Consider the following 115,343-nt stretch of genomic DNA (forward strand, 5'->3'; position numbering starts at 1 on the left):
TTTTAAAGCCTTGGCTGCAAGCTTTATAATGGCTGTCTTTATTTTGATTTTTGGACCAGAAGTTGAGCTTTATTTTAAAGCTGATGTCAGTTCAAGAATAACATTACTTGGCACAACCATTGTGCTTGCAATTATTATATATTTTGCCAGCTTAAAACTGCTAAACATAGGAATGAAAAAACAATGAATACTGTAAAATGCATTAAATTAGACCAACAACTTGAAGCCTTAGATAGGGCGCCCTATCCTGGTGAATTGGGTCAAAGAATACTAAGCAATGTATCCAAACAAGGTTGGCAACTCTGGCTTGAGCACCAAACCATGTTAATCAATGAAAACAACTTAAATCTGATGGATTCAAACGCACAAAGTTATCTTAAAGAACAAATGGATAAGTTCTTCTTTTCAAAAGAAGGTGCAGATGATATTCAAGGTTACACACCCAGTGAGTAATGGCGTGTTGTTTGTGATTTCCGCCCCTTCAGGATGCGGAAAAACCTCATTAGTTAAAGCGCTTATTAAAAAAATTGACCATTTGTGTGTTTCAGTTTCACACACCACAAGAGCGACACGCTTAGGCGAAGTACAGGGCGAGAACTACTTTTTTGTCTCTAAAGATGAATTTAATAAAATAAAAAATAGAAACGGCTTTATCGAATCAGCACAAGTGTTTGATAATGACTATGGCAGTGCAAAACAATCAGTTCAAAATTTGTTAAATAATGGCTCTGACGTTATTTTAGAGATTGACTGGCAAGGTTTTAGACAGGTTAAACAAACCTTCAATCACTCAGTTGGTATTTTTATTCTCCCGCCTTCTCAAGCAGCATTAAAAGAACGTCTAACCAACAGAGGACAAGACAAACAAAGCATTATTGACAGAAGAATGCATGATGCAGCCAATGAAATGCAACATTTTAATGAATTTGACTATCTGGTTATTAATGATAATTTTGACGTGGCTCTGAATGATTTATCAACCATTGTGCAGGCCGAGCGCCTAACGTTAGCACAACAATCAAATAAGCATCGAGATTTGCTTAAAACATTGATATAGCCTATAATCTCAACCCTTACTAATATTTATCGTTAGTTATTTAACAAAATGAATCAAGAACTCGCATTATTACCTGCTAAAAAAGCCTCAAGTTTAGAGGTTCAAAAATACCCGCCCATCTTAAGCAGTGCACAAGAGCATGAGTTAGCCGTTCAATTATATGAAAATCACGATTTAAGCGCGGCCAGAAAATTAGTTTTGTCGCACATGCGTTTTGTCGCCTTTATTGCCCATGGTTACAAAGGCTATGGTCTTGAACAGGCCGATCTTGTGCAAGAAGGCACCATTGGGTTAATGAAGGCGGTTAAGCGTTTTAATCCAAATAGAAATGTACGCCTTGCCTCATTCGCGGTGTATTGGATTCGTGCGGAAATTCACGAATTTATTTTCAAGAATTGGAAAATCGTTAAAGTTGCCACAACCAAAGCGCAACGCAAATTATTTTTCAAACTTAAACAAGCCAAAGCGCATATTTATAGCTCATTGAACGAAGAGCAGGCGGATAAAATTGCCAACGATTTGGGCGTGCGTCGTAAGGATGTATTGGAGATGGAATCTCGCTTGCAATTCAACGACGTAACGTTTGAAGTATCTGATAATGAAGATTCTCACGCACCAGAACAATACTTAACCAATGAAAACGTCCAAACACCTGAGCAATTATTACTAATAGACGATTCAAAACAGAACCAGCAGCAGCAACTTTACAAAGCCTTATCATCCTTAGATGAAAGAAGTTTAGATATTTTACAATCTAGATACTTGAAAGAAGAAAAAACAACCCTACATACTTTAGCAGACAAGTATCGCATTTCAAAAGAAAGAGTGCGCCAACTTGAAACTAAAGCCATGCAAAAGCTTAAATCAAACTTACAAGAGCAAACTCTTTAAAGACTGACTTAAGCTTAAGGTATTAGCTTAAAAATTAATTATTTATTAACTAGGAGAAAAAAATGAATATTCGACCCCTTCACGATCGTGTGATCGTTCGTAGAACACAAGAGGAAAAAACCACTGAAAGTGGATTAATTATCCCAGATTCAGCTACAGAAAAACCTTCAAAGGGTGAAATTTTGGCAGTTGGTCATGGCAGAATTAACGACAATGATGATGTTATTGCATTGGACGTTAAAATTGGAGACCAAGTATTATTTGGACAATATGCGGGTAATAAAATTAAAGTAGATGGCGAAACATTGCTAGTGATGCGTGAAGACGACATTGTTGCAGTTATTGAATAAAGGAGATTAAAAATGTCAGCAAAAGATATAAAATTTGGCTCAGAAGCTAGAAATTTAATGTTAGATGGTGTTAATATGCTAGCTAACGCAGTTAAAGTAACACTAGGACCTAAAGGTAGAAACGTTGTATTGGATAAGTCGTTTGGCGGCCCTACAATTACTAAAGATGGTGTTTCTGTTGCTCAAGAAATTACCTTAGAAGGTAAATTTGAAAATATGGGTGCACAAATGGTCAAAGAAGTGGCATCAAAAACCAATGATATTGCTGGTGATGGTACCACAACAGCAACTGTACTTGCACAAGCCCTCGTTATTGAAGGTGTTAAATCAGTAGCAGCAGGCATGAACCCTATGGATCTTAAACGAGGTATTGATAAAGCAACAGAGGCTGCTGTTAATGCGTTGCGTGAGTTCTCACAACCTTGCAATGATACAAAAGCTATTGCCCAAGTTGGCACTATTTCTGCAAACTCTGATGTTTCTGTGGGTGATATTATTGCCGATGCCATGGAAAAAGTAGGTCAAGCTGGTGTTATTACAGTTGAAGAAGGCTCTGGTTTTGAAAATGAGCTTGATGTGGTCGAGGGTATGCAATTTGATCGTGGCTATTTATCACCTTACTTTGTCAACAATCAAGAAGCAATGACTGCTGATCTTGAGACACCTTTTGTATTATTACATGACGGTAAAATTTCAAATATTCGTGATTTATTGCCTGCACTAGAAGCAGTTCAAAAATCAGGCAAAGCTTTGTTAATCATCGCTGAAGATATTGATGGCGAAGCGCTGGCCACATTAGTGGTTAATAACATGCGTGGTATTGTTAAAGTTGCAGCAGTTAAAGCGCCTGGCTTTGGCGATCGTCGTAAAGCAGTTTTAGAAGACATTGCTGTACTAACAGGTGGCATGGTTATTTCAGAAGAAGTTGGTTTGTCTTTAGAAAAAGTAACTGAAGAACATCTTGGCACTGCTAAGCGCATTGAAATCGGCAAGGAAAACACAGTCATTGTTGATGGTGCTGGCAAAAAAGCTGATATTGATGGCCGTATTGCACAAATTAAAGCACAAATTGAAACCACAACGAGTGATTACGATAAAGAAAAATTACTTGAACGCTTGGCTAAATTATCAGGTGGTGTTGCTGTGATTAAAGTAGGTGCTGCTACTGAAGTTGAAATGAAAGAAAAGAAAAGCCGTGTTGATGATGCATTACACGCCACTCGCGCTGCTGTTGAAGAGGGCGTCGTTCCTGGTGGTGGTGTTGCCTTGGTTCGTGCCATTAAAGCTCTAGATGGATTAACGGGTGATAATCATGATCAAAATATTGGTATTGACATTGCTAAGCGCGCTATGGAAGCGCCATTACGCCAAATTGTAACAAATGGTGGTGGTGAGGCCTCTGTTATTCTTAACGAAGTTGCTAAAGGCAAAGGCAATTATGGCTACAATGCAGCAACAGAAGAATATGGTGATATGCTTAAAATGGGTATTTTAGACCCAACAAAAGTTGTTCGTGCAGCATTACAACATGCTGCCAGTATCTCGGGTCTTATGATTACAACCGAGGCAATGATTACTGACGCGCCTCAAGACGCGTCTGCTGCTGCACCTGATATGGGTGGCATGGGCGGTATGGGTGGTATGATGTAACCGTCATATTATTCAAGTAAATAAAAAGCTCCATTTTATGGAGCTTTTTTTGGTATGATACTTGCCAAATTATCACACTCAAACATTAAGACCACTGCATTAGCCCAGCATAACCCATGAAACATCACCCTTCTCACCCAAAAACTCGTCAAATAGCAATCTATTCTCCTTATTTTTGCATAGGTAATGCATAGCCTCATCATGAGTAACTACGATTCATCCTCTATTGAGGTTTTAACAGGCCTTGAACCAGTGCGCAAACGCCCAGGAATGTACACTGAAACTGAGCGCCCAAACCACCTTGCCCAAGAAGTTATTGATAATAGTGTTGATGAAGCAATTGCAGGATATGCTTCTAAAATTAGCGTTGTTTTATACAAAGATGGTTCTTTATCCGTTGAAGATAATGGTCGAGGTATGCCTGTAGATATTCACCCTAAGGAGGGCAAGTCAGGTGTTGAGGTTATTTTAACTAAACTCCATGCAGGCGGAAAATTTTCAAATGATGCATACCAATTTTCAGGCGGTTTACATGGTGTTGGTATTTCAGTGGTTAATGCCCTATCTACCTTGGTAGAAATTTGGATTAAAAGGGATGCTAAAGAATATTACATCACTTTTTCAAATGGTTTTAAACAAACAGAACTTGAAATAACTCGCAGTATTGGCAAGCGAAACACAGGTACTATTGTTAAATTCAAACCCGATGCACAGTTTTTTGACACCATTAAATTTTCTGCAAGCAGACTACGCCATAACTTACGCTCTAAAGCGATTTTATGCCCAAGTTTGGAAGTTAATTTTTATAATGAAGTAGATGAAACAACAGATAAATGGGTTTACAAAGAAGGCTTAAAAGATTATCTATCTATATCTTTAGATGGCTTAGATTGCCTACCACCCACCCCCTTTATTACTGATTACAAAACTGACGAACAACAACTTAATTGTTCGCTCGCATGGACGCAATACAACACCAATATTGTGGCTGAAAGCTATGTTAATCTCATTCCAACCATTGGTGGTGGCACACATGTTAATGGGTTAAGGTCAGGACTTACTGAAGCCTTAAAAGAATTTTGCGAATTTAGAAATTTAATTCCCAAAAACATCAAACTCACGCCTGATGATATCTGGCAAAAAATTGCTTATGTATTATCCATCAAAATATTAGATCCGCAATTTTCTGGACAAACCAAAGAAAGACTTTCCTCTAGAGAGTGTGCTAGTTTTGTTGCCAATGTTGTTAAAGATGCCTTTAGTCTTTGGCTAAATCAGCATACCAGCATTGCAGAGCAAATTGCTCAATTGGCTATTGTCAATGCACAGGCAAGACTTAAAACCAACAAAAAAGTCATTCGCAAGAAAATAGTTAGCGGTCCTGCCCTGCCTGGAAAATTATCAGATTGTACTAGCACTGATCTTAATCAAACAGAAGTATTTTTAGTTGAAGGTGACTCTGCAGGTGGTTCTGCCAAACAGGCAAGAGACAAAGAGTATCAGGCCATTTTGCCACTACGCGGTAAAATTTTAAACACTTGGGAGGTTGATTCTGATCAAGTATTGGCCAGTAACGAAATTCATGATATCAGCATTGCCATTGGTCTTGAACCTAATAGTGAAGACTTATCTGGCTTAAGATATGGCAAAATTTGTATTCTTGCCGATGCCGATTCAGATGGCGCACATATTGCCACGCTCATTTGCACTTTATTCGTAAAACACTTCCCAAAACTTATTAAAGAAGGTCATATATTTGTTGCAATGCCACCTTTATATCGTGTGGACGCAGGAAAACAAGTTCACTACGCTCTTGATGACAATGAACGAGACGCCATTATTAGAAAAATAGAAAGTGAAAACAAGCGTGTTAAAATTCAAGTTCAGCGCTTTAAAGGTTTGGGTGAAATGAACCCTTCTCAACTAAGAGAAACCACCATGTTGCCTGATACTAGGCGCTTAATTCAACTCACATTAGATGATCCACTGCAAGTTTTTCAAACCATGGATATGTTGTTAAGCAAAAAACGCGCAGCTGATCGAAAAAAATGGTTAGAAGAAAAGGGCAATTTAGCCAATGTCTAGCACTAACAATGATACCAAAGCAGTAATTCTTTCATCTGGCGGGTTAGATTCCACCACGACTTTAGCCATTGCTAAATTAAAAGGTTTCGAGTGTTACAGTCTTAGTTTTGATTACGGGCAAAAGCAAAAATCAGAGCTAAAATCTGCAAAAAATATTGCTAAAATTTTTGCCACCAGCGAACATAGAGTTATGAAAATATCCTTATCTGATATTGGCGGATCCGCCTTAACAGATGATAATATTGACGTACCAAGATTTTCTCAAAGCGATGACATTCCGATCACTTACGTACCTGCTCGCAATACCATTTTTTTATCCTATGCACTGGCATGGTCAGAGGTATTAGACTGTCAGCATGTATTTATTGGTGTTAATGCACTGGATTACTCAGGTTACCCCGATTGTAGAGAGGCTTATATCAAAGCATTTGAAGTAATGGCCAATCTTGCCACTAAACAAGGTGTTGAAGGAAAAAAGCTAACCATTCATACGCCACTAATTCATTTAAATAAAGCACAAATTATCAAAAAAGGACTTTCTCTTGGCATTGACTATTCACTAACAACAACGTGTTATCAGGCAGATAAAAACGGAAAAGCTTGCGGCATTTGTGATGCGTGTGAATATAGAAAATTAGGCTTTAAAGAGGCAAAAGTAGCAGACCCAACTCGATATCAAATCTAGAGCTATTTATATAGAACACTTTAATAAAAAAAATTAAATTTAGTCTTGTATAACCTCTTTTTGACGATAAAATAATGGTTTTAAAATAGTTAAGGAAATGGCAAATGAGTTTTGAGCAAAGAGTAAAAAAAGTTGTAGCTGAACAATTAGACGTAAGCGGTGATGTTGATAACAACGCTTCTTTTATTGATGATTTAGGTGCAGATTCTTTGGATACTGTTGAATTGGTCATGTCTCTTGAAGAAGAATTTGACTGTGAAATCCCTGACGATCAAGCCGAAAACATTACCACAGTGCAACAAGCAATTGACTACGTTAACAATAATTTGTAATTTCCGTTTATCAACTTAATACAAAAAAGGCGCTTAATTCAAAGAATTAAGCGCCTTTTTTGTATTAAATTTTAAAACATTATGAGTGAAAGAAGGGTTGTTATTACAGGTATGGGTATGGTTTGCCCAGTAGGTTTAAGTGTAGGTGAATCTTGGGATAATATTCTTAAAGGTCATTCCGGCATTGCCTCACTCACTAATATTGATACTAAAGGTCAATCAGTCACATTTGGCGGCTCGGTTAAAGGTTTTGAAATTACTGACTACTTAAGACCTAAAGATGCCAAAAAAATGGACACTTTTATCCATTACGGCATGGCCGCTGGTATTCAAGCTATTGAAGACAGTGGCATTAAAGTCACTGAGCAAAATGCCCACCGCATCGGTGTTGCCATCGGTGCTGGCATTGGTGGTCTTGGCACAATTGAAAAAACTGCAGATTTATTCAGAGAAAAGGGTGCAAAGCGCATTTCACCTTTTTTTGTCCCCTCTTCAATTATCAACATGATTTCAGGCAATCTTTCTATTAAATATGGACTAAAAGGTCCTAATTTTGCTATCACTACTGCTTGCACTACAGGCACCCACAACATTGGTACTGCTTCTCGTTTGATTGAATATGGCGATGCTGATGTAATGATTGCTGGTGGTGCTGAAATGTCAACCACCAACTGTGGTTTAGGTGGTTTTGCCGCGGCTCGTGCATTATCCACTCGTAATGACGACCCAGCAAGCGCTTCTCGCCCTTGGGATAAAGACAGAGATGGTTTTGTGCTTGGCGACGGTGCAGGTGTTGTGGTATTAGAAGAATTTGAACACGCCAAAGCACGTGGTGCAAAAATTTATGCGCAAGTTTCAGGCTATGGCATGAGTGGTGATGCTTATCACATGACACTACCCTCAAAAGGCGGAAAAGGTGCAGCCAGAAGCATGCAAAATGCGCTAAGAAACTCAGGTATTAACCCTGATCAAATTGATTATATTAATGCACATGGTACTTCCACGCCATCGGGTGATCAGGCAGAAACAGATGCTACTAAATTAGCCTTTGGCAAGCACGCTTATAACATTGTCATGAGTTCAACCAAATCTATGACTGGTCACTTATTAGGTGCTGCTGGTGGCATTGAAGCCATCTTTACTGCGCTTGCCATTCAAAACCAAGTTGCACCACCAACCATTAACATCATCAATCAAGACCCAAATTGTGATTTAGATTATTGCGCTAATGAAGCACGAGAAATGACCATCAATCATGCCATTTCTAACTCATTTGGATTTGGTGGTACCAATGGCTCAATTGTACTCAGCAAAATTTAACAGCCTTCACAAAAAACCTCCGTATTAACGAAGGTTTAAAAATTACTTGCAAGTGTTACTTGCTTTGTTGTTGTTAAGTCAACACCTTTGATTTTATCAGCATCAGAAATTAACGCCTCAATAAACTCATAGATTGCAATGACACCGTTTTGAATACTATTAAGTGCAACCTCCTTATTCATAACCAAAGACCAGCTTTCATCAGTTGCAACAAACTGTACAACACCACCAATCAATGCCAAAATAATAATAATACTGAGAATAAATTTAATCATGTTTTTCCTTAATTAAGTATACTAAAAAATACCATTTGCTTGTAATAAAGCATTAATCGAAGGCTCTTTACCTCTAAATTTTATGTATTGTTGCATAAAATCTAAACTGCCACCTATCTGCAAAATATTATACAAGAAATCTTTAGAGGCGTTAGAGCCAATACCGCCCTCCCCTTGTACATAATAATAAGCATCAGCCGCTAAAACCTCTGCCCATTTATAACTAAAATATCCTGCTGCGTAACCCCCTGAAAAAGTATGCCCAAAGGTGTTTAAAAATCGACTTTCGTCAATGCTATCCATCAGTGCTGTCTCTAATCGAACTTGGGTTAATACTTCATAGGTATCTACATTTGACATGTGTGTTTTAAGATCCCACAATGAAAACTCGCACTGTCGTAACATGGCCAGTGCTGAGTGGAAATTTTTAGAAGCAATGAGCTTATCAAACAAATCATCAGGTAAAGATTGCCCAGTTTTATAGTGCTTTGAAATCAAGGCGATGACTTGTTTTTCAAACGCATAAAATTCCATATATTGGCTAGGCAGTTCCACACCATCCCATGGCACACCAGATATGCCTGCAGCACAAGGATATTTAACCTTGGTTAATAGGTGATGTAGCGCATGTCCAAATTCATGAAATAAAGTAACAATTTCGTCAAATTCAAATAAGGCTGGTTTGTCTTTAGTAGGAGAATTAAGGTTACAAACCACAAAAGCAACAGGCTTATGAGGCTCAATTAAAGGTTGATAATCTGCCATCCACGCGCCAGAACGCTTGTTTTCCCTAGCATATAAATCAAGATAAATTCTACCAATGAGTCCATTTTTATCACTAACATTTAAAACTTTAGCATCAACGTGGTAGCTATCTTGCTGTATTTGTTCAATTTTAATCTGATATAAATTTTCAATGGTTGAAAACAGTCCGTTTAATACACTGCCCTCTGGAAAGTATGGCATTAAATCAGATTTTTTAAATCCAAATTTTTGTTCTTTAAGTTGTTCACTACAAAATCCTAAATCCCATGGTTTTAAATCAATACCTGAAAAATCTTTTAATTCTGCTAATTCTAATTGTGCCTGAAGCTTTGAACGCTCCACCAAATTAGATAAAAACTGTATTACCTCATCAACCTTATTGACCATTTTAGATGCAATAGACAACTGCGCATAATGCTCAAAACCTAAAATATGGGCCATCTCAGCACGTAATGATAAAATTTCATCCATAATTGGCTTGTTGTTATAGTCAGTTGAAGTGATGCCTAATTCTGAGGCTCTTGATACATAAGCCCTATACACCTCTTCTCGCAAGTCTCGGTTATCTAAATAAGTCATAACATCCATATAAACAGGCATTTGCAAACTTAACTCATAACCCTTATCAGTTTTAATTTTTGCCAGTTCATTATCACTATAGCCTTTTAACTCATCCTTATCTACAATTTTTTTCCACTCGTTGGTGGACTTTAAAACGTTTTTAGAAAATTCATTACTAAGCAAACTTAGTTTTTCCTTAATGACTTTAAATCTATGCGCAATTTTGCCTTCCAAACCTACACCTGAAAGCTCAAAGCTCTCTATAGCATCTTTAACTATGTGTTGTTGTTGCTTGTTAAGGCTGGTCTTTTTGAGTGCCTTGTAAGCTTGATATAAAGCTTTATTGGTAGATATATCAGAATAAAAATTAGTAATAATTGGCAGTGTTTTTTCATATTGTTGATTAAATTCATCACTAAACATCACTGCATTTAAGTGCGAGTTAACACTGGTGAACTTACCCAATTCAAATGCCATTTGATCAGTGGTTGCAACCACACTATCCCAGCTAGTGCCAAGGCTTGCTTTTTCTACTGCCTTAAGCCCATCTTGGGTTAATTTTTCAATGGTTTTGACAATATTTTTAGGTTGGAAATTTGGTTTCATAACATGCTAATATGGTGGAAGGAGTGGGATTCGAACCCACGGTACCCAAAGGTACACACACTTTCCAAGCGTGCTCATTCGGCCGCTCTGACATCCTTCCGAAAAAAAATTATTTTAATCAACAATAGCTAATATTTCAAGGCTAGTTGATTTTCATACCTGGCTTGGCATTAGAATCAACTGACAAAATATGTAGCGACTCACCATCGCCTGCTGCAAGCACCATACCTTGTGAAATACCAAAGCGCATTTTTCTAGGCGCTAGGTTTGCAACCATAATGGTGAGCCGCCCTTCTAACTCCTCGTTTGTATAATGCGCTTTAATGCCTGCAAATACATTGCGCGTTTCTTGTTCGCCAATATCTAGTGTTAATTGTAATAATTTATCAGCACCTTCTACATTTTGGGCTTTGATAATTTTAGCAACCCGTAAATCAATTTTAGTAAAATCATCAATTTGAATCATACTATCATCCTTGGGATTGTCCTGTGCAACTACTTGCATATTTTGTTTTGAAGCCTCAATAACTTGTTCAATTTTCTCATCTTCAATACGTGACATTAAAGGCTTGAATGCATTAATTTGATGCTTGGTTAAAGGGTGTTTTAAATCCTGCCAATTAAGCGTATCTATACTTAAAAACACCTCGGCTTGTTTTGCCATAACGGGCAATACTGGTTTAAGGTAGGTCATCAGTACCCTAAATAAATTAATAGCAAGTGAAGTCACGTCATGCACTTGTGCTTGCTTATCATCTTCTTTTACCAATTGCCACGGCTTATGCTCGTCGATATATTGATTGGCTTTATCGGCTAGTTTCATAATCTCGCGCATGGCTTGATTATAATTACGTGCCTCATAATGTTTTTTAATAACATCACCACAAGCAACAAACACCTGATAAAGCTCAGGTTCAATAGCATAGGCAGATAAAGTTTTGTTAAATTTCTTAACAATAAACCCTGCACTACGTGAGGCAATATTAACCACTTTACCCACCAAATCTGAGTTTACACGTTGCTTAAAGTCGGTCAAATTAAGGTCGATATCGTCAATTTTAGCAGACAGTTTATAGGCATAATAATAACGCAAACATTCAGGATTAAGATGATTAAGATAAGTTCTAGCTTGAATAAACGTGCCACGAGATTTACTCATTTTTTGACCGTGAACGGTTAAAAACCCATGTGCAAAAATCGCACTTGGCGTGCGATAATTCGCACCCATCAACATAGCCGGCCAAAAAAGCGCATGAAAATAAACAATATCTTTACCGATAAAATGATAAAGTTCGGTATTTGAGTCTTTGTTAAAGTACTCATCAAAATCTAACCCTTGCTCATCACAAAGCTTTTTAAAACTCGCCATATAACCAATCGGTGCATCTAACCAAACATAGAAATACTTGCCTTCCACGCCAGGAATTTGGAAACCAAAATACGGTGCATCACGAGAAATATCCCATTGTTGAAGACCTTGCTCAAACCATTCAGATAATTTATTATTCACTTCATTTTGCAAATGCCCTGCTTTGGTCCACGCTTTAAGTTGCGCTTCAAATTGAGGCAAGTCAAAGAAATAGTGCTCTGAGTCTTTAGTGATTGGGGTTGCGCCTGAAATGGCAGATTTGGCATTTTTCAGCCCTGTTGGCGAATAGGTTGCGCCACAAACTTCACAATTATCACCATATTGGTCATTAGCATCGCATTTAGGACAATCGCCTTTAATGAATCGATCGGGTAAAAACATTTGCTTTTCAGGGTCAAACGCCTGAGAAATGATACGTTTTTTAATAAAACCAGCATCATTTAACTTGTGATAAATATTAGCAGAAATGTCTTTATTTTCCTGACTATGGGTTGAGTGATATTGGCTAAAACCAATTGAAAATTCTTTAAAATCTGCCTGATGGCGCTCACTCACGCCTTTAATTAACGCCTCAGGCGTAATACCAAGCTCATCAGCTTTAAGCATAATGGGCGTGCCGTGTGCATCATCTGCACAAACATAATGACACTCATTACCCATCATTTTTTGAAAACGCACCCAAATATCAGTTTGAATGTATTCTAATAAATGCCCCAGATGAATTTCACCATTGGCATAAGGCAGTGCTGAGGTAACGAGAATTTTTCGCGATGTCATAGTAATAGGCTTGTTAATATTAAGGGTGGCTCATATCGTTATACGATAAAATATCGCTATTTTACTTAATTGGATACAACAAAGATGGCAGATTTAACCAACAAGAAAATTGAAGATATTTTATCCAAGGTTGTTGATGTTTATACTAAACAAGATATTGTTTCTTCAAATGTTATTAATGGTGATAAAGTTCAAGTTAACATTGAACTTAATTACCCTGCTAATAGTTACCACGCTACCTTATCCAAAGCCATTACCGATGCGCTAGCAACAAAGGATATTAACAATGTTAGCATTGATATTAAAACCAAAATTGTTAAGTACACAACCCAAAAAGGCGTTGACGTCCTACCGGAAGTTAAAAATATCATTGCAGTTGCCTCAGGTAAAGGTGGCGTTGGTAAATCAACCACTGCAGTTAATTTAGCATTAGCTTTACAAGCAGAAGGCGCCAAAGTTGCTATTTTAGATGCTGATATTTATGGCCCTTCTCAACCTAGAATGCTAGGCGTTAGCAAAGCAAAACCAGAATCCACTGCTGAGGGCAAATTATTACCTGTTTTGGGTCATGGCATGCAAAGCATGTCAATCGGCTACTTGGTGGATGAAGACAATCCTATGATTTGGCGTGGCCCTATGATAACCCAAGCTTTAGAGCAAATGCTAAGAGATACCTTATGGCGTGGCATTGATTATATGATCATTGACTTACCACCAGGCACAGGCGATACACAACTCACACTATCACAAAAAATCCCAGTCAGTGGCTCTGTGATTGTAACAACCCCACAAGACATTGCACTAATTGATGCCAAAAAAGGCTTAAAAATGTTTGAAAAAGTTAACATTCCTATTTTGGGCATTGTTGAGAATATGTCTTTGCATATTTGCTCTAAGTGCGGACACGAAGAGGCTATTTTCGGTACAGGTGGTGGCGAGACCATGGCCGCTGATGCAGGTGTTGAGTTTTTAGGCGCACTCCCTTTAGAGATAGACATTCGAACAGACGGTGACGAAGGCACACCAACCGTTGCCAAAAACCCAGAAGGCAGAATAGCTGAGATTTATAAAGAAATTGCCAAAAAAGTCAGTGCCAAACTGACCCAACAATCTCGTGCAACCAGTGCTTTCCCAAGTATTACCATTGAATAGCACTAAATAAGCAAATATGGATTATATAGAGCGGCTTAAAGGCAGGTTTATTGGCATCATGCAATGGGATGATTACCACGCACTGTTTGACAAGCTTAACAGCAATCCAAACGATTGGTATCTATACGATACCTTAAAAGTTGCACCAAAAGCGGTTGTCAATGCCAGTGAATTTATCGACACATTAAGTGATATTAAAAAAGTCATCAAAAGTGAACACCAAGAAAGATATTGCGGTATTGTTTATACCAATGATTTAGACAGCCCTGACTTTGTCAAAATATTTCACCCAAACAATCTAGGCAAAGTTTGTGGTAGTGGTGAAAATCCACCAATACCAAGGTGGTTATTATCTAAAGACAAGCCTATGGATATAGAAACAGAATTCGAGTCTAAAAAAGCACAAGGCTTTGTTTCTAAATATTTAAAATTCTAACATTTTAAAAACCAGCCATTACTTACTCTAAAACAGACTAGGTTTATTTCTTTTTAAATAAATATTCTTTTATTAAATAATCTCACTCTAATTAAATTCATACAAAAAAATCACTCAGCTTCGCCGAGCTATCAATACCTAAGTGCCACCCCAAACAAAGTGAGTAAACACCCTGAAAAGTGCGTCTAGGTAAAAATAGTCGAATAGTCGAATTAACACCCTCAAGGGATACCTAGTCCTTTAGGCACCAAACACTAAAGCCGAAACTCTTACTAAACGAATCACGACTCACTCGGGCACTGCCACTAAACAGAAAGCGGCCCCAAGCACTAGCCCCAACCTCAGTAGAGCTCCACAAGTTCGCAGTCGAGTCTCGATCGACAGAGCCACCAGTGGCGCGGACGCCCGCTAAGCGCGCCTCAAATCCACTGTCACCTCCTATTTTGAGTTGCGTGCCTTGGTCTGTGCCTCGGAATCCTGGATTGTCTTGGTCTGCTGTGCTCATGCCTAGTTCGCCTTCTAAAGTCTTCCAATCGCCATCCGAAGGAATGTGCCAACCTGTGGCACAAATGCCTTGTGCACCTTCGGCGGTTGAGCCATTCATAGCACCCTGCCCAATCGTACAGTTTGCCATAGCCGTTTGGCATCGTTACTAATATCGTTGTCATAACTACAAGCATTGCCAGTAGTGACTGTGTGTTTCATGTTTTCAGCAGTCCAGGTTTGAGTGCCAATGGTGACGGTACTACAAGTAATGCCACCTGCAATCATAGTCTCAACAACATTGCCATCACTATCTACCTTTTCAGTGCGAATTTTGTTGCTACACTCTACCCAAGTAAATGCACCTAAGTTCATCTTACTACTGGCTTTAAAAGGGGTGTCAGCAATGGCAAAATGGGTGAGTTGCTCGTTATCATCAAATGGCAACTTAAAGCTTAATTTGCCATAGCTTTTACTGCTTGTGTTATTGTCTTCCTGTCCAAATTCAAAACTGATTGAAGGGGTGAGTTTAACTTCTATACCAAGAACATTGCCTTTGATGTTATCACCGACTTTAGCGTCCCAAAAATAGTGCGTGCCTTTGATGGTTGCCCAAGGTAAGTAAGGGGCTTGTCCAGTCAGTTGGATGTCATAACCTGCTAAGGCTTCTTCAGTAGTAGTGGTGTCAGCGATTGTCTTTTTATCTGAGAGTGGGTGATAGACATTTGCACTAATACCAAAGTTTGTGCGTTGATATTCTAAGCCAAGGCTTAGGCGTTTGTGTGCAGATTTGGTTTCATAGTCGGTGAATAGGTTAATGCCTGTGATTGCCATGTCGTCTTCAACCAAAATACGATGACCAATACCTAAGTTAATAGTCTCACGGCGATTGCCTTGATTGTCACCAGAGGGTGATTTGAGCTTGGAAGAAGCTTAGGTCTTTGCTATTGTCGCTTAGCCCAGAGATGGGTTGAATGGTTTTAATGCTGTAGTCCAACTCTTTTGAGTTAATGCCATGAATGCTTATTTCAGTACGGCCAGAGCCAAACTGATTAAAAAACTGATTGGCTTTGTCATTAATTAAGCCTTCGGCTTTATTAATGGCTAGGGTTTTTAAGCCTGAGGTGACTTTATTACCTAATTCGTCAGCATTGTCTGAGTTTATAGAGCCTAGGGCGTTGCGTAGTGTGCCAATGGAGAATGAAAGACTAAAAAGAGCAAGTGCAAAGGCACTGGGTTTGAGGGGTTTAGGGCTTAGAGAAGACTCGGGGGAGGGTATTTTTGAATGTGCTTGTTGCTAGATTTTGTGGCATTGGATACTCCTTTGATTGGAAGTATTTTTAAAACTAGTGGTAGATTGTACTGATTTTGCAAGGAATGTTTTTTTAAATTATCTCGCAAGCCTCATCAAAATTTAAACGTGGCGATCTTGGGAAGATTTTATTATAGTCGCCATGACCAATGCCACATAAGAAAATAGATTTTGTTTTACCATTTGGGAAAAACTCATTATCCAAGGTTTCGTTGTTAAAGCCACCCATTGGACCACAATCTAGCCCAACAGCACGAGTTGCCATAATAAAATAGGCACCTTGCAAAGTGGCATTCATCTCCCCTGCTGACTTTATTTTTTCAGGTTTACCTTGGTACCAACTTTTGGCATCAGTATGGGGAAATAAAAGCGGCAATTTATTGTAAAATTCTATGTCATAGCTAATAATAGCAACAGCTGGTGCGCTCATACTTTTATCAATATTGCCTTCATCAAGATGTGGTTTTAAGCGTTGCTTAGCATCATCTGATTTAACAAAAGTAATACGCACAGGGCAATTGTTAGCTGCGGTTGGGGCAAATTTCATTAGTTCATAAATCTGATGAATTTGCGTCTCAGATATGTCTTGCTTCAACCAGCCATTGTGACTTCTTGCATGACGAAATAAAGTATCTAGTATGTCCTTATCAAGCATTAAAATACCCTCAACTGTTTATAAAAATAATAATATGTTAGATTATATATTTTTTGATGCCAAACTATCAAACAAATTCAAAGACCATTTAACAAAGGTGGGCATAGAATTTAAATATGAACAAGACAGTGCGTTTGGTTCTGTACAAGGTGAGATTGTTTCAATTACTGATGAAACCAGTGAGAATCTATTGGATGAATTGCAAAATTTATACGATGAGTTGCAACGCGAGTTGGAAAAAATTTTAGAACAAAATGACGAAGGCTTGGTCATGAGTGCAGCAGGTATGGAAGTGAAGCTAAAAGATGGTAAATTATGCACACTTAGGGTTGCGCCAGCTATTGTAGCGCGTATATTAACTGTATTAGAGTTTGATGAGCTACAAACGTTTGTTGACAATATTGCAAAAAGCGTGGAAGAGCCAGACAATGGGCATTTTTGTCATAACAAATAGGAGAATAAAATGAGTGAGCATTTTGTGATTATGTCATTTGAGTTAAATAATCAAGATTTAATGAATGATTGGAAGACTTTATCAAAAGAAATTGATGAGGATATTGCCAAAGCTGATGGGTTTATTTCACGTGATTCTGGGGTTGATGAAGATGGACGTGTGTATTGTTTGGTTAAATGGCAGAGTAAAGTGCATCATGCAAACTTTACCAAATTATTTGAAACCAGAGAGCAGTGGCCACAAATGATGGCGTATTTTTGCAATATTGCCAACATGGAAACAAGCACAACTCAAATATTGGAGATTTTTTAAGAATGAAAAAAATTACCATTATTGGGTCGGGCTTTGCAGGATTAACAGCTGTTAGAACTCTTAGAAAAAGCGACAAAAATGCACAAATCACTCTAATATCACCCAAAGCAGAACTGGTTTATATGCCAAGTTTAATCTGGGTGCCATCAGGTATAGCCAGTAAAAAAGACATTGTTATTCCGCTTGAGCGTTTTTTTAAGCGTATGAATATTCGCCATATTGCTAGCGAAGTTACAGGCTTGAAAAACCATGCTAGAACCGTGATTACCTCAACAGGTGACTATGAAAATAATGCACTTATTATCGCCTCAGGTGGGCAGTTTCTTAAGAAGTTGCCTGGTATTGAGCATGCCATTACGCCGTGTGAGGGGCTGAGTGCTGTTGAGCAGATACGTGATAGAATTCAGGCCATGGATAGTGGCAATATTGCCATTGGTTTTGCGAGCAATCCCAAGGAGCCAAGTGCCATGCGTGGTGGCCCAATGTTTGAGTTTTTGTTTGGCTTGGATACACAATTACGACAAGAAGGTCGGCGCGATAAATTTAATCTGACTTTTTTTACCCCTGCAAAAAAACCAGGTGCTCGCTTAGGTGAAAAGGCAGTTAAGGGTTTATTAAGTGAAATGAAAAAGCGCAATATTAACACGCACCTTGGGCATAAGATGAAAGCTTTTGAAGATGATAAAGTCATTACTGAAGGTGGTGAGTTTGCCACGGATTTGATTTTGTTTATGCCAGGCATGACAGGAAATCAGTGGTTTGATAACACTGAACTTGAGCGTAGTGAAGGCGGTTTACTTAAAGCGGATAAGCTTTGTCAAGTTCAGGGTGCTGAGAGAGTGTTTGTGGCAGGTGACTCTGGCTCTTTCTCAGGGCCAGAATGGATGCCAAAGCAAGCACATATGGCAGATTTACAAGCTGCTGCTGCTGCTAAAAATGTGCTAGATGTTCTGGATAATAAGCCTGCCAGCCATACTTTTAAGATTGAATTGATGTGTATTGTTGATTCAAATAATAAAGGTATGTACATATCACGCACACTCAAAGGCGGATTAATGCTACCAAATTGTCGTTTGATGCATTATGCCAAGCAGGTTTTTGGTTGGTGGTATTTGCGCCAATATAGAAGCTAAACTGTTTGATAGTAAATGTTTTGTGGATGATTTGCTTGTGCAAAAAAGAACCAACGTTCAGCGATGAGACCGATGTATTGGCTGATTGCGCAGATGAAAAGCAATTCATAGTCATCATTAATCATTGCACTGCTTAGTAGGAATAACGGCACAGCAAAAACCATCAATATAAAAATCCATTTGATGCTTTTTAGGAAAATAGCGCTTTTGCCGTGAAAATACTCGCGTGTATTATACGAGCCACCCATAACGCCCATTGACATTTGTTTAATTTTATCATGACACACACCAATGGCACTTTACAGGGTTGATTTTGGTTTGAGTTTTGCGTTTCTAACTAGGGAGATAAGACGCATAATAGCAGCAAGTAGGGTAAATATAATTGCCCAGCCTACGAATAATTTAACCAGATTTTCAGCTTGATAATGGGCAAAGACAGCAGCAATAGAAAATCCAGAAGCCATGCCGAATAAGGTATAGTTAATCACGGTGAGTGGCGACGCCCATTCTTGAATAAATTTAATGCAAGCATAAATCATACCTGTGCAGACAAATAAAACCAGCGATAGTAAGACGCCTATACTGCCCACAACAAGGTTGAGCGTGATTAAAATTTTGTCGTTAATACCAAATAGCACAGTGTCAATATTTAGATAGTGAATGAGTCCATAAACAAAGATGACACCCATCACACTTGGCAGTGCGATAACTTCTCTGGAAAGCCAAGAAGTTCGCCACATGGCAGCACTACGCCAAGCTCGCTCAGGATGACCTAGATGGAAAATTGATGCTATCAGTCCTAATAATAAACCCAGTGCAATCAATGCACCTAGACCATAAAATTGGATTGGATCATTAATGGGGACAATTTCAACGACTGAATAGGTTTGTGCGGTCATGAGTGCCATGAACAGCCCTTGTCCAGCGCCAATAAGTGTTGTTAGAAAAATAACTGAAAATGCTGGGTGCATAAAATCTCCTTACCAACTGGTGACATCATCAAGTGATGGTGCGTTTTTATCAATGTTAAAGTGTTCTTTTTTAAGTGGGTTGTCAGACCTTTCAAGCTTATCTTGGTGGCTGGTGAATTTTGATTTGCGTCGTGGTAAGTAATGATTGACTGGCTTGGTGTCCCATTCTGGCATCAGTTGATAGCCACCCTCTTTACGGATGATTTGTGACACTTCAGAGGTGTCATCATGCACATCACCAAAAAGCCTTGCACCTGTTGGGCAGACTAGTACACAAGAAGGTTTACGCCTATCTTCTGGTAATGATTCATCATAAATTCTATCCACACACAACGTACATTTTTTCATTACTTTTTGTTGCTCGTCTAGTTCGCGTGCACCGTATGGACATACCCAAGAGCAATACTTACAACCAATGCATTTGTCATAATCCACCAAAACAATGCCATCTTCTTTGCGCTTGTAACTTGCTCCTGTTGGGCAAACGGGTACGCATGGCGGATCTTCACAATGAAGGCATGATTTAGGGAAATGTAGGGTTTCGGTGAGTGTGCAATGCTCTAACCTACTTGGACACATTTCAAGCCGCTTTTTTCAATTCAGCCATCTTTTGAGCAGGTGTTAAATACCCAATCGCTGAATGAATCCTTTTGTAATTATACAAGTAGATATAACCCTCTACATTTTGCACGACTTCACTATGATTTGCAAAACTTTGATAATTTAATCTCTCAGTCTTCAGACTTCTAAAGAAACGCTCCATGACCGCATTATCCCAACAATTACCTCGCCTGCTCATGCTTTGAGTAATGTTGTTCTTGTTGCAATAATCAATAAAAACTTTAGAAGAGTATTGAGTCCCTTGATCAGAGTGGAACATGTGTTTATTTGTATTGGGCTGGTGTCTAGACACCAGCATTACTAAGCGCATCCTTTGCCAACTGAGCATTAGGCTGTTTTGACAATGCCCAACCAACAACTTGTCTTGAGCCTAAATCCAACACACTGGCTAAATAACTCCCACCTTGATAGGTTTTGATATAGGTAATATCACCAACCCAATGCGTATTAATTGATTGCTGCTCAAACACACGATTTAATAGGTTTTTTGCCTTTTTAAACATCAATCTAGTATTAGGGTAATAATGACGCTTTCTTGGGCGTATGGCAACTACATTGGCTTTTTTCATTAGCGTTGCAGTTTGGTAAATACCAATGTTATAACCTTGGTTATTCAAAACTACTCGCATTCTGCGTTTGCCATAGGTGTATCCAACTTCAATAGCAGTTTGTTTGATTAATTTAATCATAGCGTTGGTGTTGTTGTTTACTCGCTTATCTTTGACTTGATAGTAATAACTACTGCGAGGAAGTTTGAGTAATGCTCATAATTCTTTAGTATTGTATTGTTGGCAAGCCTTGTTTATCTTGATAATCATATCACTTGGTGATTGTCCACAGCGAACAAGGCTGTTGCCTTTTTTAAGATTTCATTGTCCCTTTGTGCGCGCCAAAGTTGTTTCTCAAGCAGTTGTATTGTTTGTTGTTCAGAAGTCAGCGCTTTGCCTGACTCTGGTGTTTGTCCACCAAGCTCTGCTAGGTATTGTTTTCTCCATCTGCTAACTGCTGAGGAGCAAGCTCCTGATATTATCATGATTTTTTTTATTGGTGTAATTCTCATGCACCATGAGTTTGGCATAATCTAGTGTTCCCCCCTCAAGGGGGTATTGAACAGAATGTTCAACGGTAAAAGTCACTCGTTGTTTTCTTGATTTATATTGTGTCATTACTGACCTCCTTATGGTTTGTATTATAAGGCTATCTTTGTGTCCAATAAAATTAGACTATTGCAGTATGGCAATTTAACAAATAACTCCGATGCACCGTTTTTAGAACAAGCCGTCAAAGTTGATGGCATTCACAAAGACAGCGCTAAATATTTGTCTAAACTTAGTGTTGATATTTGGAAAGAAGTTTATAAAAAAATCATTGATGAGGTGCAGCCCATTTCTGATAAAGAGGGCGGAAAACATAAAATAACCTTTGATGTTTACTGTTATTACGAGTAATATACCTTTAAAATTAAGTATGATAGGAGAGGTAAGTAAAAAAACAACAATAGGAAAAGATAATGAAAACTAACAGCACAAAAACAACGGCACAATTAAAAGCATTGCAAACTCAAGCACAAGCTCTTTCCCAAACGCTAAGTAAAGAAGTTGTTATTGTCACCAAAGGTGAGCAGCACATTAAGGTCATGCCAGGTCGTGCCTATGAGCTAAGCATCGAAGGTGGTAAAGACTTTGACCTAATTGCCAAAAAAGTAGGCGATGATTTGGAAGTGCTGTTACCTAATGATACCACTATTGTGTTTGATGGATATTTTGAAGTGTGCACAAGTGATTCGTCTTATTTGGTATCTTTACCAAGCGAAGGCGGCATTTATCATGTTGTTGAAGGTAATTCTATCACGCTTGCTGATGGCTCACAAATCATTCATTTTTATGGCGATGAGTCCGCATTATCAGCCATCGCTACTCATCAATCTGCGTTGTTTGCTGAAAGTTTTAACGACGTTTACCTTCTTACTGGTATGTTTTCATCTTTAAGTATAGGTAGTGGTGAAGTATTAGGTGGCTTGGCAGCAGTTGGCTTGGCAGGTGCAGGTGGTGGTGGCATTTCTTCTTTGGAGGGCGTCCTTCAGATGGTCGCTAGTGCAGGTAAGTTTATTGAAGATAATGGCGGATTTATTGAATTGTACAAATACATCAATGGAGAGTTGGTCCTTTTCAAGAGTGCGAGTCTTGATAGCTCAGGTGAGTACGATTTTTCTATTGGTGATTATAAGGGTATTATTGTTGCCAAATTAATTGATAAAAATGGTGACGAAGCCGACTTTAGAGACGAGGCAACAGGCGCCAAGACTGACATAACAGCTACATTATTAGCAGTTATTGACACCTCTCAAGGTGGCAATATTGCCGCTAATATTACACCATTAACAACCATAGCTGCACTTGTAATGGGTCTGACCGTTTCTGGTGAGTTACCTACAGGGGCAACACTTGAGACAAGCGCTATTAATGATGCTAATAAAGGCGTAGCCAAGGCCTTTGGTTTAGGCGATGATACTGACGTAGTCACCACTAAAGTACAAACAGTAACAACACAAGATGGCGAAACCTCTACTTCCAATGCTTATGGTAATGCTTTAGCAGCATTATCTGGTGTAGATTCAAGCAAAAACTCAGGCAATATGGCTGCAACTATTGCGCAGTTTAAAGAAGAGTTAACAGGTACAGGTGCTGATTTAAAACTAACCGAAGATGGTCAACAAGATTTGCTTGATGGCGCCTCTAAAGCCGAAACAAGCAACAGCAAGATTGCCTCAGGATTAACCGACATCATTAAGAGTACTGATGCTATTGATAGTACTACTGAGACTACGATTACGTTAGGTTTTGAAGATACAGGCACTAGTGCAACAGATGATATTGTTCAGGCTGTCGATGCTGATGGTAACCCGACTGCTGGCACTGCCGCTACTGGCAATATAAGAATTAATGTTGTTGGTGTAGAGTCAGATTGGGTTTACTCAATTAATGCTGGTGTAAATTGGTCTCTAGGCACTGGCACTGGCTTTAATTTAGCTGAAAAAGCAACTGCTTACAACAAAGCAGACATTATGGTTCGAAATGGTACAGGCTATCTTTTTGTCCCTGGCAATCCTAATGCTATAGCATTAGACACCGCAGGTACAATTTCTGTTGATGGAGAAACGCCTGATGGAGCCACCTCAACAGCACTAAGCTCGTCTAATTCATCTAGTGCCTCAGTGATAGATGTAGCAGGAATGGACGACGACAGTACTTGGCAGTATTCTACTGAAAATGGAGCCAACGGCACTTGGAAAGTAGGTGTGGGTTCTAGTTTTTCTTTGGCTGCTAATACTGTCTATGCAACAAATCAAATACATGTTAAAGAAATAGATGCTGCAGGCAATGAGTCTACAATACTTAAAAATACAGCAGAAATTACAGGATCAAGTTTAGCATTGAGTCTTAACAGCGATACAGGTAGTGATATACTTGATGGCAAAACAAACGATGCCACTATTAATGTAATTATTGGCTCTAACGTTACTTGGGAATATACAATTAATGGCAGCACAAGTTGGAATCCAGGTGGCACAGGCAATGGTAGTTTTGAATTATTAACTCCAGAACAAGAAACAGGTGATATTTTACTAAGCAAAATCAAGGTTAAAGTAGTAGGTCAAGATGTTTTAAGTGCCGTTACTCTTTCCCACCATCTTGTGTCATCAATAGATGTATCAACCGCTACTGCCGATGCTACATTAACACTTGCATCTGCTGGTGATAACATTACCAGCAATAAAGTAATTAATGTAACTGGTGGCGGTACTTGGGAGTACTCTACTGATGGTGGTGAAAATTGGAGAGCAGGCTCAGGCTCATCATTTGAACTATCAAGTCAATCTTACGCGCAAGATCAAGTGCAGGTTAAACAAGTAGATGTGCATGGTAACTATTCCGAGCCCACTCTATTCAATGCAATAACCATTGACTATATAGCCCCGACTGTCACCTCATTCACCTCAAGCACAGTTGGTGGCTCTTATGGTGTAGGTAGCAAGATTAATATTACTGCCACAGTGAGTGAAGAAATTAAAGCTGGCGGTCAAATTACCGTTACATTGGAAACTGGTTCAACAGACAGAATAGTTGTTTTAACAGCAGGCGTAGATGGTATATTAACAGGTATTTACACTGTTAAAAGTGGCGATACTAGTGGTGATTTAACTGTTGTAAGTTTTACAATTGGCGCAGGTGCTCAAGCACCAACAGACGCTGCAGGTAATGCAATAACTGCAGATACAGTACCTTCTAGTAGAAATATCGCAGATTCTAAAGCGATTGTTATTGATACAACAGCACCAACTGCAACATTGAGTAGCAATATTGCACCTACTTCAGATTTAACCATGACATTTTCAGAAACAGTCACTGCAGTTAGTGGCAAGAAGATTACGCTTTATAAGAGTGATGGCACTCAAATTGAGCAGTTTGACGCGGCTGATACATCTAAAGTAACATTTAGTGGTAATACAGTAAGTATCAATCCAGCAAGTAATTTAGACGCAAATGCTAACTACTATGTCCAAATAGACGCAGGTGCTTTCAAAGATACAGTTGGTAATGATTATGCAGGCATTAGTAATACAAGCTCTTGGAGCTTTACTGCTGCAGCACTCACAACAGATGCTGTTTGGGCTAATAGTTCAACTGATGTTGCAAGTAATGGTATTAATGCTAATGAACTAAGCAGTTTATCTATTACAGGTACACTTTCAAATTTAAACGATGTAGCTTCTGGCGTTACAATTTCTAGTATTGTTTTCAAAGCAGCAAGTGGAAGTGCAAATAATGTTTCTTATACTGGCACAATGCCAACATTGTCTGGTGATTCTAATGGAGCAACTTGGACTTTATCTAATGCAAATATGCCAACTTTGGTAAGCGGAGAAAGCTATACGATTGAGATAGGTTTGGCTACTAGTGGTAGCGTTACAGGTACTGGCGGTAGTAGTGTGCTACTAACAGTTGATACAACAGCACCAACTGTTAGTAGCACAACAATTAGTGCAACTGATAGTTCAAATACTGCTAAGACAAGCACACTTGTTGCGGGTGATAAGGTTGTTGTGACTGTTGCGATGAGTGAGGCTACTACGGTTACGGGTACGCCGACTTATACGATTGATGTTGGTGGCGTTAATAAGACTGCTAGTTATGTATCAGGTTCTGGTACCAGTAGTTTGAAGTTTAGCTACACCATTGCCACTGGTGATACGGATACTGCGGGTGGTATTACTTCAGGTACGGGTGCCCTAGTTTTAGCTGGTGGCACATTAAAGGATGGCGCAGGCAATGCTGCGGCTTTAACTACGGCAGTTGCAGCTAGTAATACATTAGCTGTTGATACGGTTGCACCAACTGTTAGTAGCACAACAATTAGTGCAACTGATAGTTCAAATACTGCTAAGACAAGCACACTTGTTGCGGGTGATAAGGTTGTTGTGACTGTTGCGATGAGTGAGGCTACTACGGTTACGGGTACGCCGACTTATACGATTGATGTTGGTGGCGTTAATAAGACTGCTAGTTATGTAACAGGTTCTGGTACCAGTAGTTTGAAGTTTAGCTACACCATTGCCACTGGTGATACGGATACTGCGGGTGGTATTACTTCAGGTACGGGTGCCCTAGTTTTAGCTGGTGGCACATTAAAGGATGGCGCAGGCAGTGCTGCGGCTTTAACTACGGCAGTTGCAGCTAGTAATACATTAGCTGTTGATACGGTTGCACCAACTGTTAGTAGCACAACAATTAGTGCAACTGATAGTTCAAATACTGCTAAGACAAGCACACTTGTTGCGGGTGATAAGGTTGTTGTGACTGTTGTCGATGAGTGAGGTCTACTACGGTTACGGGTACGCCGACTTATACGATTGATGTTGGTGGCGGTAGTAAGACTGCTAGTTATGTATCAGGTTCTGGTACCAGTAGTTTGAAGTTTAGCTACACCATTGCCACTGGTGATACGGATACTGCGGGTGGTATTACTTCAGGTACGGGTGCCCTAGTTTTAGCTGGTGGCACATTAAAGGATGGCGCAGGCAATGCTGCGGCTTTAACTACGGCAGTTGCAGCTAGTAATACATTAGCTGTTGATACGGTTGCGCCAGACGCAGTAGACCTAAATCCTGCTGGCGCAATAAACGCTACCAGTGCGGTAACTGTTAACAAAGCAAATATAGCAGCTGGTGTAGCTTTTGATGCAGATATTGCGACACCTAGTGCAGGAGATATAGCAAAAATTACAGTGACACTTGGCAATATTCAAACTGGTGATAATTTATTACTAGATGCAGATCGAGCGCTTAGTAGTAGTTTTAATGAAACTACCAGTGTAACACTTGGCATAGCTAACGTTAATTACACTTATGCTTCTAATGTGTTAACCGTTACTAAACATGGTGGTGGTAGCTTTAGTGCTGCTGAAGTGGAAAGTATTGTTGAAGCTATCAAGTTGAAAAACACCAATTCTGCTCCGGGTGATGTTGATCGCACAGCAGCCTTTGCTTATGTTGATGCTGCAGGAAATACGGGAACCTCTGCAGTTGCAACCATGACTGTCGTTGCAACTGCACCAACTGTTAGTAGCACAACAATTAGTGCAACTGATAGTTCAAATACTGCTAAGACAAGCACACTTGTTGCGGGTGATAAGGTTGTTGTGACTGTTGCGATGAGTGAGGCTACTACGGTTACGGGTACGCCGACTTATACGATTGATGTTGGTGGCGTTAGTAAGACTGCTAGTTATGTATCAGGTTCTGGTACCAGTAGTTTGAAGTTTAGCTACACCATTGCCACTGGTGATACGGATACTGCGGGTGGTATTACTTCAGGTACGGGTGCCCTAGTTTTAGCTGGTGGCACATTAAAGGATGGCGCAGGCAATGCTGCGGCTTTAACTACGGCAGTTGCAGCTAGTAATACATTAGCTGTTGATACAACAGCACCAACTGTTAGTAGCACAACAATTAGTGCAACTGATAGTTCAAATACTGCTAAGACAAGCACACTTGTTGCGGGTGATAAGGTTGTTGTGACTGTTGCGATGAGTGAGGCTACTACGGTTACGGGTACGCCGACTTATACGATTGATGTTGGTGGCGGCGTTAGTAAGACTGCTAGTTATGTATCAGGTTCTGGTACCAGTAGTTTGAAGTTTAGCTACACCATTGCCACTGGTGATACGGATACTGCGGGTGGTATTACTTCAGGTACGGGTGCCCTAGTTTTAGCTGGTGGCACATTAAAGGATGGCGCAGGCAATGCTGCGGCTTTAACTACGGCAGTTGCAGCTAGTAATACATTAGCTGTTGATACAACAGCACCAACTGTTAGTAGCACAACAATTAGTGCAACTGATAGTTCAAATACTGCTAAGACAAGCACACTTGTTGCGGGTGATAAGGTTGTTGTGACTGTTGCGATGAGTGAGGCTACTACGGTTACGGGTACGCCGACTTATACGATTGATGTTGGTGGCGTTAGTAAGACTGCTAGTTATGTATCAGGTTCTGGTACCAGTAGTTTGAAGTTTAGCTACACCATTGCCACTGGTGATACGGATACTGCGGGTGGTATTACTTCAGGTACGGGTGCCCTAGTTTTAGCTGGTGGCACATTAAAGGATGGCGCAGGCAATGCTGCGGCTTTAACTACGGCAGTTGCAGCTAGTAATACATTAGCTGTTGATACGGTTGCGCCAGACGCAGTAGACCTAAATCCTGCTGGCGCAATAAACGCTACCAGTGCGGTAACTGTTAACAAAGCAAATATAGCAGCTGGTGTAGCTTTTGATGCAGATATTGCGACACCTAGTGCAGGAGATATAGCAAAAATTACAGTGACACTTGGCAATATTCAAACTGGTGATAATTTATTACTAGATGCAGATCGAGCGCTTAGTAGTAGTTTTAATGAAACTACCAGTGTAACACTTGGCATAGCTAACGTTAATTACACTTATGCTTCTAATGTGTTAACCGTTACTAAACATGGTGGTGGTAGCTTTAGTGCTGCTGAAGTGGAAAGTATTGTTGAAGCTATCAAGTTGAAAAACACCAATTCTGCTCCGGGTGATGTTGATCGCACAGCAGCCTTTGCTTATGTTGATGCTGCAGGAAATACGGGAACCTCTGCAGTTGCAACCATGACTGTCGTTGCAACTGCACCGACTATAACCTCTGTTACCGATAATCATTCAGTTATTAATATTTCAGGTATTGATGCCGAAGTAAATGGTGTTTATACACTCGTTGCAGACCCTTCTAGTTTGACATTATCTGCAGATTTTAATCCTACTGCAGGCAATGGTGTAATAGACTCTAATAAACCTGTTTATTCATACCTTAATAGTGCTACAGGTGAAACTTGGTACCTTTGGGCTAGAGAAGATAGTGGTTATCATATTAGTAGACTGGATAGCACTACGAAGTGGTTCTGGGAAAGTGCTAGTCCGGCAAACTTTGAAACCGATCCAACTGCAGTAGCCAGCTGGATGCAAGTTTCTGGAAATGCTGGAGCGTTTACTTCAGAACCAACTCTTGTAACAACGGCTAGTTTGGAGGATTCTGCAAGTTCTGGAACAGTAATATACACCGTGACTTTCAGTCACGGTGTAGTCTCTAGTTTTACCTCAAATGATGTCGTTTTAGTAGATGCCTCAGGAGGAGAGGTAATAGACACCGCAAACTGGACCATAAGCGCCCCTACGGAAGTCTCAGGGAGCTTAGGTAAAAGCTGGACTGTTTCAGTCACCCCACCTTCTGGCATTAATGCAATAGATGTTACCGCAGTTCGCTTACAACTAAATGCAGGCGCAGTTGAAGATGCCAATGGCAATCTTTTGGCTGCACAATTCACTCAGACCCCTAGTTCGCAAAGCTTTGACACCCAGCCACCTTCTGTACCAACCCTTACCCTAAATACAGACACAGGTACAAGTGCTGCTGATGGCATTACTAATAATGGGATGATAGATGTTACTGATCTTGCTATAGATTTAGCTTCATGGCAATACAGTGTTAATGGTGGTGTGAGTTGGACGACCGTTTCAGACAGTGCTGTAACTAGCTTCACTTTAGAGCCTGGTACTTATGGTGCTAATCTCATTCGAGTCAGACAAACAGACAATGCAGGACAAACCAGCAACATTACTAAATACATTACTGATATTACAGTTGATACTATCATTGACACACCAACCCTTTCTCCTGCGGACGGTGGTGCAATGTCTAATGCAGATAACTTTGTTTTAACCTTTGCAGAAAGTATGACAGCTGTTACAGGTAAGAATATTGTAATCAAAAGATTTAGTGATGACTTTATTGTAGAAACCATTGCAGCAGATAATGGCACACAAGTCAGTATTAATGCTACAGGTGTGGTAATGATTGACCCAACAGATATTAACTTAATAGCAAGGACAAGCTACTATATTGAAGTAGAGGTAGGTGCTTTTAAAGACACTGTAGGGAATGAATCAGCTGCCATTACCGGTAATACTGCTTGGAACATCACTGTGAATGAGATGAATGCTACCATTGCAGTTGCTACAGACAACAAGGTTAACGCGATAGAAAATGCCACTGACATTACCATTGCAGTAACCATTGGTAGTACACCTGCTATCTTAGGAGATTTATCAGTAGGTGACTTTAGTGTAACAGTGACTAAGGTTTCTGATAGTAGCAATGTCGCATTTACAAGTGCTATTTACAATAATGGCATATGGACAGCCATCATCACTGGTGGTGGACTCACCAATGGGGACAGTTACACCATACAAGCCAACGTCACAGGTAGTGTAGGTAGTGCAGATACACTCACAACATCAAGCACACAAACAGTCACAGTTAACACTGACGCACCAACGCTGACTTTAGCTGATAATAACGCCATCGTTGGTAGTGACAATGTGGTTAACATTGTTGAGTCTGCCAGTGGCTTTAGTATCACAGGTGCTTCTACAGGCTTAGCCATAGGCAGTGAAGTGAGTGTTGTGTTTAACGCCATCGCTTACACAACAATAGTAACAGATGCTAGCGGCAATTGGAATGTTAGCATTCCTTCAACAGACACAAGCGTGCTAATTGAAGGCACAATTTATGCAGTCACTGTTGATGCTAGTGATGACCATGGCAACCCTGCCACGCCGCAACTATCACAAGATATTACTGTGGATAAGAGCGCACCTGTTAGCACTGTGGTGATTGATGAAGTCATCACTGATTTACCAACCATTACAGGGCAAACCTCAGCCAATATCTCAGTTGAGATTAAACTAGATACAGACAATGACAGTAGCTATGATGATGCAACTTATACGGTTACTAGTGATGCCAGTGGTAACTGGACACTAGACTTAAACAGTACTACCTCACTGACCTCAGGTAGTGCACCTACCTTTGCAAGTATTGATACACAGTTAGGTGTTCAAGTCAACATCACCGATGCTGCAGGCAACATGACAAGCAGAACAGAAACAGCAACCAAGCAAGACTCTTCTTACTCTATCTCTGACTCAAGAGTGATTGAAGGCACTTTAGGAACAAAGACCATGGCCTTTATGGTGACTAGAGGGGGGGATTTGTCTGATGTTGGTACGGTTGATTATGCGGTGGATACGACATTAAGTTTGGCTAAGTCAGGAGGTACTGCCGATGGTATTGATGATGACTATAGTGGTAGTACAAGTGGCACTGCCACCTTTGCAGCAGGCGAAAGCTTTAAAGAGATTACCTTTACAGTGAATGGTGATTACTATAAAGAAGTGAATCAGAACATTATTGTTGATCTAACCAATCCAACAGAGGGTGCAATCTCTAAGGCAACGGGTATTGGTGAGATTAGTGAGGTGGATGTCTCCGTCATGAGTGGTGCTTTTAGTTTAAAAGATATAAATGCAGACCTGGTAAGCAACGCAATTAGAGTCAGGCGTTCAAGTGATGATGCTGAGTTAGATATTGGCTTTGACAAGTATGGTAATCTGGATACACAAGTGCTACTAGATTTTGTTGGCACAGGCATAGGTGATACGGGTTATGTGACGACTTGGTATGATCAGTCGGCTAGAGGGGAAAGCCTAACGCAAACTATCAATGGCAAACAGGGTGTGATTGTTAATAATGGACAACTCGTCACCACATCAGATGGGTTGACAACGATTAGTTTTAACCAAGGGTTGAATGGGAATGATGATACTATGTCTATGACAGGTACCGGTGGTACAGCTACTAATTTAGAAATCTATGTAACCTATCAATATCAATCTGCTGCACAAGGAGTATTATTTTCCCTTGGCTCTGATGGAGGTAATAATCGTATCGGAGCCCACGCACCTTGGAGGGATAAAGAAACTTATTGGGATGTAGAAGATGGTGCAACCCATGTTAGATTGAAAACTAAAAATGCACAAACAGCAAATCAAGTACAACAGCTAGTCTTTATAGCGAATTTTAATCATAGTGGTACTGGAACTACTGCTCAAAATAAAGTAGATGCTGAACAAGCCTTCTTTATTGATGGTGTGGTAAAAGGTGCAGGAACACTTGGCAGTACTGATACAGATGTGGGTTCTACTTGGTATATTATGGCTACTACTGGTGGAAATAGTGGCTATCAAGCAGGGATGATGAGCGAGTTTTTAGTTTATACCGATAATTCCAATACAGTGATATCAGACCCAGGTGCATTTGTTGGTTCTGCTGTTAATAATACTTTCACCTACGCAGGTGAAGGCGGGCTAACAAGCGTTGATGGCAAGGGCGGTTATGACACAGTCTACTTATCAGGTACTTCAACCAACTTAGATACAACAGTTGTGATACTTAAATCTATCGAACTCATCCATATGCAAAATGGTGAGACTAATATACTGACCATTAATGATGCTCAGTTAACGGCCAACAGCTTTATCCTAAGTGTGCTAATGGACACTGGTGATAGCATCATCTATGAAGGTGCCACCCTTGCCTACGATGCTAACGCTCAAGAACTTATTGTCTTCGGAAGTACAGGCAATGATACTATTAACATGTCTTCATTCAATGAAACTGTTTATGGCAGAGGCGGCAACGACACCTTTGTCTATAAATCCTGGAGTGATGCCGCAGCAAGTAGCAGTGCTGACACCATTGCTGACTTTATCATAGCTGCAGGTACCAACAAAGACATTCTTGATTTGAAAGACTTACTCAGCGGTTATAGTGCTGGCTCATTTACTGATTTTATAGAACTCAATGAGGTTGGTGGCAACACAGTTACTAGTGTAGATGCTAACGGCGCTATAGATAACTCAGGGGTATTTACAGCAGACCTGAGCATTACCTTAACAGGCGTAACTGGGGCCAATCTAGCAACTATGATTAGTGATGGTAACTTGGTGCTTGAGTAAGGCTAGGCTAAAGTTAACTCACTCTGTTATTTAACAGATGAGTTAAAGCAAAGCACTTGCTGAACCAATAAACACAAACATCCATCACGGTAATAACTGACCCTGTAAACCAGATTGTGTAAACCCTCATATTTTATAATCCCCGAAAAGGAGAAAAAACATGAGTAACACAATACCAAGAAACAAAAAAAAGCAACTTAACAACACAGGCATCAACCAGAAAAAGCTCCGTGCTTTTGCTGATGAACTTGCCAAAGACATCCACACCCAAGATGATTTAGCAGATCTATCTGCTTCACTGGTTAAAATGACCATTGAAGCAGCATTAGGTGCTGAGATGGAACATCATCTTGGTTATCCAAAATATGGGCAAAATAGCAGCGAGCTTAATACAGACAGCAATGCTCGTAATGGCTATTACCCTAAAACCGTCAAAGGCAATCATGGTGAAGTTGAACTTGCTATCCCAAGAGACCGCAGAGGTAGCTTTGAACCTTTAATTATTGAAAAAGGTCAAACGCCGATTGGGTGCTTTTGATAGTCAGATATTAAGCCTATATGCCAAAGGCATAGGTACCCGTGATTGCAATAGTCTAATTTTATTGGACACAAAGATAGCCTTATAATACAAACCATAAGGAGGTCAGTAATGACACAATATAAATCAAGAAAACAACGAGTGACTTTTACCGTTGAACATTCTGTTCAATACCCCCTTGAGGGGGGAACACTAGATTATGCCAAACTCATGGTGCATGAGAATTACACCAATAAAAAAAATCATGATAATATCAGGAGCTTGCTCCTCAGCAGTTAGCAGATGGAGAAAACAATACCTAGCAGAGCTTGGTGGACAAACACCAGAGTCAGGCAAAGCGCTGACTTCTGAACAACAAACAATACAACTGCTTGAGAAACAACTTTGGCGCGCACAAAGGGACAATGAAATCTTAAAAAAGGCAACAGCCTTGTTCGCTGTGGACAATCACCAAGTGATATGATTATCAAGATAAACAAGGCTTGCCAACAATACAATACTAAAGAATTATGAGCATTACTCAAACTTCCTCGCAGTAGTTATTACTATCAAGTCAAAGATAAGCGAGTAAACAACAACACCAACGCTATGATTAAATTAATCAAACAAACTGCTATTGAAGTTGGATACACCTATGGCAAACGCAGAATGCGAGTAGTTTTGAATAACCAAGGTTATAACATTGGTATTTACCAAACTGCAACGCTAATGAAAAAAGCCAATGTAGTTGCCATACGCCCAAGAAAGCGTCATTATTACCCTAATACTAGATTGATGTTTAAAAAGGCAAAAAACCTATTAAATCGTGTGTTTGAGCAGCAATCAATTAATACGCATTGGGTTGGTGATATTACCTATATCAAAACCTATCAAGGTGGGAGTTATTTAGCCAGTGTGTTGGATTTAGGCTCAAGACAAGTTGTTGGTTGGGCATTGTCAAAACAGCCTAATGCTCAGTTGGCAAAGGATGCGCTTAGTAATGCTGTGTCTAGACACCAGCCCAATACAAATAAACACATGTTCCACTCTGATCAAGGGACTCAATACTCTTCTAAAGTTTTTATTGATTATTGCAACAAGAACAACATTACTCAAAGCATGAGCAGGCGAGGTAATTGTTGGGATAATGCGGTCATGGAGCGTTTCTTTAGAAGTCTGAAGACTGAGAGATTAAATTATCAAAGTTTTGCAAATCATAGTGAAGTCGTGCAAAATGTAGAGGGTTATATCTACTTGTATAATTACAAAAGGATTCATTCAGCGATTGGGTATTTAACACCTGCTCAAAAGATGGCTGAATTGAAAAAAGCGGCTTGAAATGTGTCCAAGTAGGTTAGAGCATTGCACACTCACAATAGGAGAAAAATATGAAAGTTGATAATAATATTAATCAATCGTTAAACCAAGTGCTTAAAGAATCTGACAGCATGATTAAACGTATTTTGTTTTTAGAAGGCTTGCCAAATTTACAAGATTTAGGCGGGCTCAACAATAGAAAACCCTGGTAAACCGCCTGAAATATACACTTCAATGGTTACCAATGGCGCATCAAGCCCTGTTGATGCACGGGTAAATAATTTGCTTAGTTTATTCAATTTGGCTTAATTCCTCTAAATTCCATCTGGGTTTGATGTCAATTTCATAGTGGGTGTCACGCTGTCCATGGCTTAAACGAAAATGCCCAACTAGGGCTATCATAGCACCGTTGTCAGTACAAAATTCTTGCCTTGGGTAAAAGACATTTGCGCCTACTTTTTTACCCATTTGATTAAGCTCTTTACGTAAAGATAAATTTGCACTAACTCCGCCTGCAACCACAAGTGTTGTGTATTTAGTTTGTTCTAACGCCCTTCTGCATTTAATCATGAGCGTTTGTGCAGCAGCCACTTCAAATGCTTTAGCAATGTCTGCTTTTTTGTTAGGATGTTTAGCAAAAGTATTACGTGCAAACGTTTTAAGGCCACTAAAACTAAAATCAAGACCGGGACGGTCAACCATAGGGCGTGGAAACTTAAACGCATCAGGGTTGCCTTGCTCGGCAAGCATCGCTAAAGCAGGACCGCCAGGATAACCTAAGCCCAAAATCTTTGCTGTTTTATCAAATGCCTCGCCCACCGCATCATCTAAAGACTCGCCCAAAATTTTGTATTGACCAATGGCTTTAACATCAATCAGCATGGTGTGACCACCTGAAACCAGCAAAGCCACAAAGGGAAATTCGGGCTGAGGCTCTTCCATCAAAGGGGCCAACAAATGCCCCTCCATATGGTGTACAGCTAAAGACGGAATATCCAAACTCCAAGCCAAAGATTTAGCCACTGCAGCCCCTACCAAAAGTGCACCTGCCAAACCGGGTCCAGCTGTATAAGCAATACCACTTAAATCTTGTAGAGTAAATTTTGCCTCTGCTAAAACTACTTTAATTAAAGGCAACACCCTTTGGATATGATCACGTGATGCTAATTCAGGAACCACACCACCATATTCAGCGTGAATTTTAACAGATGAAAATAATTGATGCCCAATAAGACCAAATTCAGAATGGTACAAGCCAATGCCCGTCTCATCACAAGAACTTTCTATGCCTAACGTAATGAAACCAAATTGGGTAGCCTGTTGCTCCTGATGATTATGCATTGTAGAGACAGAACTAGTCATACTCGCCTAAATAAACCTCGCGAACTTTTTCATTGTAAAGAATTTGCTCTTTATTACCTTGTGCAATAATCGCACCATTATGCAGCACATAAGAGTGGTCACAAGTATCCAGCATTTCACGATAATTATGATCCGTAATTAAGATGCCAATACCTTTGTCTTTTAAGTGGTAAATAATTTTTTGAATATCCCCAACAGAAATTGGATCAACACCTGCAAATGGCTCATCAAGTAGTACAAATTTTGGATTCGTTGCCAGTGCTCTAGCAATTTCTACTCTTCTTCTTTCACCGCCAGACAGACTAATACCCTTAATATGGCGAATATGTCCAATACTAAATTCTGCCAATAACTCTTCTAACCGATGAACTCTTTGCTTTTTATCAAGACTAGAGTTTAACTCCAACACTGCCATAATGTTGTTTTCCGCTGAAAGCTTGCGAAAAATAGAAGGCTCTTGGGGTAAATAACCAAGCCCTAAATCAGCACGTTTGTGCATGGGCAAATGGTCAATTCTTTTTTTGTTTAAAGATACTTTGCCTGAATTTGCTCTAACCAAACCACAAGCAATATAAAAACAAGTGGTTTTCCCCGCGCCATTTGGACCTAACAATCCAACCACCTCGCCACCTTGTACAAAAAATGAAACATCGTTAACCACATCCCTACCTGCGTAAGATTTACTAATATTTTGTATGCTTAGAGCGTTACTAGACATAGTGATTGATATTGATTATAATTAACGATTTTAACAGTTAACCAGCTATTATGTTTAATACTAAAAAACCCGAACCAAATAACAATCAAGAACAAACAAGTGTTAGCACACAAAGAACTGTTGTTAGTGCCGAACAAAAAACCCAATCTAAGACAATCATATCTAAAGGATATCATATTAAAGGCGATGTGTCTGGTGTGGCGATGATATGAGTATCTTTGGAAAGATTGAAGGCACAATAACCCTAAAAACAACTCAGTTACAATTGAAAAATTAGCTAAAATTAACGCAGATGTGTTTGCTAAAATTGTTAATGTTGAAGCAAGTGAAAAAATTGTCATTACTGACAGTGGTAACGTTACTGGCGATATGAGTGCGCCAAAAGTTATTCTAAAAGACGGCTCTTACTTTAAAAAGCATTGTTTCAATGACAGACACCAAAGTAAACACCACGCCAATCAACACTAACAAAGATGTAAAAACTCAGATGAATAAATCGGTTTAACACCGCATTGAGTTTCAACCAACAAAACGCCTTGGTGATTGACCCCAAGGCAAGTACCGCTAAATAACTGTGCTTTGCTTGTATGCTTAACTTGCTTACCTAGTAAATAATCTACTTTTGCCCACTTAGCGTAAAACTTATCAAAACCACTTGATTCAAAAATATCAAAATATTCTAAAATTTTGTTAATTAAATTTTTACTCAAATTGAGCTTATCAATCGGCGTTAAAATTATTTGTTTCAAATCTATCCAAGGTGTTTCGCACTGAAAATTTTGATTAAAATCAACATTCAGCCCCAAACCAATAATGACTGATTGATAATCACCTTGTAGTGAATTCTCAATCAAAATACCTGCCAATTTCTTACCTTTAAAATAAACATCATTTGGCCATTTGAGTTTCAAACCAGAGATACCGTATTTTTCTAACACATCAACCAATACCAAACCAACCACCAAACTTAGCCCGTTCAATGCAATATTACTAGGAAAAACATAGCGAATTGATAAAATAATGCTTGTGTCTTTCTGACTCAGCCATTTTCTATCGTATTGACCCTTGCCGCGCGTTTGTTCAGAAGTAATGCAAACTTGGGTTTTTGTGCAAAAGGCTAACTGCGCTAGATAGTCATTGGTGCTGGGTATTGAATCAAAAGCAAAGCACTCAATATCATCACTCAAATAATTAGCTAGATTAGAATAATTAACCATGATATAATAAGTAACATTAATGACAACCACACCGCTGCAGAGCCCATATCCTTTGCAGCGCCCGATAATACGTGATATTCATCACTGATTCTATCAACCATTGATTCAATGGCTGAGTTTAAAACTTCAACAATTAAAACCAAAAATATAGGCACAATTAATAACACCCTATCAACGGACGCCCCCCCCAACCAAAATGCCAAAGGAATTAACACAGCACTTAACCACAGCTCTTGCCTAAAAGCTGCTTCAGATTGATAGCAAAACTTTAATCCCTTCATAGAAAAGACAAAAGCATTGATAATTCTGCCCAACCCTGTTCGTTCATTTTTCATATAAACTCATTTAAATAGTTAAAATAGTTAAAATAGTTGACTTAATTTTACCCAAAAGTTGAATCATGAAAATAGCATTAGGTGTTGCATACTTAGGCACAAACTTCCACGGCTGGCAGTGTCAAAAACCTAACATTCGCACTGTGCAGCAAGTGGTTGAACAAGCCCTATCAAGCGTTGCCAATCACCCTGTTAAGGTGTTTTGTTCTGGTAGAACCGATGCAGGCGTGCATGCCACTTGCCAAGTTATTCATTTTGAAACCAACATTAAACGTGAAAATAAGGCTTGGCTATTTGGTGGCAATGTTAACCTACCAAGCGATGTTAATTTCACTTGGGCAAAACACGTTGATGATAATTTCCACGCACGATTTAGTGCCACTGCTAGACAATACAACTACAAAATACACAACACAAAAATTCGCTGCGCCATCATAACAGCCCATTCATTATGGGAGTCAAGAAAGCTGGACATAATGGCAATGGACAAAGCCAGCAAATATTTGATTGGTGAACATGACTTTTCAGCCTTCCGAGGAAGTTTGTGTCAAGCAAAATCCTCCATTAAAACCATTGAATTTATAAAACTAACCAAGTGTGATGACAACATTTTACTAGACATAAAGTCCAGCGCCTTTTTACACCACATGGTGCGCAATATTGTTGGTACACTGCTCAAAGTAGGCAAAGGCGAAAAACCTATTGAATGGGTCAAGGAGGTGCTGGATAGTAAGCAACGCCAGCAAGCTGGCCCCACCGCCCCACCCCAAGGGCTTTATTTTATTAAAACTTTTTACCCTAATTTATAAATCAATTTTTTCGGAGTTGTTGGCTGGCCAGTACCATATTAGTCAATGCAAGATTTACCTCATCCCAATGTCTAGTTTTTAAACCACAATCAGGATTGACCCATAGCCTTTTAGAAGGAATGTGCTTGGTCGCTTTTTGCATGAGTTCAACCATAGAATCAACCGAAGGGATGTTAGGAGAGTGAATATCATAAACACCTGGGCCTATTCCATTAGAATAATCAAACTTATCGAATATATCCAATAATTCCATGTCCGAGCGAGAGGTTTCAATAGTGATGACATCAGCATCCATCCGTGCAATTGCCTCAATAATATCATTAAATTTTGAATAGCACATATGGGTGTGGATTTGGGTTTCATCACTCACGCCATTAGCACTAATTCGATAAGCCTTAATTGCCCAATCAAGATAAGTTTGCCACTGAGATTTTCGCAGTGGCAAACCCTCTCTTAATGCCGCCTCATCAATTTGGATAATATCTATATTAGACTTTTCAAGGTCTAATACCTCATCTCTAATAGCCAAAGATAACTGTAGGCATGTTGTTGCTCTTGGCTGGTCATCTCGCACAAATGACCAATTAAGCATCGTAACAGGACCTGTAAGCATACCTTTCATGGGTTTATTAGTGAGTGATTGGGCGTAAGTTATCCAATCTAGTGTCATGGGATTTGGACGAGAAATATCACCAAAAATAATCGGCGGCTTAACACAACGAGAACCATAAGATTGCACCCAGCCAAATTGGCTAAATGCGTAGCCGCTGAGTTGTTGCCCAAAATATTCCACCATATCGTTACGCTCAAGCTCACCATGCACCAAAACATCCAAACCTAAATCTTCTTGCACTTGCACACAGTGCCTAATTTCAGAACGTATCGCTTGCGTATATTTTTCTGCTGATAATTTGCCCAATTTATAATCGCGTCTGGCTTGTCTAATCTCTAGCGTTTGTGGAAATGAACCAATGGTCGTGGTTGGGTATAAAGGCAGATTAAATTTTTCACTTTGTACTTTTGCCCTGCTCTTATAATTAGACTGGCGATTGCCCAGTTTATCATTCACTTTAGCAATACGCTCTTTAACGGCGCTATTATGTACAAGTGATGAATATTTTCTGGCATTAATGGCATTAATATTGCTCGCTATTTCTTTAGTTACACTTGCTTGCCCTTGATTAAGTGCTTGTGCTAATAATCTTAACTCTTCTAATTTTTGCACAGCAAACCCAAGCCATGATTTAATGTCTCCGTCTAGTTCTTGCTCGCTGTCTAAATCCACAGGTACATGCAATAGTGAACAAGACGGGGCTAACCACAGTCTATCTTGTAATTGTTGGTGAATGGGCTTTAACCACAACAAGGTTGCACTTAGATCTGTTTTCCAAATATTACGACCATTCACCACACCTAAGGATAAAATCTTGTCATCTGACAGACTGTCAATCACTAATTGAACCTCATCTTTTGCATTGATCGCATCAATATGCAAGCCATCAATAGGCAAGCTACAAGCAAGGCTTAAATTATCCTGCAAAGTGCCAAAATAGCTAGCAAGTAGTAATTTAATTGATTTGTTCGCTAATGTGTCGTAAGCTTTCCTAAACGCCACTTGCCAATCTGTTTCCAATTCTGTGACTAAAATAGGTTCATCAACTTGTATCCACCCTATACCTAACTTTACCAATTCATCAAACAGTTGCACATATACTTTAACCAGTGAATCCAATAAATCCAGTTTGTTGGTTTTATCTTTGGACTTGCCTAGCCATAAATAAGTAACTGGACCAATAATAACAGGTTTGGTCTTAACGCCTTGTTGTTGTGCTTCGGTAATTTGTGCAATCAAATGCCGAGCCTGGAGTTCAAAATTTGTTTCTTGACTAAATTCTGGCACAATGTAGTGATAATTGGTATCAAACCATTTTGTCATCTCGCCTGCTTGAATACAAGTGCAATCGGATTCATTAGCAAAGGCTCGCCCACGTGCTACTCGAAAATAATTATCTAACTCATTGTCTGATAAATTTTTAGCGCGTTTTGGAACATTGCCTAATAAAAAACTCATGTCCAAAACCTGATCATAAAAAGAAAAATCGCCCACAGGCACTAAATCTAATTTATTTTGATTTTGCCAGTGCTGCTTGCGTAATGTATCAGCAGTTTGCAATAATTCATCTTGAGAAATAGCGTTTGACCAATATTTTTCTAATACAAATTTTAACTCTCGATGTTTACCAATACGTGGAAAACCCAGATTGTGTGTTGTGACCATAATAGTTCCTTAATGTTGGAAATCGACTATTCTATAAGGGCTATAATATGAAGTAAAATGATTATTTTTAACCTAATGATGAACTATATTCATATATGATAACGCTTAAACATTTGAAAATCATACAAGCATTACATGAAAATAGCACTTTAACACGCGCTGCAAATGTGTTGTATTTGAGTCAATCTGCTTTATCCCACCAAATTCGTTACTTGGAGGAAAAACTAGGCATTGCGCTTTGGGAGCGAGAAGGTAGAAATTTACGCCTTACAAAAGCAGGTGAATTGCTATTACAAACTGCACAACAATTATTACCCATTTTAGAACAAACTGAGAAAACCCTTAAAGCCTATGCACAAGGTCACCAAGGTATTTTGCGCATAGGCGTTGAATACTATCCTTGCTATGAATGGCTAACAAAGGTCATTGGTGTGTTTTTGCAAGAAATACCTAATGTTGAAGTAGAAATTATCAACAAATTTCAATTTTCTGGGCACGAAGGACTGCTCAATTACCATATTGATATTTTAATTACACCTGATATAGAGAAAAAAGCAGACATTCATATTGAAACACTCGCCCAATATAATTTGGTACTTTTAGTTGCTGATGAGCACCTATTAGCGCATAAAACAATAATTACACCAAAAGACTTAACTCATGAAACTTTACTAACTTTTCCTGTGCCATTAGAACGACTTGACATTTTGACGCAATTTTTAAACCCAGCGCACACCAAGCCCAAACATATTAAAAAAATCGAATCTATTGAGCTCATGCTACAAATGACAGTACTTGGACGTGGCGTTTGTGTATTGCCAGAATGGCTGGCAGATGAGTTTATTAAAAAAATGCTTGTTAAAAAAATCCGCATAAGTGCCAATGGACTTAGTCAAAAATTATTTGCAATTTTACGCAAACAAGACAGAGAAATTAATTATGTTCAACGCTTTGTTAAAATTAGCAAGAGAATAGTCAATACCACATAAAAGTTACTCAGTCTAAAAACAGATGTTTTAATCAGTAAAGCTTGTTAGCGATGATTAGCAATGTTGTGATTATGGTATAATTTTGCCTACTGTTTTTTATGCTTGATAAAATCAAAACCATGTTCAATAAAAAAAATATTTCAGCAATTATTTTTGCTATTTTTGCCGTGTGGCTTTCAACAACTGCACCAACTATCCCTATTGCTTGGATGTTAGGTATTCTTGTATTAACAATTTACTTGTTTGCTTTTGAAGTGCTAGAGGTTGACGAGGCTGCCATCACTATTATGATTATTCTAGGGCTAAGTTCTTTGCCGTGGATTCATACTTTGATGGGGCTAGAAGAAGGTTTGGTTGATAATCAAAGACTGTTTGATGGATTCTCCTCTAATGCGGTTATGTCAATTATTGCGGTGATGATTATTGGCGCAGGTTTAGATAAAACAGGGTTAATGGGCAAAGTTGCTACTTTTATTCTTAAAGTAGGTGGCACCTCTGAGTCAAGAGTGATTCCAATTATTTCTTCTACCGTTGGATTTATTTCATCCTTTATGCAAAATGTAGGTGCAGCTGCACTGTTTATCCCTGTTGTGAGTCGCATTTCATCACGCTCAGGCATTCCAATGTCGCGACTGCTCATGCCAATGGGCTTTACGGCAATTTTAGGTGGCACAATAACCATGGTAGGTTCTAGCCCTTTAATCTTACTCAATGATTTAATTTTAGCCACTAATCAGGGACTAGAAGTTGGTCAACAAATGGACACATGGGGGTTATTTTCCGTAACACCGATAGGTATTGCACTGGTCATAACAGGCATTATATATTTCGTGATTGCTGGAAGATTTGTCTTACCTACAACCAAAAAGGAACAGCCAGAATCTGTGTCTGCCATTGAGCATTTTCATCAAGTTTACAATATAAATTATGATTTATTTGAGGTCAATGTCCTTAAAGACTCCAACCTGATTGGCATGACGCTTGATGATATTGAAACGGCTGCTAAAATTAGAATCGTCGCCATACAAACCATTGAGGGAGAAACATTTATTGGGCATCACTCAGTTGAGCGTAGCACCACAATTAAACCGCAAATGACCTTAGGCGTGTTGACAACAAAAGAACATTTGGATGCTTTTGTTCAAGGCTTTCATCTTGAACTGTCAGACACTATTGAAAAATTCTCTAACTTACTGTCTACGCAAGAATGTGGTACAGCAGAAATTGTTATTCCACCTAACTCTTCACTAATTAACCAAAGTGCTAGAGATGTATGGTTACGCAAAACTTATGGCATTGCTATGGTCGCCCTACATCGTGGCGGTGAAACCATGCAAGAAGGCGAAGGTATTCGCAACATACCTTTTCAATCAGGCGACACCTTAATTGTCCATACACGCTGGATTGACCTTGATAGACTACAATCCAATACTGACTTTATTGTCATCACCTCTGAATACCCAAGACAAGAAGAATACCGACCTGAAAAAATCAAATGGGCAAGTATTTTCTTTGCAATTGCACTTTTCCTAGTATTGTTTACCGATATTAAACTCTCCATTGCGCTTATGACTGGTGCTTTGGGTATGATTTTGTCTGGCGTTATTAAAATAGAAGAAGCCTATCGTGCGGTTTCTTGGAAAACAGTATTCTTATTAGCAAGTCTTATTCCACTAGGCATGGCAGTCTCAAAAACTGGCACTGCCTTATGGATTGCACAAGAAACGGTTAAAGTGGTTGGCGATATGGCGCCTTGGGTGATACTGACCTCAATTGTGATATTGGCAACTTTCTTTACTTTGGTAATGTCCAATGTAGGCGCGACTATTCTCTTAGTGCCTATTGCTGTTAATATTGCCATCCAAGTAGGAGAAGACCCTGCAGTTTATGCATTGGCAGTCGCCATTGCAACTTCAAACTCATTTTTAATTCCCACCCATCAAGTAAATGCTTTAATTATGAGCCCTGGTGGCTATAAAGTAGCAGATTTTATTAAAGCAGGTGGTTTTATGACAGTGCTGTTCATCATCGTTATGATGTCAATGATGAACATTATCTTTTAAAATAGCTTTAGTGTCTTTGACTATTTTCCACAAGGATAAATCGTTTTTAACCACATGAAACATTTAAATTCAGCGCAAGCAAAAAAAAGATTGGTTGATGGTAATCAACGCTTTGTTGATGGCACTGCATTACATCATGAATTTCATCCACATAGACATACCAAGGACATACAGGATCAAGCGCCTTTTGCGATTGTATTAGGTTGTTCTGATTCGCGAGTGCCCATTGAGACTATCTTTGATCAAAGTTTTGGCGACTTGTTTATTATCCGCATTGCAGGAAATATAGTTGCCCTATCACAAATGGGTAGTGTTGAGTTTGCAATCTCGAAATTTAAGACTTCCTTGATTGTGGTATTAGGACATTCTAACTGTGGAGCTATTAGTGCTACCATTGATGAGTGTATCAATAAAACAAACTTATCAGGCAGCCTTCACTCTATTACTGATAGGATAAAACCATCAATCCTACCCCTGATCAACCTAAATTTACCAAACCATGAGTTAATGGACAAGGCTGTTGAAGTCAATATTATTAATTCTGTCAAACAATTACAAAGCCAATCGCCAATCATTAAAGAAGCCATCGACAATAATAAACTAGCGGTTATAGGCGCTAACTACTCTTTAAAATCAGGCGCAGTTCAGTTTTTGGCTTAACTTTTTTGGGCTTTTAGATTGAGTCAATTTATTTAAAAGTTCTCATCCCAATCAACCAAAATGGTTTGATTAATCATATCCACTTTAATTAAAAACGGTGAAATATAAGGCACCCAATGCTCTTTCTCGCCATTAACCACAAGCACATTGTTCGAGCCAGTATCAACCAGATTAGACACCTTGCCAAGCACAATTTGTGCCTTATTAATTACTTCTAAACCAATTAAATCGTCCCAATAATACTCACCCGGTTTGAGTTGTGGTAATTGTGATTTTTCAATGTACAAATCAGTGCCTATATAAGCTCTAGACTGCTCTTTATCAAAAACATCTTTGATTTGCGCCACAATGGTTTTACCTTGCACGCGACCTTGAATAATCTCCAAGGTTTGCCAATTGCCATCAACATTGACATGCCACGGCTGATAAGATAAGATATTTTTTCTTGGATGAGTGTGGGAGAAAATTTTCACCCAGCCTTGAACGCCAAAAAGGCCATTAATCTGCCCAACTAATAGCCTTTTGTTGTCAGACATAGATGGGGGTACTAAATTACTCAGTAGCCTTCTCCTCTTCTGTTGATGGCGCTTCTTGCTCGGTAGTTTCTGCCACTTCCTTTGCTGCCCCCCCTTTTCTTCTTCTACTTTAGCTTGTGTTGCTAGCTTTGGCTGCCACCAAAGCTGCTTTTGCTTGCTGAGTAGCAACACGCTTTTCACGAATTGAAGGGTCTTTGAACTCCTTAACAAGCTGCTTAACACGATCAGAAATTTGTGCACCTTTTGATGTCCAGTACGCCAATCTATCTTCATCGACGGTCAGCCTAATTTCTTGTCCACGGGCAACTGGATTAAAATATCCAAGTCGCTCAATGTAACCACTATCTCTGCGCTTTCTAGAGTCTGTTGCTACAATTGAATAAAAAGGTTTTTTCTTGGCTCCACCTCGGGCTAATCTAATTTTAACCATAGGTTTTTTGCTCCTTTTATATTATAAATTACTTACACCAAAAAGGTATAAGACGCGATATTATATCAGTTTTTTGATTGCGTTTGCTAGTTTTTGTGCATCCCCTGTGTAAGTCATAGGCGTTAGCTCAGACAAGGCTGTTTTTACTTCGTCTGGTATCTCAAGATCTTTGACAAACTCTGCTAGTACTTGTGCATTAATCGTTTGACCACGGGTGAGATCTTTGAGTTTCTCATATGGATTATCAATGCCGTAGCGGCGCATCACTGTTTGAATTGGTTCGGCTAATACTTCCCACGAACTGTCTAAATCTTGAGTTAGTTTTACCTCATTAGTTTGCAACTTACTAATGCCTTTAGCAATGGATGCATACGCCACCAAGCAATGTGCACAACTCACACCTAGATTTCTAAGTACAGTTGAGTCGGACAAGTCCCTCTGCCAGCGTGAAATTGCCAGCTTACCTGCTAAATACGTATTGAGTGCATTGGCAATGCCTAAATTACCTTCGCCATTTTCAAAATCAATCGGATTGACTTTATGTGGCATGGTGGACGAACCAACTTCGCCAGCAATGGTTTTTTGCTTGAAATAACCCAGTGAAACATAGCCCCAAATATCACGACAAAAATCAATCAAAACCGTATTAAAGCGATTAACTGAATGGAAATACTCCGCAATATAATCATGAGGCTCAATTTGCGTGGTGTACATAGCGTAATTAACACCCAAACTTTCAATAAAATTCTGAGAAATTTGCTGCCAATCTAAATCTGGATAAGCACAAATATGTGCATTAAAATTACCCACAGCACCATTAAATTTGCCCATAATTTTGACACTTTCTAGCTGCTTGATTTGTCTTTTCAAACGAAAAGCAAAGTTAGCCATCTCTTTACCTACAGTAGTTGGAGAAGCGGTTTGCCCATGTGTACGAGACAACATTGAAACTGAAGCGTTGTCTTGCGCCAATTTAGCAATGAGTGATAATAACCCATGCATCTTAGTCAGCATGACATTACGTCCTTCTAACAATATAAGTGCATGTGATAGATTGTTAATATCTTCAGATGTGCAAGCAAAATGAAAAAACTCACTCACAGCTTCAAGCTCGCTATTACCTTTGATTTTATCTTTCAAAAAATATTCAACCGCTTTAACATCGTGATTGGTTGTACGCTCAATCGTCTTAACCGCTTGAGCATCAACTAATGAAAAATTAGCAATAATATCATCTAAAAACTTAACCGCTGCTTGGCTAAAGGTCGGCACTTCTGTTATACCAGCATTATCCGCCATGGTTTTCAGCCACTTAACCTCAATTAGAACACGATATTTAATTAAGCCAAACTCACTAAAGATAGCGTTCAATGCTTGGGTTTTATCAAAATAGCGCCCATCAATGGGAGATATAGCAGTTAGTTCGGTTAATTTCATGGGATTGTTTTGTAAAAACTGTACAAATTTTTCACCATATGAAAAATAAGATTATGATACGAAAAAAGAGACAGAAATAAAATGATAAAATTATACACTTTATTATTTTGCACAGGGACTCAGATGAAATCAGCCTACCTTCAACATGTTAATGAACGTCAGCAAGATAATTTGCCGCCACTTGCCTTAAATGCACAACAAACCAAATCAGTGGTTGAACATTTAATCAAAGATGACGATGCGTCCTTCTATCTTGATTTATTGACCCATCGAATACCACCTGGTGTTGACGAGGCATCCTATGTAAAGGTCAGCTTTTTAAGCAGTGTTGCTAAAGGCAAGCAAGCCTGTCCTAGCATTTCTCAAGCGCACGCTACTTTCCTTTTAGGCACTATGATGGGTGGTTACAACATTGAGCCTCTGATTGAACTACTGGATATTGATGCCACAAGAGAAAGCGCACAAACAGCACTGGCAAATACCTTATTGATTTATGAGGCATATCAAGCTATTGTTGATAAATCTCAAACCAACCCTTACGCTAAGAGCGTTGTAGATAGCTGGGCAGATGCACAATGGTTTAACAAAAAAGCATCTTTGCCTCAAAAAATCAAATTAAGCGTTTTTCGTGTTGAGGGTGAAATCAATACGGATGATTTATCACCTGCAACACAAGCTTGGTCACGCCCAGACATTCCTTTGCATGCAAAATCCATGTTGATTAAAAAAATGAATAAACCACTTGAGATGATTGAAAAACTCAAGCAAAAAGGTCTACCATTAGTCTTTGTGGGTGATATTGTTGGCACAGGCTCTTCACGTAAATCTGCCATTAACTCAGTACTTTGGCACATGGGTCACGATATTGATTACGTGCCCAATAAGCACAGTGGTGGTGTTGTGTTGGGTGGCAAAATCGCACCGATATTTTTTAACACTGCCCAAGATTCTGGTGCCCTGCCAATTGAGTGCGACGTTACCAAAATGCAAATGGGTGATGAAATCACAATTTATCCATTTGAAGGAAAAATTACCAACAGCAGTGGCGAAACCATTTCAACTTTTAAACTCTCACCAACCACTCTATCTGATGAAGTACGTGCAGGAGGGCGAATTCCACTTATTATTGGCAGGGGCTTAACCGATAGAACTCGCCAAGACCTCGGCTTGCCTGTCTCAACTACTTTCTTGCGCCCACAAGACGTTAGTCAGAGTAATGCTGGCTACACATTAGCACAAAAAATTGTCGGCAAAGCTTGTGGTGTAGATGGCATTCACCCAGGCACTTATTGCGAGCCACGTATGTCTAGCGTAGGCTCACAGGACACCACAGGGGCAATGACACGCGATGAATTAAAAGAATTAGCCTGTCTTGGATTTTCAGCCGATTTAGTCATGCAAAGCTTTTGCCATACAGCTGCTTATCCCAAGCCTGTTGATTTAGAACTACAACATTCACTGCCTGATTTTATGCACTCACGTGGAGGCGTATCACTCAAACCGGGTGATGGCATTATCCATTCATGGCTTAATCGCATGCTATTGCCTGACACAGTAGGCACAGGTGGCGATTCCCATACACGTTTTCCTATTGGCATTAGTTTTCCAGCCGGGTCTGGACTGGTTGCTTTTGGCGCTTCACTTGGTGTATTACCATTAAACATGCCTGAATCTGTTTTGGTATGCTTTACTGGCACAATGCAACCAGGTATTACCTTAAGAGATTTGGTCAATGCAATCCCGTATATAGCCATACAAAAAGGCTTATTAACGGTTGAAAAATCTACCAAGAAGAACATCTTTTCAGGTCGTATTTTAGAGATTGAAGGCCTGAGTGATTTAAAAGTAGAGCAAGCATTTGAACTGGCTGATGCTTCGGCTGAGCGCTCTGCCAATGGTTGTACAATTAAGCTAAATAAAGAGCCTGTGATAGAATATCTAAACTCTAATATTGCTTTATTATCTTCAATGATTAATAAGGGCTATGAGGATAAAAAAACCCTCGCCAGACGAATTCAAGCTATGAAAAAATGGCTAGATACGCCCGAATTACTAGTAGCAGATGCAGATTGTGAATATGCCGCAATGATTGACATTAACCTTAATGAAATTAAAGAGCCAATCTTAGCGTGTCCAAACGACCCAGATGATGTCAAACTACTTTCAGAAGTAGCCAATACCAAAATTGATGAAGTCTTTATTGGTTCTTGCATGACCAATATTGGTCACTTTAGAGTGGCTGCACAATTATTAAAGGACAAGTCAGAGCTGACAACTGAATTGTGGATTGCACCACCCACCCGAATGGATGAAGCGCAACTTAAGGCAGAAGGTGTATACGATATATTTGACAAACTAACTAAACATACCGAAATCCCTGGTTGTTCTTTATGCATGGGCAACCAAGCACGAGTCAAAGACAATGCTACAGTGGTATCCACCTCAACACGTAACTTCCCTAATCGTTTAGGCGACAATGCTGACGTTTATCTATCCTCTGCCGAAGTAGCAGCAATCACTGCCAAACTTGGACACATTCCAACAAACACAGAATATCAACAAGCAATAAAGAACATCAAGCCAATGGAGGTGCAAATTTATCAAAATCTAAATTTTGACCAACTAAACGAATATAAAAATGAGGCAGATAGTGTACCACTAGAAACCATCTTAAATTCATAGCCAATAAAAAAGCCGCTTTTGCGGCTTTTTTATTAAAATTTTATATAAGCGAACTACTTAATCTTCGCTTCTTTGTACATCACGTGTTTTCTAGCAACTGGATCAAACTTTTTAACTTCTACCTTTTCTGGATGAAGACGTTTGTTTTTAGTGGTTGTATAAAAATGGCCTGTTTTGGCTGATGATACTAATCTAATTTTCTCTCTCATAACTTACCCCTAAACCTTTTCGCCACGTGTACGAATTTCTGCTAATACAGTGTCAATACCTTTTTTGTCAATAATGCGCAATCCTTTCGCTGATAATTTTAACTTAACAAAACGATTCTCACTTCCCACCCAAAAACGGTGTGTATGAAGATTTGGATAAAAACGACGACGCGTTCTATTGTTCGCATAAGATACATTGTTACCACTCATTGGTCGCTTACCCGTAACCACACATACCTTCGCCATAACCCACCTATCAAAAAATCTAAAAGAAATGGATTATACTTAAAATTATTCAACTTTCAAAGCTAAATTATACAAAAACCCTATTTACTATTGCCTGAACAGACTGTATCATACTCTGACATTGGAGGGATGGCAGAGCGGCTGAATGCACCGGTCTTGAAAACCGGCAAGGGCTAATACCCTTCTAGGGTTCAAATCCCTATCCCTCCACCATATTATCATTATAAACATAGGCTTTTAAGCCTATTACCAAAAAACTTTAACCATATTTAAACCACATATATTTGGCAATTACTTTAATGTATCGTTTAAATGGTTAGGGCTAAGGTGTGCATAACGCATTGTCATAGCTAATGATGAATGCCCTAAAATCTTTTGAAGTGTTAAAACATCGCCACCGTTCATAATGAAGTGGCTGGCGAAAGTGTGCCGTAGAATATGAGTGCTTTGCCCTTGTATTTTTTTAATGCCTGCCCTTTTATACGCCAACGCAAAACCATTTTTTGATGGTTTTAGTGGTAATTCTAGTTTGTCCGCTAATTCTTTATGAATGGGTATGTATCGGTTTTTGCCACTTTTAGTGTTAAACAGGCTAATTTTGCCGTTTTTAAGGTGTTCAGGTTCTAGTGCCTTGGCTTCGCCCCAGCGTGTACCACAGTTAATACAAATTAACGCACATAGGTAGGTATCTTTGTGTGGTTTTAATTCTGCCAGTAGTTTTTTAATGTCGTCAGTATCGAGGTAGGACAATTCACGCTCTGGTATTTTGATTGTGCGTAGTTCACTCAGTGGGTTGTGGTAATCAATCTCACTAAGTCGCCTAAGTTCATTGCAAACGCTTGATAAATAACTCGTCATTGTCCACAAACACCCAAAGACCGTCCCTAAAGTCAATATCACCAGTATCCCCCAACCAGTATTACAATCTTTGTCGTTATAGGTTGGCTTCATACTATCGCCACTGGCACTAATGACCTTGAGACTATCCTCATAAGTGGTATTGTAGTATTGCTTTAATTTGTCAATATTTATCTGTATGTTCTCTATTACCCTTTCATCAAAGATTGTAATACCAGTGCCAGTCAGCATAATTTGGAAACGCTTTTGAAATTTTTTCTAATGTTTTTTTGCTAGGCTTTTCAATTACACCACTTTCATATTTTTTTATGATAAAAACAGTTAAAAAATCAACATCAAGGTCTTGCAATAATCCTTTCCTAGGATTTATTGCATTTGCTAAAAGCGTTGATAGTAAGGTAAGTAACGGTTTATCTGTATCTTGCTACCTTCCATCAACATTTGGCTACCTTTCATCAACATTTGACTACCCTTTCAAGTCTAAAAGTGTTGCTACAACAGGAAAAATAGGACAGCCCCTTAAACTACTAAAATTCCTTAAAAAATTAGTAGTAAACCTTAGGGTGATTTTATGAGCAATAAAAAAATACTAACATTAAATCATAAAGAAAGAGCATATTATCAAATCCTTATTTCATTTTGAAAAACCAATCACATCTTTGGTTATTAATTTAGGCATTCAAAAAGTAAGAAATTTGGAAAGCAAAAAGGTTCGGTGATTATTAGCAGAAGTGAAATTAAATCTTTGGCAACAGGAAAAGACTCGGTATTAGGAATTAATAAGCTGATAAAAAACCTTATCAAAGACATAGAGGATCATAATAATTTTGATTTTTATCACCCAAATTCAGGGCTGAAGAATACTAGACAAGTATTAACTAGAAGAACAGCAATAACAGATGATATGTTTGAAGATTTGCTTATTAAATTTGATGAAGATCTGTTTGAAACCTTTACCACTAAAAAGAATTACAGCATTCAATCAATTGAACAATTAAGAAAGTGTGGTACCAATCAAAGAACTAGACTTTATGAGCTCACTCAGCCCTATGCTCAACCTTATGAAAAATTAGATAAAGAGTCAAACACATGTTATAAATTAAGCGTCCAAGACATGAAGAATAATTTATGGATTGACAAGGATTCTTACTCAACACCAAAATCATTAACACTAAGAATTAAAAGATTATGCGAACAAATATCAAAAATTACCGATATAAATCTTACTGTAACACCAATAAAAATAAGCGGAAAAACAACCGAGTACCAGTTCCACTCTGAATTTAAAAAACAAAAAAACAGCACCAAAAAAATTGAAAGCACAAAAACAATTGATTCAAAACCAACAAGCATTCGCCAACAACTCACCATCTGGGGTGTAGGAAAAAAACAAATTGACACATGGCTGGCTAATCTAGGCAAAAAACAATCAACGATGCAATCAAGCAAACGCTCAACCGTCCAGAACGTAGAAGCAAGACATCTAATGCTGGCGGATATATTTATTCAATACTGGGTAAATGGCAAGCAACTTCAATTAACAACACAGATTAAGGCAGATGAAGTGCTAGATTGCCTCAAAAAGTTTGGGTTAAGTGCTGCTGATATTAAAAGCGCACAGGAGAAATTAAATAAATATAACGGCGCACTAACTGCCGTTGTTAATAAATGTTTACGAGAATTATCAAATGATGCTGCTGACACGGAAGACATGCGCCAGTTTTTTATTGATCAATTAGATGAGATAATGCACTAGAGAGAGGGCATTATATTGAGCCATACGCAGGAGGGTGCGGCTTGGCGCTTTCTTTATTATTTCAAGGATATGTCCACGAACTTCATTTAAACGATATTGACAAGTCTATATGGAGTTTTTGGAACGCCATTGTTAATAACACCGATAAGTTTGTTAGTACAATTGAAAACACGCCTATAGCAATGGAAGAATGGCACAAACAAAAGGACATTCAAAAGAATAGTAAGCGTGTTAGTAATTTTGACTTAGGGTTTTCTACATTTTTTTAAATAGAACAAATCGGTCTGGAATTATTTTAAAAGCTGGAGTAATTGGCGGTTTAAAACAAACCGGAAACTATAAATTAGATTGCCGATTTAACAAGCCTAAGCTAATAGAAAAAATTAGACGTATTGAAAAATACAAGCATCGGATACATTTGTACAATCAAGACGCTGTTAAATTCATGACTAACATGGATAAAACACTACCGAGCAACAGTATTTTTTGTATTGACCCTCCTTATTACAACAAAGGTTCGACTTTATATACCAACTTCTACCAACCAAAAGACCATGCAGAACTGTCTAACACCGTAATGAAATTAAAAACACCTTGGATTTTGACATATGACAATGCAAATGAAATACGTGAATTGTACAAAACACTAACACACTACAATTTTTATTTAAATTACAGTGCAGCACAAAAAAGAATTGGAACTGAGCTTTTTATTGCCAGCCCTAAAGTTAGAATAACAAGCGACTTAGGCTTAGAAAAAATTGCTTAAGAATAGAGTCTAAGTTTAGGTGTAACTGCTACATAATACCGGAAGGAAGCAAGGGCACATACCAGCAAACTGGCAAAAACAATCATACCTTAACAAAAAGAACTTCGCGTCTTAGATTGGATTTATGAGCAAACAATCAGGGGATTAACAGCAACCGCCTTTGATAGTTTCAGCCAGAACAAAGACACAAGCTTCAGGTCTCATGTTTCAGTACTTTGCCATAAATACGGGTTAGAAATACCACGTCAAATAGTCAAGAACTCCAATACAGGCAGTTATTATAAAAAGTATTGGCTCAGTGACATTGAGAAAGTCAAAACAATACTAAATAAATAACTGCTTGAGTAGTTGCGTTCACCAAATTAAGTGGGCGCGATTGTTTGTATTTTGGTGATGAAAATATCCCTAAAAAGCGAAAGCGGTTTTCCGAAAGCGGTTTTCAGACACGAAACCATTGGAAGTCTCTACTACTACAATAAAACCACTATTCAAAAATTGGTCATAAGGCGCGGTATTTTCTATTATCTAATAGAGCTTTACCAGTGAATAGAGTTAATAGAAAGTGTGTGGTTTTTGATGATAAGTTTCAATACAAAGATGAGACCATAATCATTCAACAAGGTAAGCAAGGTGCGTATGTGGAAATACTAAATTCCATGTTTGAACAATTTGATACAGCCCTGAACATCCATAAAAGAATATTGGTTCACCGTTTTGACTTACACCCTGCTTACAACACACCCACCAATGAGATTATTCACCCTGCTTACAACACACCCACCAATGAGATTATTCACCCTGCTTACAACACACCCACCAATGAGATTATTTCAAAGTTTATGGACAATTTAAAAAAATGGATTGGCAGACATTACGGCATTAAACATATTGGTTATGGCTGGGCAAGAGAACAAGAACGAGCCAAAAACCAACACTACCATTTAGTTCTTTTATTAGATGGCGATAAAATTCAACACCCAAAGAAGTTAAATGTTCAAATTATAGAAAAGTGGACACCATACGGACATTGCCCAGTAGTATTAAACCCTTACTATTTTGTAGATAAAAACAATCAAGCAAAAAGACTGGAAGCACTATACAGAGCCTCGTATCTTGCCAAGGTGAGGGGCAAAGGACATAGAGACAGCCAAAAACCAAAGATTATTCAGCAAGTAGGCTTAAAAGAAGCAAGGATATGTCTTATCTCTCTTAAAAAGGTCTTTAGACCCGCTCCGAGGTCTTTAGACCCGCTCCTGAGTCTCGGAACGAGAAAACAACCTCTAGGGCGTTAGATGTAGTGAGCATGTCTTTCAACTGAAGCATGCTCTTAATGAAAAAAGCTAAAGAATTGAAAGAGGAAAAAGACCTAGACCAATTGTAGTGTTATAGATTTAACGGTCGAATTTATCAAGCCTTAAAGCAGAGGCACTTTGAATAAAGTGAGTAGTAAAGTGCGTAGTATTTTTTAACGATAATTTTTTATCTATAAATATCAATTACTTATAAGCTAAATTACATTCCCTATCCCTCCACCATTATTCTCACCATCTCATGCACAAAACACACACTACTCACTAAGTGTCGCGACGTTGTCGCTGTTCGTGCCATCAGAATAACTTTGATAGCATTTATAATTCTTTATTTTGAGGTTAATTTAGCTTATGTTTGACAGTGTTCATCTACTGCCTACTTTGAAAGGTACGGTTAGATAATTTTAAAAAACCGCTTCAATACGCAAACATTTCTTGTAAACACTGGCATAAAATTTGCTGAGTTGTTTGATTAATGACACCTAATTTTTTAATCAGTCTTGACTTGTCAATCGCTCTCATTTGGTCTATTAAAATTAGACCCTTCTTTTCCTGAAATTTTACGGATACTCGGCAAGGGTACTCAAACCCTTTAGTTGTCATTGGAGCAATAATAATCGTTGATAAGGCTGAAAGTTCATTTGGTGAAACCACAACACAAGGCCTAGTTTTATTAATTTCTCTACCTTTTGTTGGGTTAAGACTAACCAGCCACACGTCAAATCTATTAACTGTTTTATCGTTCACTATTCTAGGTCACTATCGTCAACCAAAGTAGCGTCCAACCATTCACTATCAATTTGCTCCTTGCCGAATAATTTTATATGGTTTTTTATACTTTCTTGCCAGCCATCTCTAGCTGTTATACTTTTATGAGGTTTTATTAATAATCCCTCATTTACTACTTTTAGCTCAAGTTCAAGACCACTTAAATGTGCCTGTTCTATAATTGGCTTAGGAATTCTAATACCCTGTGAGTTGCCAATTTGAATTAAATATGTCATTATATTTCTCTCTTAATAAATATTTCTTATGTAATTATAACGTAATTACTTTTATTAATAAGTGCACTCGAAAATTAGGAAACGGTATCAGGGATGACAAACAACACTCTATGTTAAAATTCATATCTTTTGCAATAGTCTAATTTTATTGGACACAAAGATAGCCTTATAATACAAACCATAAGGAGGTCAGTAATGACACAATATAAATCAAGAAAACAACGAGTGACTTTTACCGTTGAACATTCTGTTCAATACCCCCTTGAGGGGGGAACACTAGATTATGCCAAACTCATGGTGCATGAGAATTACACCAATAAAAAAAATCATGATAATATCAGGAGCTTGCTCCTCAGCAGTTAGCAGATGGAGAAAACAATACCTAGCAGAGCTTGGTGGACAAACACCAGAGTCAGGCAAAGCGCTGACTTCTGAACAACAAACAATACAACTGCTTGAGAAACAACTTTGGCGCGCACAAAGGGACAATGAAATCTTAAAAAAGGCAACAGCCTTGTTCGCTGTGGACAATCACCAAGTGATATGATTATCAAGATAAACAAGGCTTGCCAACAATACAATACTAAAGAATTATGAGCATTACTCAAACTTCCTCGCAGTAGTTATTACTATCAAGTCAAAGATAAGCGAGTAAACAACAACACCAACGCTATGATTAAATTAATCAAACAAACTGCTATTGAAGTTGGATACACCTATGGCAAACGCAGAATGCGAGTAGTTTTGAATAACCAAGGTTATAACATTGGTATTTACCAAACTGCAACGCTAATGAAAAAAGCCAATGTAGTTGCCATACGCCCAAGAAAGCGTCATTATTACCCTAATACTAGATTGATGTTTAAAAAGGCAAAAAACCTATTAAATCGTGTGTTTGAGCAGCAATCAATTAATACGCATTGGGTTGGTGATATTACCTATATCAAAACCTATCAAGGTGGGAGTTATTTAGCCAGTGTGTTGGATTTAGGCTCAAGACAAGTTGTTGGTTGGGCATTGTCAAAACAGCCTAATGCTCAGTTGGCAAAGGATGCGCTTAGTAATGCTGGTGTCTAGACACCAGCCCAATACAAATAAACACATGTTTCACTCTGATCAAGGGACTCAATACTCTTCTAAAGTTTTTATTGATTATTGCAACAAGAACAACATTACTCAAAGCATGAGCAGGCGAGGTAATTGTTGGGATAATGCGGTCATGGAGCGTTTCTTTAGAAGTCTGAAGACTGAGAGATTAAATTATCAAAGTTTTGCAAATCATAGTGAAGTCGTGCAAAATGTAGAGGGTTATATCTACTTGTATAATTACAAAAGGATTCATTCAGCGATTGGGTATTTAACACCTGCTCAAAAGATGGCTGAATTGAAAAAAGCGGCTTGAAATGTGTCCAAGTAGGTTAGAGCATTGCAATATTTTGGCAGTATCATTTTAAGATTACTTCCAATTAATTTATAGTACTTTATATGCTGTAACGCCCTATAAAACAATCCTTTATTTTACATTACTTATTTTGCAAGTCAAGAAATTAAAGCATTCGCTTGTCTTCTTAGTTGTTATACTAAAGTTTTCGTCTATCAAGTTGAACAAGTAAATCAATGACTTGATGAGGGTCAATTTCTAAAGCTTTGCAATATTCAATTACCGCTACAATGTCTAAGCGTCTATCGTCCTGTTTCAACTTTACTAATAAGAGAGCGGGGTACTTGTAACCTTGCTGCTAAGGCTCTTTGAGACAAGCCTAACTTATCATCTCTTTGCTTAAGCCAAAACTGACGTAAAGCAGTATGCACCTTGGAATGAACTGACTGTCTAAGTTTAATGTGTTTCATTATTCCTATTTTAGAAACAATATATAATGCGCCTATTCTAGGAGCAAACAAAACAACACAAAATGAAAACACATAAGCACAATCCACTAATGGCAGTTGGCCTGTCTGGTGCTAGTGCTGGTATTATTCACGACTCGAAAAAGCCAAGAAAAAAAGAAAAAGGGCGTTAAAAGAAGGGTGCCACTCTTGGCTTTACTTTAAATAAGTTTCCAACTAAGTATTTTGGTTGCCATAAATGGCACAATATCGCTATGAGCAAAAGGATAGCTTGCTGGTACAGTCCAATCTTGCTTTTTGAGTGTAATGGTCTGTGTATTATGAGGCAAGTTATAAAAATCTGCACCGAATTTTGAGGCAAACCCTTCCAACTTATCTAGTGCATTTTGGTGTTCAAAAACCGTCGCATAAAGTTCAATGGCGCAATGTGCGGTAAAAATACCAGCACAACCGCGGACAGATTCTTTATCCGTCTTAGCATGTGGCGCAGAATCTGTACCTAAGAAAAATTTAGTATTGCCACTGGTTGCAGCGTCTAATAGTGCCAATTGATGCGGATTTTTACGCTTTAAGACTGGTAAACAAAAGTAATGTGGCTTGATACCACCTACCAACATATCGTTCCTATTGGCCAAAAGATGGTGTGGTGTAATAGTTGCTGCTATTTTATGATGACTTGCCAAAACAAAATCAACAGCGTCTTTAGTGGTAATGTGTTCAAACACGACTTTCAACTCAGGAAAATTACTCACCACTCGAGTCAACACCTCATCAATAAACACCGCCTCGCGGTCGAAAATATCCACCTCGCTACGCGTTACTTCACCGTGCACCAAAAATGGCATGCCTAATTTTTGCATACTCTCCAGCGTTGGATACAGTTTGGCAATATCAGTCACGCCACTATCTGAATTGGTCGTTGTCCCTGCAGGATACAACTTAGTTGCTACAACGCCATTATCAATCGCCTCTTGAATATCTTTAGGCGTGGTGTTGTCGGTCAAATATAAGACCATCAATGGATTAAATTTGCTGCCTTTTGGCAAAGCAGATAAAATTTCTTCTTTATAAGCACGCGCCTGAGTAGCGTTAGTCACAGGCGGGTTTAAATTAGGCATAATAATTGCTCTGCCCATTTGCGCCGCCGTCATGCCAATAATTGATTTTAATGCTGCGCCTGAGCGCACGTGTAAATGCCAGTCATCCGGCTGAATCATTTTAAATTGCATAAATCGCTCCTAGCACTCTTTCACCCTTAGCGCCTGTTACTGATGGTAAATTTGACGGCAGACCTGCTAAAGTTCGTTGGGCAAAAAAACCAAATGCAGTAGCTTCTACATAATCCACAAATACGCCCAAATCATTAGTCAGTGTAACCTTGTTATCAGGGTTTTGACAAGCCAAACGCTCAAACAAAAATAAATTGTGTACACCACCACCACACAAATATACATCTACACCTAAGGGAATGTTTGCAGAAATGCTCATTACTGTGAGCTCTATTAGAGTTCTTTGCACATCTTCAGGTGGCTCAGTGCCATTTAAATGTTGCGATAACCAGTCTAAATTAAAATATTCTGGGCCTGTGCTTTTAGGGTGTTCTTGATGGAAATAATCATCTGAAAGCATTGAGTTTAATAAGGATTGATTCACTAACCCAGAACGCGACCAAATACCGTCTCGATCATAATCTAATCCTTTGTTCTTTTTTATCCAGTTGTCTAGTAATGTATTAGCAGGACCTGTGTCAAACCCGATTACCTCGCCATTAAAGCTGTGGGTGATATTAGCAATGCCACCCAAATTAATAATGACACCGTCTTTGCCACTAAGCATGTGCTGATGATAAAGCGGTGTGAGTGGCGCACCTTGCCCACCAGCAGCCACATCTTGCATACGAAAATCAGCCACTGTGGTAATACTCGTCTGCTCAGCAATCAATGCACCGTGGCCAATTTGCATTGAATACTTGCTACCTTGGTGGAAAATGCTTTGCCCATGTGAGCCGATTGCTTTAATATTCTTTGCCTCAAGCCCCGCTTGTTGCAATAATAAATGTACTGTGTCAGCAAAGTAACCCGCCACTTGAATGTCAATATTAGCCAGGTTTTCTAATGAGGTTTTTGAATTTTGGGTAAGCTCTAATAGGCTTTGTTTTAGCTTGTCAGAGTAGGGTAGATAGGCTTGAGTTAATATTTTCCTGCCCGTCTCATCGATAATAACGCCATCAACGCCATCAAGACTGGTGCCTGACATTAAGCCAATGTAGTTAGCCATGACACTTTTTATATTTTTTGCCTGAGCCACAAGGGCAGGGGTCGTTTCGCCCTACTTTTTTCTCTTCTCTTTGGTATGTGTTTTGTTGGGCGGTCTCTACTTCGGCATCATCAACACCCAACGTTCCAACTTCTTCATGCTGAGCCTGCGCACCTTCATTGTTTTGCTGTTCAACATCTGAGGCGTCAGTATTTTCATTAATGGTGACGCTTGATAGAGATTTAACAATTTCAATATTAATGGTGTCTAGCAGCGAGGTAAACATAGCAAACGATTCGCGCTTATATTCTTGCGTTGGGTTTTTTTGCGCATAACCACGTAGATTAACACTTTGGCGTAAATAATCCATGGCTGCCAAATGCTCTTTCCAATAGTGATCGAGGGTCTGCAACATAACTGCTTTTTCAAATTCACGCATAGGCTCAGTACCAACCATGTCTTCTTTGTGGTCACAAATTGTGCTGAGTCCTTGGATAATTCTTGATTGCAATTCATCAATATCAATACCCTCATCAAGCCATTGTTGTAATGGAAAATCGGCTGAATAGTCTGATTTTAGTGCATTATGCAAGCCTTCAACATCCCAATCCTCTTCCATCAATTCGGCTGAAATATAGTCTGCAAAAAGCTGCTCAATAACTTTTTCTCTAATACTGATAAAATGGTCTTGAACATCGCTAACACTCATCAAATCATCACGTAACTTATAGATAACTTTTCTTTGGTCATTGGCATCATCATCATATTCTAAAAGGTGTTTACGTGCATCATAGTTCATACCTTCTACTTTTCTTTGGGCATTTTCAATGGCTCGATTGACCATTTTGTGCTCAATCGCCTCGCCTTTTTCCATGCCCAATCTTTGCATCATAGAGGCCATTTTTTCGCTGGCAAAAATACGCATTAAATTATCTTCTAACGACAAATAAAAACGCGTTGAACCCACATCCCCCTGACGTGCAGAACGACCTCGTAATTGATTATCCACTCGGCGTGACTCGTTACGCTCTGTGCCTACAATATGCAAACCACCTGCCTTAATAACGTCATCATGCTGAATTTGCCAATCGATTTTTTGCTTATCCGTTGCCTCTTCAGGCAACTTACCACCGAGCACAATATCCGTACCTCGACCTGCCATATTGGTCGCAATGGTCACTGCACCAATACTACCGGCATTGGCAATAATAACTGCCTCTCGTTCGTGTTGTTTGGCATTTAAAACTTCGTGTTTAATGTTATTTTTTTCTAATAAGGCGGAAATTAATTCTGAATTTTCAATACTACTAGTGCCCACCAAAACTGGCTGTCCAGTTTGCTGACAATTAGCAACATCAAGCGCAATGGCTTCAAATTTTTCTTGCGTTGTTAAATAAATTTGGTCTGATTTGTCTGCGCGTGCAGACGGCTTGTTAGGTGGAACAACCACAGTTTCCAGTCCGTAAATATCTTGAAATTCTACAGCTTCAGTATCGGCAGTGCCTGTCATGCCTGAAAGTGTTGCGTAAAGTCTAAAATAGTTTTGAAAAGTAATTGAGGCGAGCGTTTGGTTTTCCTTTTTAATGCTCACCCCTTCTTTGGCTTCAATGGCCTGATGTAGCCCTTCTGACCAACGACGACCTGGCATAGTCCTGCCAGTAAATTCATCAACAATCACAACCTCGTCATCTTGCACAATATAGTCCACATCTTTTTGGAATAAAATATGTGCACGTAATGCTGAGTTAATATGCTGCATTAGCAAAATATTGTTCGCATCATAAAGACTAGCACCCTCTGGTAAGGCATCAGCATCAATTAACAAACGCTCGGCTTTGCCGTGGCCATCGTCAGTCAAAAATACTTGCTTGTGCTTTTCATCAACGGTGTAATCACCTGCCACTTCGATGACTATTTCCTTGCCTTCGCCACTTTCTGTCTGCTTGGTAAAATTAGGAATCATATGATTAATGGCCTGATAAATTTGCGCATAATCATCTGCTGGGCCAGAAATAATCAAAGGCGTTCTAGCCTCGTCAATTAAAATCGAATCCACCTCGTCCACAATGGCAAAATTAAGCACGCGTTGCACTTTTTGCTCAGAAGTAAATGCCATATTGTCACGAAGATAATCAAAACCTAGCTCATTATTAGTTGCATAGGCAATGTCACACAGATAAGCGGCTTGCTTATCTTCATGTGCCATATTTGAGGTAATAATGCCTACGCTCATGCCTAAAAAATCAAACACCTTACCCATCCACTGCGCATCACGAGTTGCTAAGTAATCATTCACAGTAACTATGTGTACGCCTTTGCCACTAAGCGCATTAAGATAAGCAGGCAAAGTTGCCACTAAAGTTTTACCTTCGCCTGTACCCATCTCTGCGATGTTGCCATCATTAAGCACCATACCGCCAATGAGTTGCACATCATGGTGTCTAAGGCCTAGTACACGTATTGATGCTTCGCGAATTACGGCAAATGCCTCAACAAGGATTGAATCTAGGGGTTCTTGATTGTTAATTCTGTCTTTAAATTCTTGGGTTTTAGACTTAAGTTGCTCGTCACTAAGCGCTTGCATGTTTGGTTCTAATTCAGTAATTTGACCAACAGTTTTGTATAATACCTTGATGAGTCGATCGTTTCTAGAACCAACAATCTTTGATAAAACTTTATTTATAATACTCATATAGAATATATTTAAATTAATTTAAAAAACCTATTTTCTCATAGATATATAAATGTGTCAGTATAAAACCCTAACAAATCTTGCAAGTTTTACACCCAGTGGTCAACTTGGTCAACTATTTACCCAAGCAAAGGCCTATAACCAAATCAATATTGATCTTGCTAAGCTTTTACCGAGCACATTAAAACCACTTGAATTGTGCTTAATTAAGAACAATACAGCAATATTAATAACTCACAATCAAGCCATTGCCTTTAGAGCTCAAAAGCAATTAGTGACATTGCTAGAACTTTTGATACAAATACCAGCGCTTGAGTCTATAACACACATAGAAATCAAAATTAATATCAACAAATAGCGCTCATAACAATTATCTATTACATAAAGCTGATATACATTATAATGATTGGGGTCTAAAATTAGATTTTATTTCGAATTTTCAAAATAAAGGATTGAGCCCTATGTCAGAACAAGAGATAGACTTAAAGAAAAGGCGTTTTTTAACGGGCGCTACAAGCGTGGTTGGTGCGGTAGGTGTTGGTTTTGTACTGGTGCCCTTTTTATCATCATGGATGCCTTCAGCAAGAGCAAAAGCTGCTGGTGCGCCCGTTGATGTTGATATTAGCAAGTTAGACAATGGACAATTGGTTAGAGTTCTATGGCGGAAAAAGCCCGTTTGGATTTTTAAGCGTGACAAAATAACCATTGAAAATTTAAGCACGCTGGACAGTGTCTTAACCGACCCTGATAGTAATGAGCTCTCTCAACAACCAGAATACGCTAAAAATCTTTATCGCTCAATCAATCCTGATATTGCCGTTATTGTTGGCGTTTGCACCCATTTAGGCTGTTCGCCAACCTATAGACCTGAACTGGGTGCTGCCGATCTTGGTGGAGATTCATGGAAAGGTGGTTTTTACTGCCCTTGCCATGGCTCTAAGTTTGACTTAGCAGGCAGAGTTTATGCGGGCGTTCCAGCACCAACAAATTTGGTCATTCCGCCTTATCATTTTGTCGCCGATTCTCTCATTCGAATTGGCATTGACCCAAAAGCATAATCAGGAGAATAGGATGGATAACAACAAAAACTGGATTGATCAAAGATTCCCACTAACCAAAGTTTGGAACGAGCATTTAGCAGAATATTACACCCCTAGAAATTTTAATTTTTGGTATTTTTTTGGCTCGTTAGCCATGCTGGTATTGGTCATGCAGATTGTAACAGGCATTTTCTTAACTATGCATTTTAAGCCTGATGCGGCGTATGCCTTTGCTTCAGTTGAATACATTATGCGTGATGTTGACTGGGGTTGGCTCATTCGCTACCTACACTCAACAGGCGCCTCTGCTTTTTTTATTGTTATTTATTTACACATGTATCGTGGCTTGCTTTATGGTTCATATAAAGCCCCACGTGAGTTGATTTGGATTTTAGGCATGGTGCTATATATTGCATTAATGGCGGAAGCCTTTATGGGCTATGTATTGCCGTGGGGACAAATGTCATATTGGGGTGCACAAGTTATTATCTCTTTATTTGGCTCAGTGCCTGTATTTGGTCCAGACATCCTAACTTTTATCTTAGGTGACTATGCGGTTGGCGACCCTGCTCTAAACCGCTTCTTTTCATTACACGTGATTGCTTTACCGTTGATTTTAGTTATTTTGGTGTTTTTGCACATTGTGGCATTACACACAGTAGGCTCAAACAATCCAGACGGGATAGAAATCAAGAAAAATAAAGACAAAGATGGCACTCCTAAAGATGGCATTCCGTTTCACCCATACTATAGTGTTAAGGATATTGTGGGCGTGGTGGTATTTTTAATGATTTTCTCAGCTGTTGTGTTTTTCGCTCCAGCAATGAATGGCTACTTCTTAGAAAATGCCAATTTTATTGAGGCAAACCCACTTAAAACACCTGATCATATTGCACCACTTTGGTACTTAACGCCTTTTTACTCAGTATTAAGAGCTATTCCACCCATGTTCGGTTCACAATTCCCAGGCGTTGTTGGTATGTTTGCAGCACTATTAATTTTAATTGCACTACCGTGGTTAGACAGATCTAGCGTAAAGTCAATCCGCTATCGCTCATGGCCTTATAAAGTCGCCCTAGGGATTTTTGTGATTAGTTTTGTCGCACTTGGCTACTTAGGTATGCAGCCAGTAACACCCATTAATGTGCTACTAGCAAGAGTATTTACAGTCACTTATTTTGGATTCTTTATCTTAATGCCTTGGTTTACCTCCATTGGAAAAACCAAACCAGTGCCAACAAGAGTAACGGAGTAAATGATGAAAAAACAATTACACACAGCACTAGTAGCAGTTGCGATTTTAACTTTCTCTTTTAATGTATTCGCATCAACTGAAGTTCATCTAGATTATGCTAATACTGACATCAATGATAAAAAATCGTTGCAAAGAGGTGCAAAGTTATTTATGAATTACTGCTCCGGTTGTCATTCAATCTGGTTCATGCGCTACAATCGTATTGGAAAGGACTTATTCTTAGATGGTATCATTGCCGCTTATGAGAAAGCAAAAGTGGCTGCATTAAGTAATCAGCCGCTAGAACATGGCGACTTTGTAGCTCTTTCAAGGGCGTTTGATAATGAAATCACTAATCTCGACCAAGCTAAAAGTTTTTTTGCAAAAATTTCTAAAGAAGAAATTGAAAAGAACTTAATAAAAGCCACTGATAAAGAGGTGGAAAAAAACCTAATATTTACCGATGAAAAAGTAGGCTCACTAATCACTTCAGCCATGCCTGTTTCTGATGCCAATCAATGGTTTGGCAACAACCCGGACTTATCTTTAGTGTCACGCTCAAAGGGCGTAGATTGGATATACTCTTACTTACGGGGGTTTTATAAAGACGATTCACGTGTGTTTGGTGTAAACAACCATATATTAGAAAACGCCTCCATGCCAGATGTTCTATGGCAGTTAAAACAAGACAAATCTAGCAAAGAATTTGATCAAGATATCAGAAATATTACCAACTTCTTGGACTATGTTGGTGAGCCAGCTAAGCTAGTACGATTTGACCTTGGCATTAAAGTATTAGGCTTTTTGTTCATCTTGTTCATTTTTGCCTACTTGCTGAAAAAAGAATACTGGAAAGATGTTAAATACGGCAAATGGCGTGCTAAAGACTAATTTCTAATACAAGTAAAGTTCACTCTATAAAACAGCGTTTTTAAAAACGCTGTTTTTATTATTTTTAAAGGTAATCATTATGTTAACAAAACCTAATCCCGCTTCAACAACGCTTTATTCTTCACCGCAAGACATGGAATCCCATGCAGTGCGTTTCATCATGGCTGAGAAAAATATTGAAAGAGAAGTGTTAAATTTAAAGCTTGAGGAAATCCCTGAAGAAATTCTAGAGCTTAACCCGTGCCAATCATTGCCCACTTTGTTTGACAGAGGGATTGTTTTATACGACCTTTCAGTGGTAATGGAATACCTTGATGAGCGCTTCCCATTTCCGCCATTATTACCCGTGGATCCGATTGAAAAATCAGAAAAAAGATTGCTTATCTTTAGATTTACCAGAGCGCCTGGTTGTTGGTTTGAATTGGTAAACACCATTGAATCGGGTAGCAAGAAAGACGCTAATGAGGCGCGCAAAATCCTAAAGAGCAATCTGATTGAATTGGTACCTTTATTTGCTTATAAACCCTTCTTTAAGAGCGACGATATGACCATTGTTGATGCTTGCCTAGGCGCTTTATTATGGCGGTTAAAAAAGCTTGATATTAAGCTAGGCGCACCAGGAAAAGCCGTTACAGGTTATGCAAATAGACTTTTTGCCAGGGATAGCTTTAAAGCAAGCCTAACCGACTGCGAAAAAGAATATAACTAAAAACAATGGTTGTGCCTTCTGTAGCACCCTACTTAATCAGAGCCTATCACGCATGGATGGAAGACACTGAGCTAACCCCTCACATATTAGTCGACTGTACCTACTCGGGCGTGGTTGTGCCAAAGCAATTCATTCAACAAGACAAAATTGTTCTAAATATTGCTAGCAATGCAACTCATGACTTAGTTATCAATAATAACAATCTTAGCTTTAAAGCAAGGTTTTCTAATAAATCAGTTGATATCTTTGTACCTATCAATGCGGTTGCTAGCATTTATGCGGGTGAAAATGGTGAAGGTATGTTTTTTGAAGTTGGAACTAAAACAACCGAAGAAAAAAAACCAAACTTAACACTGCTTGACTAAAGTCCTAATAGGGCTTTCTCAACTTGGCTTTCAAACACTGCTAAATCATCTTGATTAAACACATTGATATCAATATCCGTATACTGAGCGATTGCTTGTGCATTTTTTAACAAATTAGGCTGAATTTGATTCAACATCAACATACTTATATTAAGCCCACAACGCTGAGCTGCGTTAATACTAAGCAATGCTTGATTAACTGCACCTAGCTCATCTTTGACCACCAGCACCACTGGCATATCAAGTGCTTGAATTAAATCACTGTTTAATGCTTGTGTCGCTATTGGAGAAAGCAACCCGCCAGTCCCTTCAACAATAACAAACTCATCTGCCATACAAGCATCAACCAAATCATCTAAGATAAGTTTTAATCCCAGGGCTTGGCTTGCCATTTGCGCACTACTACACGCCTCAAACTTATATCGGCACACCTTGTCGATTGGCTCATTAGTATTACAAGCCTTGGATAATAACAAGGCATCCTTTGGTATTAACCGCCCATTTTTATTTTCACAATCGCTTTCAACTGGCTTTCTAACACTCACTTTTCGAGTATTTGCTAATAACCTAATCAAATGTTGGGCAATAAATGTTTTACCAACATTGGTACCACTACCACTAATGAATAATCCTTTCATGAATAATAATTTTAACAGCAAAAATGTATAATACCACCCATGCATAATAACTTAAAAACCCTGTTCTGCGGGCTTTCACTAAACTCACCCATTGTTCTTTTATCAGGCTGTGTTGGCTTTGGTGAAGAATATACACGGATTAATGGATTTTCTAACGCCGATGTGGGTGCTGTGTGTCTTAAAGGTACAACTCTAGAGCCACACCTTGGCAATATCCCTCATCGAGTATGTGAAACGCCTAGCGGTATGATTAACGCCATTGGGCTGCAAAATCCGGGAACGGATGCTGTGATTAATGATATTATACCGAATTTAGATAAAACTGAAACGCGTTTTATTATTAATATCTCTGGTTCATCCGTTGAAGAATATGGCGAAATTACTAAGCGTTTTGATGACACAGATATTGACGCAATTGAAATTAACATTTCCTGTCCAAATGTTAAAGAAGGTGGCGTGGCATTTGGTAATAATCCAAATATGTCGTATCGAGTGGTTGATATTTGTCGGAAAAATACCTCAAAGCCAATCATCACTAAATTATCACCCAACCAAACTGACATTGCCTTTAGTGCTCAACGCTGTATTGATGCAGGTACTGATGGTTTAGCAGTGATTAACACACTCATGGGTATGGGCATTGATACTAAAACCAAAAAACCAATCATTGGCAACAATCAAGGCGGTCTATCTGGCCCTGCTATTAAACCAATCGCTTTGTTAAAAGTACATCAAGTTTATCAAATCAGTAAACATCACAATGTACCCATCATTGGTCAGGGTGGCATTACCACTGCTAATGATGCAATAGAATTCATCATTGCAGGTGCAGCCACTGTTGGCATAGGTACAGCACTATTTTATGACCCATTAGTGTGTCATAAAATCAATGACGGTATTAGTGAATATTTAAATAAAAACAACCTAGATAGTATTGGTGATTTAGTAGGCACATTAAAGCTCAATTCTGCCATATCAGCCTGTAATACTGACACCAACAAAAATACCCTATGAACTCAGAATATAATGCTCAACAAATTGAGGCGCAAGCGCAAAAATATTGGCAAGAAAATAAATCTTTTGAAGTCAGCGAAGACACGTCAAAGGAAAAATATTACTGCTTGAGTATGTTTCCCTATCCGTCTGGGCGCTTGCATATGGGGCATGTGCGTAATTATAGTATTGGCGATGTGATTTCTCGCTATCAAAAAATGCAGGGTAAAAATGTCATGCAGCCTATTGGCTGGGATGGGTTTGGTCTGCCAGCTGAAAATACTGCATTAAAGCACAAAGTCCCACCAGCCAAGTGGACTTATGAAAATATCGATTATATGAAAGAACAGTTAAGCCAACTGGGTTTTGGCTATGATTGGTCACGCGAAATTGCCACTTGTCACCCAAAATATTATCGCTGGGAGCAATGGCTGTTCATTAAGTTATTTGAAAAAGGCTTGGTGTATAAGAAAAATGCCATTGTCAATTGGGATCCTGTTGATCAAACCGTATTGGCAAATGAGCAAGTGATTGATGGGCGCGGATGGCGTTCTGATGCACTGATTGAGAAAAAAGAAATCTCACAATGGTTTATGCGCATCACCGATTATGCCGATGAATTACTCAGCGGCTTAGATAAACTCGATGGTTGGCCAGACGCGGTCAAAACCATGCAAAAAAATTGGATTGGTAAATCTGTTGGTCTAGAGGTTGATTTTCCTAGGCGCAATGCCAATTCACTTAGGGTTTACACTACTCGTCCAGACACACTCATGGGTGTTACCTACCTAGCCATTGCCAGTGAACACCCTCTTGCACTGGAGGCGGGTAAAAACAACCCGCAAGTACAAGCTTTTATTGACGAGTGCAAAACCCTACAAACCACCGAAGCAGCAATGGAAACCATGGACAAAAAGGGTATTGATTCGGGGCTAAAATGCACGCATCCAATCACCAATGATGACGTGCCTATTTGGATTGCTAATTTTGTCTTAATGGGCTACGGCACAGGCGCAATTATGAGTGTGCCTGCACACGATGAGCGGGATTATGAATTTGCTAAAAAATATGGCATTGCCATCAAACAAGTCATTAGTGAAAATGTAAGTATTGATGAAAACGCCATGACCGACAAAGGCCTGTTGTTTAACTCAGGCGAATTTAACGGCATGGGCTTTGACCAAGCCTTTAATGGCATTGCCAAAAACTTAGCAGACAAAAACTTAGGCAGCAAAAAAACCAACTACCGCCTACGGGACTGGGGCGTATCACGCCAACGCTATTGGGGCTGTCCAATCCCCATCATTAATTGCCCAAGTTGCGGCGCAGTGGCAGTGCCTGAAGCCAACTTGCCCGTTATCTTGCCTGAGAAAGTGAGTTTTGATGGTGTTAGCTCTCCGATTAAAAAAATGCCCGAATTTTATCAAACCACTTGCCCGAAATGTGGCGAGGCAGCAGAGCGAGAAACCGATACTTTTGATACTTTCTTTGAATCATCTTGGTATTTTGCCCGCTACACTTGCAAAGATAATAACGACAAAATGCTAGATGAGCGCGCCAACTATTGGCTGGCCAATGGCGGTGTAGACCAATATATTGGCGGTATTGAACATGCGATTCTACATTTACTCTACGCTCGATTTTTTAATAAATTATTGCGTGATGAAGGTTTTATTAAGAACGATGAACCTTTTAAAAATTTACTCACCCAAGGCATGGTGCTTAAAGATGGCGCTAAGATGAGTAAGTCCAAAGGCAATACCGTTGACCCTGCACAAATGATTGAAAAATATGGCGCTGATACAGTGCGCCTATTCATCTTGTTTGCCGCACCACCAACCCAAGACCTAGAATGGAACGATTCAGGGCTAGAAGGTGCATATCGCTTTATTAATAAAGTTTACCGCTTGGTTAGTGGTTTTATAAAAGACAAGGAAAACAACACTATCGGTTCTTTAGACAACCTTGATAAAACCCAAAAAGGCATACGCTTTAAGACTCATCAAACACTTAATAAAATTACTAATGATATGAGTCGCAGGTATTTATTTAATACCGTTATTGCTGCACTCATGGAACTGTGCAACACCTTATCCAAATTTAAGGATACCAGCGAAACTTCTATGGTGCTCCGCCAAGAATCTATCCACATTCTACTTAAAACCTTAAGCCCAATTGCGCCACATTTATGCCACTACTTATGGCAAAAATTAGGCAACACAAAAGCAATTATCAATGAACCATGGCCAAATGTTGATCAATCAGCACTGGTTCAAGACGAAGTGCAAATCATCGTTCAAGTCAACGGCAAACTACGTGCCAAATTAATACTCAGTTCTGATGCCGATAAAGCACAAGTTGAAGCGCAAGCATTGGCAGATGAAAATATTACCAAATTCACCAAAGATAAAACTATCATCAAAATGATTGTTGTGCCGAATAAATTAATTAATATTGTTGTTAAATAGTTAATTGTGATGGGTAACTTCTTGTAATTGATTTTTAATAAAGCTAAGACCAATCCAAGGTACTGCAATAAACAGATAAATATGAAACGTTGTATTTTTTATTGCAAATAAATTCCAACTTGCATGTAGCCCCTACCCAGAAACAACGCAAATAAAAAATACGAAAAACTTTTTTCTTTAGTCAGCCAAGCGCCTAAGGCACTACCCCATATTGCAGAAAATACCATATGGGCTGGATTCGCCCTTATAAACAAAATTTCACTATATTTCAAAAAAAAATAAACATTTTCAATCATCGAAAAACCTAAAGTACATAACACCACATAAAATAAAGTTAATTTCTTTGAAATCAATTGTCTACTAAGTAGTGCCATAACCGCTAAAAGTTTTGCCAACTCTCCAACAGGGCCCGCAATTACTCCTGTATTGTTTACTAATGGCACCAATGAATGACGTGGCACTACTTCTTTAATTTGTTAATGTAATACCCCAAAAAACCACCATTCTAAAGTAGAAAATTCTATAATAAAAAATAAGGAGTTTTCACATGAAAAAATCAAGATATACAGAGTCATAAATAGTCAACATACTCAAACAAAACCAATCAGGCATATCTGTGGCTGATCTATGCCGTGAATACGCAATGTCTCAAGCCACATTTTACAAATGGAGATCTAAATACGGTGATACAGATTTTGTCTCTATGGTTAAACGCTTAAAAGAGCTAGAATCAGAAAATGCTCAATTCAAGCGTATGTATGCTGAGAGTGAGTTGAAACTGCAAATTACAAAGGATGCCTTAGCAAAAAAGTTCTAAAGCCATCCCAGTGGCGTGAGGATGGCTTTAAACATCAATGAACAAAATAAGAACACAAGTATCAAACTTATTTACGAAGTTTGTAGCATTAGTAAAAGCACTTATTATTATCAACCAAAACTCAGTGATGACAATGCTTTAATTGCCGATTGTCTACTGCGCTTAACCGCAACGCACAAGCGTTGGGGTTTTAAACTGTGCTATTTATATCTACGTAATGTTAAAGACTACAAATTTAACCATAAACGAGTGTATCGCATTTACCAAGAACTGGAGCTCAATCTAAGAATCAAGCCAAGAAGAAGAATCAAAAGAGATAAACCCGAAGCACTGAGTGTGCCAACAACTATTAACCAAACTTGGTCAATGGATTTTATGTCAGACTCACTCACTGATGGCAGGCACATTAGAACTTTTAATGTTGTCGATGATTACAATCGGGAAGGCTTGAATATTGATGTGGACTTGTCCATGCCAGCAAGACGAGTTATTCAATCATTAGAACGTTTGATTCAGTGGCGGATCTTCACAATGAAGGCATGATTTAGGGAAATGTAGGGTTTCGGTGAGTGTGCAATGCTCTAACCTACTTGGACACATTTCAAGCCGCTTTTTTCAATTCAGCCATCTTTTGAGCAGGTGTTAAATACCCAATCGCTGAATGAATCCTTTTGTAATTATACAAGTAGATATAACCCTCTACATTTTGCACGACTTCACTATGATTTGCAAAACTTTGATAATTTAATCTCTCAGTCTTCAGACTTCTAAAGAAACGCTCCATGACCGCATTATCCCAACAATTACCTCGCCTGCTCATGCTTTGAGTAATGTTGTTCTTGTTGCAATAATCAATAAAAACTTTAGAAGAGTATTGAGTCCCTTGATCAGAGTGAAACATGTGTTTATTTGTATTGGGCTGGTGTCTAGACACAGCATTACTAAGCGCATCCTTTGCCAACTGAGCATTAGGCTGTTTTGACAATGCCCAACCAACAACTTGTCTTGAGCCTAAATCCAACACACTGGCTAAATAACTCCCACCTTGATAGGTTTTGATATAGGTAATATCACCAACCCAATGCGTATTAATTGATTGCTGCTCAAACACACGATTTAATAGGTTTTTTGCCTTTTTAAACATCAATCTAGTATTAGGGTAATAATGACGCTTTCTTGGGCGTATGGCAACTACATTGGCTTTTTTCATTAGCGTTGCAGTTTGGTAAATACCAATGTTATAACCTTGGTTATTCAAAACTACTCGCATTCTGCGTTTGCCATAGGTGTATCCAACTTCAATAGCAGTTTGTTTGATTAATTTAATCATAGCGTTGGTGTTGTTGTTTACTCGCTTATCTTTGACTTGATAGTAATAACTACTGTGAGGAAGTTTGAGTAATGCTCATAATTCTTTAGTATTGTATTGTTGGCAAGCCTTGTTTATCTTGATAATCATATCACTTGGTGATTGTCCACAGCGAACAAGGCTGTTGCCTTTTTTAAGATTTCATTGTCCCTTTGTGCGCGCCAAAGTTGTTTCTCAAGCAGTTGTATTGTTTGTTGTTCAGAAGTCAGCGCTTTGCCTGACTCTGGTGTTTGTCCACCAAGCTCTGCTAGGTATTGTTTTCTCCATCTGCTAACTGCTGAGGAGCAAGCTCCTGATATTATCATGATTTTTTTTATTGGTGTAATTCTCATGCACCATGAGTTTGGCATAATCTAGTGTTCCCCCCCTCAAGGGGGTATTGAACAGAATGTTCAACGGTAAAAGTCACTCGTTGTTTTCTTGATTTATATTGTGTCATTACTGACCTCCTTATGGTTTGTATTATAAGGCTATCTTTGTGTCCAATAAAATTAGACTATTGCAGTATGGTATGTGCTATTTCAGGTTGTTGTGGGTAATTCGCTAACTTTAGAGACTCGTGAGGTGTTCTATACTCCAGCTCATTATACGGGTTTGTGGGATATGCGATTAAATCTTAGGAAATCTGAGAGTTTAATTACTAAACAACAGAAACAACAGAAACAACAGAAACAACAGAAACAACAGAAACAACAGAAACAACAGAAACAACAGAAACAACAGAAACAACAGAACAAGCAACACTCATCGATTATACCATATAGTATTTTTAATACAGTTAAAAAAAATTTATAATTTAAGATTAATCACATAAAAACCAATTTATAATTTGGCAAATGAGTGGCTTTGTCAGTATAAAATACAACAAATGATTCAAACACAAACACAACTAAGTCAGTTTCTAGATTTAATAAAACATGAAACCGAACTGGCCATTGACACTGAATTTAAGCGTGTCAATACTTACTATCCAGTATTATGCTTGGTACAAATAGCCACTAAAAGCGCAACTGACTGTATCGATATCTTAGCAATTGAAGATTTAAACCCACTGTTTGAAAAACTTTACCAAAAAGACTGCTTATGGATTGTACACTCAGCACGCCAAGACATTGAGGCCATGTACTATTTGTCCAAACAACTCCCTAAATGTTTGTTTGACACTCAAATTGCAGCTAGCTTACTTGGCCATCCTATGCAAATTTCTTATCAAGCACTGACTCAAATCTTGCAAAATGTCTATTTAGAAAAAGCTTATACCCGCCTAGACTGGACCACACGTCCATTGCCAGATGAGGCACTTGAGTATGCGTTAGATGATGTACGATATTTACTTAAAAATTTCTACCAACTTGAGAGCCAATTAAAAACTGAGCATAAATCACATTGGATTGAACAAGAGGGTCAATTATTATTAGACATCAAACTTTATAATCCTGATATCAAAAACGCATGGAAAAACGTCAAAGGATTTTCACGCTTAGCCAAAAACACACGTTGTCTTATCGCACAATTAGCCGCGTTTAGAGAACATCAAGCGATTCATAAGAACAAACCTAGAAAATGGATAATGAGTGATGATAAATTAATCAACTATGTGCTCAAAAAAGAATCATTACCCTTTGGTATAAAAACTGTATTTAATGAATTTTTAGTTAGTAATGAACAGCTGAATAAGGCTGAAATTATTATTAATAATAAGCATACACTACCAACAAAAACCGAAAAAGCAAAGAAAAATGAATTACAAAAACTGATAAAAAATATAGCAAATCAGTATAATCTAGACGATAAAATCATTGCCAACGGCAAATCATTATTGAGTTTTATTCGTGGTGACCGCTCAGTTATTTTCTTAACAGGTTGGCGCTTTAATCTTTTAAAAGAGGAATTAGAAAAATGCAAAATAGTTTAAAACCAGTCTCAGCAGGCAATATTCCTGACGAAATTAACGTTATTATTGAAATTCCAGCAAATTCATCACCCATTAAATATGAAATTGACAAGAAAACAGGCGCCATGTTTGTAGATCGCTTTATCTCAACGCCTATGTTTTATCCTTGCAATTACGGTTTTGTACCAGAAACACTAGCAGATGATGGTGATCCAGCCGATGTCTTGGTGATTACGCCTTATCCACTAATCCATGATAGCGTTATTATAGTACGCCCAATTGGTGTTTTACGCATGACTGATGAAGCAGGAAAGGATTCAAAAATCTTAGCCGTACCTATTGATAAATTATGCAGATCTTATCATGATATCAAATGCATTGATGATGTCGGTATTACTCTTAAAAATCAAATCGAACACTTCTTTACTTACTACAAGGACCTTGAAGAAGGCAAATGGGTGAAAATTGATGGCTGGGGTGATTCTATTGAAGCCAAAAAAGAACTTCAAGACTCTTTTGACGCCTATCATCAATAATTCTTTCCAAGTCGTGTCAGGTAAATTTCGGGGCAGAAAATTTAACTTTCCCGATGTGCCTAGTTTAAGACCTACATCAGGTAAAATCCGAGAAACCTTATTTAACTGGATTCAATTTGAATCACACAACAAAACTTATCTAGATTTGTTTACTGGTAGTGGAAGTTTAAGTTTTGAAGCACTGTCCCGTGGTGCTGAACAAGTCGTTAGTATTGAAAAAGACGTCAACGCCTATCAAAGTTTAAAAAAAAATAAAATGCTATTAAAGACAAACAAAATGAGTATTTTTAATCAAGATGCGTTAAATTTCTTATCTGAAAAAAGCACACAAATTTTTGATTTTATTTTTTTAGACCCGCCTTTTAATAAAAACTATCTACCAAAAACTTTAAAAGCACTCTCAAAAGGTAATTTTATGACTTCAAATACGAAAATCTATATAGAATCTGAATTTAAAATTTTAAAAAATGAAACGACTGAATGGTTATCAACAAACATTCAAATTAATAAACAAAAACATACAGGGCAGGTGCATTATTGCTTAATAACTCTTTTATAAAACCTTAATAAATCACCTTATGATGAAAAAAATCGCAATTTACCCAGGCTCGTTTGATCCAATCACCAATGGTCATATTGATTTAATCAAACGCGCCAGTAAATTATTTGATGAAATTATTATTGGCATTACTCAAAATAGTAAAAAAAAGGCTTTTTTAAGTATTGACGATAGAATTAATGCAACCAATACTGCACTTAAAGATATTAGCAATATTAAAGTATTAAGCTTTAACACACTATTGGTTGACTTTGCAGCCAAGCAAAACGCACAAGTGATTTTGCGTGGACTACGTGCTGTTAGTGACTTTGAGTACGAATTTCAACTCTCAGGTATGAACAAACATCTTAATCCTAACATTGAAACTCTGTTTATGACGCCTGCTGAACAGTACGCTAACATCTCTTCTTCCTTGGTAAGAGAAATTCTAATATTAGGGGGTGATATTAGTGTTTTTGTACCTGCATCAGTAGAGGCATTACTCAAACAGCGCTTATAAAATTTTTAGCCTTAATCCTTGAAAAAAAAATGCCCATCCCTATATAGGACGTATATTAAATTCTAAGGAGTAAAAAATGTCAAAGATTATTGGTATTGACTTAGGCACAACCAATTCATGCGTAGCCATTATGGATGGTGGCAGTGTTAAAATTATTGAAAATTCTGAGGGTGATCGCACCACACCATCCATTATTGCTTATCCAAAAGATTCTGAGGAAGTTTTAGTTGGTCAACCAGCAAAACGTCAGGCAGTCACTAATCCTGAAAATACGCTATACGCAATTAAACGCTTAATCGGTCGTCGTTTTGACGAAGATGCAGTACAAAAAGACATCAACCTTGTGCCTTATAAAATTGTCAAAGCTGACAATGGTGATGCTTGGGTTGAGGTTAAAGGCAAAAAAATGGCTGCGCCTGAAATTTCAGCAAAAGTCATTGGTAAAATGAAAAAAACTGCTGAAGATTATCTAGGCGAAGAAGTCACCGAAGCGGTCATTACAGTTCCCGCTTACTTTAACGACTCACAACGCCAAGCAACTAAAGATGCTGGAAAAATTGCAGGTCTTAATGTTAAGCGCATTATCAATGAGCCAACTGCAGCAGCACTGGCTTATGGCGTTGACAAAGTTAAAGGTGATAAAACTGTTGCTGTTTATGACTTAGGTGGTGGTACATTTGACGTATCTATCATTGAAATGGAAGACATCGATGGTGAAAAGCACTTTGAAGTACTCTCTACCAATGGTGATACTTTCCTAGGTGGCGAAGATTTTGATCAACGTATTATTGGCTATTTAGTGGATGAATTCAAAAAAGACCAAGGTGTTGATTTAACTAATGACCCCATGGCGCTGCAGCGCTTAAAGGAAGCAGCTGAAAAAGCCAAGATTGAATTGTCTTCTTCTGAACAAACTGACGTCAACTTGCCTTACGTGACTGCAGATGCATCAGGTCCTAAGCACCTTAACATTAAAATCACTCGTGCTAAGTTAGAATCACTAGTTGAAGACCTACTCAAACGTACTATTGAACCATGTAAAACTGCACTTAAAGATGCAGATTTATCTGCAAGTGATATTGATGAAGTTATCTTAGTAGGTGGTCAAACACGTATGCCTAAAGTAACAAAAATGGTGCAAGACTTCTTTGGTAAAGAACCTAAAAAAGATGTCAACCCTGACGAAGCAGTAGCGATGGGTGCTGCAATTCAAGCAGGTGTATTAAGTGGTGATGTTAAAGACGTATTGTTATTAGATGTAACGCCATTATCTTTAGGCATTGAAACCATGGGTGGTATTATGACTAAATTAATTGAGAAAAACACAACCATCCCCACCAATGCAAGCCAAATTTTTTCAACCGCAGCTGACAATCAATCCGCAGTAACTGTACATGTGTTACAAGGTGAACGTGATATAGCTAGTGCCAATAAATCATTAGGTCAATTCAACCTTGAAAACATCCCCAATGCACCCAAAGGCCAGCCTCAAGTTGAAGTGACATTTGACATTGATTCTGATGGCATCTTGGATGTCTCTGCCAAAGACAAAAATACTGGTAAAGAGCAATCAATCACCATTAAAGCCTCATCTGGCTTGAGTGATGAGGAAGTTGAAAAAATGATCAAAGATGCTGAAGCACATGCTGATGAGGATAAAAAATTCCAAGAATTAGTCACCAGTAAGAACATGGCAGATTCCTTGATACACTCAACCAAGCAAACTCTAGAAGAGCTAAAAGATGAAGTTTCTGATGATGAAAAATCAGCGATTGAAATGGCCATTACCGAGCTTGAAAAAGCCGTTAAAGACGATGATAAAGAAGCCATTGATGCCAAGGTTCAAACTTTAAGTGAAAAAGCACAACCATTAGCTGAAAAAGCACAACCATTAGCTGAAAAAGCACAAGCCAAAGCAGGTGCTGAAAATACCTCGCAAAAAGAGTCAAACGCTGATGACGATGTGGTTGATGCTGACTTTGAAGAGGTTAAAGACGATAAATAAAAGGTTAAAAACCTAACTACTAAAACCTTCCTTAAGAGATAGCACTTGAGGAGGGTTTTTTAATAATAAGGCAAAAACATGTCACAAAGAGATTATTACGAAGTACTAGGTGTTGCAAAAAATGCAGATACTAAGCAAATTAAAAAAGCTTACAAACGTCTAGCAATGAAACACCACCCTGATCGCGTTAAAGACGACAAGGCATCGGCTGAAAAAAAATTTAAAGAAATTCAAAAAGCTTATGCCATTTTGTCTGACGCTCAAAAACGTCAAGCCTATGACCAATTTGGTCATGCAGGTGTCAACGGAAATGCGAGTGTTGGCGGTGGCGACCCATTCGGTGGTGGTGGTTTCGGTGATATTTTTGGTGATATTTTTGGTAGTGGTTCTCAACAACCCAACAATCGTGGCTCAGATTTACGTTATGATTTAGAAATTGGTTTAAAAGAAGCAGCGCAAGGCACTACTGTTAAAGTTCGCATTCCAAAAAACGAAACTTGCAATACCTGCTCAGGCACTGGTGCAAAACCCGGCACTAGTGTTAAAACCTGCTCAACTTGTGGTGGCGCAGGGCAGGTGCAAATACAACAAGGATTTTTCACCGTGCAACGCCCTTGTAGCACTTGCTCTGGCACAGGCCAAAGAATTGAATCCCCTTGTAGCACTTGCCGTGGACAAGGTGTGGTACGTAAGCAAAAAACACTATCAGTCAAAATCCCTGCAGGCGTGGATACAGGCAATCGAATTCGTTTGAGCGGCGAAGGCGAAGCAGGCACTAGAGGTAGCTCTAGTGGTGATTTATACGTACAAGTTCACGTTAGAAAGCACGCCATTTTTGAACGTGAAGGTAACGATTTATATTGTGAAGTACCTATTGACTTTGCAACTGCAACACTAGGTGGTTCAATTGAAGTGCCTACACTTGAGAATAAATTAAAAATTAAAGTTCCAGCAGGCACACAAACTGGAAAACTATTCCGCTTGCGTGGCAAAGGTATCACCCACCTTCAGCGTGGTGGTTCTGGCGATTTAATCTGTCAAGTTAAGATTGAAACGCCAGTTAATCTTAATAAAAAACAACAAGATTTACTACAAGAGCTTTCCAGTTCATGTGGCAAAAAACATCATCCTAAATCAGACTCCTTTTTTGGTAAAATGAAATCATTCTTTGAATAAAAAACAGGACATATTTAGTGAATATTAAACAAATTAAAGCAAGAGAGGTTCTTGATTCTAGAGGCAATCCAACTGTTGAGGCGGATGTCATCCTTGATGATGGCACAATTGGTAGTGCAATGGTGCCATCTGGTGCATCAACAGGTCAACGTGAGGCCCTGGAGTTGCGTGATGGGGATAAATCGCGCTATTTAGGCAAAGGGGTTTTAAAAGCTGTTGAATTTGTCAACACAGAAATTTGTGATACTTTGATTGGCTTTGGTATTAAGGATTTAAGCAAGATTGACCAAGCAATGATTGATTTAGATGGCACTGAAACCAAAGCAAGATTAGGTGCAAATGCAATTTTAGCAGTCTCGTTAGCCGCCGCCCATGCTAACGCTAACAGACAACACAAACCATTATACATGTCATTAAATCAAGGTGGAAATTACAAACTACCTGTACCTATGATGAATATTATTAATGGGGGTGAGCACGCCAACAATAGTGTTGATATTCAAGAATTTATGATCATTCCTGCTGGTGCGCCAAGTTTTAAAGAGGCGCTACGTTATGGTGCTGAAGTGTTTCATCATTTAAAATCAGTGTTAGAAGCCAAGGGTATGAATACTGCTGTGGGTGATGAAGGTGGTTTTGCCCCTGATTTGGCTTCAAATGAAGATGCTATTAAAGTTATTTTAGAAGCAATTAACAATGCAGGCTACAAAGCAGGCAAAGATATTTTTATTGGTATTGATGCAGCAAGTTCAGAATTTTATGAGAACGGCACTTACAATTTAGCCTCTGAAAACAAATCACTCAGTTCTGAAGAATTTGTTGATTATTTAGCCAATTGGGTGGAAAACTACCCCATTATTTCAATTGAAGATGGCATGGATGAAAATGATTGGGATGGCTGGGACTTGTTAACCAAAAAAATCGGTGACAAAGTACAATTAGTTGGTGATGACCTGTATGTAACCAATAGTAAAATTTTAAAACAAGGTATTGAGAAAAATATTGCCAACTCTATTTTAATCAAAGTCAATCAAATTGGCACCCTAACTGAAACCTTCCAAGCTATGAAGATGGCAACAGATGCTGGCTATACCTCAGTTATGTCACACAGATCGGGTGAAACTGAAGATACGACCATTGCTGATTTGGCAGTAGCCACTGGTTGTGGTCAAATTAAAACTGGTTCATTGTCAAGATCAGATCGTTTGGCAAAATATAACCGTCTACTTCGCATTGAAGAAGAATTAGGAATTAAGGCTGTTTATCCAGGACTTAATGCTTTTAATCATTTGAATTAAACTCATTACTTTATATAACAAGTTAGCAACTGATTGGAATCACTCTCAACTTTTTGGCTTAGTATCATCCTTTTTGGACTGATACTAAGTTCTGCATTTTTCTCTAGTGCTGAAACTTCAATGATGACGATTAATCGCTATCGTCTGAAAGTCTTAAGTAAAAATAATAAAAATGCAAAACGTACCGAGCATTTACTTAATGACTTAGACCATCTAATTGGTACAATTCTATTAGGCAACAACTTTGTTAATATTTTTGCCTCTAGTATTACAACCATACTCGCCATTAAACTATGGGGCGAGGGCTCAATTGTACTGGCCTCTTTAGCGTTAACTTTTATTATCTTGGTTTTTTCAGAAACAACCCCTAAAACATTTGCCGCTAAAAATCCTGAAAAAATTGCCCTACCAGCCTCAATTATTATTACAGCGTTAATCAAGTTGTTTAAGCCTTTTGTTTGGCTAATTGCCCAATTGTCAAAGATGATATTAGCATTATTTGGTATGAAAAACGAACCACACAACAACCTTATTAGCTCAGAAGAGTTAAAAATGGTGGTGAGTGATGCCAAGCCCATTATTGCTTCTAATTATCAAAAAATGTTGCTTAATATTATTGACTTAGAGAAGGTTAAAGTTGAAGATATTATGATTCCTAGACACGAGTTAATTAGTGTTGATATTAACAAGCCTGATGAAATTTTAAAACAATTTGAGCGTATACAACACACTAGATTACTCACTTATGATACATCAAGTGATAATATTACTGGCGTATTACACATGCGTGATATTGTAAATTTATACGCCAAAGGTGATTTTAGCATTGACAATGCATTGGCATTGGTTCGCACGCCTTATTTTGTGCCCGAAGGTACCAGCCTTGCTCACCAATTAGCACATTTTCAACAACAAAAAAGACGACTGGGTTTGATTGTGGATGAATATGGAGAAGTGCGTGGCATGATTGTATTAGAAGACATCTTAGAAGAAATTGTAGGGCAATTCACCTCAAACCAAAATGAAAGTATTGACGAAATTACTAAGCAAAAAGACGGTAGTTACTTGATTGACCCCAGAATTAGTATACGAGAATTAAACAATTTATTACAATTAAACTTATCCGTCACTAAAGCAAAAACCCTAAACGGCTTAATTTTAGAAACATTGCAAAGCATTCCTAAGCGTGATATTAGTTTAAAAATTGACAATGTATTGATTGAAATTATGCAGATTTCTGAGCAAACTATTAAGCTGGTTAAGTTGACAAAATTAGACCAAAGCCTGTCCCATCCTAACTACCTCAGCTTCCTTTAAAAAAAAATTATTAGTTTGATTTGGCATCAACATAATCACAGTTGAGCCCATATTAAATCGACCCAATTCTTGGCCTTTTTTAAGGCTTATACTGTCATTTGAATAATCAAAATGTTGAATTTGTTTTTGATAAGGTGGATTAATTTGACCATGCCACACAGTTTGCATTGAACCTACAAAAATAGCACCCACTAAAACAAACGCGCACAAGCCAAATTCAGTCTCAAAATAGCACACAACACGCTCATTCCTAGCAAATAACCCATCCACATTTTCAGCAGTGGTTTGATTCACTGAAAACAAATCACCTGGAATATAACTCATTGAAATTAGTTTGCCATCATAAGGCATATGAATGCGATGATAATCTTTAGGTGATAAATAAATAGTGGTAAAAAAACCCGTCTTGAATTCAACACTTTTAATGTCATTACCCAGCAACTGCCCAACGCTATATCTATGGTTTTTAGCTTGAATGATTTGAGTATTATTAATATTGCCAACTTTCGATACTTTGCCATCCACAGGGCAAACAATCAAGCTGTCAGCAATTTGTCTAGCATCTGGTTTTAATACCCTGGTAAAAAAATCATTAAAGTGCTGGTAATCTTCAATATTTTCACGCGCTGCTTCGGATAGATTCACCTGATAAGACCTCACAAACCAAGCAATAAACCTATTTTTCAGCCAAACAGTTTTAATACGTGCAAAACGAAACATTAACTTTGATAGCCAATGCTGAGGGATAACATACTGCCACCAAATCATAATTTTTTATATCAGCTTGGATTGAATAAATGACAAGGCATCATCAAATGTCACTTCTATTTTATCTGCTTTATCTCTAGCCTTGTACTCCACATTGCCATTATCAGCATGCGTGTCACTAATCACTATTCTGTGTGGAATACCAAGTAGCTCAGAATCAGCAAACATAATACCAGCACGCTCTTTTCTATCATCTAGTAAAGCTTCAATATCTGCCTCAATAAACTGCTGATAAAGCTTGTCAGCCAATGCTTTCACACGAGTGGATTTATTATAATTAATGGGCACAATAACAATTTGAAAAGGCGCAATCGCTTGAGGAAAAATAATCCCCTTATCGTCATAATTTTGCTCAATAGAAGCTGCAATAATACGCGTCACACCAATGCCATAACAGCCCATTGTGGTTGTGACTGCCTTGCCAGACTCTCCAATGACGTTGGCTTTCATAGCACTAGAATATTTAGTACCTAGCTGAAAAATATGCCCCACTTCAATACCACGTTTAATCATCAACTTTCCTTTACCATCTGGGGAATCATCTCCTTCTACAGCGTTGCGTAAATCAGCATCAACAAATTCAATACCCTGCCAATTGACACTCGTTAGATGATAATCCCACTCATTTGCACCGCAAACAAAATCACACAATACGCTGGCTGAATAATCAATAATCAAATCAATGTCTAAATTTTTAATACCTATAAAACCTTTCTTTAAATTTAAATTCTTAATCTCATCCTCTGTTGCAAGCTCAAAATCACCAAATAAATTATGCACTTTGATTTCATTTAACTCATGGTCGCCACGTAATGCTAAAGCTTTAAAACCACCCTTGATTTTAATAATTAAAATTTTAACACAATCTGATTTCTTAACATTCAAAAATTCAGCAACTTCTTCGATACTGGTTTTCTTCTTGGTTAGAACTTTTTCCTCAGTCAGTGTGGACTTACAAGTTTTCTCCTGTTTTGAAAAAGCAACTTTTTCGATATTAGCCGCATAATCTGACTCATCTGAGAAACAAATGACGTCCTCTCCACTTTCTGCCAACACATGAAATTCATGCGAAGCATCTCCACCAATTGAGCCAGAATCTGCCAAAACTGCACGATAATCAAGACCCAATCGGTCAAAAATATTTGAGTAAGTTTTATGCATCAACTCATAAGTTTGTTGTAAAGAGGCTTGGTCAAGATGGAATGAATAGGCATCTTTCATGATAAATTCACGCGAACGCATCACCCCAAAACGAGGACGAATTTCATCTCTAAACTTGGTTTGAATTTGATAAAAATTCGTAGGTAGTTGTTTATAACTACGCAAATATTGCGCTGCCAAATGCGTAATGACCTCTTCATGCGTTGGCCCTAGGCAAAATTCACGCTGGTGACGATCGGTAAAACGCAATAACTCAGCACCATATTTATCCCATCTGCCAGAAGCTTGCCAAAGTTCTGCAGGCTGAGCAACAGGCATAAGCACTTCTTGGGCGCCTGATTTATTCATTTCTTCTCGAATAATATTCTCAACTTTATGCAATACTCTTACCCCCATTGGCAAATATGAGTACAAACCCGATGCCAATTTAGAAATAAGTCCTGCTCGAATCATGAGTTGATGTGAGATAATTTTCGCATCATTTGGTGCTTCTTTTTGAGTCGAGATTAAAAGCTTCGTTGTTTTCATTTATAATGACAAGAAAAAATACTCAATTTTACCTATGCCCGATATTCAAACACTTTTAATTTGGACAATTCCCGTATTATTTGCAATCACTGTGCATGAAACAGCGCATGGCTGGGTTGCCTCAAAACTGGGTGACCATAGTGCCAGAATGATGGGCAGACTTACCCTTAACCCTATCAAGCACATTGACCCAGTTGGCACTATTTTAGTGCCTGCATTTTTATACTTTACCTCAGGGTTTATTTTTGGCTGGGCCAAGCCTGTGCCTGTTAATTTTAATGCACTTAGATCGCCTAAAAAAGACATGCTTTGGGTAGCGATTGCTGGACCTGTGTCAAATTTCATTATGGCAATTGCATGGCTGATAATAATTTTACTGGCAGTTAATATCGGCTCCCAATTTCTAATTGATATGGGACAAGTTGGTGTTCAAATTAACTTGATATTAGCAGTGCTTAATCTATTGCCTTTGCCACCACTTGATGGTGGTCGCGTTGTAAGCTCATTACTACCAAGAAAACTGTCTTATCAATACGACCAGTTAGAGCCTTATGGTTTGTATATTTTGTTGGGTTTGTTGTTTTTAGGTGTGTTTCAATGGGTTGTCTTTCCCGTTGTTAAAATCATCCAGCAATTTATGTTTAGCGTTACTGGCCTCATTTAAGAAGAGCAACTTACTGCGAGCCCTTGCGCCCAATCAGGTGCTTTATGAGTATAAGATGTCATGTCTTGGTGAACTTCAAAGGGCTTGCTTAATAAATCAAACAAAATTGCTATTTCAGTATAGTCTTTGTCATCTTCTGCCTTTCGGATTGCCACCTCTGCTAAGTGATTACGTAAAATATAATTAGGATTTACGCTATTCATCATACTGATTCTATTATGATTATTTTCTTGAGATAGTCGCTTATCATACAACCCAATCCAATCACTAAAATCAGCATCAATGACCAATTTATCCACATCAGATAACTGCCTTAATGAATTGGTGTGGTCTTTTTTATGTTGATACAACACGTCAAAAAATTGCGTAATTAATGCATGGTCTTGCTTGTCTTTTTCACGCAAGCCAAATTTCTGCCTCATTAATACAGAATATGACTCAACCAAGTAGTTTTGATATTTGTCCAGCACTGATTTTGCTTGTTTGGCATTGATTAAACTTGACAAACTATCCGCCAAACGAGATAAATTCCACAAAGCAATATTTGGCTGCTGATCAAAGCCATAACGACCCTCATGATCAGAATGGTTGCAGATAAATTTAGGATTATAAGTTTCTAAAAAGCCAAATGGCCCATAATCAATCGTTAATCCAAGAATTGATATATTGTCCGTATTCATCACCCCATGTGCAAAACCCTGTGCTTGCCAATGCGCAATCATAATTGCTGTTTTCTGCACCACTTCATTAAAAAAATCAACATATTGATTTTCACCTTGACAATACTGGTAATGATGTTCAATCACAAAATCAGCCAATTGCTTCACTTGAGAAGTTTGACCACGTGAAGCAAACAGTTCAAAATGACCAAAACGAATATGACTAGGTGCACAGCGCATAACAATTGCCCCTGTTTCAATACTTTCTCGATAAACCTCGCTATGACTACCAACCAATGTTAGTGCTTCTGTAGTGGGAATATTTAAGCCTTTCATAGCGATTGAACATAAGTATTCACGAATAGATGAACGCAATACTGCACGACCATCTGCGCCACGCGAATAAGGCGTTTGTCCTGCACCTTTAAGTGACAGTTCAATGCCTTGTAATTGTCCTATTAAACAAGAACGACCATCACCTAATTGGGGCGCGAAATAACCAAACTGATGCCCTGCATAAATACTAGCAATGGGTTGAGTGTGTTGGAATTTCTTTTCGCCTGAGGCAATATTTAATAATTCATTATCCTTAATAGACAATTTAAGTCTGTCTTGTAATGCTTGGTTTTTATGAATTAAAAAAGGTTGTTTTAATGATTGAGTATCAATGTCTGAGAAAAAATCACGACCTAGCGTGGCAAAATCTAGCACGCTTTTAAGACAACTTATCTTTAAGCAGTTCGTTGACTTGTTTAGGATTGGCCTTGCCAGCAGTAAGTTTCATGATTTGACCAACAAAAAAGCCAAAAATCTTATCATTGCCCGATTTAAACTGAGCGACTTGTGGCGCATTATTAGCAATCACCTGTTCTACAATTGCTTCAATTTCACCCATATCAGTCATTTGCTTTAAGCCTTTAGCTTGAATAATTTCATCTGCATTATCTTCGCTATTCCACATGGCTTTAAACACGTCTTTAGCAGCTTTTCCAGAAATGGTATCATCACTAATACGACTGATTAATAGTGACAAGGCTTGCGCAGTAATGGGTGAGTTTTGAATATCAATTTGATGCTTATTCAAAGAGGCTGATAATTCACCCATGACCCAGTTAGCACATAATTTAGCATTGCTAGCATGATGATCAAGCATGGTCTCAAAATAGTCAGCCAAAGGTTTTTGCAAGGTAAGCACATCTGCATCATAGTCACTCAAGCCTAATTCTGCAACAAACCTTGCTTTTTTCTGGGTGGGTAATTCTGGTAAAGTTTGCCTTATCCTTTCTAATAATTCATCAGAAATCTCAACAGGCAGTAAATCTGGGTCTGGAAAATAGCGATAATCATTAGCCTCTTCTTTTGAACGCATAGAGCGCGTTTCATGTTTCACCGAATCATACAAACGAGTTTCTTGCACAATACTACCGCCCTCTTCAAGAATGTCTTGCTGGCGTTCAACTTCCAAATTAATCGCACGTTCTAAAAATTTAAATGAGTTGATATTTTTTAATTCTGCACGCGTGCCAAGCTTTTTTTGCCCTTTGGGGCGAATAGAGACATTCGCATCACAACGAAATGAGCCTTCTTGCATATTGCCATCACAAATATCAATATATTGCACCAAGGTGTGAATTTTTTTAGCATAGACCACCGCCTCTTTAGCACTGCGCATGTCAGGCTCGGAGACAATTTCAAGTAAAGGCGTGCCTGCACGGTTTAAGTCAATTGCAGTATCATCATCAAACATATCATGTATAGACTTTCCTGCATCTTCTTCTAAGTGCGCACGTGTAATGCCAACTACCTTGGTTTGCTCACCAAGCGTGATTTCAATCTTGCCTTCACCCACAATAGGCCAGTCCATTTGTGAAATTTGGTAGCCTTTTGGTAAATCTGGGTAAAAATAATTCTTTCTATCAAATATATTACGCTGATTAATATGTGCATTAATCGCCACGCCAAATTTGATTGCCTTATTAACCGCTTCAACATTAAGCACAGGCAAAACACCTGGTAATCCTAAATCAACAGCGCAAGCCTGTGAATTAGGCTTTTGACCATACTGAGTTGAGGCAGCTGAAAAAATCTTAGATTTAGTGTTTAATTGCGCATGAATTTCCAAGCCAATAACTGTTTCCCACTCCATACTAGCACTCCTGTGGCGTTTTTAAATGCCAGTCAGTTTGTAATTGAAATTGATGCGCGATATTAAGCAGCTTAGATTCTGACCAGTAGTTGCCAATGAGTTGCAACCCTACTGGTAATTTTTGCGCAAAACCTGCTGGAATACTCATACCTGGCAAGCCTGCCAAGTTGGCGCTGAGTGTGTAAATATCTGCCAAATACATAGAAACCGGGTCTTTTACTGAGCCTAAATCAAATGCAGTTGTGGGGGAAACTGGCCCCATAATCACATCAACCTGCTCAAATACTTTTTTAAAATCATCACTAATCAAGTGGCGCACTTTCTGCGCTTTAAGATAATAAGCGTCATAATAACCTGCTGATAAAGCATAAGTACCAATCATAATACGACGCTTAACCTCTTCACCAAAGCCTTCTGAGCGTGAACGCAAATATAAATCCTCTAAGTTTTTCACATTTTTAGCGCGATAGCCATATCTAACACCATCTAGGCGCGATAAATTTGATGAACACTCACAAGGGGCGACAATGTAATAAGCGGGAATAGCATGGGTTGAATTAGGTAATGACACCTCTTTAACAATCGCACCCATGGCTTCAAACTCTTTAACAGCAACCATAATATTATCAGCCACTTCATCATCTAAACCAGATGAAAAAAACTCCTTTGGCAATCCAATGGTTAACCCCTTAATCGAATCATTAAGATGGGTCGTATAATCTGGCACTTTTTGCTCAGCACTGGTTGAGTCTTTGTCGTCAAATCCAGCCATAACATTTAACACAATAGCTGCATCTTGCGCTGTTTTGGTCATCGGCCCTGCCTGATCAAGACTTGATGCATAAGCAATCATGCCATATCTTGATATTCGGCCATAAGTAGGTTTAAGACCTGTAATGCCGCATAAACTTGCAGGCTGACGAATAGAGCCACCTGTATCTGTCCCTGTGGCAAAACAACTTAATCCGCCCGCAACACTCGCCGCTGAACCGCCTGATGATCCTCCTGGTATTTTTAAACGGTTCCATGGATTTTTAACCGTGCCATAAAACGAGTTTTCATTGCTAGAACCCATGGCAAATTCATCCATATTAGTCTTGCCCAACATCACTAAATCTGCCTGATTAAGTTTTTGACTCACGGTTGCATCATAAGGCGATACAAAAGTATCTAGCATTTTAGAACCTGCTGAGGTTTTAACACCCTTGGTACAAAAGATGTCTTTATGGGCGTATGGAATACCTGTTAATATATTTGCATTACCTGAAGCAATTTTGTTATCTACTGCTTGGGCTTGAACTAATGCTAATTCGTCAGTTACTGTAATAAAAGCATTCAGGTTTGATTGATCAATGCGATTTAAATAGTGCTGCGTTAATTCAACACAAGAAAAATCTTTATCTTTAAGGCCTTGTGCCAGTTCAACAATGGTTTTAGTGTGCATATTATTCAATAACAGTAGGCACTAAATAATAGCCATTGCTGGTTTTTGGCGCAACTGATTGAAATAATACTGACTGGTCTTGCTCAGCAACAATGTCTTCTCTAAGACGTTGAGACATGTGCAGTGGGTGTGACATTGGCTCAATACCATCAGTCTCAATATTAGCCAGTTGTTCAACCAAACTAAAAATAGCATTTAAATCTTGCGTATTGTCCTTGAGTTGTGCTTCATTGAGTGACAAACGCGCGAGATAAGTAATTTGACTTACTTGCTCTTCAGATAATGACACAACTACAGCATTGGAATATTATTAAAAATCCTAAGCGGCTTAGAAAATGAAGAACGCAAAATGTTTAAATCACGTTGCATCCACTGCATAGACTCTTGCATATTTGCCATATTTTTGTTCATCCGCTCTATATTAATGAGCATCGGCCCTAAAGAATCCATTTTTAAGCTTATTTGCGTTAAATCTGCTGCAATAGAATCTAAATTATCAAGTTTGCTGGCAATAATATTCATATTTTTATTAACTCGCTGAAAGTCTTTTTGCATATAAGCCACAGAAGTAGTCATTTGCCCAACATTATTTGACAAGCTATTAATACTTCTAACCATAGATGACATATTGCCACCCATCTCTGGGTCCATTGAGTTAGCTAAACGCGTCATATCCGAGGTAATTGAATAAATAACAACAAAAAATCCCATGATAATAGCGCCAAACACTGCAAGCGCCGGTAGGAAAAACTTTTCAAACTTAGTGTCAGTACGTCGATCTGCATGCTTTTCAACACTTTCAAGCATTTTTTCTAAATCAGAAATACTAGAAGTAATCATTACTTCATCATCTTCAACTTTAAGGTTCTTTTTATTTTTATTCGTCATAGTATCCTACTGGCAAAATTCATTAATTACTTGATTTAAAAGCTGATTTTTATAATGATCACAAACAAAAGCATGGCCCAATTCTTTTAATAAAATCAGGCGAATATTGCCATTAATCACTTTCTTATCAACCAACATTGCTTTCATAAAATCAGAAGCACTAATTTTACCAATAATAGAGATAGGTAAATTGGCTTTTTCTAATAAATCTTGAACTTGGGCGACTTGATTGCTGGACAAATACCCCTCAAGTTGAGATAGTTTTACTGCCATTAGCATGCCCACTGAAATTGCCTCACCATGCAAAAAAGTGCCATAACCAAGTGTATTTTCAATCGCATGGCCAAAAGTGTGCCCGAAGTTCAACAAAGCACGCCTGCCCACTTCTAACTCATCTTGGGCAACAATATTGGCTTTATGCTGGCAAGACTGGTAAATTATTTCAGCCATTAAAAGCTTGTTTCTATCCATTAAATCTTTAATGTTTTCTTTCAAAAAATTAAAGAAGTTTGAATGACCTAATAAACCATATTTAATCACCTCAGCCATACCTGCTGAGTATTGCTGATTACCCAAAGTATCAAGTGTATCTATATCAATCAGTACGCATTTTGGCTGATGAAAAGCCCCAATCATGTTCTTACCAAGTACGTGATTAACACCTGTTTTCCCACCCACGCTAGAATCGACTTGGGACAATAACGTGGTGGGAATTTGAATAAAATTAACGCCACGCTGATAGCTAGCTGCTGCAAATCCAGTCATATCACCCACCACACCACCACCAAGGGCAATTAATGTGCAACTACGATCAAATCTATTCTCAAGCAGTGCACTGAAAATACAATTAAGCGTCTCAAGTGTCTTATATTTTTCACCATCTGGTAAAACCACTTGTGCAAGTTCAAACGATGAAAGCAAATTTTGCACCTTCTCAAGATACAAGGGTGCCACTGTTGTATTAGTAACAATCATGACTTGCTTGCCACTAATATGTTTTGTTAATAACTCACCTTCTGACAATAAATCTTGACCAGTATATATAGGGTAAGATTTTTCTTGCAAATCAAGGTTAAGTGTTTTCATTTAAGCAAATTTCCTTGTTTCACCTTTACCGTCCACATTCTCAACACAACGCCCACAAAGTTCTGGGTGTTTAGCATGATTACCCACATCTTCTCTATAATGCCAACAACGTATACACTTTTCATGTTTTGATTTACTCACGTTAATAAATACACCTTCTATTGCCTTAATGCAATCATCTTTTTTCTCATTAAGTGGATGAATCCTAACATAAGAAGTAATAAAAACAAATCTTAGCTCATCATCCAATTGACTAAGTGCACTAAAAATATCAGTCTCACAATAAATATCAATCTCTGCCTCAAGTGAAGAGCCAATTATCTTTTCACTACGCATACCTTCCATTTGCTTGCGAATGAATGGACTAATTTCACGCGTGATGTCAATAGCTTTATTCTCATAGCCGAATGTTAAATCTTGATACCAAGATGCTAAAAAAATGCTAGCATTTTTTTCACTCGGCATATTTTGCCAAATCTCTTCAGCTGTGAATGATAAAACTGGGGCTAGCCAGCGCACCACTGCCTCAGTAATATGGTGCAATGCACTTTGTGCACTTCTTCTGGCTAAAGAGTTCGCTTGTGTGGTGTATTGTCTATCTTTAATAACATCAAGATAAAAACCACCGAGGTCATTGCTACAAAAATTTAAAATCAATTGAACCACATGATGAAAATTATATCGTTCATACGCTGTGATAATTTGAGTTTGTAAATCAGCAGTTTTAGCAATAATCCATTTGTCTAAATCTAGCATCTGTTTATTGTCAAGCAAATGTTCAACAGGGTCAAAACCTTGCATATTTGCCAGCATAAAACGCACAGTATTACGAATACGACGATACGAGTCAGCGGAACGTTTTAAAATCTCATCACTAACCGTCATTTCACCCGTGTAATCGGTACTGGCAATCCACAATCGTAGAACATCAGCGCCTAAGTTATTGACTACTTTTTGAGGACTCATCACATTGCCAAGCGACTTAGACATTTTCTTACCGTCTTTATCAACAACAAAACCATGAGTTAATACGTTTTTGTAAGGTGCTTTACCATTAATAGCAACCGAAGAGATAAGTGATGACTGAAACCAACCGCGATGTTGGTCTGAACCCTCTAAATATAAATCTGCCACATTAGATAGCTCTTTTCTTACCTTTAACACAGCAAAATGACTCACGCCTGAATCAAACCAGACATCAAGTGTATCCGTGATTTTGTCATAGTCATTTGCATCATTGCCAATAAAATCTTGAGCGTCAGACTCAAACCAAGCTTCAATACCCTCTTTTTCGATTCTATTTGCAATACTAACAAACAACGCTTGAGTATTTGGATGCAACTCACCTGTTTGTTTATGTACAAACAAAGTAATCGGCACCCCCCAAAATCTTTGACGAGAAATACACCAATCAGGGCGGTTACCCACCATCAATTCAATGCGTTTTTTGCCCCAATCTGGTATCCACTGCACTTTTGGAATTTCACTATTGACTATATCTCTAAGACCATTTTGCTGCATAGAGACAAACCACTGAGGGGTTGCTCTAAAAATAACAGGTGTTTTGTGCCGCCAACAATGTGGATAAGAATGTACTAATGGTTCGTGCTTAACCAATGTGTTGGCTTGTTTAAGAATTTCAATCACACTAGCGTTGGCTTTAAAAATAAACTGACCACCTAAAAGCTCAGTCTCTTTGAAAAACACACCTTTGGCATCCACTGGACACTCAACAGCTAGATTGTATTTTAACCCCACAATAAAATCTTCTTGACCGTGTGCAGGTGCCGTATGCACTGCACCTGTACCAGCATCAATGGTTACATGCTCACCTAAAATAGTGGGCACCTGCTTATCGTAAAATGGGTGTTTTACTTTTAACCCTTCTAACTCACTACCAGAAAAAATCTGCTCGCCGATAGTGGCTTCAACACCATAACGACTAATTGAATTCTCTGCCAAGGCTTGGGCAAGTAATAAGCACTCATCACCAATATCAACCAACACATAATTTAGCTCTGGATGGAGTGCTACGGCTTCATTAGCAGGTAATGTCCAAGGTGTTGTTGTCCAAATAACCACTGAGACTGGCTTATTCGTATTAAAAACTGAATCATCAATAATTCTAAATTTAACATCAATCGCCTCTGATTGCTTATCTTTATACTCAACTTCCGCCTCTGCTAAAGCAGAACCACACTCAGTACACCAATGTACGGGTTTATAGCCTTTAGACACATGACCATTTTCAACAATTTGACCCAAGGCGCGAACAATATCAGCCTCATATTGAAAATCTTTGGTTAAATATGGATTATCCCAATCGCTCAGAATGCCTAAGCGCTGAAAATCTTGCTTTTGCTTGGTTACTTGTTGGTCGGCATATTTTCTACATTTTGCCCTAAACGTATTAGCATCAATTTTAACGCCTACTTTGCCGTATTTTTTTTCAACATTAAGCTCAATCGGCAAGCCGTGGCAATCCCAGCCTGGAACGTACGGCGCATCAAAACCTGACAAAGATTTTGATTTAACAATCATATCTTTCAAAACTTTATTGACCGCATGACCAATATGAATATCGCCATTTGCATAAGGAGGACCGTCGTGTAAAACAAATTTTGGTTTGTGTTTATTTTGATTACGAATTTGTTTATAAAGCCCATCATCTTGCCATTTTTTCAAAAACCCACCTTCACGATTGGCAAGATTTGCCTTCATGGCGAATTGAGTGGCTGGAAGATTTAAACTGGATTTATAATCAGACATTAATACTTAAAGAAATAAAGATTAAAAGTGCAATTATACGTGATGGCACTGGATTTTGAAAACGATAATCCATCGCTAAAAGATAAAAATAGCTATTTTTTAAACCGATAGAAAAATTTCAAGTACACGAATAAAACAACACTAAACACAGTGAAAATCATAGCACTCCAAAAAAACACCGTCTGTATTTAGTTCGTTAATAAGCATTGAAAATTATTTAAAATTAGAATATTTAATTCTTTGCTTGATTCTTTTTTTGATAAATCCAAAAAATAATACTAACTAGCGCTGTTAAAACAATCATTACTATGCTCACATAAAAAAATAGGGCTGTTATCGTTCTACAGCATCAAGTAATAACTTCACTTGCCCAGGCTTTAAATAATCATATTGATTGGCCTTAAGATTATCAGGCAGGCGAATCTCGCCAAAACGAATACGGATAAGGCGTGATACTTTAAACCCTAACGCCTCCCATAAACGCCTCACCTCACGCTTTTTCCCTTCTTTAAGTACGACTTTATACCAACGATTAGCACCCTGACCACCACCAAATGTTATTTGGTTAAACTTAGCAAAGCCATCATCAAGTTTAATACCTTGGGTCAATTTTTTTAAATCCTCATTCTCAACCTGACCCAACACCCTAACCGCATATTCTCTATCAATTTGCGAGCTGGGATGCATGAGTTTGTTAGCTAAATCACCATTATTCGTAAAAAGCAACAAGCCAGAAGTGTTCAAATCAAGACGCCCCACCATAACCCAACGTGACTCCTTGGACAATAAACTATAAACACTTTTTCGCCCTTCATCGTCTTTGTTTGAACAAATAACCCCTGCTTTCTTATTCAAAATAAGCACTTTTGTTTCTTGTTCAAGATAGCGACTTAAATCAATTTTCCGCCCATCAATCTTAACACGGTCAGTTATTTCAGCCTTGTCGCCAATACTGGCAGTTCTATTATTAACTTCAATACGTCCTTGCTCAATTAAACGCTCTGCCCAACGACGAGATCCATAACCGGCACTGGCAATAAGTTTTTGTAATCTATCAGCCATGATTAATAATTAATGCCCATCGCTTCTCGAACCTCTATCATGGTTTCTTTAGCAACACTTCTGGCCTTTTCAGAACCTTCAAAAATAATTTGCTTGATAAGCCCTGAGTCTGCCTGGTATTTAGTAATGCGTTCTTGCATAGGGGCCAACTCCTCTTCAATGGCATTAATAATAGGCTGTTTACATTCTACACAACCTATTTTCGCCTTAGTACAACCTTCCACCACCCAATCACAAGTTGATTTGTTTGAATACACTTCGTGCAGCTGCCATACTGGGCATTTTTGTGGATTACCTACATCAGTCAACTTGATTCTAGCAGGGTCAGTTGGCATTCGCTTAATCTTGGCTTGTATTTGTTCGGCAGTGTCTCGCAAAGAAATTGTATTACCATAAGATTTACTCATTTTTTGACCATCCAGCCCTGACATTTTTGAAGCTTTGGTTAACAATGGTTCAGGTTCAGGCAAGATAATCTTGCCCACGCCTTCAATATAACCTGAAAGTCGTCCTCTGTCACCCAGAGTAATATTTTGTTGTTGTTGTAACAAGGCTTGCGCCTTTATTAAAGCCTCATCATCGCCTGTTTCTTGGTAGGATTTACGTAGCGAGCGATACGATTTAGCTTGTTTTTTACCCATTTTACTAATGGCAATTTCAGCCTTTTCTTCAAAATCAACTTCACGACCATAAAGATAATTAAAACGCCTAGCTACTTCACGTGTCAGTTCAATGTGTGCAACTTGGTCTTCACCGACTGGCACTAGTCCTGCTTTATAAATTAAAATGTCTGCACTTTGTAATAAAGGGTAACCCAAAAATCCATAAGTTGCTAAATCTTTAGTGTTTAGCTTAAGTTGTTGATCCTTATATGAAGGCACACGCTCCAGCCAACTTAGAGGCGTTGACATGGAAAGCAATAAGTGCAGCTCTGCATGCTCAGGCACTTTGGATTGTACAAAAATCGTTGAAGTGTTTGGATTAATACCGACAGCTAACCAATCAACCACCATTTCCATGACGTTAGTATTTAAATCTATCTTATCTGAATAATGTGTGGTAAATGCGTGCCAATCAGCCACAAAAAAGTAAGAATCATACTCATTTTGTAACGCTAGCCAATTTTTCAAAACGCCATGATAATGACCCAAATGAAGCTGACCCGTAGGTCGCATGCCTGATAAAACTCGTCTGTCTTGCATTATATTTTGATTTAAAATTAAATGAGTGGATTATACCAAGGCTGAATGCAGCGCTTTATATGTTTGCGCATAGCTAGACAAGCCTTCTAAGACTAAATTTTGATGAAGTTTAACTTGATGATGAAGTTTTAATGCAACCATCTTAGCATCGCCACCTGTTAGTACAACAATTAAATCACTATAATGATTCAAATACTGTTCAATTTGTGTATTAATAGTATTCATCAGCATCTGGCTTGTACCAACTAGCCAACCTTCTTGGGTATTGTTTACAGTTAAGCCTAAAGATAGCTGTTGAGCACTGCTAGAAAATTGAGCAAAGCTATGTCTTAATGCACTCAAACCAGGCATAATAAGCCCTCCTTGATGTTTACCATTAGCAAGTACTAAGTCAAAAGTCAGTGCACTACCTGCATCAATAATTAGCAAATTTTGTTTAGGGTAACGCTCAACACTGGCTAGCATCGCCAACCAACGATCAGAGCCCAATGTAGACGGCATTTGATAGCCACATTCTAAAAATTTAAATGCGCGTTCAGCCTTAATAAAATGCGTATTATTAAGCCCGTCCAATACATGGCAATCACCCACACAACTAACAAAAATTTTATCTGCTTTTGGTAAGTGAGTTTTATCAAACTCATTAATAAGTATTAAATTGGTTTTATCGTTCAAACGCCATTTGATAGCGGTATTGCCAATATCAACCAATAAATATGACTTAGACTGGCACATCAAACAAAGCACCGTTCATTAATAAATGCGCGCCGATGCTTGCAGCATAACCTAGTGCAATCACACCTGTCCACCTAAGGTGTGAACCAAACGTATAAAGCCCTTTTGATTGACCCATCAACGCCACACCTGCAGCGGAACCTACTGAAAGCAAACTACCGCCCACCCCTGTTGTGAGTGTTACTAATAACCACTGACCTAATGACATATCAGGATTCATGCTTAATACTGCAAACATCACTGGGATATTATCAATAATGGCAGACAACACGCCCACCAAAATATTGGCATAAGTTGCCCCTAAAGATAAATACATGATCTCAGAAGTGAGTGCTAAATAACCCATAAAGCCTAGTCCGCCAACACTTAAAATCACCCCAAAGAAAAATAACAAAGTATCCCACTCTGCATTTGCTACTTTTTTAAACACATCAAATCCATCTTGTTGCAATTTACGCTCAGATTTGCGGATAAAGTAAGCAACAATCATAAGATAACTCAAACCCGTCATCATGCCCATTGCTGGTGGTAAATGTAGAAAATTATGAAAACTAACTGCGGTAATAATGGTAATAATAAAGAGAACAACAATGGTAATACCACCCAATTTAATATCAACTTTACTTTGGCTGCCCGTGGCTATCTCGTTTTTAATAGAAAAATGCATGATAGCGGCTGGCACGATAAAATTAATCAATGACGGTACTAACAAACTAAAAAATTGCGAAAACTCAACAATGCCCTTTTGCCATACCATAAGCGTGGTAATATCACCAAATGGACTAAACGCACCACCTGCATTGGCAGCCACAACAATATTAATAAAAGCAATGGATACAAAACGTGGATTACTTGCACCTACTGCTAACACGACTGCACCCATAATAAGTGCTGTGGTTAAATTATCAGCAATTGGCGAGATAAAGAAAGCCAAAAACCCTGTCAGCCAAAAAAGTTGTCTAAAAGTTAAGCCTTTATTAACTAGCCAAACTTTAAGCGCTTCAAATATTTGTCTTTCACGCATGGCCTCGATATAAGTCATTGCCACTAATAAGAATAAAAACAACTCTGAATATTCTAATATATTATGTCTAAGCGCTACTTCAGCGGAATGTGGCAAACCTTGACTGGCGTAGACCCAGCCAATTAACCCCCAAATAACACCCGCCACCAAGATAACAGGCTTGGATTTTCTAAAATGAGTAAATTCTTCCACCATTACCAGGATATAAGCCAACACAAACAACACGAGTGCTACATAACCTACCCAATGACTGGTTAGGTCTAAGGTTGTAAGCGGCTCGCTAGTTGCAAAAGCGCTCATAGGTAAAATTATTAGTAACTTAATCATTTTTAATCCTTGTTAATTTAGCATCGTTACATGTAATTTCGCTATCTTGATACTTGACTTCAACCGTTGCTAAATATCTTAATTTGTCAGCTGATTTTACACAACGCACCACAATGCCTGATGCTTTTGCTGATTTTGAGCCAAGTGCAATCAATTTGTCACCCACGTTAAGCACTTGTCCACATTCAAATAACCGCATAAAACGCTTTGGCTTACCTAAGTAATGCAAACGTGCAACCACTTCTTGCCCGGGATAACAGCCCTTTGAAAAACTAACTCCAACTTCATCAATGTCTAAATTTAGCTCTTGTGGTACAAATTTTTCACTAGTTATTGAATACACTTCGGGATGTTTCATCACATCAATCGGTGGATTAGTATTTAAAGTGGCTTGTTTTATTTCAACATTTGCCATTAATATAAACATATTAAGACGCTTTAGTACCTTGTTTTGCAAACTGTCAGGAAAATTCAAATAAAAATTACCTTTAACTTTGGTAACCCAAAATAAAGCAATTACCTTACCCTGATGCTGACAATAAGCATTTAACTGCCACTCATTCTCTCCAATAGAAGCAATATTATTACTCAACTGTCCTTGCAGAAAACTCTGTGCATCCGCCCCATTTATTTTTAAAGTCACTCTATCTTTCATGTTTTTTTATTTTTTGAATTTAACTGCTTGAATTTTATCAGACAGTTAAATTTTAAATTCAAAAAATAAAAAAACCCTTAGTCTTATTTTAGGACTAAGGGTTTTTAAGTTAAAGTTAAAGTTAAATTTATGCAACTTTAAGCTTAGAACTTAACATCAAGTCTAAGACCTGTGCTAGTGGCATTAAGGATCTCAACATCAGAACCAGAAACCCTAGCAATGTTAACTGTTAAAGTAGCGCCACTTAAAGAACGACTAACAATTAACTCTGTACCTGTTGTTCTGCTACTAGCATTAGTGTTTTTAGTAAATATAGCTTTAACTGTATTATCTGCTAACTTAGTACTAACTGCGACACCTAAGATTTTAGTAAAGTCACCAACATTATAAATAGCTGTTGCTGTACCACCACGAGCGGCTGTACCAATTAACATAGAACCTAATGGTGCCAACTTGTTATTAGCAGAACTAGTATATGTAGCGTCATTTTTGATTTGTGCCACATCCCACTTAAAGTTATTTACTTTACCACCAACATGAATTAAAGTTATGTCGTTATCAGTATCTGATGTATCGTTCCATCGCTCAACTTCAACTAAAATATCGTTAAATGTACCTTTAAGAGTTAAGTCTGTAAAGTCTTTAGGGTTGTGTACTAAACCGACTGTAATCGGACCAATTTTACCAGAAACACTTACATCAGTTGTATTGTCACGAGTATCGCTATTAGAGCCGTCAGCAGTAGACATACCTAACTTCCAACCGCCAACTTTAGTTGATACAGAAAATGCATTTGCCTTGCCTCTACCTAAAGAACGTGCACCTAAACCAATTGTCTCCCAGTAGTCACCAACTTTAATGCTAACAGGACCTGCTTTAGTTGTAATATATAGACTATCCATGTGAAGACCCCTATCGTTATCTGTTTCTACAGGTAATTCATTTACACGAGTTTGGCTACCACTACGTATAACTGCAGTAACTTTAGTATCACCAGCAGAGCCAACTACTTTTAAACGAACGCGTTGGTTATCGTTATTATCATTAGTATCAAAATTAACTGATCCAATTGCTTGTGCAGCAAAAGATACATAAGCATCACCTGTAATTGAAATGTCCGCTGTAGCAGCTACTGACATTGTTGCTGCAACAGCAGCAATTAATAATTGTTTTTTCATTTTTTGTCTCCAAAAATTTAAAAGTTGTGCCAAAAGAAATTTCCAATCTTTATAGCTTTCGTTACTTTGCATTACTACAAAGATGTGATGAATTATACGCATTTGTTTTTAACAGTCAAGTTTTTTTGTAAAAAAGATACAAAAATTGTAAAAATACTACAAAAATATGAATTTTATTTGTCTTAAAGTGCTTTAAATCTTTCTGTAACTAGACTTAAATTCGCTTTGTTAAAAATACAACATCAAGTTAAAATTAAAGAAGTCTTACCCCTTAGTTTTAATCTGGGTTACAATTTACCAAGAATCATGTTTAACAAACTAAATGTATAAGCAAAAGCACCCGTGCCTGCAATATATAATCCAGTTGTTAATAATTCAATACGAGTCAATCTTCCGTCTTGATTAGAAATTGCTTCTGCTGCATTTTTTTCTTTTTGCTCGTCTGCGCCTGCTGAAATAATAAGCGCTTCATAAACTTCGGTTATCATTGTACTCATCTGTTATTTCCTTTAAATCTTTTCGTTTAGGGTTATTACAAAAAACCGAGGCTTGCCTCGGTTTTTTGTAAGTTCTAAGATTTATTTTAGTGCCATGCAAGCATGGTTAATAACATTGGAATGGATAAAATAACATTAACGCTTGATGCTAATGCTGCATTTTTTTTTGCCATTGCAATTTCTTCTGCAGTTGCCTCTTTCATGCCTAAAATCTTTTGCTGATTTGGCCAAATGATAAACCAAACATTAAATGCCATTATGGTGCCCATCCATGCGCCGATACCGATAACTTGATAACCTTGTGCAAAGGTAAATGCGCCAATAATACCGTCCATGCCGCGAGATTGTAGTGCTAATAATATCAAACCTAAAATCCAAGTAGTTACTGCTGCCATGCGAAACCACAATAAAGCACGAGGCGCAATATATTTGCTAATGGCTGATGGCCCAGGGCCATCAGTGTCAGCCAGCGCTTGACCTACACCTGGCACTTGAACAAAATTAAAGTAATAAAGCAAGCCAATCCAAACAATGCCTGCCAATACATGTAGCCACACACTAAAAGCATAATGCTGATTAATAATGACATCCATACCTACCAAATAAACCACAATCGCAGTAGTAACAAAACCAAGCGCTATTTTACACTGAACCAAATTAATACAATTAAACATATTTCTCTCCGTAGTTATCAAAGTTGATTATTATAATAAGGTATTTTTCTTGATGTGTGTTAATTTTTAATCTTTTTATATGCCTGAACTTCCAGAAGTTGAAATCACTAAGCGTGGGCTTGTACCTTTAATTATCGGTCAAAAAGTGAGTCGAGTAATATTACATCGAGAAAATTTGCGTTGGATTATACCTAAATATTTGATAACAACATTGGCTAATAAAAAAATTAATACAATTGAGCGTCGTGGTAAATACTTATTGATTAGGTTTGAGGTGGGTACGTTAATTATTCATTTAGGTATGAGTGGCTCAATTAAGGTGGTTGATATTAAAACACCACTACTCAAGCATGAACATTTTGAATTGCAATTTAATAATAGTACAAGTATGCGCTTAAATGACCCAAGACGTTTTGGTGCAGTGCTGTTTTCAAAAGACGGTTCACACAAACTACTGGATTCGTTAGGAGTTGAGCCTTTGGAGAAATCATTTAATGATGGATATTTATATCAAAAATCACGAAGCAAACAGCAAAACATCAAAGCTTTTATTATGGATAGCAAAATCGTAGTTGGTGTGGGTAATATCTATGCTTGTGAGAGTTTGTTTATGGCGGGTATTAATCCGCAACGCAAGTCTGGCAGTATATCTAAAACTCGGTATAACACTTTAACTCGGTGTATTAAAGACATCTTGACTCAAGCCATTAAGGCAGGTGGCACAACCTTGCAAGATTTTTCTCAAGTTGATGGCAATCCCGGGTATTTCACCCAGACTTTGTCTGTGTATGGTTGTGAAAATAAGACATGCCATCTTTGCAAGGGTAAAATAGTTAGAATTGCACAAAACCAACGATCCACATTCTATTGTAAAAAATGTCAGACTTAGATACGCCACAAGAACTGTTTCAAACAAATTGCTCAACCAACTCTGAACCATTCGCACTGCAAAATTTAGGCAACTATATGACGCCAGAGTTTAGTGAAAATTGCATTGTCATTATTGACCCTGGCATGCAAATTCATAATCGTGCTTACGCTGTTGTACGTTTTGATGGTGAGCTATATTTTCGCCAGTATATTGAGCGTGGCTCAAATAAATTTTTAGTCTGCTTAAATACCCAACATGATGATATTGAACTTAAAGGTGAGTTTGAAGTGGTGGGTTGTGTGGTTCAACAAAAACAACGCAAGCAAAAACCACGACATTATTACCACCTTAATCCATTTACCAAAGAGATGGATTTTTACGTAAGTGGCAAGCTCAAAGATAAGGAGCAATAACCATGGAAAAGAAAATACATTTAACGTTTAGCATTGTTATGTCGCTGTTTATGGTTAGTATCATGTTTTTTATGGTGACTTATCTTAATATTGGCTGGACCGACCAAACCATTGACAAGTGGTTATCTGGTTTTGTTATTGCTTGGGTTGCTGCCTTTCCACTGTTGTATATTTTTTCGCCAATATTTAAAAAAATTATTATTAAGTCGCTATCCAAATAAGGTGCGCCATTCTGCCTGAATTTACACCGTCTCGTCGATAAGAAAAATAATCTTTTTCCTGTTCAACAGTGCATTGGTTGCCACCACTGATTGTCTTAATACCTAAATCATTAAGGGTAATGCGTGCAGCTTGATAGATGTCCAGATGATATTTTTCGCCTGTTTGGGTGAGTGCTGTACTCAGTTTTTCATCTTTGACAATAAATTGCTCAAATACTTCCTTGCCCACTTCAAGATTTTTTGATGAAATCGCTACACCAAAATGTATTAATAAATCACGTTCATCAAACTGTGTGATAAACGACTCAATCATGCCATTTAAAATCCCTTGCCAACCTGCATGAGCAATGCCAATTTGTGTGCCTGATTGATTAGCGGCAAAAATTGGCAAGCAACCTGCTGTCATCACCACGCAAACCACGCCTTTTTCACGAGTAATAACAGCATCTGCCTCACAATCATCAGACTGAGCGTCTAAGCAAATATTAGAGTGTGTTTGATTCAGCCATTTTGGCGCACTGGGTAAATCAAAATGCGTCATCAGTAGTTTACGATTATGGATAACAGCACCTGAGATATCGCCTGTGTGCGTTGCAAGATTAAAATTGCCATAATTGCCAATACTCACGCCGCCTTCTAAGTATCGCGGAGTTGAAAGCAACTTAACATTACTTGGAAAGTTTAGCTTAATTTGCATCAAATTTGACCAATACTTGCAATAAATCTTGCATATCTTGCGGTAGTGGCGCTTTGAATGACATTAATTCACCAGATGTTGGGTGCGTGAGGGTGAGTTTTTTAGCATGAAGAGTCTGACGATTGAAATTTTTAAGTGCGTTTTTTAATTGCTCGTCTGCTTTTTTGGGGAAACGAATTTTGCCACCATACATCGGGTCAGCAATCAGTGGATGTCCAATAAATGATAGGTGCACTCGAATTTGGTGAGTGCGCCCTGTTTCTAAAATTGCCTTAACGTGGGTGTGGTGTGCAAAACGCTCAATAACGCGATAATGAGTCAGTGCATTTTTACCATCTTCGACCACTGCTTGTCTAATTCTGTCTTTAGGGTCACGCCCTATTGGCTCGTCAACCATACCACCAGAAATCATATGACCATAAACAATGGCTGAATATTCTCGTGAAATGCTATGGGTTTGTAATTGCTCAGTTAAATACTTTTGTGCATATTCACTACGCGCAACGACCATTAATCCTGAAGTGTTTTTGTCCAAACGGTGAACAATACCAGCTCGGTCAAGATTAACCAAAGATGGATCATAATGTAGCAATGCATTGGCAAGCGTTCCTGTCCAATTGCTTGCACCAGGGTGTGTGACCAAACCTACTGGCTTATTAACAACAATAATCGCCTCATCTTCATACACCACGTCAATGGCAATATCTTCTGCTAACCATGCATTGGTTTTTTCAATTTTGATTGATAAGGCAACCACCTCACCACCTAAGACTTTCTCCTTGGGTTTGAAAGTTTTATAATGAATTAAGGCATCGCCAGACTTTATCCAGTGGGTAATTTTAGCACGCGAATAATTAGGCAACATTCGCGCCATTGCAGCATCAATACGCTGACCAATGAGGCGATTTGGGATAATAATACTTAACAAACTCATGTTGATTTAGCACTCACGTGGACATAAAATAGCGTCGCGTAAGAGATTTGAACTCCTGTTACTAGGATGAAATCCTAGGGTCCTGGGCCAGACTAGACGAACGCGACAAAGGTATTTTAATTGAGAACTTTAAGTAAATAGACTAAATATTTTGTAAGCAGACAAAAAAATGGCTTTGGCTTTTTTCAAAAACCACAAAGCCATCTATTAATATGGTATCGCCTAGGAGAGTCGAACTCCTCTTACCAGGATGAAAACCTGGGGTCCTAACCGATAGACGAAGGCGACATAACATTTTCTTTTGCTTATGGTGGAGCTAAGCGGGATCGAACCGCTGACCCCGACACTGCCAGTGTCGTGCTCTCCCAGCTGAGCTATAGCCCCAAAACACCACCAACATTACTGACTTATCAGCAAAAAATATAAATTATAATCTCTAAGTTGAATTAGTCAAGACATAATTGGTAAAATGATGGCATGGACATACGAACTTTTAAAGAAAAAACTTACACACTAGAAATTCTCTACCACATCGGCGCTTTGGAAGACTCTATTCATTTTATCTTTGACCATGTCACAAAAACCTGTGCCATTGTTGACCCGGCATGGGACGCACCCTTGTTTATTCAACGAATACGCGATAAAGGTTACACGCTCACCGATATCTGGCTAACGCATTGGCACTTTGACCATACCAATGCCGTTGATGAAATTGTAGAGGTAACAGGTGCTAAAATAACAGTAGGTGTTAATGAAGTGCTCTATTTACAGATTGATAGCTTGCCTGAAACCGTTGAAAACAACGACACTGTTTTTATTGGTAATACACCCGCTAAAATTATCAACACACCCGGACACAGCGCTGGTGGTATTTGTTATTTGTTAGAAGGGCATATTATTGCTGGTGATACTTTGTTTGTTTATGGGGCGGGGCATTGTTCATTGCCTGGTGGTAATATTAATGAATTATTTCATTCTATGCAAAAACTCAAGCACATTGATGATGATATAATGTTACATTGTGGGCATGACTACGGCTCAAAAGTTAACACAACAATGGGTGAGCAAAAACAAGGAAATGCTTTTTTATTGCTTGATAACGAGGCTGATTTTGTTAATTATGTCAACGGCATGCAACAAGGAAAAATCCCTTATCCTGAGGATGCTGTCACCCAAGCAGAAATTAAGGCTATGTTATGAGCATTGCAAAAGAGTCTAAGTTTAAAATGATTGGCTTTTTTGGTGGCTCGTTTGATCCCGTTCATTATGGGCATTTAAAAAATGCTGCTCAACTTAAAACCGAGCTTGGATTATCAAAATTATTTTTAATGCCTTGTGCTGAACCTGTACATAAAGAACAACTTGATTTTAGTGTCAATCAACGTATGGATATGTTGCGCTTGGCTGTTAAAGAATTTAACATGCTCTCAATAGACACTAGAGAAGTTGAGCACAATAGAGACTCCTACACCATTGACTCACTCAAGTACATTCAATCAGACTATCAAAATGACTCTATTTGTTTAATTATGGGGATGGATAGTTTTAACACGCTGAACAGTTGGAAGGCATATCAAACTTTTTACCAATATTGCCACTTAGTAGTCATTGCTAGACCTGGCGCTTTAACACATCAAGAAAAGTATGGTTTTAAATTAACCAGTGCAGTTAGTGATTTAGCAAAACAAAAGACTGGGTTTGTCTTTTTTGTAAATAATCAAATGCTTGATATTTCTTCAAGCACTATTCACGGTAAAATATGCAACCATAAAAACTTATCTGGACTATTGCCAGAATCTCTTATTGATTATATTAATGCCTTATGAATTTAGAACAACAATTAAAGACCGTTACTGACACCATTGAAGAATTAAAAGGTGAAGACATCGTCACCTTAAAAATTTTAGAACAAAGTGCTGATATTGAAGCCATTGTTATTGCCACAGGTCGATCCGTTCAACATGTGCGTGGCATCGCCAATAATCTTAAAATTGAGGCTAAGCGGCTTAACATGAAAATGCTGGGCATTGAAGGCACTGGAACTGGGCATTGGGTATTGATAGACTTAGCAGAAGTTGTGGTTCATGTGATGACAGAAAAAACCAGAGAATTTTACAAATTAGAAAAACTTTGGTCAGGATTAGAAAATACCTAATATGAAAATAAACCTGATTGTCATTGGTAAAAAAATGCCAGACTGGATACAAACAGGCGTTCATCATTATCAAAAGCAATTACCAGCCTCACTTAACTTTAACTTGATTACTCTTGAGGCGCAAAAACGTAAAGGAAAAAATAGTGAGCACATTAAAGAATTAGAAGGCGAGTTGCTTATTAAAGCTACAAAAGGTTCTAATTTAATCATCGTATTTGATGAATGTGGCAAGCAACACAGCACTAAATCTATGACTCATTTTTTATCAAATTGGCAAAAAAAATGGCGACCATGTTGCTTTGCTAATTAGTGGTGCTGATGGGTTAAGTGAGTCAGTCAAAAAATATTGCCCATCAATTATAGGGGTTGTCAAATTTAACATTGCCACACGCATTTGCAAGGCTGCTACTAGCGGTAGAACAAATTTATCGCGCCCATTCATTACTTACTAATCGCCCTTATCACAGAAAATAATACAACAATCAATCGAGGAATTATGAAACTAGAACTGATCAGCTTTAAACTTTGTCCATTTGCACAACGCGCTATTATTTCACTTAATACGCAAAATCTTGATTTTAAGATGACTTATATTAATCCAATGAACCTGCCTGATTGGTTTAAACAAATTTCACCAACCGGGCAAGTGCCTTTGTTAAAAGTAGATGATAAAGTGGTGTTTGAATCTTTGGTAATAACCGAATTTATTAATGAAATAAGTAGCCATAGTTTTCATCCTAGTGACCTCATTCAAAGGGCTAATAATCGCTCTTGGATTGTATTTTCATCAGGTATTCTTGGTGACTTATTTGGCATTATCACAGCTGATGAGGAAAAATTTAACCACTCAAAATCAGCATTATTTACCAAATTAGCAAAAATTGAGGCAGTTAAAAACAAAGCTAAATTTTTCAATGGCAATGATTTCAACATGATTGATGCCGCTTTTGCACCAATATTTATGCGCCTAAACTGGATTAATGAATTTACCAATAACACTTTATCACTTGATGAGTTTAAACATCTAAGCGCGTGGAGTAAAGAGCTGTTACAAGTAGATGTGGTTAGAGGTTCAGTGGTTGAGGGGCTGGATGATGCTTATTATTCCAATATTGAAGCGCGTAAAGGTCATCTATCAACCCTGCTTATTGACTAAAGCCTTCCAAATGAGCAAGGCTCTCTTTAAAGAATAGACAAAATATTTTCAGGTGGACGACCGATAACAACGCCTTTGCTTGTTCTTACAATGGGTCGTTCAATTAGTTTTGGAGTTTTGACCATGGCATTAACCAGTTGATTTTCAGTTAAAGCCTTATCATCTAAACCCTGCTCTTTGTACTCAGGCTCGCCTTTACGCATGAGCGATCTGGCTTCAAGGTTTAAATCGGTTAATAATTGCTTGAGTTCGCTACTGCTGGGTGGATTTTCTAAATATTTAATTATCTCAAAATCAACATTTTTTTGTTCTAAAATGGCTAACGTTGTTCTTGATTTAGAACATTTTGGATTGTGATAAATGATTGTACTCATGACTAAATAAATATGACAAAAAATCCCATTATACCTACAAAGCACGTATTTCAATTAGGCAATAAAATTGCCAAATTTGGTTTTATATGTTCGCTATTTTTAGCTTTGAATATTGCTCAGGCAATCAGCATTGATGACATTGTCAAGTCTGCTAATAACCTATGGCAAGAAGAGAGGAAAATCAAAATGCCTGATTTTTCTCTAACCGACCTTAACGGCAATGTGCATACCAATAAATCCACTCAAGGTAAATACTTAGTGGTTAATTTTTGGGCAACTTGGTGTCCGCCTTGTTTAAAAGAAATTCCAGCTTTTGTTGAGTTTTATGAAAAAAATAAGGACAAAGTTCTTATTCTAGGGCTTGACTATGAACAAGCTGACAAAGCGGCTATTATTGAGTTTACTGATACATTTATGGTGAATTATCCTATCATCCTTTTTGATGATAAAAACGGCGCTCAATTCACAAAATTTGGCGAAGTGCTTGGCATGCCAACGACTTATATCTATGGACCAAATGGCAACTTGGTTGATTATCAGATGGGCGAAATGGACATGATGGCTTTAGAAAAAACCATTTCAAAGTAACCAATCTTTAGAATGGTTACCATTATCACGCACCAACTTAGGTACTAAATACCCACTTAAGTTATTTTTTAATTGTTGATGTAGTTGAATGGCATAATCATCTTTGACTAAAAAATCTTGTGCGCCCTGCACTTTATCTACCATGTGTAAATAATAGGGCAATATACCCAAATCAAACAATTTCAAACAAAGTTCTGTCAATGTCTCTATTGAGTCATTCACACCTTTTAATAATACTGATTGATTGAGCAAAGTAACACCACTTAGTTTGGTGATTTTTTGTGCAAATTGAGCAGACAACTCTTGTACGTGGTTTGTGTGTAACACCATGACAACATTTAATCTTGAATGGTTAAGCATATCTACTAATTTATTGGTTATTCTACTAGGTGTCACAACAGCACTGCGTGTGTGAATGCGTAGTGTTTTTATATGCGCAATATTTGCAATATTATCAATCAATACGCTAAGTTTATCGTCACTCAAACTCAACGGATCGCCACCACTTAATATCACTTCATTGATTTTTGTATCATTAATAATATAATTTTGTATCTCAATCCAATTGCTGATAGCATCATGCTTAGCATAGTTAAAGTTTTGCCTAAAACAATATTGGCAATGAATGGCGCAAACTTGTGAGGCGATTAATAGTACTCTATTTGGATATTTATGAATAAGCCCAGCCACGGGGGAGTGTTTTTCATCTTCTAGTGGCGATAAACTAAAACTTGTATTTTTCGATAAACCTTTAGCACTGATGACTTGCTTTAGTAAGGGGTCATCCTTGTTACTTTTATCAATCAATTGTGCAAATTCTAAGGGGATTTTAATGGGAAAGGTTTGATCTTTGAATGCTTCTGTTTTAAAAAAATCATTACTTTGGTTGGCACCTTTAAGGGCATATCTCGCATGATGTTGCCAATTATTTTGCATTATAGTTAGCGCATAAAAAAACCCCGATAACGGGGTTTTTTTATGCGTTTTAAATATCTAGCAGAAGTTAGTAAAATTAGTGTCTGTGTGCTCTTTACCATCTTCATAGCCTGACTCCCATTCGTCAGTAATTCTTTGCTCTTCAATTTTAGGATTATTTAAAAAACCTGCAACCCAGCCTTGAGTATAGTTATCGTTTACACCCATTTCTTCCATTTTTTTAACGCCTTCATAGTAAGTCATTACCGATACTCCTTAATAGTGTTTATAGTTTTATTTACTTATATCAGCCCATCTTTCAACCGACATAAGAGAAAGGTAATATTATAACCATTTAATTCCAAGACAAGAAAAAAAATGAATTTATCTGAAATAACAAGCGGCCTAAACGACAAACAATGCCAATCAGTCACATTAAGTAATGAAAAAAATGCTTTAATACTAGCGGGTGCAGGCAGTGGCAAAACCAGAGTGCTCACACATAGAATCGCTTATTTAATCACACAAAAAGATATTCGAACCGATGCTATTTTAGCGGTTACTTTTACTAATAAAGCCGCTGCTGAGATGCGTGAAAGGCTAAGTACTCTATTAAGACGCCCTATTCAAAGCATGTGAGTGGAAATATTTCATAGCTTGGCACACCGATTATTACGCACTCATTATGAAAAAGCTAAGTTGACTTCTGGCTTTCAAATTTTAGATGCACAAGACCAGTTTCGCATTGTCAAACGTCTAATGAAAGAAAATCACATTGATGAATCTAAGTTCCCCATTAGAAAGGTTCAGTGGTTTATTAACAATCAAAAAGGCGAAGGTATTCGCCCGCAAGACATTGATCCTGGTTATAACTATTTTGTTAAAAAGTCTTGAAGTGTTTTGAACTTTATGAAGCGCACTGCCAAGCAAATGACCTAGTTGATTTTGCAGAACTACTGATACGTAGTTATGAGCTATTAAAAAATAACACAGACTTGCTTAATCATTATCAAGCGCGCTTTGAGCATATTTTAGTGGATGAATTTCAAGATACCAATACGGTGCCAATACAAATGGATTAAATTATTGTTTAGTGGCAATAATTAAGTATTTTGTGTGGGTGGTGATGACCAATCTATTTATGGCTGGCGCGGTGCAAAAATTGAAAATATCACCAAACTATGTACAGGTTTTACCCCTATTGAAACCATCCGCTTAGAACAAAATTATCGCTCAACTGGTAATATTCTAAACGCCTCTAACGTCTTGATTACCCATAACGCCAATCGTATGGGTAAGTCTCTTTGGACTGATGCTGGCAATGGTGAATTGATTGATGCCTATGAAGCGCGAACTGAAACAGATGAGGCAGATTATGTCATCAGTAGTATTCAAAAATTAATCACTGATGGTGCATCACCTAGTGATTGTGCTATTTTGTATCGCTCCAATGCCCAATCTCGTAACTTTGAAGAAGCGCTCATAAAATACAACATTCCTTATATTATCTATGGTGGTTTTAGGTTTTTCGAGCGTGCTGAGATTAAAGATGCTTTAAGTTATTTGCGTTTGATAGAAAATTCTGCTGACAATGTTGCCTTTGAACGTGTGATTAATTTCCCAACTCGCGGTATTGGCAATGCAACGGTTGAAAAAATACGCACCTTTGCACAAGATAACCACACCAGTCTTTTTCAAGCAGCCATACAAATGTCATCCACCCTACCAACTCGCGCTGCCAATGCATTAAGTAGCTTTGTTAACCTAATTGAGCAAATGACAGACGACACAAAGAACCTAGATTTATCTGAAGAAGTAGCCAACTTGCTTAATACATCAGAATTAATGATGCATTATTCTAATGATAAAACCGATAAGGCTGGCAGTAAAAAAGAAAATCTAGAAGAACTAATCACCGCAGCGCAACAATACAACCATGAACAAGATAGCGGGATGAACGAAGTGGTGGGGTTTATCTCTTTAGCACCACTAGATTCTAGTGGTGACACCAATGCGCCTATTAACCAAAATGTACAACTTATGACCATACACTCAGCCAAGGGGTTGGAATTTCCTTATGTATTTTTGGTTGGTATGGAAGGGGACTTATTCCCCTCTAGACAAAGCAAGGATGAGCCTCATTTAATGGGTGAAGAAAGACGATTATGCTACGTGGGCATGACTCGCGCTATGAAAAAACTATCACTCTCTTATGCTATTAAACGCTTTTTGCACGGACAATCCTTATACGCTTATCCTTCACGTTTTTTAGACGAAATTCCAAGTAAATATTTAAATAAGATTAAGGCTAAATTTGGTGCAACAATACAAAATTACAATGATGATAAGGCTTTTGATCAAAGTATTACACCCAAATCTGATGGCCAATTATTCATCGGCGCTTCAGTTAAACACACCAAATTTGGCGTGGGCACAGTGTTAAATTTTGAAGGGCAAGGCGATTCTACTAGGGTGCAAATAAAATTTAAACAAGTAGGCACAAAATGGCTGATTAGTTCGTATGCAAACCTAGGATTCGTTTAAACCTATCTTTATGACTGTTGAATATATAATACATAATAATGGCGTACTGCACCATCGTCCAGATTAAACAAAAACACTCAAACCAAACTAACAGCACTTATAGAGGCAATCAAACGCCCTAAAAGTTTTTTACACCAGTAACTTTAAAAAAAAATTAAGCGTAGATTATGGTTAATGGCTAACCCGACAAAATCCACAACACATAATTAAAGTCTTATGTGTGTGGCGTTCAACTGCTAGATTAATACCATAACTTGCACAAAATACAATAGCTCCAATATTATCAACGACCTAATATTTCCTTTTCAAAGCACTGCTTAAAAGCGCCATCTTTAAATCCACTATAGGCGGTCTCCCAGCCAGCCATCTTACAAGGCTCCTGTCCAGCCTTTTTCCCAAGAATTAAGATAGTTAGCCCCATGGATTTGGAGCAAATTGTCGCATGCCTTTACAATTGTATTTAGCATTTTTTCTATCACCTAAGTTAATTTTATCGGTCATTCCAAAGTAATCTAAAAAACCAGAATAATATTTAACCCTATTGTTTGCAATGCTCTAACCTACTTGGACACATTTCAAGCCGCTTTTTTCAATTCAGCCATCTTTTGAGCAGGTGTTAAATACCCAATCGCTGAATGAATCCTTTTGTAATTATACAAGTAGATATAACCCTCTACATTTTGCACGACTTCACTATGATTTGCAAAACTTTGATAATTTAATCTCTCAGTCTTCAGACTTCTAAAGAAACGCTCCATGACCGCATTATCCCAACAATTACCTCGCCTGCTCATGCTTTGAGTAATGTTGTTCTTGTTGCAATAATCAATAAAAACTTTAGAAGAGTATTGAGTCCCTTGATCAGAGTGGAACATGTGTTTATTTGTATTGGGCTGGTGTCTAGACACCAGCATTACTAAGCGCATCCTTTGCCAACTGAGCATTAGGCTGTTTTGACAATGCCCAACCAACAACTTGTCTTGAGCCTAAATCCAACACACTGGCTAAATAACTCCCACCTTGATAGGTTTTGATATAGGTAATATCACCAACCCAATGCGTATTAATTGATTGCTGCTCAAACACACGATTTAATAGGTTTTTTGCCTTTTTAAACATCAATCTAGTATTAGGGTAATAATGACGCTTTCTTGGGCGTATGGCAACTACATTGGCTTTTTTCATTAGCGTTGCAGTTTGGTAAATACCAATGTTATAACCTTGGTTATTCAAAACTACTCGCATTCTGCGTTTGCCATAGGTGTATCCAACTTCAATAGCAGTTTGTTTGATTAATTTAATCATAGCGTTGGTGTTGTTGTTTACTCGCTTATCTTTGACTTGATAGTAATAACTACTGCGAGGAAGTTTGAGTAATGCTCATAATTCTTTAGTATTGTATTGTTGGCAAGCCTTGTTTATCTTGATAATCATATCACTTGGTGATTGTCCACAGCGAACAAGGCTGTTGCCTTTTTTAAGATTTCATTGTCCCTTTGTGCGCGCCAAAGTTGTTTCTCAAGCAGTTGTATTGTTTGTTGTTCAGAAGTCAGCGCTTTGCCTGACTCTGGTGTTTGTCCACCAAGCTCTGCTAGGTATTGTTTTCTCCATCTGCTAACTGCTGAGGAGCAAGCTCCTGATATTATCATGATTTTTTTTATTGGTGTAATTCTCATGCACCATGAGTTTGGCATAATCTAGTGTTCCCCCCTCAAGGGGGTATTGAACAGAATGTTCAACGGTAAAAGTCACTCGTTGTTTTCTTGATTTATATTGTGTCATTACTGACCTCCTTATGGTTTGTATTATAAGGCTATCTTTGTGTCCAATAAAATTAGACTATTGCACCAACTCAAAATGCCTACATTGAGAGATTTAACCGTACAGTAAGACAAGAGTGTTTAGATCTGCATTTGTTTGATTCTGTTGAGCAAGCACAAGATGCAACCACACAGTGGTTATGGGTTTATAATAACGAACGACCGCACTTTGCCCTAGGTGGCATACCACCTAGGGCAAAGGTGGCGTGATAAGATGACTGTAAACAAGTCAAGCCTCTACTTTAGAGTTGTATGGAAAATTGGGGTATTAAACACTCGTTGAATTAGAAAAGCTCTCGTCTATTTTCGAAGATGAAGAATTGCTTGTAAGTGTTTTGGGTGAAGCTACCGTTTACCCATGAGTGAGAGTAACTCAAGGACAGTGATCTTATAGGTAT

105 protein-coding genes, 5 tRNA genes and 12 pseudogenes (1 of these 122 running past the window's edge) are annotated in these 115,343 nt (G+C 38.3%); 65 read left to right on the plus strand and 57 right to left on the minus strand.

The window, feature by feature from the left end:
• From murJ to fabF, 10 genes are all read left to right on the plus strand, one after another.
• A protein-coding gene (murJ, locus tag CVFO_RS06100; protein WP_201339188.1) for a murein biosynthesis integral membrane protein MurJ crosses the window boundary here: on the plus strand, positions 1-187 show its 3' end. Its footprint begins 1,343 nt before the window's first position; only the last 187 of its 1,530 coding nucleotides appear in the window; its start codon lies off the left edge, out of view; the stop codon is at positions 185-187.
• Positions 184-453 (plus strand): oxidative damage protection protein, encoded by a 270-nt coding sequence (locus CVFO_RS06105; RefSeq protein ID WP_201339189.1) that lies wholly within the window; start codon positions 184-186, stop codon positions 451-453. The genes murJ and CVFO_RS06105 overlap by 4 nt, the downstream gene beginning before the upstream one ends.
• Positions 422-1,057: a guanylate kinase gene (gmk, locus tag CVFO_RS06110; RefSeq protein ID WP_225879234.1), complete on the plus strand. Its 636-nt coding sequence runs from the start codon at positions 422-424 to the stop codon at positions 1,055-1,057. The genes CVFO_RS06105 and gmk overlap by 32 nt, the downstream gene beginning before the upstream one ends.
• A gap of 48 nt (positions 1,058-1,105) precedes the next feature.
• Positions 1,106-1,948: an RNA polymerase sigma factor RpoH gene (gene rpoH / locus CVFO_RS06115; protein ID WP_201339190.1), complete on the plus strand. Its 843-nt coding sequence runs from the start codon at positions 1,106-1,108 to the stop codon at positions 1,946-1,948.
• Between the two features lie 62 nt (positions 1,949-2,010).
• Positions 2,011-2,298: a co-chaperone GroES gene (locus CVFO_RS06120; RefSeq protein ID WP_201339191.1), complete on the plus strand. Its 288-nt coding sequence runs from the start codon at positions 2,011-2,013 to the stop codon at positions 2,296-2,298.
• A gap of 12 nt (positions 2,299-2,310) precedes the next feature.
• Complete coding sequence (gene groL / locus CVFO_RS06125; protein WP_201339192.1) at positions 2,311-3,948, plus strand: chaperonin GroEL; 1,638 nt, start codon at positions 2,311-2,313, stop codon at positions 3,946-3,948.
• Positions 3,949-4,149: 201 nt separating this feature from the next.
• Positions 4,150-6,033, plus strand: coding sequence for a DNA topoisomerase IV subunit B (gene parE / locus CVFO_RS06130; protein ID WP_281064393.1), 1,884 nt, complete (start codon positions 4,150-4,152; stop codon positions 6,031-6,033).
• Positions 6,026-6,718: a 7-cyano-7-deazaguanine synthase QueC gene (queC, locus tag CVFO_RS06135; RefSeq protein WP_201339193.1), complete on the plus strand. Its 693-nt coding sequence runs from the start codon at positions 6,026-6,028 to the stop codon at positions 6,716-6,718. Before parE ends, queC begins: the two co-directional genes overlap by 8 nt.
• 104 nt (positions 6,719-6,822) lie before the next feature.
• Positions 6,823-7,050: an acyl carrier protein gene (gene acpP / locus CVFO_RS06140; RefSeq protein ID WP_201339194.1), complete on the plus strand. Its 228-nt coding sequence runs from the start codon at positions 6,823-6,825 to the stop codon at positions 7,048-7,050.
• Between the two features lie 81 nt (positions 7,051-7,131).
• Positions 7,132-8,370, plus strand: coding sequence for a beta-ketoacyl-ACP synthase II (gene fabF / locus CVFO_RS06145; RefSeq protein ID WP_201339195.1), 1,239 nt, complete (start codon positions 7,132-7,134; stop codon positions 8,368-8,370).
• Positions 8,371-8,405: 35 nt separating this feature from the next.
• Here the strand turns inward: fabF and CVFO_RS06150 are convergent, their stop codons facing one another.
• The 4 genes from CVFO_RS06150 to metG all read right to left on the minus strand — a co-directional run bounded on the left by CVFO_RS06150 (position 8,406) and on the right by metG (position 12,723).
• A complete protein-coding gene (locus CVFO_RS06150; protein WP_201339196.1) occupies positions 8,406-8,645 on the minus strand; it encodes a hypothetical protein in 240 nt (79 codons plus the stop codon).
• A 21-nt stretch (positions 8,646-8,666) separates the two neighbouring features.
• Positions 8,667-10,577, minus strand: coding sequence for a M3 family metallopeptidase (locus tag CVFO_RS06155; protein ID WP_201339197.1), 1,911 nt, complete (start codon positions 10,575-10,577; stop codon positions 8,667-8,669).
• A gap of 12 nt (positions 10,578-10,589) precedes the next feature.
• Positions 10,590-10,677 (minus strand) — tRNA-Ser (locus CVFO_RS06160).
• 42 nt (positions 10,678-10,719) lie between these two features.
• Complete coding sequence (gene metG / locus CVFO_RS06165) at positions 10,720-12,723, minus strand: methionine--tRNA ligase (RefSeq protein ID WP_201339198.1); 2,004 nt, start codon at positions 12,721-12,723, stop codon at positions 10,720-10,722.
• Between the two features lie 84 nt (positions 12,724-12,807).
• Here metG and apbC point away from each other — a divergent pair, with 84 nt between their 5' ends.
• Positions 12,808-13,875, plus strand: coding sequence for an iron-sulfur cluster carrier protein ApbC (gene apbC, locus CVFO_RS06170; protein ID WP_201339199.1), 1,068 nt, complete (start codon positions 12,808-12,810; stop codon positions 13,873-13,875).
• A gap of 16 nt (positions 13,876-13,891) precedes the next feature.
• Positions 13,892-14,311 carry a hypothetical protein gene (locus CVFO_RS06175; RefSeq protein WP_201339200.1) on the plus strand — a complete coding sequence of 140 codons (420 nt, stop codon included), beginning with the start codon at positions 13,892-13,894 and terminating at the stop codon, positions 14,309-14,311.
• Positions 14,312-14,543: 232 nt separating this feature from the next.
• Here CVFO_RS06175 and CVFO_RS06180 read toward each other — a convergent pair whose 3' ends face one another.
• Positions 14,544-14,945: an FISUMP domain-containing protein gene (locus CVFO_RS06180; protein WP_201339201.1), complete on the minus strand. Its 402-nt coding sequence runs from the start codon at positions 14,943-14,945 to the stop codon at positions 14,544-14,546.
• Positions 14,912-15,679 (minus strand): annotated as a pseudogene (locus tag CVFO_RS06185) (inverse autotransporter beta domain-containing protein); the annotation flags it as partial. The gene CVFO_RS06180 and the pseudogene CVFO_RS06185, both read right to left, overlap by 34 nt.
• Positions 15,680-15,864: 185 nt before the next feature.
• Between CVFO_RS06185 and CVFO_RS06190 the strand changes: the two are divergent.
• On the plus strand, positions 15,865-16,095 hold the full coding sequence (locus tag CVFO_RS06190; protein WP_201339202.1) for a hypothetical protein: 231 nt from the start codon (positions 15,865-15,867) through the stop codon (positions 16,093-16,095).
• A gap of 84 nt (positions 16,096-16,179) precedes the next feature.
• On the opposite strand, the gene CVFO_RS06195 is transcribed toward CVFO_RS06190, so the two are convergent.
• Positions 16,180-16,761: a malonic semialdehyde reductase gene (locus CVFO_RS06195; RefSeq protein ID WP_201339203.1), complete on the minus strand. Its 582-nt coding sequence runs from the start codon at positions 16,759-16,761 to the stop codon at positions 16,180-16,182.
• A 34-nt stretch (positions 16,762-16,795) separates the two neighbouring features.
• Here CVFO_RS06195 and CVFO_RS06200 point away from each other — a divergent pair, with 34 nt between their 5' ends.
• The 3 genes from CVFO_RS06200 to CVFO_RS06210 are packed head-to-tail and all read left to right on the plus strand — an operon-like array spanning position 16,796 to position 18,660.
• Complete coding sequence (locus CVFO_RS06200) at positions 16,796-17,215, plus strand: hypothetical protein (RefSeq protein WP_201339204.1); 420 nt, start codon at positions 16,796-16,798, stop codon at positions 17,213-17,215.
• A gap of 9 nt (positions 17,216-17,224) precedes the next feature.
• On the plus strand, positions 17,225-17,527 hold the full coding sequence (locus CVFO_RS06205; protein WP_201339205.1) for a hypothetical protein: 303 nt from the start codon (positions 17,225-17,227) through the stop codon (positions 17,525-17,527).
• Between the two features lie 2 nt (positions 17,528-17,529).
• Positions 17,530-18,660: an NAD(P)/FAD-dependent oxidoreductase gene (locus CVFO_RS06210; RefSeq protein WP_201339206.1), complete on the plus strand. Its 1,131-nt coding sequence runs from the start codon at positions 17,530-17,532 to the stop codon at positions 18,658-18,660.
• Here the strand turns inward: CVFO_RS06210 and CVFO_RS06215 are convergent.
• The 3 pseudogenes from CVFO_RS06215 to CVFO_RS06225 form a co-directional block, all read right to left on the minus strand.
• A pseudogene (locus CVFO_RS06215) lies at positions 18,657-19,631 on the minus strand (dimethyl sulfoxide reductase anchor subunit family protein). The gene CVFO_RS06210 and the pseudogene CVFO_RS06215 overlap by 4 nt on opposite strands.
• Positions 19,632-19,640: 9 nt before the next feature.
• Positions 19,641-20,177: pseudogene (locus tag CVFO_RS06220) on the minus strand (4Fe-4S dicluster domain-containing protein); the annotation flags it as partial.
• A 34-nt stretch (positions 20,178-20,211) separates the two neighbouring features.
• Positions 20,212-21,319, minus strand: a pseudogene (locus tag CVFO_RS06225) (IS3 family transposase).
• Between the two features lie 138 nt (positions 21,320-21,457).
• On the opposite strand from CVFO_RS06225, the gene CVFO_RS06230 reads away from it, so the two are divergent.
• The 6 genes and pseudogenes from CVFO_RS06230 to CVFO_RS06255 all read left to right on the plus strand — a co-directional run bounded on the left by CVFO_RS06230 (position 21,458) and on the right by CVFO_RS06255 (position 34,730).
• On the plus strand, positions 21,458-21,700 hold the full coding sequence (locus CVFO_RS06230; RefSeq protein WP_225879235.1) for a hypothetical protein: 243 nt from the start codon (positions 21,458-21,460) through the stop codon (positions 21,698-21,700).
• A gap of 62 nt (positions 21,701-21,762) precedes the next feature.
• Positions 21,763-26,127, plus strand: a complete 4,365-nt coding sequence (locus CVFO_RS06235) for a beta strand repeat-containing protein (protein ID WP_201339208.1) — start codon at positions 21,763-21,765, stop codon at positions 26,125-26,127.
• Complete coding sequence (locus CVFO_RS06240; protein ID WP_201339209.1) at positions 26,124-32,684, plus strand: beta strand repeat-containing protein; 6,561 nt, start codon at positions 26,124-26,126, stop codon at positions 32,682-32,684. The genes CVFO_RS06235 and CVFO_RS06240 overlap by 4 nt, the downstream gene beginning before the upstream one ends.
• A 211-nt stretch (positions 32,685-32,895) precedes the next feature.
• Positions 32,896-33,268: pseudogene (locus CVFO_RS06245) on the plus strand (transposase); the annotation flags it as partial.
• Positions 33,269-33,432: 164 nt separating this feature from the next.
• Positions 33,433-34,539 (plus strand): annotated as a pseudogene (locus CVFO_RS06250) (IS3 family transposase).
• Positions 34,540-34,589: 50 nt separating this feature from the next.
• Positions 34,590-34,730, plus strand: coding sequence for a hypothetical protein (locus CVFO_RS06255; protein ID WP_201339211.1), 141 nt, complete (start codon positions 34,590-34,592; stop codon positions 34,728-34,730).
• A 79-nt stretch (positions 34,731-34,809) separates the two neighbouring features.
• Here CVFO_RS06255 and tsaD read toward each other — a convergent pair whose 3' ends face one another.
• Entirely contained in the window at positions 34,810-35,859 is a 1,050-nt protein-coding gene (gene tsaD / locus CVFO_RS06260) for a tRNA (adenosine(37)-N6)-threonylcarbamoyltransferase complex transferase subunit TsaD (RefSeq protein WP_201340430.1), read from the minus strand.
• Between the two features lie 13 nt (positions 35,860-35,872).
• Positions 35,873-36,598 (minus strand): LPS export ABC transporter ATP-binding protein, encoded by a 726-nt coding sequence (lptB, locus tag CVFO_RS06265; RefSeq protein ID WP_201339212.1) that lies wholly within the window; start codon positions 36,596-36,598, stop codon positions 35,873-35,875.
• Positions 36,599-36,648: 50 nt separating this feature from the next.
• Between lptB and CVFO_RS06270 the strand changes: the two genes are divergently transcribed.
• Together CVFO_RS06270 and CVFO_RS06275 are read left to right on the plus strand one after the other, a co-directional pair.
• The gene (locus CVFO_RS06270) at positions 36,649-36,810 is read left to right on the plus strand and encodes a hypothetical protein (protein ID WP_201339213.1); all 162 of its coding nucleotides are present in this window, start codon (positions 36,649-36,651) and stop codon (positions 36,808-36,810) included.
• Positions 36,811-36,892: 82 nt separating this feature from the next.
• Positions 36,893-37,066: a bactofilin family protein gene (locus CVFO_RS06275; RefSeq protein WP_201339214.1), complete on the plus strand. Its 174-nt coding sequence runs from the start codon at positions 36,893-36,895 to the stop codon at positions 37,064-37,066.
• Here CVFO_RS06275 and CVFO_RS06280 read toward each other — a convergent pair.
• Positions 37,063-37,785, minus strand: a complete 723-nt coding sequence (locus CVFO_RS06280) for a biotin--[acetyl-CoA-carboxylase] ligase (RefSeq protein ID WP_225879236.1) — start codon at positions 37,783-37,785, stop codon at positions 37,063-37,065. The genes CVFO_RS06275 and CVFO_RS06280 overlap by 4 nt on opposite strands.
• A gap of 8 nt (positions 37,786-37,793) precedes the next feature.
• Complete coding sequence (locus tag CVFO_RS06285; protein WP_201339216.1) at positions 37,794-38,150, minus strand: diacylglycerol kinase; 357 nt, start codon at positions 38,148-38,150, stop codon at positions 37,794-37,796.
• Between the two features lie 65 nt (positions 38,151-38,215).
• On the opposite strand from CVFO_RS06285, the gene truA reads away from it, so the two are divergent.
• The gene (gene truA / locus CVFO_RS06290) at positions 38,216-38,959 is read left to right on the plus strand and encodes a tRNA pseudouridine(38-40) synthase TruA (RefSeq protein ID WP_201339217.1); all 744 of its coding nucleotides are present in this window, start codon (positions 38,216-38,218) and stop codon (positions 38,957-38,959) included.
• A 1-nt stretch (position 38,960) separates the two neighbouring features.
• On the opposite strand, the gene metE is transcribed toward truA, so the two are convergent.
• Positions 38,961-41,237, minus strand: a complete 2,277-nt coding sequence (metE, locus tag CVFO_RS06295; RefSeq protein WP_201339218.1) for a 5-methyltetrahydropteroyltriglutamate--homocysteine S-methyltransferase — start codon at positions 41,235-41,237, stop codon at positions 38,961-38,963.
• Positions 41,238-41,332: 95 nt separating this feature from the next.
• Here metE and CVFO_RS06300 point away from each other — a divergent pair, with 95 nt between their 5' ends.
• The 3 genes from CVFO_RS06300 to CVFO_RS06310 all read left to right on the plus strand — a co-directional run bounded on the left by CVFO_RS06300 (position 41,333) and on the right by CVFO_RS06310 (position 44,949).
• Positions 41,333-42,226, plus strand: a complete 894-nt coding sequence (locus CVFO_RS06300) for a LysR family transcriptional regulator (protein WP_201339219.1) — start codon at positions 41,333-41,335, stop codon at positions 42,224-42,226.
• Positions 42,227-42,345: 119 nt separating this feature from the next.
• Positions 42,346-44,289: an SLC13 family permease gene (locus tag CVFO_RS06305; RefSeq protein ID WP_201340431.1), complete on the plus strand. Its 1,944-nt coding sequence runs from the start codon at positions 42,346-42,348 to the stop codon at positions 44,287-44,289.
• A 54-nt stretch (positions 44,290-44,343) separates the two neighbouring features.
• The gene (locus tag CVFO_RS06310) at positions 44,344-44,949 is read left to right on the plus strand and encodes a carbonic anhydrase (protein WP_201339220.1); all 606 of its coding nucleotides are present in this window, start codon (positions 44,344-44,346) and stop codon (positions 44,947-44,949) included.
• A gap of 32 nt (positions 44,950-44,981) precedes the next feature.
• Here the strand turns inward: CVFO_RS06310 and rimM are convergent, their stop codons facing one another.
• From rimM to purB, 3 genes are all read right to left on the minus strand, one after another.
• Positions 44,982-45,485, minus strand: a complete 504-nt coding sequence (rimM, locus tag CVFO_RS06315) for a ribosome maturation factor RimM (RefSeq protein WP_201339221.1) — start codon at positions 45,483-45,485, stop codon at positions 44,982-44,984.
• Positions 45,486-45,594: 109 nt separating this feature from the next.
• Entirely contained in the window at positions 45,595-45,915 is a 321-nt protein-coding gene (rpsP, locus tag CVFO_RS06320; protein ID WP_201339222.1) for a 30S ribosomal protein S16, read from the minus strand.
• Between the two features lie 60 nt (positions 45,916-45,975).
• Positions 45,976-47,352, minus strand: coding sequence for an adenylosuccinate lyase (gene purB, locus CVFO_RS06325; RefSeq protein ID WP_201339223.1), 1,377 nt, complete (start codon positions 47,350-47,352; stop codon positions 45,976-45,978).
• 123 nt (positions 47,353-47,475) lie between these two features.
• Here purB and CVFO_RS06330 point away from each other — a divergent pair, with 123 nt between their 5' ends.
• Positions 47,476-50,034: a bifunctional aconitate hydratase 2/2-methylisocitrate dehydratase gene (locus CVFO_RS06330; protein WP_201340432.1), complete on the plus strand. Its 2,559-nt coding sequence runs from the start codon at positions 47,476-47,478 to the stop codon at positions 50,032-50,034.
• A gap of 53 nt (positions 50,035-50,087) precedes the next feature.
• Here CVFO_RS06330 and rpmG read toward each other — a convergent pair whose 3' ends face one another.
• Positions 50,088-50,243: a 50S ribosomal protein L33 gene (rpmG, locus tag CVFO_RS06335; protein WP_201339224.1), complete on the minus strand. Its 156-nt coding sequence runs from the start codon at positions 50,241-50,243 to the stop codon at positions 50,088-50,090.
• Positions 50,244-50,252: 9 nt separating this feature from the next.
• On the minus strand, positions 50,253-50,489 hold the full coding sequence (gene rpmB / locus CVFO_RS06340; protein WP_201339225.1) for a 50S ribosomal protein L28: 237 nt from the start codon (positions 50,487-50,489) through the stop codon (positions 50,253-50,255).
• A gap of 123 nt (positions 50,490-50,612) precedes the next feature.
• On the opposite strand from rpmB, the gene CVFO_RS06345 reads away from it, so the two are divergent.
• Positions 50,613-50,702, plus strand: a tRNA-Ser gene (locus CVFO_RS06345).
• Between the two features lie 78 nt (positions 50,703-50,780).
• On the opposite strand, the gene CVFO_RS06350 is transcribed toward CVFO_RS06345, so the two are convergent.
• Positions 50,781-51,578 (minus strand): tyrosine-type recombinase/integrase, encoded by a 798-nt coding sequence (locus CVFO_RS06350; protein WP_201339226.1) that lies wholly within the window; start codon positions 51,576-51,578, stop codon positions 50,781-50,783.
• 484 nt (positions 51,579-52,062) lie between these two features.
• On the opposite strand from CVFO_RS06350, the gene CVFO_RS06355 reads away from it, so the two are divergent.
• The 4 genes from CVFO_RS06355 to CVFO_RS06365 all read left to right on the plus strand — a co-directional run bounded on the left by CVFO_RS06355 (position 52,063) and on the right by CVFO_RS06365 (position 55,164).
• Positions 52,063-53,103: a RepB family plasmid replication initiator protein gene (locus CVFO_RS06355; protein ID WP_201339227.1), complete on the plus strand. Its 1,041-nt coding sequence runs from the start codon at positions 52,063-52,065 to the stop codon at positions 53,101-53,103.
• A gap of 41 nt (positions 53,104-53,144) precedes the next feature.
• On the plus strand, positions 53,145-53,372 hold the full coding sequence (locus tag CVFO_RS08850; RefSeq protein ID WP_245394573.1) for a DNA adenine methylase: 228 nt from the start codon (positions 53,145-53,147) through the stop codon (positions 53,370-53,372).
• 41 nt (positions 53,373-53,413) lie between these two features.
• Positions 53,414-53,872, plus strand: coding sequence for a DNA adenine methylase (locus tag CVFO_RS08855; protein ID WP_225879359.1), 459 nt, complete (start codon positions 53,414-53,416; stop codon positions 53,870-53,872).
• A gap of 542 nt (positions 53,873-54,414) precedes the next feature.
• A complete protein-coding gene (locus tag CVFO_RS06365; RefSeq protein WP_201339228.1) occupies positions 54,415-55,164 on the plus strand; it encodes a YagK/YfjJ domain-containing protein in 750 nt (249 codons plus the stop codon).
• A 435-nt stretch (positions 55,165-55,599) separates the two neighbouring features.
• Here the strand turns inward: CVFO_RS06365 and CVFO_RS06370 are convergent, their stop codons facing one another.
• Positions 55,600-55,929: a type II toxin-antitoxin system PemK/MazF family toxin gene (locus CVFO_RS06370; protein ID WP_201339229.1), complete on the minus strand. Its 330-nt coding sequence runs from the start codon at positions 55,927-55,929 to the stop codon at positions 55,600-55,602.
• Positions 55,929-56,186 (minus strand): AbrB/MazE/SpoVT family DNA-binding domain-containing protein, encoded by a 258-nt coding sequence (locus tag CVFO_RS06375; RefSeq protein ID WP_201339230.1) that lies wholly within the window; start codon positions 56,184-56,186, stop codon positions 55,929-55,931. Before CVFO_RS06375 ends, CVFO_RS06370 begins: the two co-directional genes overlap by 1 nt.
• 294 nt (positions 56,187-56,480) lie before the next feature.
• On the opposite strand from CVFO_RS06375, the pseudogene CVFO_RS06380 reads away from it, so the two are divergent.
• Positions 56,481-57,588: pseudogene (locus tag CVFO_RS06380) on the plus strand (IS3 family transposase).
• A 281-nt stretch (positions 57,589-57,869) separates the two neighbouring features.
• Here the strand turns inward: CVFO_RS06380 and CVFO_RS09240 are convergent.
• From CVFO_RS09240 to secA, 4 genes are all read right to left on the minus strand, one after another.
• The gene (locus CVFO_RS09240; protein WP_342591005.1) at positions 57,870-58,037 is read right to left on the minus strand and encodes a helix-turn-helix domain-containing protein; all 168 of its coding nucleotides are present in this window, start codon (positions 58,035-58,037) and stop codon (positions 57,870-57,872) included.
• Positions 58,038-58,234: 197 nt separating this feature from the next.
• The gene (gene pyrC, locus CVFO_RS06390; RefSeq protein WP_201339231.1) at positions 58,235-59,263 is read right to left on the minus strand and encodes a dihydroorotase; all 1,029 of its coding nucleotides are present in this window, start codon (positions 59,261-59,263) and stop codon (positions 58,235-58,237) included.
• The gene (locus CVFO_RS06395) at positions 59,253-60,311 is read right to left on the minus strand and encodes an anhydro-N-acetylmuramic acid kinase (RefSeq protein WP_201339232.1); all 1,059 of its coding nucleotides are present in this window, start codon (positions 60,309-60,311) and stop codon (positions 59,253-59,255) included. The genes pyrC and CVFO_RS06395 overlap by 11 nt, the downstream gene beginning before the upstream one ends.
• On the minus strand, positions 60,304-62,982 hold the full coding sequence (gene secA, locus CVFO_RS06400; RefSeq protein ID WP_201339233.1) for a preprotein translocase subunit SecA: 2,679 nt from the start codon (positions 62,980-62,982) through the stop codon (positions 60,304-60,306). The genes CVFO_RS06395 and secA overlap by 8 nt, the downstream gene beginning before the upstream one ends.
• 52 nt (positions 62,983-63,034) lie before the next feature.
• Between secA and CVFO_RS06405 the strand changes: the two genes are divergently transcribed.
• From CVFO_RS06405 to CVFO_RS06430, 6 genes are all read left to right on the plus strand, one after another.
• A complete protein-coding gene (locus tag CVFO_RS06405; RefSeq protein WP_201339234.1) occupies positions 63,035-63,340 on the plus strand; it encodes a hypothetical protein in 306 nt (101 codons plus the stop codon).
• 103 nt (positions 63,341-63,443) lie between these two features.
• A complete protein-coding gene (petA, locus tag CVFO_RS06410) occupies positions 63,444-64,040 on the plus strand; it encodes a ubiquinol-cytochrome c reductase iron-sulfur subunit (protein WP_201339235.1) in 597 nt (198 codons plus the stop codon).
• A gap of 13 nt (positions 64,041-64,053) precedes the next feature.
• A complete protein-coding gene (locus CVFO_RS06415; protein ID WP_201339236.1) occupies positions 64,054-65,277 on the plus strand; it encodes a cytochrome b in 1,224 nt (407 codons plus the stop codon).
• Between the two features lie 3 nt (positions 65,278-65,280).
• Positions 65,281-66,147 (plus strand): cytochrome c1, encoded by an 867-nt coding sequence (locus tag CVFO_RS06420; RefSeq protein WP_201339237.1) that lies wholly within the window; start codon positions 65,281-65,283, stop codon positions 66,145-66,147.
• Positions 66,148-66,226: 79 nt separating this feature from the next.
• The gene (locus CVFO_RS06425; RefSeq protein ID WP_201339238.1) at positions 66,227-66,856 is read left to right on the plus strand and encodes a glutathione S-transferase N-terminal domain-containing protein; all 630 of its coding nucleotides are present in this window, start codon (positions 66,227-66,229) and stop codon (positions 66,854-66,856) included.
• A 5-nt stretch (positions 66,857-66,861) separates the two neighbouring features.
• Positions 66,862-67,221 (plus strand): ClpXP protease specificity-enhancing factor SspB, encoded by a 360-nt coding sequence (locus tag CVFO_RS06430; RefSeq protein WP_225879237.1) that lies wholly within the window; start codon positions 66,862-66,864, stop codon positions 67,219-67,221.
• Here the strand turns inward: CVFO_RS06430 and bioD are convergent.
• The gene (gene bioD / locus CVFO_RS06435) at positions 67,218-67,859 is read right to left on the minus strand and encodes a dethiobiotin synthase (protein WP_201339239.1); all 642 of its coding nucleotides are present in this window, start codon (positions 67,857-67,859) and stop codon (positions 67,218-67,220) included. The genes CVFO_RS06430 and bioD overlap by 4 nt on opposite strands.
• Positions 67,860-67,898: 39 nt before the next feature.
• Between bioD and CVFO_RS06440 the strand changes: the two genes are divergently transcribed.
• Both CVFO_RS06440 and leuS read left to right on the plus strand, forming a co-directional pair.
• Complete coding sequence (locus CVFO_RS06440) at positions 67,899-68,873, plus strand: dihydroorotate dehydrogenase (RefSeq protein WP_201339240.1); 975 nt, start codon at positions 67,899-67,901, stop codon at positions 68,871-68,873.
• Positions 68,870-71,320, plus strand: a complete 2,451-nt coding sequence (leuS, locus tag CVFO_RS06445; protein WP_201339241.1) for a leucine--tRNA ligase — start codon at positions 68,870-68,872, stop codon at positions 71,318-71,320. The genes CVFO_RS06440 and leuS overlap by 4 nt, the downstream gene beginning before the upstream one ends.
• 98 nt (positions 71,321-71,418) lie before the next feature.
• Here the strand turns inward: leuS and CVFO_RS06450 are convergent, their stop codons facing one another.
• On the minus strand, positions 71,419-71,763 hold the full coding sequence (locus CVFO_RS06450) for a PrsW family glutamic-type intramembrane protease (protein ID WP_201339242.1): 345 nt from the start codon (positions 71,761-71,763) through the stop codon (positions 71,419-71,421).
• Positions 71,764-71,897: 134 nt separating this feature from the next.
• On the opposite strand from CVFO_RS06450, the pseudogene CVFO_RS06460 reads away from it, so the two are divergent.
• Positions 71,898-72,659, plus strand: a pseudogene (locus CVFO_RS06460) (transposase); the annotation flags it as partial.
• A 79-nt stretch (positions 72,660-72,738) separates the two neighbouring features.
• Here the strand turns inward: CVFO_RS06460 and CVFO_RS06465 are convergent.
• A pseudogene (locus CVFO_RS06465) lies at positions 72,739-73,845 on the minus strand (IS3 family transposase).
• A gap of 529 nt (positions 73,846-74,374) precedes the next feature.
• Between CVFO_RS06465 and CVFO_RS06475 the strand changes: the two are divergent.
• From CVFO_RS06475 to CVFO_RS06510, 8 genes are all read left to right on the plus strand, one after another.
• A complete protein-coding gene (locus CVFO_RS06475; protein WP_201339244.1) occupies positions 74,375-75,421 on the plus strand; it encodes a ribonuclease D in 1,047 nt (348 codons plus the stop codon).
• Positions 75,406-75,936, plus strand: coding sequence for an inorganic diphosphatase (gene ppa, locus CVFO_RS06480; RefSeq protein ID WP_201339245.1), 531 nt, complete (start codon positions 75,406-75,408; stop codon positions 75,934-75,936). The genes CVFO_RS06475 and ppa overlap by 16 nt, the downstream gene beginning before the upstream one ends.
• The gene (gene rsmD, locus CVFO_RS06485; RefSeq protein ID WP_201339246.1) at positions 75,917-76,495 is read left to right on the plus strand and encodes a 16S rRNA (guanine(966)-N(2))-methyltransferase RsmD; all 579 of its coding nucleotides are present in this window, start codon (positions 75,917-75,919) and stop codon (positions 76,493-76,495) included. The genes ppa and rsmD overlap by 20 nt, the downstream gene beginning before the upstream one ends.
• A gap of 22 nt (positions 76,496-76,517) precedes the next feature.
• Entirely contained in the window at positions 76,518-76,994 is a 477-nt protein-coding gene (coaD, locus tag CVFO_RS06490; RefSeq protein WP_201340434.1) for a pantetheine-phosphate adenylyltransferase, read from the plus strand.
• Between the two features lie 76 nt (positions 76,995-77,070).
• Positions 77,071-78,999: a molecular chaperone DnaK gene (gene dnaK, locus CVFO_RS06495; RefSeq protein ID WP_201339247.1), complete on the plus strand. Its 1,929-nt coding sequence runs from the start codon at positions 77,071-77,073 to the stop codon at positions 78,997-78,999.
• A 78-nt stretch (positions 79,000-79,077) separates the two neighbouring features.
• Positions 79,078-80,175, plus strand: a complete 1,098-nt coding sequence (gene dnaJ / locus CVFO_RS06500; RefSeq protein WP_201339248.1) for a molecular chaperone DnaJ — start codon at positions 79,078-79,080, stop codon at positions 80,173-80,175.
• 17 nt (positions 80,176-80,192) lie between these two features.
• Positions 80,193-81,473, plus strand: coding sequence for a phosphopyruvate hydratase (gene eno / locus CVFO_RS06505; protein ID WP_201339249.1), 1,281 nt, complete (start codon positions 80,193-80,195; stop codon positions 81,471-81,473).
• A gap of 33 nt (positions 81,474-81,506) precedes the next feature.
• Complete coding sequence (locus CVFO_RS06510; RefSeq protein ID WP_201339250.1) at positions 81,507-82,790, plus strand: HlyC/CorC family transporter; 1,284 nt, start codon at positions 81,507-81,509, stop codon at positions 82,788-82,790.
• Here CVFO_RS06510 and asd read toward each other — a convergent pair.
• Both asd and CVFO_RS06520 read right to left on the minus strand, forming a co-directional pair.
• Positions 82,746-83,558 (minus strand): archaetidylserine decarboxylase, encoded by an 813-nt coding sequence (gene asd, locus CVFO_RS06515; RefSeq protein WP_201339251.1) that lies wholly within the window; start codon positions 83,556-83,558, stop codon positions 82,746-82,748. The genes CVFO_RS06510 and asd overlap by 45 nt on opposite strands.
• A 6-nt stretch (positions 83,559-83,564) precedes the next feature.
• Positions 83,565-85,247, minus strand: coding sequence for a proline--tRNA ligase (locus tag CVFO_RS06520; RefSeq protein WP_201339252.1), 1,683 nt, complete (start codon positions 85,245-85,247; stop codon positions 83,565-83,567).
• A gap of 34 nt (positions 85,248-85,281) precedes the next feature.
• Between CVFO_RS06520 and CVFO_RS06525 the strand changes: the two genes are divergently transcribed.
• On the plus strand, positions 85,282-85,911 hold the full coding sequence (locus CVFO_RS06525; RefSeq protein ID WP_201339253.1) for a site-2 protease family protein: 630 nt from the start codon (positions 85,282-85,284) through the stop codon (positions 85,909-85,911).
• Here CVFO_RS06525 and CVFO_RS06530 read toward each other — a convergent pair.
• The 15 genes from CVFO_RS06530 to CVFO_RS06600 all read right to left on the minus strand — a co-directional run bounded on the left by CVFO_RS06530 (position 85,908) and on the right by CVFO_RS06600 (position 102,257).
• A complete protein-coding gene (locus tag CVFO_RS06530) occupies positions 85,908-87,281 on the minus strand; it encodes a protein adenylyltransferase SelO (protein ID WP_201339254.1) in 1,374 nt (457 codons plus the stop codon). The genes CVFO_RS06525 and CVFO_RS06530 overlap by 4 nt on opposite strands.
• Before the next feature lie 4 nt (positions 87,282-87,285).
• On the minus strand, positions 87,286-88,716 hold the full coding sequence (gene gatB, locus CVFO_RS06535; protein WP_201339255.1) for an Asp-tRNA(Asn)/Glu-tRNA(Gln) amidotransferase subunit GatB: 1,431 nt from the start codon (positions 88,714-88,716) through the stop codon (positions 87,286-87,288).
• Position 88,717: 1 nt separating this feature from the next.
• Positions 88,718-90,160, minus strand: a complete 1,443-nt coding sequence (gatA, locus tag CVFO_RS06540) for an Asp-tRNA(Asn)/Glu-tRNA(Gln) amidotransferase subunit GatA (RefSeq protein ID WP_201339256.1) — start codon at positions 90,158-90,160, stop codon at positions 88,718-88,720.
• 1 nt (position 90,161) lies between these two features.
• Positions 90,162-90,449, minus strand: coding sequence for an Asp-tRNA(Asn)/Glu-tRNA(Gln) amidotransferase subunit GatC (gene gatC / locus CVFO_RS06545; RefSeq protein ID WP_201339257.1), 288 nt, complete (start codon positions 90,447-90,449; stop codon positions 90,162-90,164).
• 2 nt (positions 90,450-90,451) lie between these two features.
• Complete coding sequence (locus tag CVFO_RS06550) at positions 90,452-91,048, minus strand: hypothetical protein (protein ID WP_201339258.1); 597 nt, start codon at positions 91,046-91,048, stop codon at positions 90,452-90,454.
• 6 nt (positions 91,049-91,054) lie between these two features.
• Entirely contained in the window at positions 91,055-92,134 is a 1,080-nt protein-coding gene (aroB, locus tag CVFO_RS06555) for a 3-dehydroquinate synthase (protein WP_201339259.1), read from the minus strand.
• A complete protein-coding gene (ileS, locus tag CVFO_RS06560) occupies positions 92,135-94,903 on the minus strand; it encodes an isoleucine--tRNA ligase (protein ID WP_201339260.1) in 2,769 nt (922 codons plus the stop codon).
• Positions 94,904-95,236: 333 nt separating this feature from the next.
• Positions 95,237-95,965, minus strand: coding sequence for a pseudouridine synthase (locus tag CVFO_RS06565; RefSeq protein ID WP_201339261.1), 729 nt, complete (start codon positions 95,963-95,965; stop codon positions 95,237-95,239).
• Between the two features lie 2 nt (positions 95,966-95,967).
• Entirely contained in the window at positions 95,968-97,167 is a 1,200-nt protein-coding gene (locus CVFO_RS06570; protein ID WP_201339262.1) for a tryptophan--tRNA ligase, read from the minus strand.
• A gap of 30 nt (positions 97,168-97,197) precedes the next feature.
• A complete protein-coding gene (locus tag CVFO_RS06575) occupies positions 97,198-97,902 on the minus strand; it encodes a type III pantothenate kinase (protein WP_201339263.1) in 705 nt (234 codons plus the stop codon).
• Positions 97,889-99,253, minus strand: coding sequence for a sodium:proton antiporter NhaD (gene nhaD, locus CVFO_RS06580; protein WP_201339264.1), 1,365 nt, complete (start codon positions 99,251-99,253; stop codon positions 97,889-97,891). Before nhaD ends, CVFO_RS06575 begins: the two co-directional genes overlap by 14 nt.
• Positions 99,246-99,908, minus strand: a complete 663-nt coding sequence (gene ygfZ / locus CVFO_RS06585; protein WP_201339265.1) for a CAF17-like 4Fe-4S cluster assembly/insertion protein YgfZ — start codon at positions 99,906-99,908, stop codon at positions 99,246-99,248. The genes nhaD and ygfZ overlap by 8 nt, the downstream gene beginning before the upstream one ends.
• Before the next feature lie 143 nt (positions 99,909-100,051).
• Positions 100,052-101,086: a hypothetical protein gene (locus CVFO_RS06590; protein WP_201339266.1), complete on the minus strand. Its 1,035-nt coding sequence runs from the start codon at positions 101,084-101,086 to the stop codon at positions 100,052-100,054.
• A 287-nt stretch (positions 101,087-101,373) separates the two neighbouring features.
• The gene (locus CVFO_RS06595; protein WP_201339267.1) at positions 101,374-101,583 is read right to left on the minus strand and encodes a hypothetical protein; all 210 of its coding nucleotides are present in this window, start codon (positions 101,581-101,583) and stop codon (positions 101,374-101,376) included.
• A gap of 86 nt (positions 101,584-101,669) precedes the next feature.
• Positions 101,670-102,257, minus strand: coding sequence for a urate hydroxylase PuuD (locus CVFO_RS06600; RefSeq protein WP_201339268.1), 588 nt, complete (start codon positions 102,255-102,257; stop codon positions 101,670-101,672).
• 79 nt (positions 102,258-102,336) lie between these two features.
• Here CVFO_RS06600 and mutM point away from each other — a divergent pair, with 79 nt between their 5' ends.
• Genes mutM through CVFO_RS06615 form a run of 3 tightly spaced genes read left to right on the plus strand, consistent with a single transcriptional unit; the run spans position 102,337 to position 103,762 of the window.
• Positions 102,337-103,146 carry a bifunctional DNA-formamidopyrimidine glycosylase/DNA-(apurinic or apyrimidinic site) lyase gene (mutM, locus tag CVFO_RS06605; protein ID WP_201339269.1) on the plus strand — a complete coding sequence of 270 codons (810 nt, stop codon included), beginning with the start codon at positions 102,337-102,339 and terminating at the stop codon, positions 103,144-103,146.
• Positions 103,134-103,541: a S24 family peptidase gene (locus tag CVFO_RS06610; protein ID WP_201339270.1), complete on the plus strand. Its 408-nt coding sequence runs from the start codon at positions 103,134-103,136 to the stop codon at positions 103,539-103,541. Before mutM ends, CVFO_RS06610 begins: the two co-directional genes overlap by 13 nt.
• 2 nt (positions 103,542-103,543) lie before the next feature.
• Entirely contained in the window at positions 103,544-103,762 is a 219-nt protein-coding gene (locus tag CVFO_RS06615) for a DUF2798 domain-containing protein (RefSeq protein ID WP_201339271.1), read from the plus strand.
• Here the strand turns inward: CVFO_RS06615 and pgeF are convergent.
• From pgeF to CVFO_RS06640, 5 genes are all read right to left on the minus strand, one after another.
• Positions 103,743-104,459, minus strand: coding sequence for a peptidoglycan editing factor PgeF (gene pgeF / locus CVFO_RS06620; protein ID WP_201339272.1), 717 nt, complete (start codon positions 104,457-104,459; stop codon positions 103,743-103,745). The two genes, CVFO_RS06615 and pgeF, sit on opposite strands and share 20 nt — an antisense overlap.
• A complete protein-coding gene (gene rluD, locus CVFO_RS06625) occupies positions 104,449-105,393 on the minus strand; it encodes a 23S rRNA pseudouridine(1911/1915/1917) synthase RluD (RefSeq protein ID WP_201339273.1) in 945 nt (314 codons plus the stop codon). Before rluD ends, pgeF begins: the two co-directional genes overlap by 11 nt.
• A 32-nt stretch (positions 105,394-105,425) precedes the next feature.
• Positions 105,426-105,500: transfer RNA gene (locus CVFO_RS06630), tRNA-Glu, on the minus strand.
• Positions 105,501-105,606: 106 nt separating this feature from the next.
• Positions 105,607-105,681 (minus strand) — tRNA-Glu (locus CVFO_RS06635).
• Between the two features lie 20 nt (positions 105,682-105,701).
• Positions 105,702-105,777 (minus strand) — tRNA-Ala (locus CVFO_RS06640).
• Positions 105,778-105,870: 93 nt separating this feature from the next.
• Here CVFO_RS06640 and CVFO_RS06645 point away from each other — a divergent pair.
• From CVFO_RS06645 to CVFO_RS06665, 6 genes are all read left to right on the plus strand, one after another.
• Positions 105,871-106,593 carry an MBL fold metallo-hydrolase gene (locus tag CVFO_RS06645; RefSeq protein ID WP_201339274.1) on the plus strand — a complete coding sequence of 241 codons (723 nt, stop codon included), beginning with the start codon at positions 105,871-105,873 and terminating at the stop codon, positions 106,591-106,593.
• Positions 106,590-107,219, plus strand: coding sequence for a nicotinate-nucleotide adenylyltransferase (gene nadD, locus CVFO_RS06650; RefSeq protein ID WP_201339275.1), 630 nt, complete (start codon positions 106,590-106,592; stop codon positions 107,217-107,219). The genes CVFO_RS06645 and nadD overlap by 4 nt, the downstream gene beginning before the upstream one ends.
• Positions 107,216-107,548 carry a ribosome silencing factor gene (gene rsfS, locus CVFO_RS06655; RefSeq protein ID WP_201339276.1) on the plus strand — a complete coding sequence of 111 codons (333 nt, stop codon included), beginning with the start codon at positions 107,216-107,218 and terminating at the stop codon, positions 107,546-107,548. The genes nadD and rsfS overlap by 4 nt, the downstream gene beginning before the upstream one ends.
• Position 107,549: 1 nt before the next feature.
• Positions 107,550-107,858, plus strand: a complete 309-nt coding sequence (locus CVFO_RS09155; RefSeq protein WP_281064394.1) for a 23S rRNA (pseudouridine(1915)-N(3))-methyltransferase RlmH — start codon at positions 107,550-107,552, stop codon at positions 107,856-107,858.
• 71 nt (positions 107,859-107,929) lie between these two features.
• Positions 107,930-108,022, plus strand: coding sequence for a 23S rRNA (pseudouridine(1915)-N(3))-methyltransferase RlmH (locus CVFO_RS09160; RefSeq protein WP_281064419.1), 93 nt, complete (start codon positions 107,930-107,932; stop codon positions 108,020-108,022).
• Between the two features lie 22 nt (positions 108,023-108,044).
• A complete protein-coding gene (locus CVFO_RS06665) occupies positions 108,045-108,704 on the plus strand; it encodes a glutathione S-transferase family protein (protein ID WP_201339277.1) in 660 nt (219 codons plus the stop codon).
• Between the two features lie 26 nt (positions 108,705-108,730).
• Here the strand turns inward: CVFO_RS06665 and arsC are convergent, their stop codons facing one another.
• Positions 108,731-109,078: an arsenate reductase (glutaredoxin) gene (arsC, locus tag CVFO_RS06670; protein WP_201339278.1), complete on the minus strand. Its 348-nt coding sequence runs from the start codon at positions 109,076-109,078 to the stop codon at positions 108,731-108,733.
• A 12-nt stretch (positions 109,079-109,090) separates the two neighbouring features.
• Here arsC and CVFO_RS06675 point away from each other — a divergent pair, with 12 nt between their 5' ends.
• Positions 109,091-109,666 (plus strand): TlpA family protein disulfide reductase, encoded by a 576-nt coding sequence (locus CVFO_RS06675; protein ID WP_201339279.1) that lies wholly within the window; start codon positions 109,091-109,093, stop codon positions 109,664-109,666.
• On the opposite strand, the gene CVFO_RS06680 is transcribed toward CVFO_RS06675, so the two are convergent.
• A complete protein-coding gene (locus tag CVFO_RS06680; protein WP_201339280.1) occupies positions 109,658-110,602 on the minus strand; it encodes a KamA family radical SAM protein in 945 nt (314 codons plus the stop codon). The two genes, CVFO_RS06675 and CVFO_RS06680, sit on opposite strands and share 9 nt — an antisense overlap.
• Positions 110,603-110,659: 57 nt before the next feature.
• Positions 110,660-110,845 (minus strand): Alvin_2107 family globule sulfur oxidation protein, encoded by a 186-nt coding sequence (locus CVFO_RS06685; RefSeq protein ID WP_201339281.1) that lies wholly within the window; start codon positions 110,843-110,845, stop codon positions 110,660-110,662.
• A 114-nt stretch (positions 110,846-110,959) separates the two neighbouring features.
• On the opposite strand from CVFO_RS06685, the pseudogene uvrD reads away from it, so the two are divergent.
• Positions 110,960-113,125: pseudogene (uvrD, locus tag CVFO_RS06690) on the plus strand (DNA helicase II).
• Between the two features lie 283 nt (positions 113,126-113,408).
• Here uvrD and CVFO_RS06695 read toward each other — a convergent pair.
• Positions 113,409-113,546 (minus strand): hypothetical protein, encoded by a 138-nt coding sequence (locus CVFO_RS06695; protein ID WP_201339282.1) that lies wholly within the window; start codon positions 113,544-113,546, stop codon positions 113,409-113,411.
• A gap of 154 nt (positions 113,547-113,700) precedes the next feature.
• Positions 113,701-114,808 (minus strand): annotated as a pseudogene (locus CVFO_RS06700) (IS3 family transposase).
• A gap of 164 nt (positions 114,809-114,972) precedes the next feature.
• On the opposite strand from CVFO_RS06700, the pseudogene CVFO_RS06705 reads away from it, so the two are divergent.
• Positions 114,973-115,155, plus strand: a pseudogene (locus tag CVFO_RS06705) (integrase core domain-containing protein); the annotation flags it as partial.
• Positions 115,156-115,343: the final 188 nt, after the last annotated feature.

Origin of the sequence: Isorropodon fossajaponicum endosymbiont JTNG4 (assembly GCF_016592615.1) — a bacterium.
GTDB lineage: Bacteria > Pseudomonadota > Gammaproteobacteria > PS1 > Pseudothioglobaceae > Ruthia.

Bases quoted from the DNA above. Each gene is read 5' to 3' on its own strand.
- CVFO_RS06330 (WP_201340432.1), top strand. From the start codon at position 47,476: ATGAAATCAGCCTACCTTCAACATGTTAATGAACGTCAGCAAGATAAT.
- CVFO_RS06300 (WP_201339219.1), top strand. From the start codon at position 41,333: ATGATAACGCTTAAACATTTGAAAATCATACAAGCATTACATGAAAAT.
- pyrC (WP_201339231.1), bottom strand. From the start codon at position 59,263: ATGCAATTTAAAATGATTCAGCCGGATGACTGGCATTTACACGTGCGC.
- CVFO_RS06440 (WP_201339240.1), top strand. From the start codon at position 67,899: ATGCATAATAACTTAAAAACCCTGTTCTGCGGGCTTTCACTAAACTCA.
- ygfZ (WP_201339265.1), bottom strand. From the start codon at position 99,908: ATGAAAGATAGAGTGACTTTAAAAATAAATGGGGCGGATGCACAGAGT.
- CVFO_RS06155 (WP_201339197.1), bottom strand. From the start codon at position 10,577: ATGAAACCAAATTTCCAACCTAAAAATATTGTCAAAACCATTGAAAAA.
- nhaD (WP_201339264.1), bottom strand. From the start codon at position 99,253: ATGATTAAGTTACTAATAATTTTACCTATGAGCGCTTTTGCAACTAGC.
- CVFO_RS06680 (WP_201339280.1), bottom strand. From the start codon at position 110,602: ATGCAAAATAATTGGCAACATCATGCGAGATATGCCCTTAAAGGTGCC.
- CVFO_RS06575 (WP_201339263.1), bottom strand. From the start codon at position 97,902: ATGTGCCAGTCTAAGTCATATTTATTGGTTGATATTGGCAATACCGCT.
- CVFO_RS06235 (WP_201339208.1), top strand. From the start codon at position 21,763: ATGAAAACTAACAGCACAAAAACAACGGCACAATTAAAAGCATTGCAA.
- tsaD (WP_201340430.1), bottom strand. From the start codon at position 35,859: ATGCATAATCATCAGGAGCAACAGGCTACCCAATTTGGTTTCATTACG.
- fabF (WP_201339195.1), top strand. From the start codon at position 7,132: ATGAGTGAAAGAAGGGTTGTTATTACAGGTATGGGTATGGTTTGCCCA.
- CVFO_RS06210 (WP_201339206.1), top strand. From the start codon at position 17,530: ATGAAAAAAATTACCATTATTGGGTCGGGCTTTGCAGGATTAACAGCT.
- CVFO_RS06475 (WP_201339244.1), top strand. From the start codon at position 74,375: ATGATTCAAACACAAACACAACTAAGTCAGTTTCTAGATTTAATAAAA.
- CVFO_RS06405 (WP_201339234.1), top strand. From the start codon at position 63,035: ATGTGTCAGTATAAAACCCTAACAAATCTTGCAAGTTTTACACCCAGT.
- aroB (WP_201339259.1), bottom strand. From the start codon at position 92,134: ATGAAAACACTTAACCTTGATTTGCAAGAAAAATCTTACCCTATATAT.
- CVFO_RS06350 (WP_201339226.1), bottom strand. From the start codon at position 51,578: ATGCTGACTGGCACTGGTATTACAATCTTTGATGAAAGGGTAATAGAG.
- dnaJ (WP_201339248.1), top strand. From the start codon at position 79,078: ATGTCACAAAGAGATTATTACGAAGTACTAGGTGTTGCAAAAAATGCA.
- CVFO_RS06595 (WP_201339267.1), bottom strand. From the start codon at position 101,583: ATGAGTACAATGATAACCGAAGTTTATGAAGCGCTTATTATTTCAGCA.
- rpmG (WP_201339224.1), bottom strand. From the start codon at position 50,243: ATGAGAGAGAAAATTAGATTAGTATCATCAGCCAAAACAGGCCATTTT.
- CVFO_RS06425 (WP_201339238.1), top strand. From the start codon at position 66,227: ATGTTAACAAAACCTAATCCCGCTTCAACAACGCTTTATTCTTCACCG.
- apbC (WP_201339199.1), top strand. From the start codon at position 12,808: ATGGCAGATTTAACCAACAAGAAAATTGAAGATATTTTATCCAAGGTT.
- rsfS (WP_201339276.1), top strand. From the start codon at position 107,216: ATGAATTTAGAACAACAATTAAAGACCGTTACTGACACCATTGAAGAA.
- rpsP (WP_201339222.1), bottom strand. From the start codon at position 45,915: ATGGTTAAAATTAGATTAGCCCGAGGTGGAGCCAAGAAAAAACCTTTT.
- CVFO_RS06270 (WP_201339213.1), top strand. From the start codon at position 36,649: ATGTTTAATACTAAAAAACCCGAACCAAATAACAATCAAGAACAAACA.
- CVFO_RS06685 (WP_201339281.1), bottom strand. From the start codon at position 110,845: ATGACTTACTATGAAGGCGTTAAAAAAATGGAAGAAATGGGTGTAAAC.
- CVFO_RS06375 (WP_201339230.1), bottom strand. From the start codon at position 56,186: ATGACATATTTAATTCAAATTGGCAACTCACAGGGTATTAGAATTCCT.
- ppa (WP_201339245.1), top strand. From the start codon at position 75,406: ATGCAAAATAGTTTAAAACCAGTCTCAGCAGGCAATATTCCTGACGAA.
- parE (WP_281064393.1), top strand. From the start codon at position 4,150: ATGAGTAACTACGATTCATCCTCTATTGAGGTTTTAACAGGCCTTGAA.
- CVFO_RS06305 (WP_201340431.1), top strand. From the start codon at position 42,346: ATGTTCAATAAAAAAAATATTTCAGCAATTATTTTTGCTATTTTTGCC.
- pgeF (WP_201339272.1), bottom strand. From the start codon at position 104,459: ATGCAAATTAAGCTAAACTTTCCAAGTAATGTTAAGTTGCTTTCAACT.
- lptB (WP_201339212.1), bottom strand. From the start codon at position 36,598: ATGTCTAGTAACGCTCTAAGCATACAAAATATTAGTAAATCTTACGCA.
- rluD (WP_201339273.1), bottom strand. From the start codon at position 105,393: ATGAGTTTGTTAAGTATTATTATCCCAAATCGCCTCATTGGTCAGCGT.
- arsC (WP_201339278.1), bottom strand. From the start codon at position 109,078: ATGAGTACAATCATTTATCACAATCCAAAATGTTCTAAATCAAGAACA.
- CVFO_RS06665 (WP_201339277.1), top strand. From the start codon at position 108,045: ATGAAACTAGAACTGATCAGCTTTAAACTTTGTCCATTTGCACAACGC.
- CVFO_RS06310 (WP_201339220.1), top strand. From the start codon at position 44,344: ATGAAACATTTAAATTCAGCGCAAGCAAAAAAAAGATTGGTTGATGGT.
- mutM (WP_201339269.1), top strand. From the start codon at position 102,337: ATGCCTGAACTTCCAGAAGTTGAAATCACTAAGCGTGGGCTTGTACCT.
- acpP (WP_201339194.1), top strand. From the start codon at position 6,823: ATGAGTTTTGAGCAAAGAGTAAAAAAAGTTGTAGCTGAACAATTAGAC.
- coaD (WP_201340434.1), top strand. From the start codon at position 76,518: ATGAAAAAAATCGCAATTTACCCAGGCTCGTTTGATCCAATCACCAAT.
- CVFO_RS06525 (WP_201339253.1), top strand. From the start codon at position 85,282: ATGCCCGATATTCAAACACTTTTAATTTGGACAATTCCCGTATTATTT.
- CVFO_RS06200 (WP_201339204.1), top strand. From the start codon at position 16,796: ATGTTAGATTATATATTTTTTGATGCCAAACTATCAAACAAATTCAAA.
- CVFO_RS06675 (WP_201339279.1), top strand. From the start codon at position 109,091: ATGACAAAAAATCCCATTATACCTACAAAGCACGTATTTCAATTAGGC.
- CVFO_RS06195 (WP_201339203.1), bottom strand. From the start codon at position 16,761: ATGCTTGATAAGGACATACTAGATACTTTATTTCGTCATGCAAGAAGT.
- groL (WP_201339192.1), top strand. From the start codon at position 2,311: ATGTCAGCAAAAGATATAAAATTTGGCTCAGAAGCTAGAAATTTAATG.
- gmk (WP_225879234.1), top strand. From the start codon at position 422: ATGATATTCAAGGTTACACACCCAGTGAGTAATGGCGTGTTGTTTGTG.
- petA (WP_201339235.1), top strand. From the start codon at position 63,444: ATGTCAGAACAAGAGATAGACTTAAAGAAAAGGCGTTTTTTAACGGGC.
- rpmB (WP_201339225.1), bottom strand. From the start codon at position 50,489: ATGGCGAAGGTATGTGTGGTTACGGGTAAGCGACCAATGAGTGGTAAC.
- asd (WP_201339251.1), bottom strand. From the start codon at position 83,558: ATGATTTGGTGGCAGTATGTTATCCCTCAGCATTGGCTATCAAAGTTA.
- CVFO_RS06420 (WP_201339237.1), top strand. From the start codon at position 65,281: ATGAAAAAACAATTACACACAGCACTAGTAGCAGTTGCGATTTTAACT.
- queC (WP_201339193.1), top strand. From the start codon at position 6,026: ATGTCTAGCACTAACAATGATACCAAAGCAGTAATTCTTTCATCTGGC.
- CVFO_RS06610 (WP_201339270.1), top strand. From the start codon at position 103,134: ATGTCAGACTTAGATACGCCACAAGAACTGTTTCAAACAAATTGCTCA.
- CVFO_RS06615 (WP_201339271.1), top strand. From the start codon at position 103,544: ATGGAAAAGAAAATACATTTAACGTTTAGCATTGTTATGTCGCTGTTT.
- rimM (WP_201339221.1), bottom strand. From the start codon at position 45,485: ATGTCTGACAACAAAAGGCTATTAGTTGGGCAGATTAATGGCCTTTTT.
- gatA (WP_201339256.1), bottom strand. From the start codon at position 90,160: ATGCACACTAAAACCATTGTTGAACTGGCACAAGGCCTTAAAGATAAA.
- gatB (WP_201339255.1), bottom strand. From the start codon at position 88,716: ATGGAGTGGGAAACAGTTATTGGCTTGGAAATTCATGCGCAATTAAAC.
- CVFO_RS06570 (WP_201339262.1), bottom strand. From the start codon at position 97,167: ATGCAAGACAGACGAGTTTTATCAGGCATGCGACCTACGGGTCAGCTT.
- CVFO_RS06600 (WP_201339268.1), bottom strand. From the start codon at position 102,257: ATGTTTAATTGTATTAATTTGGTTCAGTGTAAAATAGCGCTTGGTTTT.
- CVFO_RS06120 (WP_201339191.1), top strand. From the start codon at position 2,011: ATGAATATTCGACCCCTTCACGATCGTGTGATCGTTCGTAGAACACAA.
- leuS (WP_201339241.1), top strand. From the start codon at position 68,870: ATGAACTCAGAATATAATGCTCAACAAATTGAGGCGCAAGCGCAAAAA.
- CVFO_RS06520 (WP_201339252.1), bottom strand. From the start codon at position 85,247: ATGAAAACAACGAAGCTTTTAATCTCGACTCAAAAAGAAGCACCAAAT.
- CVFO_RS06205 (WP_201339205.1), top strand. From the start codon at position 17,225: ATGAGTGAGCATTTTGTGATTATGTCATTTGAGTTAAATAATCAAGAT.
- CVFO_RS06695 (WP_201339282.1), bottom strand. From the start codon at position 113,546: ATGGGGCTAACTATCTTAATTCTTGGGAAAAAGGCTGGACAGGAGCCT.
- CVFO_RS06590 (WP_201339266.1), bottom strand. From the start codon at position 101,086: ATGAAAAAACAATTATTAATTGCTGCTGTTGCAGCAACAATGTCAGTA.
- ileS (WP_201339260.1), bottom strand. From the start codon at position 94,903: ATGTCTGATTATAAATCCAGTTTAAATCTTCCAGCCACTCAATTCGCC.
- CVFO_RS09240 (WP_342591005.1), bottom strand. From the start codon at position 58,037: ATGAAACACATTAAACTTAGACAGTCAGTTCATTCCAAGGTGCATACT.
- secA (WP_201339233.1), bottom strand. From the start codon at position 62,982: ATGAGTATTATAAATAAAGTTTTATCAAAGATTGTTGGTTCTAGAAAC.
- CVFO_RS09155 (WP_281064394.1), top strand. From the start codon at position 107,550: ATGAAAATAAACCTGATTGTCATTGGTAAAAAAATGCCAGACTGGATA.
- CVFO_RS06285 (WP_201339216.1), bottom strand. From the start codon at position 38,150: ATGAAAAATGAACGAACAGGGTTGGGCAGAATTATCAATGCTTTTGTC.
- purB (WP_201339223.1), bottom strand. From the start codon at position 47,352: ATGAAATTAACCGAACTAACTGCTATATCTCCCATTGATGGGCGCTAT.
- CVFO_RS06150 (WP_201339196.1), bottom strand. From the start codon at position 8,645: ATGATTAAATTTATTCTCAGTATTATTATTATTTTGGCATTGATTGGT.
- CVFO_RS06395 (WP_201339232.1), bottom strand. From the start codon at position 60,311: ATGGCTAACTACATTGGCTTAATGTCAGGCACCAGTCTTGATGGCGTT.
- dnaK (WP_201339247.1), top strand. From the start codon at position 77,071: ATGTCAAAGATTATTGGTATTGACTTAGGCACAACCAATTCATGCGTA.
- bioD (WP_201339239.1), bottom strand. From the start codon at position 67,859: ATGAAAGGATTATTCATTAGTGGTAGTGGTACCAATGTTGGTAAAACA.
- CVFO_RS06565 (WP_201339261.1), bottom strand. From the start codon at position 95,965: ATGGCTGATAGATTACAAAAACTTATTGCCAGTGCCGGTTATGGATCT.
- CVFO_RS06180 (WP_201339201.1), bottom strand. From the start codon at position 14,945: ATGGCAAACTGTACGATTGGGCAGGGTGCTATGAATGGCTCAACCGCC.
- metG (WP_201339198.1), bottom strand. From the start codon at position 12,723: ATGACATCGCGAAAAATTCTCGTTACCTCAGCACTGCCTTATGCCAAT.
- CVFO_RS06255 (WP_201339211.1), top strand. From the start codon at position 34,590: ATGAAAGTTGATAATAATATTAATCAATCGTTAAACCAAGTGCTTAAA.
- CVFO_RS06105 (WP_201339189.1), top strand. From the start codon at position 184: ATGAATACTGTAAAATGCATTAAATTAGACCAACAACTTGAAGCCTTA.
- CVFO_RS06430 (WP_225879237.1), top strand. From the start codon at position 66,862: ATGGTTGTGCCTTCTGTAGCACCCTACTTAATCAGAGCCTATCACGCA.
- CVFO_RS06550 (WP_201339258.1), bottom strand. From the start codon at position 91,048: ATGACGAATAAAAATAAAAAGAACCTTAAAGTTGAAGATGATGAAGTA.
- metE (WP_201339218.1), bottom strand. From the start codon at position 41,237: ATGGTCACAACACACAATCTGGGTTTTCCACGTATTGGTAAACATCGA.
- CVFO_RS06175 (WP_201339200.1), top strand. From the start codon at position 13,892: ATGGATTATATAGAGCGGCTTAAAGGCAGGTTTATTGGCATCATGCAA.
- rpoH (WP_201339190.1), top strand. From the start codon at position 1,106: ATGAATCAAGAACTCGCATTATTACCTGCTAAAAAAGCCTCAAGTTTA.
- nadD (WP_201339275.1), top strand. From the start codon at position 106,590: ATGAGCATTGCAAAAGAGTCTAAGTTTAAAATGATTGGCTTTTTTGGT.
- CVFO_RS06415 (WP_201339236.1), top strand. From the start codon at position 64,054: ATGGATAACAACAAAAACTGGATTGATCAAAGATTCCCACTAACCAAA.
- truA (WP_201339217.1), top strand. From the start codon at position 38,216: ATGAAAATAGCATTAGGTGTTGCATACTTAGGCACAAACTTCCACGGC.
- CVFO_RS06645 (WP_201339274.1), top strand. From the start codon at position 105,871: ATGGACATACGAACTTTTAAAGAAAAAACTTACACACTAGAAATTCTC.